Genomic DNA, 115,343 nt, shown 5'->3' on the forward strand with positions numbered 1-115,343 from the left:
GACGACATAGGCCTGCTCTACCCTAGTCGGCTCGTCAAACGCCTCTAAATGGACATTCATTACTTTGACATCCCTACTCCCAATCTTGACATCCAATATTTGAACCAGCCTGTCAATGTAAAAAGTATTGTAGAAGGCAGATTCGCTCGCAGGCTTACTCAATACCCTGGTTTCAGAATCAGTAACAGGAAATTTGCTGAAAATCGTTTGGCCGGATAATGTTTTACCGAAATAGTACTGTGGTGGCCCATAGGGATACGGAAGGAAATGGACATCCCAGTTGACAGAGCGATACATCTCAGGAAATTCGAGGGAAGTAGCCAGCTCCTTGGCCTGATCGACAAAAAAGGACCTGTTTGACCTAAAGTCTATTTCCTGCAACCCAATTAAATCAGGGCTTAGAGCCCGCAATACGGAAATAGAATTTTCGAGATTTTGATTGAAGAGTTTTCTTTCCCTGGCTTGCGGGAGGTTGTTGGTCATTCCTGACAGATAACCAATGTTAAACGTCAGAATTCTCAATGTATCCGAAGGTACATTATATGGGAATTCGTAATGGTACAAACTGAATTTTTCATCAGGCTTCAGGCTCTCCTGTTTGGCCCAAATAAAGAACAAAAAGAATAGAATAACAGGTATGACCAATAATAGGGTTAAAGAGACCCATACATACTTTCTCATGTGGGGTGAAAGGGTTACTTTTGACTTATACAAATTGTAGCTTTATATGGATTTTTCCTATTTAAATTCGATAAGCGGTGGAGATAAGGAGTTTATCGTGGAATTTATTGGTGCGATTGAAACTTCGACCCTTCCGCTTGTTGGTGAAATGATGGAGCAATTTTCAGAAGGAAATCACAAGCGGGTGGGAGAATTAGCTCATCAGGTCAAACCTACAATCGTCATGCTAGGCCTTGAAGGTATTAAAACCATAGAAGCTATCAATGAAGATCCGGAGTCTGCGACGGAAGAAATGATCCAACAGGTAAAAGGAGAACTTGAGCAAGGTATTGACCAGATACGCGCCAATTATGCGGTCTGAAAAAAGCTCATTTTTGTGAGTCTTTCACTTCGCTCACCTTATCCCAAACGTATAAATCGATAATCGCCGCAAACCGGGCAAATATTTCCCTCACCGCCAGCTTGGTGGATAGGGTTTGTTTGTTATCCGCAGCAAAGGCTATGGCCTCAAGTCCCAGGTAATTGGCAATGAAAAGCGATCGATAACAGTGAAAATCCTGGGTCACTATGGTGATGCTCTTCTGACCAAAGACCTCTCTGGAGCGAACCATTGAATCCAGTGTACGCAAACCGGCGACATCCAATGTAATAGCTCCCGTAGGAACATTCCTTTCCAGAAGTGCATTATACATGTCCTTTGGTTCATTATAGTACTTCGTTCTGTTGTCACCACTGACGATGATGTGACTCACCTTACCGTGATGATACAATTCGGCAGCTGCGGCAATCCTTTCATGAAAGTATTGATTCGAATCACCTGAGGAAGTTCTCTTACTGGTTCCGAGGATTAGTGCCACCTTGTTTTGTGGCACATTATTGATATTGTAATATACCTGATCTTCTGTGGAGATAATCACCCAGAAATTAATGCCCAGCACTAAAATCCCCACCGCAAAAACAGTGAAAATCAGGTATTTGAATACGCGAATGATAAGTCTAAACAAAATCCCTCAATCACTAATCGTCCTTACTACTATCCCCGCCAAATAGTCCCAGCTGATTTTCCTCATCCTCCACTTCATGACGAATGTTATCTTTCAGCGTTTCCAAATCCATCGGACCTTCTTCCGTATCCTTCTCCTGAACTGGTTGCTGCACTGCTCGTGGTGCAATTTCCGATACGGTCTGGATCGGGAACTTATTTCCTACGGCCTTCCACCCTTTCACGTCGATCATCTCTGACAGGTCGTACTCCTTCTTTTCCTTTTTTCGTCCATCCTTATAGCTCACTTCAACAGGAGCACTATCAGCATTATTGGCATAATAAAGTTTGGATCCTTTAGCCTCACTTATAAATGCAAATCGTTTGTTAGCGGTAGTTGTTTCAATTTGAAAACGCTTGACGTAGACTGTCTTGGAATCACCGTCCATATAGACGGCATTGACCATTTTGTCCGGAGCAAATCTTGAAATACTCACAATCTGGGCCGGTTCATACCTGTTCGTTAATTCAAATGAGGTCAACTCATATGAACCATCTTTGTAAAAGACGATGATATTATCTTCCGGCTGAAAATTACCAAGGTGTTGTCCCCTGCTATCCGTATTCAGTCTTCCTACGACCTCATCATACCAAACATCAAGTCCACCAAGAGTCGAAACTCCGGCTGATTTGAATTGAATTTTACGTACCGGGTATTTTGTCAGGATGTTTCCTCCTGCTCCTCTTCCCTTTATTTCTATTTCTGAAAAGTCGAAGTCAAATACCTTTTTTCGGGCTTTACTGGCCGCGGTAAGGTAGACCGTAATGGTCTCCGCTTCTCCATTTGGATTGGCCGAGAAATAAAGCACCTTAGAACCTTTAGTGCCCTTTGTTAAATCATATTCTCTATCCCTCGTTACCGATAGCACCTGGAACCGTTTGATCATGGTCCTTCCCGACTTTCCTTCGAGATAGATCAGGTTGTACACCATCCGCTCATCCCCCTTTTTGAAGACACCAACATGCAAAATATTTTTACCTACAAATACTTTGTCCTGTATCCTCGTCACCTGACAAATCCCGTCTTTTCGGAAGACGATGATATCATCTATATCCGAGCAGTCACACACAAATTCATCCTTCTTCAAACCATAGCCTATAAATCCATCTTCTCGGTTGACATACAGTTTGGCATTGTTTGCCGCTACTACTGTAGCTGATATGGTATCAAAGTTTGCGATCTCTGTCTTACGCTCTTTACCCTTTCCGTATTTATCAAGCAGGTTTTGATAATAGGTAATCGCATATTCGGTCAGGTTATTCAGGTGATGCTCAGTTTCTGCCAGCTCTTCCTCAAGCTTACGCATTAGTTCATCAGCTTTAAAGGCATCAAACTTTGAAATACGCTTGATTCGAATCTCCGTCAGCTTGATGATATCATCCTGAACGATTTCACGATAAAATTGAGGTTTGTATGGGTCCAATCCCTTGTCAATGGTCTCCAATACGGATTCCCAGGTCTCGCACTCCTCAATATCACGGTAGATTCTGTTCTCTATAAAGATTTTTTCAAGGGAAGAGAAAAGGATTTTCTCCATGAGTTCCCCTTTCTTAATCTCCAACTCCCGCTTAAGCAGTTCGACCGTCTGGTCTACCGACATCTTCAGGATTTCGGTAACCCCGAGGAACTTCGGCTTATCCTCGTGAATGATACAAGCATTTGGCGAGATTGACACTTCACAATCCGTGAAGGCATAAAGCGCGTCGATAGTAATATCCGGTGATACTCCCGGAGCCAGCTTAACTTGTATCTCTATTTCAGCAGCAGTATTGTCAATTACCTGCTTGATTTTGATCTTACCCTTGTCATTGGCCTTGATGATCGAATCTATGAGGGAAGTGGTGGTCGTACTGTAAGGAATGTCTTTAATAACGAGGGTCTTAGAGTCCATCTCCTCAATAGCAGCTCGTACTCGTATTTTACCCCCTCTTAGTCCATCGTTATAATCACTTACATCCACCTTTCCTCCGGTCAGGAAATCAGGGTAAAGTGTGACCTTTTTATTTTTCAGAATATTGATGGCCGCATGGATAAGCTCCACAAAATTGTGAGGCAATATCTTAGTCGAAAGCCCAACTGCGATACCTTCAACACCCTGTGCCAGAAGCAAAGGAAACTTAACAGGAAAAGTGACGGGCTCCTTTTTCCTACCGTCATAAGATAGTTGCCAATCTGTAGTTTGAGGATTGTAAATAACCTCAAGGGCAAACTTCGAAAGTCTTGCTTCAATATATCGGGCTGCAGCAGCACCATCCCCGGTTCTTACATCACCCCAGTTACCCTGCATATCAATGAGCAGGTCTTTTTGTCCCAGGTTAACAATGGCGTCAGAGATAGAGGCATCACCATGAGGGTGATATTGCATGGTACTACCAATTATATTGGCCACTTTGTTAAAACGGCCATCATCCATTTCCTTCATGGCATGAAGAATCCTTCGTTGTACCGGTTTAAAACCATCCTGAACCGCCGGAACCGCACGTTCCAGAATTACATAGGATGCATAGTCCAAAAACCAGCTTTCGTACATGCCTGAAACAGGCAGAACATCATGCAAACCATCTTCTTCATGTGTCAACTCTTCACTCATTGCTTATTCTATGGGTTGATTAGGTGTTTAATGTTCAAAAAAATATTGTGGTAGGTAGACCACAAATCACGCAAGACTTAGAATCATTGATTTGAGCGCATGATACTCGCGTATATTCAGGCTTCTTTCCCTTCTCCAAACGGAGGTATCATCCTTACCAAGAGATTTGGCTACTTCCTTGTAGTCCATACCTTTCAAAAACAAACTTACTTCCTGCCTGTCTTTTGGTTTCCAAAAATCAACAAAATGTTGGTAGATAAACATAGAAGACATCAGGAGTTTCTCAGTTTTTTTACTCTTTATTTTAAAATCAAATCTTCGATCTGCCTTTTTGTGACTGTCTAAGATTTTTCTGGCATCCTTCAGGCCTTCCGCACGATCATCTGCCCAATCAACCTGCAGTTCAATATCTCCCTGATAGATTACGTAACTGAGCTTGAATGCCACTTCTAATTCCACCATCATCTCCTCCAATTCAAATACGACCTGAAGTGCCTTTTTGAGGTTTTGAGTGGTTCCCTGAATCGCATTGTTCCTGGTGATGGTCAAAGGAGACTTGATCTTGTCCTGATTGGAAGTATTAATAATGTTCACCAACCCCTTCATATCCAAAATCAATCGATTGGGGTCTTTTTCTGTACTTCTGATGACATTAGCCATTAAAACAATCTCCATATTCTCTACCTCTAACACATTTTTATTGCAAATAAATTACAATAAACACTCATCTCTACTATTGTTTTAATATTCTTTTTAGGTCCTTTTCATTCACCGTCAATATGCCGTTGTCAATCAGGCGAGGAGTCAGCGTACGCCAGTTTTTATCCTTATTAAAAATGTCTTTAAACATGGGAAGCGCTTCTTCCAATTGTCCAATATTCGCAAGGTTGATGGCATGCCAGTATTTCATTTCCAAATTATCAGGAAACATTGATTCTGCACTGCTGTAAAGCTCGCTCGCCAATTCAAAATCACCTTCCTCAACAGCCACATCCCCTTCATTCATAAATTCATAGGCTTTGTGGACTTTCAAGAGCCTTCTGAGCTCTTTCAACGGCTCTTCATGGTCATCTACTCTTAAATCCACTTTTGTGTCCTTCCAGCTCTTTCCGGTAGACGCTCCTGACACCACCAAAATGGCTGCCGATTGCTTTCCTCTAATATCTCCACCCACGGACTGGGCGGCTTCGAGCGCAACCATCATTCGCTCTGCCAATGAACCACTGGCATGCTCAAAAGCTTCGGCCATGGCGGGCCACACTTTATCATTCATCATCAAATTGGCCTGAACTGCATAGTTCTCTCCCACTATACCGCCTGCCTCCGCAATGTTCTTAGCCCCGGTATGATTTGCAGCCATGCCATTCGCATCAACAACAGCCACTTGTCTGAACTCCCTTCCTTCGTCAGCTATCAGCATCGCTTTCAGCGTCTGCTCAGCATTCAGTCCCGACTTAAGTAGTGCCAAACCCTGGGGCCCGAAAGCGGGGTTAGCTAAAGATTGCGTAGCAATAGCACCTACTCCGGGTTCTGCCCACGTCACAATGGTCCCGACAGAAAACCAATGTGATTGTACCGCCACCCCCATATCACCCGTCTCAGGATCATAGGCAACAATCGAATAAGTATGAACAAGTGGACTGTCTTTACTGTACTGCGCGCTCAGACTCATGGCTGCGCATATGCCTAAAGCAAAAATCAATATCCTATTCATATGCAATTGCAATTAAAGTGGACGTAAATCCCTCTATATAAGGAACAACCCCCGTACTATGAGTTCCGCTATCCAGCGTCGTTAAGGTCACGACAGAGGTGGAAGCGCCAATGTCAATAAACTGATCATAAACATCTCTCGAGTTTTGATAGGGCACGGTAATGTCCGCATCACCATGATACATAAAAACAGGTTTGGACGGAACCCAATTGATGGGACTATTATCGGCATATGCCTGTTTAATCAATTGAAATTTGGCCTCATTTGGATTGTTGAGATATGCCGAATTAACCAGGACAGCAACTGTGTCATTAAGAAAATCATTGATCTCCTGTCCGGTATACGATCCATCTAAAACATCGGGGATTAAACTGGCATAGGGTTCATTGAACACATCTGATAGTGTCAATTCAGTCCAATCATAATAATCCACATAAGCATTGGCTACGTACGCCAAATAGAACGGCTGATCATAAACTTCCTGCTCAAAAAAGTAGTCCTCCATCCCTTGAATATCATAGCCACCCGCGGCAGGAAATGAGGCTCGCAGATCAAAATAATCTATTCCATTCTCCTCAATCCATTTGTGTGTACTCATCGTAGAAAAACCGCCCTGACTATATCCCGCCAGATAAAGATGGTTACTCGTACCAATTGCTAATTCGTCTGCTACCAGTTTGGCTGCATAAATACCATCAACCGATGCCGTAGCAGTAATCTCCTGAACGTAATAAGGGTGATAATACGTCGCCGAGGCACCAAAGCCAACCAGGTCCGGAGCCACCACAACTATGCCCATACCTGCTAATGCGGATAGTAATCTGACGGTATTGTTGCTTGCTGATAAATTGGAAAAAGCTTCCGCATCCGAGCCAATGGTGCCATGCGAAAAACAAACAGTGGGAGCATTGCCGGGAACACCTTTAGGCATAAAAACCTTTCCGGACACAGTGATTATTTCTCCTTTATAATCTGTTCGGTATTCTAAATTGTAGACATCCACATCATAAAGCAATCGCTCCTCAGCAGGAAGATCCAGCTCTGCAATTCCGACGAAAGTCCGCAATTCTGGAGCTCCCCAAATCCCTACCAGTTCATAATCAACAAGAATCTCCTTGCTGATCTGAACTTCCTTCTCTCCGTCAGAAGAACAGGAATAGAAGATCACCAACAAAGTGAGGAATACCAGACTCCTCATTTTACGTAAGGTTTGAATAAAGAACATGAGCGCTGCTTTTTTAAGCTACCTCTTTCTCCACCAGATCCTTCTCTACTTTTAGCTTGTTAATAATAAACTCTTGTCTGTCCGGAGTGTTTTTCCCCATATAGAATCCAAGCAAATCCTTGATCTTGGTATCCTTATGTAGAATCACCGGCTCCAATCGGATGTCTTCTCCGATAAACCCACCGAACTCACTTGGTGAGATTTCTCCCAGTCCCTTAAATCTTGTGATTTCCGGTTTGTTACCCAGTTCGTTTACCGCAGCCTGCTTTTCAGCTTCGCTGTAGCAATAAATCGTCTTTTTCTTATTTCTTACCCGGAAAAGCGGTGTCTCCAGAATATAAACGTGGTTATTACGAACCAGTTCAGGAAAGAACTGCAAGAAATAGGTCAAAAGCAATAACCTGATGTGCATTCCATCTACATCAGCATCCGTTGCAATGACAATCTTACGATACCTCAATCCGTCCAACCCGTCTTCAATGTTGAGGGCGTGTTGAAGAAGGTTAAACTCCTCATTCTCGTAAACCACCTTTTTCGTCTGTCCAAAACAGTTGAACGGTTTACCTCTCAAACTGAATACGGCCTGCGTCTGTACATTTCTTGATTTGGTGATTGATCCACTGGCTGAGTCCCCCTCAGTAATAAAGATCATGCTCTCCTCTTTCTTCTCTTCGTCGCCCTTCTTATCGTTATAGTGTACGCGGCAATCCCTCAGCTTTTTATTGTGAAGATTCGCCTTTTTTGCCCTCTCATTCGCCAGCTTTTTAATCCCGGCTATTTCTTTTCGCTCTCGTTCCGATTGTAAAATCCGCTTCAATAACGCATCGGCCGCTTCGGAGTTTCTATGGAGATAATTGTCAAGCTCCGTTTTAACAAAGTCATTGATAAAAGTCCTCATCGTAGGTCCATTCGGGCCTACATTTTGTGAACCTAATTTAGTTTTGGTCTGACTCTCAAAAACAGGTTCCTGCACTCGCACTGCAATAGCACCTACGATAGAAGCTCTCACATCGGAGGCATCAAAATCCTTTTTGTAGTAATCCCTAACTGTCTTAACCACAGCCTCTCTAAATGCCGCCAAGTGGGTACCCCCATGGGTGGTATTCTGGCCGTTCACGAAAGAGTAATACTCTTCACCATATTGGTTCGCATGGGTCATCGCTAGCTCAATATCATTTCCTTTCAGATGTATGATTGGATAGCGAATGGACTCTTCATCACATTTTCTCTTGAGTAGATCAAGCAAACCTTTTTCAGAATGGTATTTCTGACCATTGAAGTTGATCGTCAGCCCCGCATTCAGAAAGGCATAATTCCAAAGCAGGTTATCCAGATACTCCGGAATGAAATGATAATGCTTGAATATGGTATCATCCGGTTCGAACATGATCGAGGTGCCATTTCTTTCTGAAGTCTTTTCAAGCTTCGCATCATTGATCAGCTCCCCTCTCTTAAATTCAGCTACTTTGGTTTCACCTTCTCTATAGGACTGAACTTTGAAATACGTACTCAATGCGTTCACGGCTTTGGTACCAACCCCATTCAAACCAACTGATTTTTGGAAGGCTCCTGAATCATATTTGCCACCGGTATTGATCTTGGAAACACAATCAACCACCTTTCCCAAAGGAATCCCTCTTCCGAAGTCCCTTACTTCTACCCTACTTTCTGTTACTTTGATATTGATGGTCTTTCCATAGCCCATCATGTGCTCATCGATACAGTTATCAATAATCTCTTTCACTAACACATAGATACCATCATCATGTGCTGAACCATCGCCAAGTTTACCAATGTACATTCCAGGTCTCAACCTGATATGCTCTTTCCAATCAAGGGATTTAATACTGTCCTCAGTATATTGAACGTCTGCCATTCTATTAAAAATGATTTTGAGTTAGACCCGGAATCGGGTTTCAGAATCGGAATTTATACAAAAAATCACTGACTCAAAGCGCAACTTTTCCACACACTATTGAGAAAGTAATTGAAGCGAAAAACAATAATCAATTGTTTATCAGGTTGTTTTCGACTTATTAACGATGGAAAAAACTAATCCAATAGTCCAGCCAAATATTAATAAGGGTCCAAGGTAATTGAGGTAGCCGTATGCTCCTGCCTCAAAATGTTGCGGATTGTTCATTACTCCTACATAACCAACCAGAAAGGCCAGGTAAAGATTCAGGACTACTGAAAACCCTTTGATCCAACTTTTGATCTCATCTGAGGAGATAACAGGGAATAACATTCTTTCTACTGTATAGCTGAATATATTTACCACTACACAAATGATCATCATACCATAGAAGAAGTACTCCTTATGAAGCGACCAACCCGTCTCTTCGGGGTTGATATTTACCATGACCGGTAAAAGTGCATATACAAATAACAGGGTGGCCAGAAACACAATAGATGAAATAACCTTGAGTACATTAATCGCTTTGATCATAATTTTTATAATTCCCTGTAATTTTCAACAACACAATAAATACTAACAAGGCAAAATTAGATACACCGCCGATAATCATCGTGACAGAATCAGAATTTATTAAAGCTATTCAGGCTCATGCTGCCATCATCCACAAAATCACCTATTTGTATTTGGACAATGCAGAAGATCGTCGGGACATGATGCAGGAAATCCATCTTCAGGCCTGGAAATCTATCCACGGGTTTCGTGGTGATGCCCGGTTCTCTACTTGGCTCTATCGGATTGGGCTGAATACTATCTTCTCCTATCGTCGAAAAAAGCGCATAGAGGTTGACTCACTAGAGGATAGAGATTTTTCCTTTGAAAGTCCTGCGATCTCTGATGAAGCGGACCGATTAATGAGAGCAATCAAGGCTCTTTCAGACGTAGATAAGACCATTATTACCCTACATCTGGAGGATTTTGATAATGGTGAGATAGCTGAAATGACCGGACTAACCAAAAACAATGTTGGTGTAAAACTCCATCGAATCAAGGACAACCTTAAAAAGAAATTAAACCCTGAAAACAATGAATGAGCTAAAAGAACTCTGGGGAGAAATTAGAAGTGACGCCGACCTGGAGTTGATCGCCTCCAGCAATATATCTGAGCATATAAGAAGTCAATCACAGAGCACTACGGCTTTGCTTCGACAAAAGATCGGCTGGAAGCTGGCATTCTCACTGATGGTGCTGGCCACAATACTGGTTGGTGTGGCTTTGGTTCAAGCGGGAGCAATCCGAATACTCCTGAGTATCATGCTGGGATTTTACTTGATTGGATCTACGCTGATTTTTCAGGAGTATCGCTTACTCTCAAAATCCGTTGATATGAATCAGAATCTATTAGGAGCACTACAAGCATTTCATCAACGGATATCGGATATTCTGAAATATGAAGAACTGGTAAGCATGGTTCTCTATCCTATCACTGCAACCACAGGTTTCCTGCTTGGTATGTATTTGTTCAATCCCGAAACACTCATGCTGAACGAAACTATGGACTGGCTATTACTTCTCGGATCCATGATCGTTCTGGTTCCCATCGCCTATTTTATTAATAAAAAATGGAATCGACATACTTACGGAGCCCATTTAGATCAGTTAAAAGCCAATATTAAGGAACTCGAAATGGGTACTTGATTTCTGTTTTATCGGAATGAACAGTTTTAACAATTCCGTTGTTATTCATAAGCGAAACACCCCACGCTATGAATGTTTATACCTTCATCACGCCTATAGTCCTCTTGCTGCTGCTGGCAGAGATCATTTATAGCGTCAAGACCAACAAAAAATACTACAACTTTCAGGATACTATTGCCAACCTCGCCACTGGTATTGGTAATCAATGTGTTAATCTGGCAGTGGCCTTCTTTGTTTATAAATGGTATGGCTGGCTCTATCAATTTGCTCCTTGGAAAATTCCAAATACGTGGTACTTCCTGGTGCTCTTGTTACTTCTTCAGGACTTCGTTTTCTACTGGTTTCACCGAATTGGACATACCCTGAACATTTTCTGGGCGGCACATATGCCTCATCATTCCTCTGAAGAACTCAACCTTTCTGTTGGTATTCGGGCAAGTTTTACTCAAAGATTATTTCAGTTCCTGTTTTTCGATTGGATTCTAGTGCTTCTTGGTTATTCTCCGGAGGCTGTCTATGCCATGGCTGCGGTGCACTTACTGCTAGCATACTGGCATCATACCCAGGTGATCAAAAAGCTCGGTTGGTTTGAGAAATTCTTCGTGACACCCTCCCATCACAGGGTGCATCATGGGGTGAACCCGCAGTACATAGACAAGAACTTTTCGGAATTCCTGATTATCTGGGATAAGATGTTTGGCACGTTCGAAGAAGAAAAAGAAGAAATATGCTATGGCGTAACACACCCGCCAAGAACATGGGATCCTATATTTATCAATTTTCAGTACTGGAAACAGCTATGGGATGATGCTGTGGCAGCTCCCTACTGGTGGGATAAAATCAAACTGTGGTTTATGCCGCTGGGCTGGAGACCAAGGGGGCTACGGACCAACAAACCACATAGGGTTGGCTATACAAAGGCTGAGCAAATCAAGTATACCAGCACCCAATTCAAAGGACTCAAGCCCTATCTGATTATACATGTGGCCATTGGCCTGTTATACCTCATGGTAACGATTAACCTGTCTATGCCGTTAACTCCTCTGGATAGAGGTATTATGTCTGTCGGGGTTTTTATGATGATCATTAGTTGGGGAGGATTAATGCAGGCAAAATCCTGGTCTATCCCTCTTGAGATACTGAGAAACCTTTTTATGGCGTTCTCTATTGTAATAATATTAAACGGCAGGGGTATAGCGGACTGGACTAGTTGGATCACCATCGCCGCTTTCGCCCTTGCTGGTTTAAGCATTCTCTATTTTTCCTTTAAGGTTAAAAAGGATCAGTTGGAAAAATTTGAAATTGAGCAAGAGTCAAGTCTGGCTTAATAAGCCACCATGATGAATGGCTTGCGGTAAAGCCATGCGGAAATTCAGGCTGAATATCTGCTCTGATCAAAGCAGTGAATGATTGATTCCCTATTTTCGCAACATGAGGAAATCCTTCTATTTCACTGCGATCGTAGCACTCCTTACCTCCTGCTACCCAAAAATTGAATTGGAAAACTTTGATGATCTGGCCTGGAGACAACCTCTTAAGCCATGTGACAGTGCCAAACTGGTTTTGGCCAAGGCGGTCGTTGATCAGCAGGATAAAATTTTAAGTAAAGGACAGGCCGAGGTCAAAGGCCTTCTCGGCAATCCGGATGAGCACGAGTTGTACACGCGCAATGAAAAATTCTTCTATTATAACCTCACTATGTCAGATTCCTGTGGAAAGGCTCAATCTGCCAAAAGGTTAAGCATTCGTTTTGATGCACTGGATCGGGCGAAGGAAGTGATGATCATTAAATGGTGATTTTTTCAGGTTTTCTGGTATCAAATGCCCCTTGGCCCTCTTTCATATAATAGTCTAGCATTAAAAAATCCTATGATTATGAACATGACCGTGTTGTCATTAAAAGCCCTGACATTAATTCTAGTTTGCGCACTAATTGGTTCTTGCCAACAAAAGACCACTTCGTTGAGTTTGAGCAACGGCATCGTAAATCCATTAGTGCCTCAAAGAGCGGATCCATGGGTTCATAAAACTGATGATGGCACTTACTACTTAATTGCTACGGCACCTGAATACGATCGTATTGAAATTAGAAAAGCAAATACCATTGCTGATTTAGGAATGGTAGAGCCTACTGTTGTTTGGAGAAAACATGAAACGGGGGTCATGGGACACCACATATGGGCTCCTGAGCTTCATCGCATTGATGGCAAATGGTACATCTACTTTGCTGCAGGAGATGCCGAAAATCATTGGAATATTAGAATCTATGCCTTGTCCAATAGCTCTGAGGATCCTACAACCGGCGAATGGGTAGAAGAAGGCAGAATTTACACTGAGCAAGATTCCTTTTCACTTGACGCCACCACTTTCGAATATAAGGGGAAAAGATATTTTATCTGGACGCAAAATGTGGGCAGAGGAACCTCATTGCTTATTTCTGAGATGGAGTCTCCAACTAAACTGAAAGGTCCTGAAGTAGTCCTCACGGATCCGACTTATGATTGGGAAACAAGAGGATACAAGGTCAATGAAGGTCCGGCCATTCTTCAAAAAAATGGAAGAGTATTCCTCACCTATTCTGCCAGTGCCACGGACCATAATTATTGTATAGGCATGTTATGGCTGGATGAAAATACAGACCCTATGGACTCCACCGCCTGGAATAAGTCTGAAAAACCGGTTTTTTACACCAGCGAAAAGCTAAGGCGCTATGGCCCCGGACATAATTCATTCACCACCTCCGAAGATGGAGAAAAAGACGTAATGATCTATCACGCAAGAGTATATAAAGATCTTGTCGGCAATCCATTGACCGACCCAAATCGTCATACCAGGGCCAGAGTAATCGAATGGGATAAAAATGGCTTTCCTGATTTCAGGCAAGACCAGGGAGATTGATAACCAACCACCATTAGGGGTGGAAGATTGAACTAATATTTAAGTATGGAATGAATATCCATCGAATATGATTTCAGCTCTTCTGCCCCTTTTAAAAAGCTCAGCTCAATAAGAAAGGAAAAGCCACTCACCGTACCACCTGCTTTCTGGATCAATTGAGCGGTTGCTCCTGCCGTCCCACCCGTGGCCAGTAGGTCATCATGGATTAACACCTTTTGTCCAGGCAACACCGCGTCAACATGTATTTCAATTTCCGCTGAACCATATTCCAGGTCATAAGCGTGGCCAATGGTTTTGTAAGGTAACTTCCCCTTTTTCCTGATAGGAATAAATGGTACACCCAATCTGATCGCCAATTGTGATCCAAACAGGAAACCTCGAGATTCTATACCCGCAACAGCCCCTATGCCCTTTTTAGACCAGTATTCCGCCAACGCATCCAGTACCTGGGCGCTCAAGGCCGCATCTGAAAGAACTGGGGTGATGTCCTTAAAAAGAATTCCCGGCTTTGGAAAGTCCGGAACGTCACGTATTGTTTGAATTAATCGTTGCTCTAGATCGTTCATCATTCGAAGATAAACTGTGTTTTTGGGAATTAATGAAACTAACTTAAGATTGGCTTGATTGATAGTTATATTTACTGATCCAAAATGCTCGAAAAAAGGATACTATGAGATCATTGATTTGTGCGCTTCTTATTACTCTTTCCTATTGTGCTAGTGCGGCGCATATTCTCATACCTATGGATGAAACTCAGAGCAACCATCTTAAATCCTACGGGATCACCTACTGGATGCTGACCAAAGAGGTTCCTGTTGATTGGCTTTTGAACTATCGGGGCGGCAGCTTTATGGTAAAATACCTACCTACCCTGGAAAACGAATGTGTGATTCGAGGGGTGTCTTACGAGATCATTTCTGATGCAGAAGCTAATCAGATTGTCAATGAGATCTCCAGTCCGGCCAGCAATATGGATGTCATGAAGCTGGAGAAGTATCCTAAAGTAGCAGTCTACTCACCCAAGAGCAAGCAACCATGGGATGACGCCGTTACTTTGGTTTTGACCTATGCGGAAATTCCTTATGACGTGGTTTTCGATGATGAGGTGATGTACAATGAACTTCCGAAATATGACTGGTTGCACCTCCATCATGAAGATTTTACTGGCCAATACGGTAAGTTTTATAAGACCTACCAGCATTTTCCATGGTATCAACAGCAACAACGAGAATATGAAGAGTCAGCACGTAAACACGGCTTCTCGAAGGTTTCTCATTTGAAATTAGCCATCGCAAAAAAGATTAACGCTTTCGTCGCCAGTGGGGGTTTTCTTTTCGCCATGTGTTCTGCTACTGACACCTATGATATCGCGTTGGCAGCTGAGGGTGTTGATATATGTGAATCCATGTTTGACGGTGATGGAGCTGATCCACAGGCACAATCGAAGTTAGATTATAGCAAAACATTTGCATTCGAAAATTTCCGTTTGGAGCGAAATCCTTATGAATACGAATATTCCAACATCGACATGCAGGATCGTGAACGAGGGGTTAGTGAAAACAATGATTTTTTCAGCTTATTCCAGTTTTCTGCTAAATGGGATCCCATTCCCACTATGCTTACGCAAAACCATACCCACGTGATTAAGGGCTTCATGGGGCAAACCACGGCTTTTAGAAAAGAACTGATCAAAGGTGATGTGGTGGTGATGGGGGAAAACCGTTCTATTGGTGAAGCCAGATATATTCACGGGGTGATCGGGAAGGGTTTCTGGACCTTTTATGGTGGACATGATCCGGAAGACTACAGGCATTATGTCAATGAGCAACCTACAGACCTTAACCTGCATCCCAACTCTCCGGGATACCGACTCATCCTTAACAACATCCTATTCCCTGCCGCCAAAAAGAAAAAGCAGAAGACTTAATTAAAGCAGCCAATTATGCTATTGGCCTCCACCTGATCAGGCTTCCAGCATCAAAATATGGCATCCTGAACACCACATTTTTAGCGTAAAAAAAGCTAAATTAAGGACAACCACGCCCACCTAACTGAATGATGGTTACCTGCATATGGTTGGGGGCAGAACATGGAAAGATGACCTTGAGCAGAAGGCGCGTATGACTAAAGACTATGAACAAAAAGCTGGGATATGGGCCAACCTAACAGGCTGGTTTCCGTGGATTAAATATATCAGTATATCAGGTTCTAACCGTCCCAAAGATTTAATGGGTTTCCTATTGCCCAATCCGTCAACGGAACAAATCAACAAGGAGCCGGAACTGAAGCAAAACGAGGGTTTTTTTTCTAAATATGACATAGTCTATGCCGAAAATACTCTTTAGCCATTCTTATTTCTATCAGCTGGATTCGAAGCAATGGAAAATGGCTGAGCCATTTCCTCCCTTGATGACAATGACGGCTGCTGGTTTTTTGAGGGATCATGGGTGTGAAGTAAGCTTATTCGATGTCGGTCTGAGAGAAAATGAGTCCGGTTTGTCAGATATATTATCACAATTTGGCCCTGACTACTTTGTCATATTTGATGACGGTTTCAACTGGTTAACTAAAATGTGTCTCACCACCATGCGCGAAGCGGCATTTCGCATGCAGGAGACTGCCCATCGACATGGTGTTAAGGTGATTGTATGCAGTTCGGATGCCACTGACCATTATGAAAAATACCTCGACCATCATGCTGATATCGTCATTCGTGGGGAAGGTGAAATGACATTAAAAGCGCTTATTGACGCTTATGAAAATGAAACATCATTGGATCAGGTCAATGGCATTGCCTATCGTAATACATCTGATGAGACATTGGTGACACCCAGGCAAGCCATTATGACTGATCTGGATCAACTACCGCTTCCTGCCTGGGACTTGGCAGACGTGGACAGTTACCGACAAATTTGGTGTGAAGCAGGTAAAACACATTATCTCAATATAGCCACTACGCGTGGATGCCCTTACAAATGTAATTGGTGTGCAAAGCCAATCTATGGTCAGCGGTACAATGTGCGATCACCCAAAAAGGTGGTTGACGAAATAGAATTTCACCTTGAGCATCATAACGTCGACCATTTTTGGATGTGTGATGATATTTTCGGTTTGAAGCCCGGCTGGGTTCAGGAATTCAGAAATGAAATAGAAGCGAGAAAGCTAAAAATCTATTATAAGATTCAGTCCAGAGCAGATCTATTATTAGAAGAGGATAATATTGATGCGCTTGTTGCCTCGGGACTGCATGAAGTATGGATAGGTGCAGAATCTGGCTCTCAGAAGATACTGGACGCCATGGATAAGGGCACAACTATCAACCAAATTCATCAGTCCACAAAACTACTGAAACAACATGGAGTCAAAGTGGGCTTTTTTATTCAATATGGCTATTTAAATGAAACGAAGCAGGATATTGAATTGACCATTGCAATGATCAAGGACCTTCAGCCTGATTCTCTGGGCATATCAGTCTCCTATCCCCTGCCGGGAACCAAGTTTTACGAAAAAGTACAAAAGGACCTGGAGTCAAAGGCCAATTGGGTTGATTCCGATGATTTAGATATGATGTTTCAAAACACCTACCAACCCTCCTTTTATAGGCTTTTGCACCAGTATACCCATAATGTGTATAACAGATCTAAATCAGTGCGTCTAATTCATGAGGCATTCTCTAATCCACTGATTGTAAGATGGAAACACGTGAAATCGGTATTGAAAGTAATCTATTATACCCCCATTATTATTTGGAGAAACTTAAAATTGAATCGTCTATCTTCCAGTTGATCTACATTTCCTATCTCAATGACCGCAAAATCAAATGACAACCAAACTGATGTAGCTGAAGCCTTTGGTAGGCAATCGGTAATCTTTGATCAGATTTATGATGCTAACCCTATTGTCAGCTACATGAGGGAGAGGATAAGATCCCGTGTGCTAAAGTTGCTGAATACAAAAGATGAAATACTGGAAATCAATGCTGGTACGGGGACTGATGCCATTTATTTTGCTCGGCATGGATATCATGTCACTGCTATCGAATTGAGTCAAAGAATGGTCAATAGAGCACAAGAAAAAATTCAACAGCTTCAATTGCAAAATCAGGTAGACTTCATCTGCAAAAGTTTTATCGACATCAACGAATTACCTGGTACCTATGATTTTGTTTACAGCAATTTTGGAGGTTTGAACTGCACACCTGATATCAAAATGGTGCTGGAGGACCTGATTTCAAAATTGAAACCCGGTGGCTCCGGTTTGTTAACCATTTTACCTCCATTCACCTTATGGGAAAAACTATTTCTTCTCAAGGGAAATACTAAAATTGCTTTTAGAAGAAAATTTAAAGGAGCTTCAAGTGCTCATATTGAAGGTCAGCATTTTGATTGTTGGTATTATACGCCTCAATATGTTAAAAGTATCATCGAACCACTAGTAGATCAGATTCAAATAGAAGGTTTATGTATCTTTTCGCCTCCCTCCTTTTTAGAAAAATTTCCTGTTAAATATCCAAAACTATATTCGGGACTTACGTCCATTGACCATGTTGTTGCCAAATGGCCTCTGTTTCGATCCATTGGAGATTATTTCATCATTAGTTTCACCAAATAGTGGATCTTTTGGCAATTAACAGTTTGAGTTTTTTCCATAAACTCAGCTTGGATCTATGATGGTACTTCCAAAAATCAAGATACCTCGGACACTCCTTCGCTGACACCTTGCTCACCTCTGCCAGGTGAAAAAATGATCCTGATACATCTTGAATGATATTTAGTTCCTGAGGATGCATCTCCAGACCATATGACCTGATACTTTTTGTAGCGGGACGAGAAGTAAGCACGTAATTTTTCCTTGTGCGCTTCAGGTTCTTTGTACCATTGAGGTCGGGTTCAAAATCATATTTCCCGTACTCTGAAAACAATTGTTTCCACACTTCAGGTACCAACTCAAAATGCGAATCATATACTGCAATAGACTTATCCCTGGGCCAAAAATTAGAATCAGTTGGTCCCAAAGTAAGTTCGGACTGAAAAAACAGGGTGTTTTGTGAAAAATGTGTGCCCAGATCTCCAAAATTGGTGCAATACGAGACTCTGGGAAAACAATAAAAGCGATTCGTTTCGATGAGGTACTGAACTTTGAGAGGAAACCAGTCGTCACTTAACTTATAATCCCGAAAAAGGTCATGCATCATGACATCATCTCCCACTGGCTTTCGATTAATGAACCACTTTTCGAATTCGTTCCACTGATCTTCGGTGTAAACCTGCCCCTGGTACCAGGGAACCTGGAGAAAATAACAGGAATTTCCATCCTGAACAGGTCGAAACGGCAAATGAAGATAACCATTGAACCAAAGTGAATTTAACGAAAATCCGGCTATTCCCGGATCATCCTGATACGTTGAAAGCAGTTTTTGGGCGTAATTATAGAAATACGGCGCTACGTATAGATCATCTTCCAGATAGACGATTGCTTTGTATTTGCGAGTCAACCCACCGCAGAATAAATAGTGATTGACCAATCCCAGTTTTTGATCATGCTGGATAATTTCCTTACTCCCATAATGCCATTCAAAGGACTTGCATTTTGCTATCACCTCTGCATGAGCATTATATTCTAATGAAAACACCAAATTCGTATCTGGTGGTATCCTGGCCACGCTCAAACTGCCAAGCAATCGCTCCAGGCTTTGGGGTCTTTGAAATGCATTAATAACAATAACAGGATTCATCGCGCCAGGTTCGAGATCAGTATTCTTGATGTTCTAAATAAAGTTTGATTGAGCTCCCTCGTATCCTCAGGTGGTGTCCAGACATCCTTTTCTAAAAGATCAGCCGATATTCCCACCGAAAGTGCTTTTAAATTATAATAGTGGGCGAAGGCATACAACCCAGAGGTTTCCATGTCTACAACGGTTGCCTTCTTGCTTATCCATTTCTCCTTCATATCCGGAGTCTCTCTAAATGGAGCATCCGTGCTCACAAATTGTTGTGATAGATGGTCAATCCCATTCATCAGTGATTCTAATTGGTCCCACGTATGCTTTTTTATTTCGTTGTTATCTCCTAAAGAATAATGTCTTGAGCAACCTTCTTCACTCAATGCAGAATGGCCTATTATCACTTCGGAACTATCCAGCTTACTGGTAAGTCTGCCCACAAAGCCTAAATGTAAAAAATGCGTAACCCCCAGCGCACGCCACTCCTCACAAAGTGCCACCAGGGCTGAAGCCCCCATTCCCCAACCCGAACTTAGGTAGATACCCGAATGCTTATTCACACATACATGGGTCCCCATCAGGCCTCGCACCTGTCTTCTGCTAAACCAATTGCTGTTAGCCCTTAAGACAGGTTCGGGACAAAAAATCACAGATTTTGGCTTTATTGGCATCTTCAGTTGGCCTGATTTCAGTTTCCAGTCAACCAGTCCCGATGCTGTTAGAATCCCTTGTTCTTTCATTCGGTAATGAAACTAGACAGTTTCATGTATTAATACCAACTTTAGCCAATTTCATTTAGATTGAATGGCATGGATCGAAAAATATTGGGGATCGGTTTAAAAAGAACGGGGACGACATGATTGTACGAGGCACTCAGGATATTAAGAATGAACCCTGCCCACAATGGCATACCCCTATTTTACGACGTGGCATCTCCGTTATGGTCAAGATATGACGCGTTCATGGACAACCCCATTCCCTTACTTTATAAAAAACTTGACTCAAAATATCCAAAATGTAGTTTCATCCTGACTACCAGGCCTATGGATGATTGGATAATTAGTGTGAGGTGGCTGTTTAAATTTGAACTACCCAGGATGAACAAAATGAATCAACGCATAGCCAATGAAATACATTCCCGTTTTTACGGTACCGCAAAATTTGACGAACAAGTATTTACCAAAAAGTGGAAAAACTATCATCAGGATGTTTTTGAACATTTCCATGACCGGCCACATGATCTGTTGGTTATAGATATCAGTAAACAAGTAGACTTGGGACCTCTATGCCAATTTCTTGATGTGCCTGTTCCTAAAAAATCTTACCCTCACCTCAATCAATCCTTCCTTTAAACATTGGTGAACCCATATCTATTGACCTGGTTGTTGGTAAGGCTTTTCACTTGATCCATATGTTGATTTTATCTATCTTAAACCCTTACCTAACTCTCATAACTTATGAATACTAACAGTCTCCTGGGAATAATCGCACTGCTATGTGCCATTTGGGTCATTTATGATGTTTGGACCAAACAAAAGAAAATGTCTGATGGAAGCAAAATCCTTTGGACCATCTGCGCAGTGATCTTTAACATCATCACAGCAATAGTCTATTACTTCAAAAAGAAAAAGTAGGCATTCTTAGTGCATCCTATCCGAGCGAACCTCAAGAGTTTTCAGGATAGCGGCCTCTTCTTCAAGAAATTCTCCCCATCGTTCCATCACATAATCCTCGGGCATATAGGTTTTTGCCAGATCCAGGAAGTTATGATAGTGGCCCGCTTCGGAAACCATTAGCTCGTAGTAAAATTTGGAGAGCTCCTGATCTTCAATGTTTTTCCAAAGAATTTTAAATCGCTCACAGCTCCTGGCTTCAATGAGCGCATTGAGTAGCAGCTTTTCTACCAATTGCTGTTCCCGGCTACCACCCGATCTAAGAATACCATTGATTTTGATGACGTATTCATCTTTACGTGGCTTACCTAACCCAAATCCACGCTTTCTGAGCTGTTCCAGCACACGCTCAAAATGAGCCCATTCTTCCGCCACGACCGGCGTTAGCATCTCAACAAGCTCCCTTCTTTCCGGGTAAAGGACGATCAGGGAAATACAAGATGACGCGGCCTTTTGCTCACAATAGGCATGGTCCACCAATATATCTTCGATCTTTTTTTCTGCGATATTCACCCACCGAGGATCTGTGGGCAGGTTAAGTCCAAGCGTGGTTTTGTTGATATCCATTAGTCGTAAAACGTCCAGTTTACTCCAAAATCAATCGTCTTTCCTTCACCAGGGTAATAAGGGGTTATAAAGTATCCATTATCATTTTGCTGATTGAAGTACATCCATTTGATGAAGACTTTCACATTACTCACTTTGACATTTAGGAATGCATCGGCAGTAAAATAGGACTCCGTTTTGAAATCGTCCTGCAGGTAGAAGTGCTGAATGCTTGGCGCATATCCCATGGCATAGTATGCAGATTTCGCACTCAAATCGAAACCTACCTCCACATTCATGGTCTTCTTAAACCAGGCACCTCTCCAAAACGCTTTACCATTATAAAACACCGGGGGGACACTCAAATTAGACGCCCCATCACCTGAAACCGTCGTTAGATAGACTTCATTTTCTATGTGAAAAGCCTCTCCCAATTCTTTATTGGTAAAAAATCTCAGGTTAAAATCTCCACCAAAACTGGTTAGCACTGCTAATGCTGAGCTTTGCTGCGGGTTGAGGGTTTCATCCATAAATATGTAATTGCTCAACGAAAGAATTCTGGCCTGGGGTTTTACCTCCAATACTCCAAAATCAAGATGTACCCCGCCTTTTATTTCATTCGTAAAAGTCCTGTCCAGCGTATTATTCCACTCATGGAAATTGCCAAAATAACGTTCATAGAAGATTGGCGCCTTAGCTCTGACAGACGAATAAGAACCAAATAGCAGATCAGAATTGAGTCGACCGATCAACTGATACTCTCCTGTCTGCAAATACTCGAGGTTACCCTCCACATTAAACTTGTTCTTCCAGGTAAACCGGCTATAGCCACCAATATAGTTCTCCCCACCTTTATCTATCGGGTCCCAATAGTTGTAACTAAAGTCATAAACCCGGCGCTTCAGATAAGCCCGATAAAACAAATTGGCCAGGTCTCCCTTAATACCAACCTCATTGACCACTTCTTTAAAAGAGCTTTCGGTAGAAACCTGTGATTCGTTGATCAGCGGTTGGCCATAAAAGGCGTAATTGGCTGAGGAGATATTATCATTATAGGCTGTTCCCTGTGATTTTACATCCAACTGGTGATAAAACTGAAGTTGCTTCTGCCAGTCATATTCATGATAAAAGTGATAGTTCATCCGACTATCATTGGCCTTGGCGTCATCCAACTGCACGCTGGCATCCCGGTATAGAAACAAGTCCGCTTTGGTTGGGTTTTCTCCAACAAGGATCCCTCCTGTTTCTCCTACATTGTGATTCAAATTTACCACACTGAGCATAGCACTGTAGGGCATTTTTTCATGCTTATAATAGGTATAAAAGCTGAAAATACTGCTTTGAGAATTACGATCATCGATGGAGGTATAGCCAATGATCTTGGTACTGGTGATCTTATGAATGTCGAATCCAAAATTCCATCTTTGGTTGATGCTCCGAGCGAAGGTGAAGTCAACGGCAGATCGATTGTTTCCGCCAAAAATCACATCTACCGAGATAAATGGTGATTTGGTGTCATAATAATTAACATCCTCCGGGTTATACATGTACGGATCATAAACATCAAAACCAGTAGTCTTTCCAATCTGGTTTTTTAATTGGTAGAATATTGGGAAAAGTGCCGTTCCATTGTTTCCCAGGTCCTGATAGTAATGCTCAGTCTTGTCTGTCATCATGAAACTCTCCAATCGGTAAAGGGTCGTATCAGGATGTCTTTCTGAAGTCTGATTGTTTTTAATATCCAATTCCCGGATGATGCGGGTGGTCTTCGCAGAGTAAATCTGTTTGGTGGAATCATCCACAATTTGAGCTTGAGCAACCAGGCTCAGCAACACAAGACCTATAAAAACATTTTTTTTCAATCTATTGAGCTAATATATTCTGACCTTTAATCGTCAATGCTATTGAAAAGCAAACGTGAACCTATCAATAAAATTGATGGCAAACTTCAGCAAAGCTAAAAAGGTTAAAAATTTCTAGCTTAGTCACTGAGAACAAATTGGATTTATGAAGCTAAAAGAAATCATTCAAACCCTGGAGTCCTTCGCTCCTACTTCGTATCAGGAAAGCTACGACAATGCCGGATTGCTAACCGGCAGTCCTACTATGGAAGTCTCTGGGGCTCTTTTAACTCTTGATGTTACGGAAGATGTTATTCAGGAAGCTTTAGATACTAACTGTAATGTCATCATAGCTCATCACCCGTTGATTTTCAAAGGGCTCAAAAGATTGACAGGCTCGCATTGGGTGGAAAGATGTGTCATCAAAGCCATTAAGCATGATATTGCCATTTATGCTATTCACACCAACCTTGACCACGTTTCAGGAGGGGTCAATTCAAAAATTGCCGAGATGATCGGGCTCATCAACACCAGGATACTCAGCCCTAAGTCTGAAACGCTGACCAAGTTAGTGGCCTTCATTCCCAAAGATCATTCGGAGCAAGTATTGTCAGCCCTTTATGAGGCAGGTGCCGGTGAGATTGGAAATTATGATCATTGTAGCTTTAGGACAGATGGAACCGGGACCTTTCGCCCCAATGATGAATCCAATGCGTTTATTGGAGAAAAGGGCAAAGATGAGCAAGTAAATGAAGATCGTATCGAACTGATATTTGAGTCGTTTAAGACTGGTAAAATAATCAGTGAATTACAACAAGCCCATCCCTATGAAGAGGTTGCCTATTACCTCACGCAACTTGAGAATAAAAATCAGGATGTTGGAGCAGGTTTAATTGGAGAATTATCTGATCCCGTAGAACCGGAAAAATTCCTGAAAGAATTGAAGCAAAAAATGAACACCGGCACGATCAAACATACCGGCATACATTGTGAAACTATTAGAAAAGTGGCCGTTTGCGGAGGTGCTGGGGGCTTTCTTCTAGGTAAGGCCAAGTCATCCGGAGCAGATATTTTTATCACTTCTGACTTCAAATACCATGACTACTTTGAAGCCGATGGCAGGATCATCATTGCAGATATTGGACATTATGAAAGTGAACAGTTCACAAAGCAATTGCTTTATGATATTTTGAGTAAAAAATTCACTAATATTGCACTCCGTTTGTCAGAGGTAGTGACAAACCCAATCAAATACTTGTAATACTGCATGGAAAACACCGTAGCGAAAAAGCTCGAAAGCCTCGTAAAATTACAATCTATCGATTCCGAACTTGACGAATTAATCAAAGTCAGAGGAGCCCTACCCGAAGAGGTGATGGATTTGGAAGATGAAATTGCCGGATATCAAACAAGAGTTGAAAAGCAAAATCAGGAACTTGCAGATCTTGAAGAAGCCATCAACAGCAATCGTAGCGCTATCAAGGATGCTGAAAAACTCATCAAAAAGTATGAGGAGCAGCAGATGAATGTTCGAAATAATAGAGAGTACGACGCAATCTCTAAGGAAATAGAACTTCAGCAACTTGAGATTCAGATCCTGGAGAAAAGAATCAAAGAGGCATACGAAAAGATCGACATTAAGAAAGATGAGATAGGACAAACAGAAGAAACACTTTCAGAAAGAGGTAAGGACCTTGATTCTAAAAAGGGTGAATTGGATGTTATCACTCAGGAGTCTGAGGACGATGAGAAGAAGCTTCTTAAAGATCGTGATAAAGCTGTTAAGAATGTTGAAGAGAGACTTTTCAAATCATATGAAAAGGTTCGTAACAACATGAGAAATGGTCTTGCAGTGGTTTCAGTAAAAAGAGGTGCTTGTGGAGGATGTTTCAACATCGTTCCGCCTCAGAAACAAGCTGAGATCAGAGAAAAGAAAAAGATCATCGTATGTGAGCACTGCGGAAGAATCCTTGCTGATGTGGAGGATGAAATCGTAGAAGAAGTTCAACCAAAAAGAAGAACAAAGAGAACGGTTAAGAAATAACCTTGCCTTCTTTATGATATTGAAAGCTCCGAACTATAGTTTGGAGCTTTTTTTTATTTTACCCCTTTTTCGGGATGTTTTCCCCGAATAGTCCGGTAATAAGCCTTCATATATTCAATATCCCTATCGGCGTCACCGGTTGGGTAGAACAACTCTCTGAAAACAACTTCTTTCTTTCCGTAATCGAACCCCACCATCTGAATAGGAATATTCACCATCACTGCCAGTCGGTAGAAACCAGTTTTCCAGTTAGGGCTGTATGATCGAGTACCCTCTGGGGTAATGGTCATCACAAACTCCTGTTCCTTACTATACATTTCTGCTATTTGATCAACCACCCTGGTACTTTTAGAACGATCCACTCCTCTCCCGCCTAGCCATTCAATCAATTGGCCTATCACGGGCAATTTGGTGATCGAATCCTTGATCAGAAACCTGCTATGGATCCCTTCGATGGTTCTGGCCGCGAGACCCACAAAAAAGTCCCAGTTGCTTGTGTGAGGCGCTACGATGAGGACATATTTATTTAGGGTAGGCTTGTGTCCTATGATCTTCCAGCCGGTGAGCCAAAAGCAAAACCTAAAGAAGTATTTCATCTTTGTCTTTGGGTCAATGCATCTAATATGCCATTTTCGATTTCTGTTTTGGCATACTCATATCCAAATTCGTAAATCTCTCTGGCTTTATTAAACGAGAACGCACTGAATTGACTCAGTCCCGGAGGCTCCAGAAACAAATCACACTTTTTCTTTTGACCGTAGGCCAATTGAGTGACTGTCATCATCATCGTCCTCTCCATTAAGTTACGCCAGTTTGATAAATTAAACTTCGGATCTATAGGATTACAATGTAAGGCGATAATAAAATCTGCCTGCTTCTTAATAGGTGACACCGGTAAATTATCCAGAATTCCCCCATCTACGAGGTATCTTGAATTGATTTTTACCGGATCAAAGACTACTGGTATACTACACGAGGCCAAAAGCGGTTTGATCAATTGTCCTTTCTTAAAGACTTTGATTTTCCCTTTACGAATGTCTGTTGTTGTAACCCGGAAAGGAAGATCAAGACTTTCAAAGGTGTCTTCCGGAAAATACTTCTCAAGCTCCCTTGCTGCCTTTTCGATGCGTAGAAAACTCCTTCTGTTTAGTGCCAGTTGAAAGGCATCAAACATACTCGTCTTCTCAATAAATTCGAGGGTTTCTTTGGGCGTGTAGTTGGCGGCTATGAAAGCCCCGACAATAGCTCCGGCACTTACACCGGAGACAATGTCGAACTTGATATCTTCTTCCTGCAATGCCTGAATAACACCGAGATGAGAAATACCCCTAGCGCCCCCACCAGACAATACAAGACCGATTTTCATTTTATATTATTGATAAGCTCCCATTGAACCAAATTTCTCAATTCTTTGAGAGATGCGCTCGTCTGGTTTTAACTTATTTAGTTCCTTAATGTTTGTAAGGATTGCCTTTTTTAATTCAGTTGCAGAAGCTTTCATGTCCAGGTGTGCACCACCAAGAGGCTCTCTGATCACTCCGTCAACAAGCTTGTTTCCAAGCATATCAGTTGCGGTTAACTTAAGTGCTTCAGCCGCTTGTTCCTTGTAGTCCCATGTTCTCCATAGGATCGCAGAACAGTTTTCTGGAGAGATCACTGAATACCATGAATTTTCCATCATTAACACACGGTCTCCGATTCCTATTCCCAGGGCACCGCCGGAGGCACCTTCACCGATAATGACACATACTACCGGAACCTTAAGCGTCATCATCTCCTTAAGGTTTCTGGCAATAGCTTCACCTTGTCCTCGCTCCTCTGCTTCGATACCAGGATAAGCTCCGGGAGTATCTATAAGCGTTACAATGGGAACATTGAACTTCTCCGCCATTTTCATAAGTCTGAGTGCTTTTCTGTAACCATCCGGGTTAGCCATTCCGAAATTTCGGATTTGACGCTGTTTAGTGTTTCTACCTTTCTGGTGACCAATCACCATCACCGACTGACCATCTATGTCTACCAGTCCTCCTACCATAGCTTTATCGTCTTTTACAGCGCGATCACCATGTAGTTCAATAAACTCGTTAGAAATTTCATAGATATAGTCCAGGCAATAAGGACGGTCTGGATGTCTCGACAATTGAACCCGCTGCCATCTGGTCAGGTTCTCAAAAGTATCTTTCTTCAGCTTAAGGATTTTGTCTTCCAACTTTTTCACAGCATCTGAAACGTCTACATCGCTTTGCTGAGCTAATTGTTTCATATCACTCAACTTGTTTTCAAGCTCAACGATAGGCTTTTCGAAATCTAAGTGCATAGGTTGAATTTAGTTCGGCACAAAGGTATGTAGAAAACGGATTTGAAGATTTTAGATTGTGGATAAAAACATGAAATTAATTGAAAAGAGATGTTGGAATTGAAAAACCGTCGGTATACTTTTGCATCACCATTAACAAACGGTGTGGTAGTTCAGCTGGTTAGAATGCCTGCCTGTCACGCAGGAGGTCGCGGGTTCGAGTCCCGTCCATACCGCACAAAATGCCTTGAGATAAACTCAGGGCATTTTTTTTGCCCTTCGGGGATAAAATGGGGACCCGAAATTCACAAAAATTATCGACTGAATCATTCTCTGAAGGATCAGCCATTCTTTATTAGCTTCTTTACTTAAGGGGCAAATAATGCATCAAACAATATTCCCCCAAGAAGATTGCGTATTTCCAGCTATAACTCCTATCCATCAATTAAAAACCGCCATCCGTCCATTTACTCGTCTTGATATCGGTTGTCCTGCTTACACTTGCATCGAACAAACAACGATGACCATGGAAGATTTAATTATTGGCCTGATTTTGATCCTTTGTATGGAAATTACCAAAAGATGTGACTTTAAATTCAAGCCACGTACGAAACGTCTACCCCCTATGCCTATTTCTCATAAGGTATTCGATTTAAGTTGACCAAGTCAACCATGTAGATCCTGACGAAAAAATAAGTAAGCGGGAAAAGCTTGGGACTAACATCATTTCAGGCACTATTCTGGTTTTGGAGCTAATACATGACCCAGTTATCAGAATAATTTGTAGGATAAGTAACTCGACTACTTCGTGAATGAATCAATTACCGGTCTAATATTACTCATAATCACTTTTCTGCTGGCCTTAATTAGCTTGATGATCCTATCCCCGATACCTCAGGATCAATACCATCACCATTTCAGCGATACAAAGAAAATATTGCACATTCCCAATTTTTGGAATACGGTATCCAACCTTCCCTTCAACCTTTCCAGGCTACTATACAACAGCTAATAAGTAAGCTGATAAACAACGCTCGATCGAGCAAAACGCATATAATTGCATTATATTCGACCTTTAAGGTCCATGCAGGATCACATCAATAAATCATTTAAAGAAAAATTTATGGGATGGTTCAGCGACCCAGTCAATGCCGTGGGTGATGCGGTAGAAGGAGCAGCAAATGCCGTAGGTGAATTTGTTTCTGATGCAGTAGAGACCATAGGTGATGCAACATCTGATGGTCTTGATGCCATAGGCGGTAATGTTCCTGTTTGGAGTCATATAATGGAATGGCTGGGGGCAGTCGTTTCTTCAATTACTGACTTTATTGGGATTGTCATAAAGGCTGCTTTTGGGGTTCTCGGAGGGTTAATTGGAGGGGGCATCAGAATCTTAAGTGGAATTATAAGTCTTAATTGGAACTTAATTAAAACTGGTCTTAGCAACATTTGGAATTCAATATTTGGTGGGATTGTATTAGTTGTATTGGGTTTATTAGGAGCAATACAGCAGGTAATTCCCTGGATTCAGGCTAAAGAACGTGCGTTGACTGACGAGGAAATTGAGGATATGCGACGGATATTTGGGGCTTCTATCGCATTCTACAACGTTAGAATCGTGGAAGGTAGACGAGCCGGGTTGTATTCCTTCTCTGATCGGGAAATAGTCATTGGCAATACGGTCTATATGAAAGACCACAACCCCAATGCGGAACGTGACCGCTTAGCACATGAATTGGTACACGTGTGGCAATATCAAAATAAAGGCTCCAGGTATATTTCAGATGCCATCAATGCCCAACTTTTCATCAATGATGCCTATGACTGGGCAAAGGAGGTTTCAGCGGGCATTGAAGAATGGATTGAGTTTAATCCTGAAGCACAGGGGGAGTTAATAAAAGACCTGTATTTTTATGGAAAACTGATCATCACATCAAATACCAAAGGAGAGTTTTTTGACGCTAATGAAAAGAACCTGGGCGTCTTTAACTTTGGCAATCCTGCAGTTTCCCATACTGCTTTGGCTTACAATGCTTGGGATGAACTGTGTGGTGAACGTTCTCAACGTTTATCTAATCTTATTTAACTGACTCATTTTAGAAAACGTAAAAGAACTTTTTGGAAAACAGGTCAATTGTAGGTCGAGTAATTCTAATTGTTACATTTATTCTGGCTCTAGCAGGATTGATGATCCTATCCCCTATACCTCAGGATCAATCCTATCATCACTTCAGCGATACAAAGAAAATATTGGGCATTCCTAATTTTTGGAATGTGGCATCCAATCTTCCCTTCCTGTTGGTTGGAATCATAGGTATGATAAAGTCTTTTCCAATGGTATCCTTGAGAACACAGTATTTGACTTTTTTCCTTGGGGTATCCCTGGTTTCTACCGGATCGCCCTATTATCATCTATCTCCAAATGACGCTACACTGGTCTGGGACAGATTGCCAATGACCGTAGGATTCATGGCGCTATTATCAGTAATCGTGAGCGAGTACATTAACCAAAGAATAGGTCGTCGACTGTTTATTCCACTGCTGCTCATTGGGATGCTTTCTGTTTGGTATTGGGCATTCTTTGATGATCTTAGTTTTTACCTGCTGGTTCAGTATTATCCAATGATTGCTATCCCAGTGATGTTGATCTTCTATAAATCAAAACAGCTAGAGACCAAAGGATATTGGCTACTGATCCTGGCCTACCTGATTGCAAAAATTTTCGAATACTATGATGCTGAGGTTCATGCTTTAGTATTTCTAAGTGGGCATTCACTAAAGCATATCATGGCAGCTCTGGGTATTTATCTATTCATCACATCTCACATCGCGGATCAGAGAAAAGCCTCCCGAACGAATTCTTGACAATTAATAGGTACCCTCCTAAACAAAAAAAAGCCTGCTTCATTCGAAGCAGGCTTCATCAACAAGTGTCGTTAAGAATTTATTTTACTTTTTCTACGATCGCTTTAAAAGCTTCCGGATTGTTCATCGCTAGATCGGCAAGAACCTTTCTGTTGATGTCAATGTTCGCAGCTTTCAATTTGCCCATGAATACAGAATATGACATGTCGTATTCTCTCACACCGGCGTTGATACGCTGTATCCAAAGTGCTCTAAATTCTCTTTTCTTAGCTTTTCTATCACGGTACGCATACTGCATACCTTTTTCGATTGCGTTTTTAGCAACCGTCCATACATTTTTTCTTCTACCAAAGTACCCTTTGGCTTGCTTCATCGCCTTTTTACGACGTGTTCTTGAAGCTACATGATTTACTGATCTTGGCATTTCTACTTACTTTTTGACAATTGGCGTTTGAAATTCAAAACTTGCACAAACCAATCATCGGGTTAAAAAATAAACCTAATTAAAGGTGAAGCATGAACTTCACGTTGTTGATGTCACTCTTATGAACAAGAGTAGCATGCGTCAAATTACGCTTTTGCTTAGTCTCCTTCTTAGTAAGAATGTGACTCTTAAAAGCGTGCTTTCTTTTGATTTTTCCGGTACCCGTCAGTTTAAATCTCTTCTTGGCACTGGAATTAGTTTTTAATTTCGGCATTTCGCTAATTTTTATTTTTTCTTACTTGTTGATTTCGGTGCTAGTATGATAGACATCCTTTTACCTTCAAGCTTGGGAAGCAATTCAACTTTACCCAATTCCTCCAAAGCCTGAGCAAACTTTAGCAACAGGATCTCTCCTCTATCTTTAAAAACAATGGATCTACCCACGAAATGAACGTAAGCTTTCACCTTAGCTCCCTCTTCCAAAAACTTTCTGGCATGGTTTAACTTGAAGTTAAAGTCATGATCATCAGTATTCGGACCAAAACGGATCTCTTTGATCACCGTTTTCTGAGCCTTGGCTTTGATCTCCTTTTGTTTCTTCTTTTGCTCGTATTTGAACTTAGAGTAATCTATAATCTTACAAACAGGAGGATCTGCATTTGGCGAGATCTCCACTAAGTCCAATCCTTGCTCTTTAGCCATAGTAAGCGCTTTGTTGGTTGGATATACATCCACATCCACATTTTCGCCTACTACACGAACTTCACGAGCAGTAATTCTTTCATTTACTTTATAAGGCTCTTCTACACGCCCCCTATAAGGTTTTCTAAATGGTCTGCTAATAGTTAATTAAGGTTTTGTTCTACCATTTTTTAAAACGAACGCAAATATCGCATAATTTTTTGCATATATAAAATGCAGTTTCTTAATTATTTATTTGCGTTTCTATCTGATTTTTAAAGAATTCGATGAATTCCTTCACATTCATGGTGCCTTGATCACCGTGTCCTTGCTGCCGAACTGAAACCGTTTTGTCCTGAGCTTCCTTGTCGCCAACAATGAGCATGTAAGGTATCTTTTTTACTTCAGCATCGCGTATTTTTTTTCCGATCTTTTCATCACGTTCATCCAAAATACCTCGGATGTCATTTTCCTGAAGCGTAGTATACAGCTCTTTGGCATAATCGTGGTACTTCTCAGAGATCGGAAGGATCGCAATCTGCTCCGGCGCTAACCACAATGGGAACCTCCCTGCAGTACTTTCAATCAGGATCGCAACAAAGCGCTCCATTGAACCGAATGGCGCACGGTGGATCATCACAGGTCTATGCTTTTGGTTATCCGCGCCCATATAATCCAGCTCAAAGCGTTGAGGCAGGTTATAATCTACCTGGATCGTGCCTAATTGCCAGCTTCTTCCGAGAGCATCTTTTACCATGAAATCCAATTTGGGACCATAGAAAGCCGCCTCTCCTGTTTCTACCACAGTATTCAATCCTTTCTCAGCAGCAACCTCAGCGATCTCTCTTTCTGCTCTATCCCAATCCTCATCTTTCCCGATATATTTATCAGGATTTTCCGGATCCCTTAATGAAATCTGAGCCGTAAACTCTTTGAATCCTAATGCATTAAACACATAAAGCACCAGGTCAATAACTTTGGAAAACTCTTCTTTTACCTGGTCGGGTCTACAAAAGATATGCGCATCATCCTGAGTGAAACCCCTCACCCTTGTCAGGCCGTGCAGCTCACCACTTTGCTCATATCTATAAACTGTTCCAAATTCCGCAAAGCGTACCGGTAGCTCCTTGTAAGATCTCGGTCTGGCCTTGTACATCTCACAATGATGCGGGCAATTCATTGGTTTCAATAAAAACTCCTCATCCTCAGCAGGAGTGCGGATTGGCTGAAAAGAATCGGCTCCATACTTCGCATAGTGACCCGAAGTCACATAGAGTTCCTTCCCTCCAATGTGCGGAGAAACAACCTGATCGTAGCCCGCTTTTACCTGTGCCTTCTTAAGGAAATTTTCCAGACGCTCCCTCAACACAGCCCCTTTCGGCAGCCATAAGGGAAGCCCTTTCCCTACTTTTTCTGAGAAAGTAAATAACTCCAGTTCCTTTCCAATCTTCCTGTGATCTCTCTTCTTAGCTTCCTCAAGCATTTCAAGGTACTCTGTAAGTTCCTTCTGCTTGGGGAATGAAATACCATAAAGCCTGGTCAACTGCTTTCTTTTTTCATCTCCTCTCCAATAGGCACCGGCAACATTTAAGATTTTGGCTGCCTTGATAAATCCTGTATTTGGAATGTGTGGCCCCCTACATAAATCGGTAAAGTTTCCCTGGGTATAAAAGGTTATGGTACCATCTTCCAGGTCATCTATCAGCTCTAATTTGTATTCGTCCCCCTTTTCCTGATAGTATTTTATGGCATCAGCTTTACTGATTGATGCTCTTTCATATTGGTTCTTTTGACGTGCAAGCTCCAGCATTTTATCTTCAAGAGCCTTAAGGTTCTCAGCATCAAACTCCTGATCACCAAAGTCAACGTCATAGTAAAAACCATTATCAATGGCCGGACCGATACCGAACTTTACACCCGGATAGAGTGCTTCCAACGCTTCGGCAAGCAAGTGAGCCGATGAGTGCCACATGGTGGACTTCCCCTCCTTATCATTCCATGTCAGAAGTGTGACCTCAGCGTCAGATTCAATCGGTCTAAAGGAATCGACTACCGTTCCGTTGACCTTAGCTGCCAGTACATTTCTGGCCAATCCCTCACTAATGCTGGAAGCAATTTCCAACGCAGTCACCCCCTTGGGGTAGTTTCTCACACTGCCATCAGGCAAAGTGATCTTAATCTCACTCATTCGACTAATTTCTTTGGTTGTAATTCCGGAATAGGCATTCGTTCCTGTTCCTCTCTTAAACGCCGCAAATATGCAATTTTTCGAGCAACAATCTGAGCTCGTTGCGAAGCAATTGAATCTGTGGTATCCCGGGAGACCAATGTATTAAATAACGCATAAGAGGAGCTCAGCCACCCTCTCTCTTCCTGAATGTCCGCTTTAAGAAATACCACATTTCGTGATGAATCTTCTAACAGAATAGCATTCACGCAATTAATTGCTGAATCATATCTACCAATTTCCCTGTACCAATCTGCCAATTGAACCAATGATTCAGACTGATCGTAGGGTTTTATCAGATCAATGGCCTGCTCTACACTATCCATCCCATGTAGTGCCCTGGCCAGTAATAATGTCCTTTCAAATCCTTCAGGCTGCTCGTCCCCGGCTGTCAGAATTTCGTATGCCTTGTTAAAATACCCTTGCTGAATCAGTTGAGGAACGTAAAGCCTTTCCGCCAATCTATTACCCGGATCAAGGTTCACCAACTGCTGAAAATAGCGCATTTGGCCAACACTGTCTTTGATTTCAATGGACTGCATGGCGGCAAATTCATAGCTATCTTTCGACTTGAATTGATCAACATACTCCCGGATCAAACCAATGGCACTCAGCTTATCCACTCCCTTAATGGATGATTTGATCCGGTATTGTGCTAATTCCTCATCCAGGCCATGATAAAACTCCCACCGGTCCAGAAGACTTACAAGATCTGAATGTTTTTCGTTGCTGAGATAGTATTGAAGGAACATGGCCACACTCTGCTTATTCAATCCATACTTTTCTAGGTACACATCCAGATAAGTTATGGAGGATTCCGGCCAATCAAGTTTCTCACAATAAAAAAGAATCTGCCTCAACGTCTTATCAGAGGGTTTTTCATCATAGACCGATTTGAGTTCAGCCAGTGCTCTTTGATAAAAATCTGTATTGACTGTCGGCATCTCTATCCTTTGATCATTGCTTTGGCCGCAAGACCATAAGATGGTCACACCTAAAAATAAAATGATAATTCTCTGCACTACAGATTGATTTCGATTAGAAACTTGAGCCCAAATTTATTCACCCCCGGATAATCCCGGTAGGTAATTCGGTGAAAAGCCTGTACGGTTAATAGCCTGGCAATATTTTCCACCCCATACCCTAACTCAATATAGGGCCTGGTGTCAAGTCGAGAGAACAAAGGAATCTCCTCTCCAAGTTCGTTGAGAGGGTTGATGGTCATATTGGCCTTTTCATTACTCATTCGCCCATAAAGTATGTCTACACTAGCAATCTCACGAAGTTTAAGTTTTTTCAACAAGGGAATTCCATTTAGAAAGAGTCCTTCAAATGAATGTCTATAACGGAACTCCACCCATTTATCCATGGAGAACTCAAAATAGTCCATAAGGTTATAAGAAAAGTCCACGTAAACGGGCGTTTCATTCCCTATTGGATTGTATAGTAAGGTATAGGGAATTTTTCCTAAAATATAACCTGCAGAGAGTGACATCTTACCAATACCCAAAAAAGCCATTTTCTGACGTCTATCCAACCCAAACTGAAACTTATGGTAATTGAAATCACCACCTAAGTCACCTTTAAAACCGGCAGTATATTTGAAATTGAACGCTGGCCAGTACCTTGTTCCCAAACTTTGCCTTTGGTTATCATCAATGACAAATAGCTCATCTTTTGCATACCGTGCATAGATAGAGGCCTCATTGATACTGTAAGCAGAGGCGAGCCCGGTAGTAGGTTCGTTGGTTCGATATTGAAAATCAAACAATGGATTATTCTCTTGGTGCTTAAAATCTATTCTGGTATTAAACCCTGTCCCCCATTGTTGATTGTAGCTTAGCCTTGTTTTGGTCATTCTGAATGGCTGAGTCAATGTCCCAAACCTGCTCAAACTAAAAAAAAGACCATTAGGGTCAAGGTTCTGATTGAGCAACCAAACCTGCTCAACTTCTTTCTGATGTTCCAGTTTTAAAGTTGACCAGGGCTCGCGACTCAGAATCCTTTCAAGACTGGCTTTATATTTCCAACGACCATCCCCAAACCCGTAGCCTGCATAGCCACCAAGCACCCATTTGTTACTAAATGCAATAGTCGAACGTGCCCCCATGCCAATACGGGTCCCCTCAATATCATTGCTCCCATAGAATGTAGAGTATGGGCCTATATCAATCATTCCCATACGGTGGTAGCCGTTGAATAAAAACTTGCCCGCACCCATCCCATACTTTACGAGAGGAATCTGCTTCAAAGTATCAATCATCTTGAACACATTTACCTCAGTGCTTGTCAGTGAATCATGTCTTGCTTCAGCCCAGTACTCTTCATTAGATTCTGTAATATCCTCATCCATTGATATAGGATTCATATAATGGGATTTTTCCAGCGGTTGGTTAATTACATAATCCTTTGTGGAAATATAAAATTTCGCAATGAAACCTGCAGTAAGTTTGGTCATTTGAATAACGTCTACCACCACCCTGGTTTTTTCGGGTAGCCAGGGTCCCTCATTGGTCCTTACCAAATCCTGTTGGATTTTCAGTTTTTGAATGAAATTCAAATTGGCACTTTTGGGTACTGTTGCATCAATCCTTTTAAGGGCATAATCCTCTTTGGTAATCCACATGGTCCCTACAAACGCAAGGTCTTGGGGCCTTTTTGGAGAGTAATCAATTTTATAACAATACTCACCTCCCACATAAAGACTATCAGACAGATCATATTCGTAATACAAACGGCCACCATCAGCAATTGGGGAGACAAACTCCTTTGATATGATCGTCATCCAGTTTCTATAAAAATTATATTGCTGAAAAGTAGACCCGATAATCTGAGATGACGTTGTTCCATCAGTAATACCTACCCCACTCACCTTCGTCTTATGCACTTGCTCATGAGTAAGTGTTGGTTCTTTTCTATAATAGTAAGTAGAGATCGCTTCTGACAAGAATACCGGGAGTACTGGTCTGCCATCCTCACCTGCAATCACCTCGATACTATCCATTACATTCTGGATTTTAGCCACAAATTTTCGATTGGTCAGTGTCTTGGAGACGTTATCCACGTCAACCTCGATTTTAGTATAGCTTTCATACTGGTAGGCATCAAGCGATCTTTTGTCATTTCGCTCCTTATTTGCATTTACTCGCCTAAGAATCTCAAATGCCGGGTTTTCCCCAGAAAGCACCACAACCTCTCCCAGTGTCACCAGGTCCTCATCCATTTGAAAGTTGATGATTTGCGTTTTGCCTGATAAAACCGGTTTGGCTTTGCGAATGAAACCTACGTAACGAACTTCAACCGAATCCACCTCACTTGCAGTTGAAACTTCATAATTACCATCAAAATCGGTGATTGTACCTTGTTGCGTGCCAACGAAGATCACATTAGCAAAAGGTATAGGGGTCCCGGTAGCTGCCTCCACAACCTTTCCGGAAACGACTGTAGATTGCGCAGTACTACCAAACGAAAGCAAAAGCGCACAAACAATTATCAGTTTTCTCAAGAAGCCCCTATGATGTTTTTGAAGTAGCAAAACAATAGAATAATGAACAATTGCAGAAATTAATTTATTGAGAGTCCCAACCGCAATTCATCATTACATTTGAACTATGAGTGATTTTAAGGTAACTGTTAAATGGGGAATCATCGGATGCGGTGATGTATGTGAAGTCAAAAGTGGTCCTGCGTTCCAGAAACTAGCTAATTCCAGTTTGATAGCTGTCATGAGACGTGATAAAGCCTTAGCCGCTGATTATGCGAAAAGACACGGGGTTCCAAAATATTACACAAACGCTCAAGACCTTATCAACGACCCTGAAGTAAATGCTATTTACATAGCCACCCCTCCGGCCACGCATGAAACCTATGCCATTGATGCAATCAATGCAGGCAAGCCGGTCTATATCGAAAAGCCTTTGAGTATCACATCAGAAAGCACAGAACGCATTTTAAGGCAGGCACATGAAAAAGGTGTTAAAGCCACTGGAGCTTATTACAGGAGAGGACTTCCACTATTCAGAAAGGTAAAAGAACTTATACATGGTGGTGCAATTGGCAAGGTCTCCTTAATATCTATAAGACTACTACTACCTCCGGCTCACAATAGCATCGTTCAGACATCTGACAACTGGCGGGTTAATCCGGCTATCTCTGGAGGTGGCTTATTTCATGACCTGGCCCCACACATGCTGGATATTATGTATTGGATTTTCGGAGAACCCGTGAACCATTCAGGGTATTCCCTAAATCAGCACAAAGCATATGACGCTCCTGACTTTACCATTGTAAATGCCGAATTTGAAAAAGGAATCGCGCTAAATGGGATTTGGGCTTTCAATGTCCCAAGTGATGCGAGGGAAGATAACTGTCAGATTATTGGTGATAAAGGAACCCTTAAATTCTCCTTCTTCCCAAACAATCCCCTTAAGATCAATTCAGAAGGTTCTCAGCAAAATTTGTCATTCATTAATCCTGAAAACATCCAATATAACCATATTGAAGATGTAGTGAAGTTCTTTCGAGGCGAAGGACCAAACCCGTGCAGAATAGAAGAAGCGTTGATCTCAATGAAAATGATAGATGACGCTTCCTGACTACTCCTCTCCCTTTTCGGCTTTTAGCTCTTTTACCTGGCTCTGTAGATCTGCTACCATCCCTGCAATTTTTTCAATCGACAACTCGGATGCCGCTTCAGGGTCAGGGAACTCAATACTTATATAAGCTTTAGCTTCCCATATCTCCATCACATCTTCCGCTCCCACTTCATAAGCAGAATAAGACTTATTATCAGAAACCAGGTACAACTTCCCTCTTTCCTCGATATAATTAAAGACCCTTTTGTACACCACTCCTTCCTTTTCTGTCAGCAGCACATAGGTTTTACCATTTTTTATATCGTTAAGAGATTCCAGGTATTTACCAATGACTATAGAGCCTGATGCCATGGGTAACATAGAATCACCTGATATCTCAAAAGCCCTGTAAGTGCCTCCTTCCGGTAAAACGGGAAGCTTAAACCTTGGCAATTCAGCCAGGTATTCAGGATCACCGTAGCCATTTAAATATCCGGCGGAAGCCTTTTGAGGAATAAGCTCAATATTTTCATTGTCCTCCTTGTCAACTGTTATAGATAAGATTTTGACCTTCTCCTTTATGGGAACCATCACAGCCTTTCCGGTAGTTAAATCCTGAGATATCAAAGCATCCGTTGTCACACTAAGCACTTCCGCAATTTTCGTTAACGTCTGCAATCGAGGCTCCGCTCTTCCTTCCTCATAGGCCCCGACCAGAGAGCGCTTGATTCCTACTTCATTAGCAAATTGCTCCTGGGTATATCCAGCCTGCTTTCTTAGGTATTTAATATTTTCTGCTATGCTTGCCATATGTGGGCCATTTTCATCTGATTCAAAAATAGAAATTAGATCACTCTTAAGAGTCAAAAATGATGAAATTCAAATCATCCTTCCCTGTCTTCCCAATGGAGTATAAATGAAGGTTATGGAAATCCCTCGTCTGATGAATAGTGTGCAGGCGATCTCTGATACTTGACACAACTTCTTTCAAAGTACGCTGCGCATCCACCAACACATACCCATACATGTCTCTACGTTCACGTATAGTAGCGAAGAACTTCACCTGACATTTACCAGATCTTAGCTTCTTTGAAGTGAGCTTCAGTTTATAATAGTTATCAAAAGTCACGTCAGCTTCTGAAGAGCTTAAATCCTCTACTCTAAAATCATTAGCATCCATAATTTCCATTATCTAATCATTTTAGTAAAAATAGTAATTTTATTAGCAAAAACAATTGAATACTAATTTTATTAGTTATTAATACTAAAAGAGGATTTTTAGGAGCAGAAAAATTTGCGTTGAAAATTTGCTATAAACCGAAACCATAACGCACCACATTTAATGTATATGGCAATATTTAGACCTCTTTTCCACCAAAAAAATATATTTCACCGTCTTGCACAATCGATTGATAAAATCATAAACCTGTTATTTGTGGCTAAGTATTATTACGTATAATATTACGTATTATTACTCAGGTCAAAATTTTAACTTAACCACAACCAGGCCATGAAAAACTTAACCAGAACCTACTTGGTTGCCCTGGCAATCATCGCTCTCGTCATCGGGTTGAGCCAGTTCCTAGTGCAGAACTCAATCAGCACTGGTAGCTCCGATTCCCGAACCATCAACATCTCCGGACGACAAAGGATGCTTTCACAAAAGCTAACCAAAGCATCATTGGCCATGCAGGCCGCCACCACTGATGAGGAGTTTAATAAGAGAAAAACCGAACTTCAGAAGGCGTATGACCTTTGGACTTCGTCTCACCACGCTCTTCAGTACGGTAGTGCCGAAATGAAAATGGAGGAAGTCAACAACTCTCCTACTATTCTCAGCTTATTTGAAGAAATCGAGCCTCATTATCAGATAATGAAAGCTGCGGTGGAAACCGTATTAAGTACTGAAACCTTTTCCGACACAAGAACAGACGTTTTTAATGCATCTCTTTCAGATATTCTGGCGAATGAAGGTACATTCCTAAAACTGATGAACGACATCACCTTTGAATATGATGCTGAATCTACCGGTCGTATTGAATCACTGTCCGTAACGGAATACATCCTTTTTGGAGTCGCGATATTTCTTCTCTTAATGGAGGGTATATTCATTTTCCGTCCGGCCATGAAAAAGATACAGGAATATACCCGAGAGCTAATCTCTCAGGGTGATTCTCTAAAGCAATCACTAGCAAAAGAAGAATACCTAAATAACCAGGCATCCTCCATCTTCGAAAATGTAAAACAAGGGGTTTTCCTTTTGGATCAAAACCTGATGATCAGTGATTTCTATTCAAAAGAAACTGACCGTATTTTCAGCACGGAAGATCTATCCAACACCAACTTCCTCAAGCTCATGAGACCTAGACTGGTCAAAAGAGATCTGGCTGCATTGGAAATGTTTGTGGAGCATTTATTCAATAAAGACATTAGGGAAACAGTGGTAAACAGGCTAAACCCGGTTGAGCAGGTTGAGATATTTCCTGAAAAAGGGACCGCAGATAGCATGGATCCAAGATATATCCGAATATCTTTTGCGCGCATTATGAATGAAGGGGAAATCCATCGAATCCTGGTGACCGTTCTTGATGAAACGGAAACCACTCTCATGAGAAAGCAAATCGAGGAAGCTGAAGAGAAAAACAAAGAAGAATCTACTCAGCTCCTGGCGATCCTTAAGGTGGACCCTACCGAACTGAAAAACTTCCTTGATCGAGCAACCTTTTCCTTATCGAGGATCTCAAAAGAATATGAAATCAGAAAGAGTGACAACTTCGAAGAACTAATTGATTTCACCTTCAATACTATCCATGCTGTCAAAGGGAATGCGACGCTTATTAACATGGATATCATTGCCAAACGTTTGCATCTTGTGGAGGATTCAATCACGGACCTAAAACGTCAGGCAACTATTGAAGGAAAGGACTTCCTGAAGATCGTGTATCAGGTCTCTGAAATCATTGGTATACTGAACAACATGAAAGACATGCAAAGTAAAATTGCGAATGTCTATGAGCAGGTAAATCAAGGGTTTATCAATTCTGAAAACCCTGTTGAGCAGTTCAAGCTTACACTGGAAACAGGGTTGGAAAAAATGAGTGCTGAAAAGCAGAAAAAAGTTAAACTCGACTTTAAAAACAATGGCGTAAATCTTCCTGAAGAACACCTCTTAAGTTTCAAAGACATTGCGGTACAATTAATGAGGAACTCCCTGGCTCATGGGATAGAATCTCCGGAGCTAAGAAAAGAAATGGGCAAACCAGAAACAGCCACCATCAAAATGGTACTAGGTCAAAATGAAGATGGTGTCATCTTCAACTACCACGATGATGGGCAGGGACTAAATATTAAAAAGATTATCTCCAATGCGATTAAAAACAAACTGATCGACAAGGATGAAATATCTAAGTTGACTACCCAGGATATCACCAACATCATCTTCCGAAACGATTTTTCAACTACCGGCAATGCGGACCAATATTCAGGAAGAGGTCAGGGCATGGGACTGATCAAGTCAATTGTCAACAAACACAATGGGTCCTTCAAGCTTGGATTCAAAAAAGGTCAAAGCTTTAAAATGCAAATTGTGCTCCCAGTTGAAAATGTATTAGAAACACTTAGTAAAACTGCATAAAAAGTAATGAAACTCTTAATAGTAGACGATTCCTCTATGATGAGGACCACAATAGAAAATCATTTGCAGAACTATGACTTGCAAATCGTTGGAAAAGCTTCCAATGGAGAGGAAGCTTTACAAATGGTAATTGATAAAAAACCCGACGTAGTAACTTTGGACATTACGATGCCAAAGATGGACGGTATCCAGTGCTTAGAGGAAATTATGGCGGTGGCCCCTCAAACAAAAGTCATGATCATAACAGCATTATCAGATAAATACACCGGACTGGAAGCTTTGAAAAAAGGCGCAAGAGAATATTTGTACAAGCCTGTTACGCCAGAAGATTTGAAAGAAGGGTTTGACTCATTATTAAACAGAAACTAAAATGGACGTACAACAACTAGCATTCGAAAAAACAGTCAATGTATTTATCAACTCATTAAGTAATTACTTTTTGAAGTTGACTAAAAAGCCAATTAAAACCTATGCCCCTTTCGTCAAAGAACCAGAAGACCTGATCATGAAGGAATGTACCGGAATGATTGGTATCTCCGGAAACAAAAAAGGACTGATCTATATTTCAGGAGATATGGGCATGTTTGAAGACCTGATCAAACAATATGTTGGGCTCAACTCCCCAACTGCAAATGACATGCTGGATATGGCTGGGGAAGTGTCAAATGTGGTAGCCGGAAATGTTAGAGAAACGTATGGACACGAGTTTATGATCTCCATTCCGGTCGTTTTCAAAGGCACACCGGATCGTTTAAAGTTTCCGGATGATGTTCCCATTTACGTCATTCCAATGAGCTGGAATGGACACGAAGCATTTATGGTGGTAGGAATAAAATAAAACACAAAAATGTCAGCGAGAGCGAAGAATTTTAAAACACATAATCTGCCCTCACTTTCTATTAGTAAAAACGAAAACAAAAAATCATCGCAACGGGAGATTTCCGATCACTCATTGGATAATTACTTTTCCACCTTCCCATCGGAGGAGGATCTGGATAGAGCATTTGGAAATGCCTATGTGCTAAATCAACCTGTAAATGGTGTTGGAGGAGATGGGTTTTGGCAGGGAACAAAAGGAGATTGCTCCTTTCTAATAGTATTTGACTGTATGGGTCACGGTCGATTTGCGGCCATGATGACAAGGTTTTACATCCGAATCATCCATGAAATTGTAGTCAATAGAAACATTTCTAAACCTGATGAAATTTTAAATGGAATTCATCAACAGGTCAAAGAAGAATTTAAAAATCAAGATGCTAAACATGTCGGTACCGGCGCCGATATCGGCGTCCTGGTTTTTGACAGGAAGCAACATAAAATGACATTTTCGGGTGCCGGAATGGACCTTGTTGTCTCATCAGAAAGAAACTTTGAAAGAATAAAAGGAGAACGTAAGCAAGTAGGTCAATACTTCGAAGTAGAACGTTCTTACCAGTCACATGTAATCGAAATTACAAAGCGTAACATCTGGCAACGCTATTACCTCTTCAGCGATGGGGTGACTGATCTTTTCGGTGGGCCAAAAGGTAAAAAGCTTGGCTTTAACAAACTATCCGAAATACTTAAGGATGGGTTAAAGTATGAATTATCAGAGGAAAAAAAATACGTGGAAAATGCACTTAGCCATTGGGCCGGAAGCAACGAGCCACTTGATGACCTTCTGATAATTGGATTATCACTCAGGTGATTCTGAAACTGATCAATCTGCTGACCTTTATCAAAACAGGTCAGCAGAACATTATTTGAAACAATATTCAATTACATTCATTTTTTTTCTGCAATCGTTATCTATGTTTCATGCATTCAATTATTTTTCTGGTTTAAACTAATAGAACCAGAATGCTTAATTGCCTAATCTTCACGATCCTCTTTTCTGTCACCCCTACTTTTGATTCTACAGAGTTTACCTCCCCTGCTGAAATTATTGAGCTGGCAGGAGACCTTGAAGCCCAGGGACAATACGAGGATGCAATAGCCCTTTACCTTTCAATCTCCAAAAATGATACGAGTCACATTCAAGTCATGTCGGAGTTGATGGATGCGTATAATGCGTTGGAGCAATATGATGAATCGATCGCGATTGGGTTGGAGCTCAAAGACATAAAAAGTGAATTCAGAAAGGATATTTACATTACCCTGGGAAATGCATTTCTGAATAAAGGAGATCTGGAGAAAAGTGCAGAAATCTACCGCGAAGGGCTTGGCCTATTCCCTTACAATCATGTCCTGCTTTATAATATAGGCCTATATCATTATATGAAAGAGGACTATCAGGATGCGACAAGATACTTTCAAAAATGCCTGGAAATCCAACCCTTTTATTCGAGCGCACATGGATTGCTTGCCTATATAACGATGCTTCAGGGCCATAGAACCAAGGCCATATTAGGGTACCTTACTTATTTGGCTATCAATCCGGATAAGAACAGTACCTTGGTTTTTTTGGAAAACCTGGTAAATGATGCCGCTCGCAATGAAGGATCAATACCTCCCATTACCAGTAATGAACTTTTTGTTCAATATGACGAGCTCAGCAGATCCAAAGCTGCACTGGATAGTCGATTTAATATAAAAGTTAATTTCAATGCATCAATCGTTAAGCAATTGGAGTTGTTGTTTTCAAGATTAAAATATCAGGAAAACACAGGAGACTTTTGGATGGATCTTTACGTGCCGTTTTATTCCGAACTGAATAAAAACGGGCTTAGCACAGCCTTCATCTACTTTATATTACAATCAACCAATGATCAGGGCGTCCTCAACTGGATCGATAAACATTCCGATGAAAAATCTGACTGGATTGACCTTGCCAACGCAGGCCTAAAACAAATGAGAGGCACTTTACCTGCAACCGTATTGGGAGAAAAGAACGACTATTCATTCTGGTACTTCAATTCTAATATACTCAGTGCCATAGGGAATGAGGCTGATGACGACACTCGAATCGGGCCATGGGCATTTTACAGTACTAATGGCCAGTTAAATGCCACCGGAAGATACAATGATGAAGGAGATATGATCGGTGAATGGAAATATTATCATGACAATGGACAACTAAGCCGAGAAGAATACTACAACGATGAAGGCGTACACATTAAACCTGCTCAATATTATCATGAAAATGGTCAGCTTTGGATTGTAGCTCCCTATAAAGAAAATCAGCTGCACGACACGCTGGAGTACTATTATGAATGTGGCCAACTCAAAGAGCTCCTACCCTACAAAGAGGGAGTTCAGAACGGAAAAGGAAAGATCTTTCATCAAAGTGGGCCATTGCACATCACCTATGAGATCCTGGATGGAGAATTTGAGAATGATTATATCTATCACTATGAAAATGGGCAGGTTGGTAATCACTACACCTACAAACTGGGCTCACTAGACGGACCCTATAAATCCTATTACATCAATGGTCAGATTGATGAATCCGGAGAATACCAAATGGACTCATTACATGGAGAATGGACCGGATACCACCAAAACGGGAACCTTAGATATGAAGGTACCGATGATAACGGAAAGAGGGTCGGGAACTGGACCTTCTACCATTCCAATGGAAATATCAAACAAACCGAGACTTACAAATCAGGTAAGCTTCAGGGTGAAGCAAAAGCTTATGACAGACAGGGAAGGCTTAAAGATATTACTCTCTACAACGAGGACATTGTAATTGGATATACCTGCTTTGATCAGTATGGAGACACCCTCTTCCATTCGTATGACCCAAAAGGGAATATGCTCATTACAGCCTATGAGATCACCGGAGAAAAAAAATACACCTGCCAACTACAGAATGGTAAATACAATGGCTCTTATACCAGCTACTTCAAAAATGGAAATATCTATATCAAAGGGTCTATGAAAAACAACCAGTTTGATGGGGAATATGAAGAGTACTATCCAACAGGTCAGCTTAAGTATGACAGCTATTACCTGGACGGTAACCAGCATGGTTACTTTAAAAAATATTATAAAAATGGCCAGATTGAGCAGGAAGGCTGGTATGTAGACGACAACTTCGAACAAGAATGGAAACTTTACCATCCTGATGGATCACTGGACGAAGTACAATACTACATATCCGGAAAGCTGCATGGCTGGACGCAGTACTATGCTCCTAACAACAAGTTGCAGGAGGAGTACAAATATGATATGGGTACAATCATTGCTCTCAGGGAATACGATACTTTAGGTAACATTTATCATGAAACTGAATATGAATTTGGCACAGGTTTAAGGACTGAAAAAACGCCATCGGGAAAAACAATCTTCAAGGCTGATTCACGATGCGGATACGTCATAGGGGATTTTAAAAACCTGTACGAAAATGGCAAAATCTCCAGCATTTACCCGCAAAAAGGAACCTTATATGAAGGAGATTATAAAGCTTACCACAGTAATGGAAAGCTCATGACAAATGGCCCTTATAAAAACAACATGAGACACGGTCAATGGAAGTGGTACAGTGATAATGGCAAACTGGAAAGTTCTTATGATTATGAATTTAATAAGCTTAATGGCTTAACCAGACAATACCATTATAACGGTCAACTGGACTCGGAATGTGAACAGGATGAGGGCTCCAACCAGGGCACATGTAAGTATTATGATCACGCTGGTAATCTTCAGTTGATTAAGGTATACGATCAGGATAATTTCGTCTTTTACATCAACAATCAAACTAAGGACACCATACATTTCAAAACAACCGGCGAATTCAGTCTTGAAACTTACTTCGACAATGGCAAGCCGGCAGTGGTCCAAAATTTCAACAATGGCAAGTATGATGGTAAGTGTCTATATAATAACCTGAATGGAGGCAAATCAGAGAGCATCAGCTTTAAGTACGGTGATTATCATGGTCCAAAAATCAAATACTATACTAACGGAAACGTTCAGATAGAAACCCCTTACCAGTACGACCTAAAACACGGAGAAGAAAAGGAGTATTTCGCAAATGGAAGACTAAAAAGGGTCACTCCTTATGTCAACGACTCGAAGAATGGCTATGAAATAATGTATAATTCAAATGGCTCTGTAAAATCCAAAACATACTATTGGAATGGTGAGATTTATTAAAAGCCAATCAAGGCATATTTTCTTTTTCCTCTTATGTTCTGTGCACTTACTGGCACAAGGGCAAATGAAAGCGGATGAAGAGTATGCCCATTTTAAAAAGCTTTACCCCAATGATCAGGTTATTTATTTGACTAAATCAGAGACCGTCAACTACACCATCGTTAATGACTCAGTCAAAACCACGATTGATGTCTACCACGAAATATTACATCTGGGAGAAAACACAGCGGGGTATGCCGGAGAAAAGGTCTTTTCCTCTTCCTTCTCGGAGGTGTCTAATCTGGAAGCATACACGCTTGTTCCCAACAAAAGAAAATACAGACGCATAGAAGTTGAAGAATTCAAATCCTCTTATGACAAAAACTCATATGTCTTTTATGACGATAACAAGGAAATTTCCTTTACCTATCCCGGGGTACAAAAAGGAGCTAAATGCATCCTGAAATACACCAAAACAGTAAATGACCCGAGGATGATTGGTACATTCTTTTTTGAAAGTTATATACCTATTCATCGGGCTGTTTATGAGGTAAAAAGAGACCCCAATATTTCCATTTCACAACATACCTTCAACCAGAGAAAGCTAGACATTACCGTAAATGAATCCACTACAAAAAGTGGAGAATTAAAAACTTCATTCTCAGTTAATAAAATTGACAAGGTCAAATTCGATGTCGATTGTCCTTCCTTTAGCTATCTCGCAGCATCCGTATATTGCCCTGTTTCCAGCTATCAAAAAGTAAATGGTGAATCCTCCTGGTTAATTTCCTCACCAGAGACCCTTCACCAGTGGTACCGCACTTTTCTCAATGGCATACAAGGAACCAATCCCGAAGTGAAAAACCTGATCGGCGGAATTATAAAGGACGATGACCCTGTCCTTGAAAAGGTTCGAAAAATATATTACTGGGTGCAGGCTAACATCAAATACATTGCTTTTGAAGACGGTATGAGAGGCTTTATCCCGCATCCGGGAGAGTATGTGATCTCCAAACGCTATGGCGACTGTAAGGACATGGCCAGCGCTATTGTAAGCATGCTGAGGGCTGCAGATATCGAAGCTTACTATACCTGGATCGGCACGAGAGATCTCCCCTACAAATACAGTGAAACCCCTTCTCCTATCACTGACAATCATATGATTGCCACATTTATCCATGAAGGCAAAGTCTATTACCTGGATGCAACAGGACAATACACCCCAATTGATCTTCCCACAAGTATGATCCAGGGAAAAGAATGTCTTATTTCGATGGGCGAAGACAAGTTTAGAGTTGAAACTGTCCCTGTCATACCAAAAGAAACCAACATGATGATCGACAGTGTCGAGATTGAAATCGCAGATGGAAATATAAAGGGCACAGGCCGGGCAACTCTGAAAGGCTACTCCAAGGTTTTCAATAGCTACAGCCTTATCAAGTCTAACCAAACAAGGGTAGAAAACCATGTAGAACAGCTACTAGGTAAAGGAAGCAACAAATTTGAAATCGAGGACTTTGAATTATCCGATCTCGAGAACCTGTCCAAACCGACGGTCATAGATTACTCTTTTCATATTCAGAGTTATTACAGGGCTATTGGTGATGATATCTATATCAATCTAGTGCTTGACAAGGCAATGACTGAAGCGCAAATAGAGAACCGCACTGTGGCTTTGGAAAATGAATACAAATACCTTGACCGCCATGTTGTAAGACTAAAAATTCCGGAAGAGTATACCGTACAGAAGCTCCCGGAAAATCAAAAAAATACCAATGAACAATTTGGATATGCCATTTCCTATGAAGCAGACGAAAACTACATCACAGTAACCAAAGATGTCTTCGTTGACTACCTCATCATGCACCCGGAGGCTTTTGACTCCTGGAACCAGATCATATCCGAATACGCAAAGGCCAGCAGACAGGCCCTTATTCTCAGTCTTAAAAAAGAAGCTAGCATCAAATGACTAAACTGCCAATCCAGAAATCCATCTATATTCTTCTAAGCCTAATTATTTGTCAATTATCAATAGCACAGGAGTACGTGCCCTACACCTGGGAAGAGAGCCGTACTTTAACTAAACTGACGAAGGAGGAAGCCAGCCTTCCCCTCTACCAAATCTATAAGGCTGAGGTTAACCAATATGTATACGATCCTCAATTAAATAACAACCTTGTTTGCTATGTAACCAGTCATGAAATACTCCGAGTAAATAATGATGAGGCACTGAATCAGAAAAACCAAATTTATATCCCGATGTATAACACCATTGAACTGGTGGATATACACGCACGGGCCATCACGCCAAATGGACAGGTGATCAACCTGGACAAAAGCAATATCAAAGAGCTGGAAGATGACGAATCAGGATATAAAATCTTTGCTATCGAAGGTGCAGAGGTTGGAGGCGAAATAGAATACTTCTATACCCGAAAGACTTATAACTCTAATTTCTTTACTCAGTTCTTCCAATTCAGCTATCCGGTTAAATCATACTATTTTTCACTAAAATGTCCTGAAAACCTGGAGTATGCATTCAAAGTCTACAATCATGACAGCACGGTTATTCAGACCGATACGACCGAAAGCTTTAATCTGTATGAGTTCAGCGCCTCAGACATTATTGATCTTCAAAGCGAGGATTTTGGAGCTTATGACAATGAACGAATGAGACTGGAGGGAAAGTTGGCCTACAACAGTGTGAAAGGCAAAGGAAGATTGTTTACCTGGGGAGATGCCGGGCAAGCCATCTACGATCAACTCAACACGCTCAATAAAGCAGAGAAAAAAGCCTTCTACAAGTTCGTAAAGGGCCTTGACTTGTCAGGCAACCCTATTGATGCCTTCAAAAAAGCCGAGCATCACATCAAGACCAACTACTTTTTAGAAGAAGAGGCAGGAGATTTTGCTACTCAGCTCAACTTCATCTTAAAGAATAAATTTGCTACTTCCAGAGGTTTCACCAAATTGTATTTAGCTCTGCTTAACTATCTAGAAATCAGATATGAAGTAGTGATCACCTGTGATAGAAATGAAAGGGCCTTTGATCCTGATTTTGACAGCTGGAATTACCTTGATGAATACCTCATTTACCTCAACGACGCTGATCTCTTCATGTCACCAAAAGACGTTGCCTTCCGGGTGGGAACCATTCCAAGTGAGTACATAGGAGCCTATGGCTTATTTATTCGTCCTGAGAAGGTTCAGAACTTCATTTACCCTGTTGCTCACGTAGGATACATCCCTGCTCCCTCCTACCAGGACAACTACGACAACATGGATATAGCTGTTTCCTTTACAGAAGCACTGGATCAAAACACTGTAAAGCTTGAAAGAAGCTACAAAGGCTATAGCGCGGAGTATTACAAAGCTGCCTTGTCTTTCCTGAATGAGGAACAAACAGGAGAAATGCTCGAAGATGTGATCAAGTTTCTATCCGCTGAGGCCAGTGTTGAGGATGTCACAATTAAGGAAGCCAACGCCAACTATGAGAACTGGAAGTTGCCTTTTACTGTAAAGGGTACTTTCACTACTCCCGGCTACATTGAATCAGCAGGTGATGTGATCCTGTTCAAGGCCGGAGAGCTTATTGGCCCCCAGTCTGAGCTTTATCAGGAAAGAGATCGAAAGACTGATGTTGTTAATGACTTCAACCGTGGCTATTTACGGAAGATCTCGGTGCAAATACCGGAAGGTTACAGCATCCAAAATGCTGATGATCTGATCATTAAAGAACAGGTTTTCGAGGAAGAAAGACTCATCTATAATTTTGTCTCGGACTACACGATCAACGGCCAGCTGCTGGAAATACAGATCGATGAATTTTATGATGAGCTTTATTACCCCTTAGAAAAATTTGAGCCTTTCAGAAAGGTCATCAACGCGGCTGCAGACTGGAATAAGATTGTTTTGGTACTAAAGGAAAATTGAGCTCGGCCAACCTTTCAAAAAAATCTAAACACCAAATAGCTAAAAATATTAGTATTACTATTTAAATTAGCATTATCTAATTTGAATAGTAGTGAAGTCTATACTCCATCTTGACCTCGACACTTTTTTTGTATCGGTAGAGCGACTGAAAAACAAGAAGCTTATAGGGAAACCTGTGCTCATCGGAGGTACCAGCGACCGTGGCGTAGTAGCTTCCTGTAGTTACGAAGCCCGAAAGTTTGGCATCCACTCTGCCATGCCCATGAAGATGGCTAAGACACTCTGTCCGGAGGCCATCATCATGAAAGGTAATTCTGCGGATTACTCTAAGCATTCACGCATGGTCACAGAGATCATCCAAAAGGCTGTGCCTGTAATGGAAAAGACCTCAGTAGATGAGTTCTATGTTGATCTTACGGGAATGGATAAGTTCTTCGGCTGTCTGAAGATGGCTTCTGAACTACGACAAAAAGTAATAAAGGAAACAGGCCTCCCTATCTCTTTTGGTTTATCTGAAAATAAGACCGTTTCCAAGGTAGCCACCAATGAGGCCAAGCCTAACAGCCAACGCATGATTGAGTATGGTCACGAAAAAGCCTTCCTCGCTCCTCTTTCAGTCAAGAAAATTCCCATGGTGGGTGAAAAAACGCATCAAAAGCTCATCAATCTGGGAGTCAGGAAAATACAGACCCTTCAGGAGATGCCCATAGAGCTGATGGAGCGGGCTTTTGGAGTAAATGGCGTCATTATTTGGCGGAAAGCCAATGGAATTGACAATTCCCCTGTAATCGAGTATTCGGAACGAAAATCCATCTCCACAGAGCGTACTTTCGACAAAGACACCATCGATGTACACAAGCTTAAAGGCATCCTGACAGCGATGACTGAGAACCTGGGCTTTCAACTTAGACGAGGGATCAAACTCTGCGCATGTATCACGGTAAAAGTGCGTTACTCCGACTTTAACACCTACACCTTTCAATCAAGGATACCTTATACTTCTGCAGATTACGTTTTGATTCCCAAAGCTTTAGAACTCTTTGATAAACTGTATAATAAAAGACTGCTCGTACGACTCATCGGCGTGCGGCTCAGTGATATCGTGAACGGCTACCACCAGATAGACCTGTTTGATGAGCAGATGGAGATGCTCCACCTCTACCAGGCAATGGACAAGATCAGGGACAAACACGGAGACCGGGCAGTAATGCGAGTATCCGGCATGGAAGCTAAAACCATCAGCCGGTGGAATCCATTTACCGGAGAGCCCCCGCCATTGCTAGCAAACCGGAGAAGGTGATTTTTTTGAGAATAAACTCACAATGGAGGTAAAAACTAAGTCGGAATGAATTAACTTTTATTACCCTAAAAGATACAAATATGACAACATTTCGCACAGAACTTTTTATTGATGAAAACCCCGACAAAATTGAATATTCATCCAAGATCTTATCCTTCGGGTCAGGCTTTTCGAATATTCTGACCAGTCATTTTGAAAAATATCGTTTCCAGGTAAAAAGTAATCCCTATGGCAACATTTATAACCCCATTTCGATCTTTGATGCCATAGAGTTTACCTCTAAAAATGAATCAGTTGATAAAAGCCGCATTACTGAAACAGACGGCGTATACGGACATTTCGACTTTCATTCTAAAATGAACAGTACTTCAGAGGACCAACTCACCAAGCAACTAGACGCCACCATCCAGGAAACCAACAACTATTTCAAAAAGACGGATTTTCTATTCCTCACATTTGGCTCTGCCTATGCTTTCAGGCATAATGAGTCACACAAGATCGTAGCCAATTGTCATCGGGCTCCGCAAAATGAGTTCACCAAGGTGCTGCTATCTCCGGAAGAAATCGTAACCGGGTTCAAACAGATCTATAAATCGATGAACCATATCAAAAATATCGTGCTGGTGGTTAGCCCGATTATGCATACGGGGGATTCGATCACACTCAATGCGGTGAGCAAATCGATACTACGGTTGGCCTGCCATCAAATCATGAGTGAGTTTCCTTACGTGAGGTATTTCCCTGCCTATGAGTTTTTACTAAGCGATCTTCGAGATTATCGGTTTTATGAGAAAGATCTGATCCACCCTACGGAGCAAGCCATGGATTATATTTTCGAAAAGCTGGTAGAGGCCTATGTACATGAAGACAGTAAAAAACTGATCGCTGAGGTAGAAACCATCCTGGACACCATCGAACATGTGCCTTATACCCCTCAAAACAACAAGTACCAGATACACTTGCAAAAGGCTTTGGATAAGATCAATATGCTTGAAAACCAGATTGACCTGTCCAGCTTTAAAGAGGAGTTGGAAATGCGGACGTCCTGATCAGGCACTATAGTGAAATAGTGAATATGCCGTCATGTTTAAATTATTTAACGTGACGGTATTATTATTTAGTAATTTTAATCTTATGTCTACCAAGTACAAAGCTGAAGAAAAAGAGATCAATGATTTGTCGCTTTTGGAACCAGAAGCCACCTACTCCTATGCAGACTACCTTAAGTGGACATTTGAAGAACGTGTGGAACTGATTAAAGGGAAACTTTTCAAAATGTCTCCAGCCCCCAGGAGAGCACATCAAGGGATAGGAATTACATTGAGTAGTGAGATTTTTAATTTTTTAAAAGGAAAAATCTGCAAGGTTTATTCTGCTCCGTTTGATGTACGTTTTCCCGATAATCTAAACGACCCCGATGAGCAGACCTTCACTGTTGTGCAACCGGACATTTGCGTGATTTGTGATCTTTCTAAACTAGATGATGCGGGTTGCAAGGGTGCTCCTGACCTGATCGTAGAAATCCTCTCTCCTTCTACATCTTCTAAAGACCTGAACGAAAAGTATCAGCTTTATGAAGAGCATGGTGTACAGGAATACTGGGTGGTATATCCGGGTGAAAATGTGTTAGAAATCTATGATCTGACTGATGGGAAATACCTCTCCAGAGGCAAGTTTGTGAAAGAAGATGTAGTGACCTCTGATGTACTCAAAGGGCTGAAAATTAAGCTGGAAGAGGTTTTTCAGGAGTAACGAAATCAAAAGCCAATTAATAGGCCCATTGCCAAAATTATACCACCGGGACGCATAATACGCAATATCAATTCCTCTCCAGATGTAAGCACAGAACCATCATTAATTTTATAGTACTTCGACCCTCCAGTTCCAAAAGCATAACCATATTCCAAATAGAATAGCTTATCTCCTTTTTTAAATACCCAATTGTAATTAGCAGTAAGATTGACAGAACCAACTGGAAGCAAATCCATATCAATGTCTCTAGGATCACCAGTCCCATCATCAAGTGTCAACACTAAATCATTAGCACCTGTACAATGGGAATAACTCAAACCAACTCCCAAACCTTTCTTAACTAAACTTTCATATTTTACCCCTGCACTGAGTTTTCCTCCCCAAGCGCCAAGCCCTGCGCCACCTCGTAGAGCAAACTTGTCTATAATAGGAACCTGTGCTCCTAAACCTAAAAGGCCTGTATAATTATCTATTCCAGAAGATATCCCAAGGTAAAAAGCCTCTGGATCTGGTTCTTCATTACTTATCACCATTTGTGCCTTGATGGTTCTGTATATTGCGCAAGCGATGAAAAACCTATTAATAAGCTAGTAATGAAAACAACGGTGAATTTCATATTGGATGTGTCTATGGTTAAGCCAAAGAAGGATATGCGAAAATATGCATTTTAATAAAAATTATGTAAAACGAAATCTCAAAATCATTAAACTAATATTTTTAGTATTTTACTAAATTTATTAGCTTTACTTCATGCTCAATGTTCACTCCTACTATAGTTTTAAATACGGCATTTACGCGATCGAAAAGCTCATAGAGTGGGCTCAGGAGTGTGGCATAAAAACGCTGGCACTTACGGACATTAATAACACCTCAGGCAACCTTGAGTTTGTTCGTCAGTCAAAGAAAGTCGGCATACGCCCTTTATTAGGTATTGATTTTAGACAAGGAGCTATACAGCAATTTATAGGCCTGGCTAAAAACAATACCGGCTACCATCAGCTCAACAGCTTCTTATCCAAACATCTTCATAGCGAAACGCCTATACCACCCACTCCACCAGAAGGTATTTCAGATTGCTTTGTGATCTATCCTTTCCAAAGCATCCCAAAAAGAAAACTGAAAGCACATGAGTACGTGGGGATAAAACCCCATGAGATCAACCGGGCGAGGTTTATGAAAGGCATTCCTAAAGACAAGCTGATCGCCTGCCCCACCTTCACCTTACCTAAAGAAGATGATTTCGAACTGCATTGCGTACTTCGTGCCATTGACCTGAACACACTGGTGAGTAAACTTCGAAAGGAGGATACAGGACAAAAAGAAGACGTTTTTATTGACAAGAAACAGCTTATCAGTGCTTATGAGGAATTACCTCAGGCATTGGAAAACCTGAAATATGTGATTCAAAATTGTAGCATAGACTTTCAATTCAGTCCGGATGCTGAACCACAAAACCTTGAGGTTTGGACCGATTCAAGAGAAGGTGACTACCGAAAAGTCAAGCAGCTTTGCAAAGAGGGACTACCCTATCGATATGGTCAAAATCCTGAAAGACCCATCTTAAAACGAGTTGTTACAGAACTGCAAACCATACGAGATAAAGGCTTTCTCTCTTACTTTCTGATCAGTTGGGATATTGTCAATTACGCACGCAGCAAAGGCTACTACTATGTTGGGCGTGGTAGTGGCGCCAACAGCATCATTGCTTATCTCCTGCGCATCACGGACGTGGACCCGATTGAGCTGGATCTTTATTTTGAGCGATTCATTAATCTTTTCAGAAGAAACCCTCCTGATTTTGACATTGACTTCTCCTCCCGAGACCGGGATGATGTGACACGCTACATCTTTGATCGCTACCCGAATGCGGTACTCCTTGCAACCTTCAACACTTTTCAACACCGGGCAGTGATTCGTGAGGTGGGAAAAGCCTTCGGGATTCCTCCCTATGAAATTGACAAACTCCAAAAGGATGTAACCGGGCATCTTGATCATCATTCCCGCGTAATTGTGAATTATGGGCTGCGGTTATCGGGATTTCCCAGCCATTTGAGTGTGCATGCCGGAGGTATTATTATTTCAGAAAGACCCATTCATTACTTTACCGCCACTTCGCTCCCGCCCAAGGGTTTTCCGATCACGCATTTTGACATGCATGTAGCTGAAGACGTCGGACTTTTTAAGTTTGATATCCTGGGACAACGCGGGCTGGGCAAGATCAAAGACGCCCTGGAGATCATCAGGAAAAACCAACCCAACCGGCTGAATGTCGACATACATGACATCAAACTCTTCAAAGAGGATCCACTCATCAAAATCAACCTCAGAGAGGCAAAAGCCATAGGATGCTTTTATGTGGAGTCACCTGCCATGCGGATGCTACTCACTAAGCTACGATGCGATGACTATCTCACCCTGGTAGCTGCCAGCTCTGTTATACGCCCCGGTGTTGCCAAATCCGGGATGATGCGAGAATACATCCTGCGGTACCGCATTCCGGAACGAAGAAATGATGCCCACCCCGTACTTCGAAAAATCATGCCGGACACCTATGGGGTGATGGTCTACCAGGAAGACGTCATCAAGGTAGCTCACCACTTTGCGGGGCTGACGCTGGCAGAAGCCGACGTACTGCGGAGGGGCATGTCCGGGAAATACCGGTCAAGAGAAGAGTTTCAGCAAGTCAAACATAAATTCTTTGAAAACTGTAAAAAGAGAGGCCATTCTATTGCACTGAGCGCTGATGTATGGAGACAGATTGAAAGCTTTGCAGGTTATGCGTTTGCCAAGGGTCACTCTGCTTCTTATGCGATCGAAAGCTACCAAAGCATGTTTCTCAAATCCCATTATCCGCTGGAGTTTATGGTCGCTGTGCTCAATAATGGCGGCGGTTTCTACAGTCCGGAGTTTTACGTACATGAAGCACGTATGCATGGAGCGCACATAGAACCCCCATGCATCAATACCAGTGAGCCACATAATATCATCCGTGGAAAAACCATCTATCTGGGGTTAGCCCTGATCAAGGAACTGGAGGATCAAACGATTATCGATACAGTGGCTCAACGAATCAGGAAAGGGCCTTATAAATCACTCGACGAATATGTTCACAGGGTAAGTATCTCACTGGAGCAGGTAAGTCTGCTCATCCGCATTGATGCTTTCCGTTTTACAGGAATCGATAAGAAAACGTTACTCTGGAGAGCACACTTCCTGTTAGGGAATACCGGAAAAAGTCAAACCAAACCGTCCCTCTTTGAGCCTCCCGTCAAAAACTATCAGCTACCGAATATCGAGCATACTGAAATTGAGGATGTGTATGACCAGATGGAATTGTTGGGGTTTCCTCTACGCACACCATTTAGCCTATTAAATGAAAAGCCGGAAGGCTGTCTTAAGGCTTCAGATTTCCCTCATCAGATCAATAAACACATCAGGACTTATGGTTATCTGATCACCACCAAAAGAACCAACACCTCAAAAGGTGAGCAAATGTATTTCGGCAACTTCCTGGATGAAGATGGTGAGTTCATCGATACGGTTCACTTTCCTCCTGTTGCAAAGAAATACCCTTTTAATGGACGTGGTATTTATGTCATGGAAGGAAAGGTGATTGAAGAGTTTGATGCCATCTGCATAGAAGTCACCCGAATGCAAAGGCTTAATTATAAGACGATTGAAGTTTAAATAGAAAAGACCAACGAAATGAAAAAATCAGGGTATGCAGATCTACCGCTTCATAATGGACGGGTGCCCAGGTGGCTGGCGGAGCGCATGAGTAGGTTGGGTGGTGCCATCGTGGAAGCCATCATCCTTGAGTATGGAAAATCTGAAGTGATCAGACGGCTGAGCGACCCTGCGTGGTTTCAGTCTCTGGGATGTGTACTAGGAATGGACTGGCATTCTTCCGGTATTACGACCTCTGTGATGGGGGCGTTGAAAGCAGCACTCAACCCCAGAGCCAAAGAGCTGGGCATCTATATCTGTGGAGGGCGGGGTAAACATAGTCGGCAGACACCCAACGAACTACTTCAAATAGCTAATGTCACTGGGCTCAATGGAACTGAACTGGTAAAGAACAGTCGACTTGCCGCTAAAGTGGACAACACCATGATCCAGGACGGCTTCCAAATCTACCTACACTCATTTATACTCAGCGACGAAGGAGAATGGACTGTGGTGCAACAAGGAATGAATGGCTCATCCGGCTATGCCCGCAGATACCATTGGCATTCGGCTGGGTTAAAGAGTTTCACCGAAGAACCTCATACCTTCATCTACGGCCACAACCGGGGACAAATACTAAACCTGACCGCCCAGGAGGCCCGTGAAACCAAATCAGGGATTTTAAATATCGCCTCAGAAAACCCTGATAGAATGATTGCTGAGATCCGAAAGATCCAATTACCGAGACATCACGATGTGCGCCAAACGGATGTTGACATCAAGCGATTGGGAGCCATACTGGCCCTGGCTCAGGAACTACCAACGCGCGATTTTGAATCGTTATTACTTCTGCAAGGATTAGGCCCCAGAACACTTCAATCTCTTACCCTGGTGAGCGAAGTAATCTATGGCACTGCCTCAAGATTTTCAGATCCAGCAAGATTCTCTTTTGCTCATGGCGGAAAAGATGGACACCCCTTCCCAGTTCCTACTAAAGTGTATGATGAAAGTATCAATGTGCTTAGGCATGCGGTGGATAAGGCCAAACTGGATAGTTCTGACCGTGTTAAGGCCATCCAATCCTTAAGCAAAGCGAGTGAAAAGCTTGAAAGGGATTTTCAACCATCGGGTAACCTTGAAAGCCTTATTGAAAAAGAGCGCAATGACTCCTGGAAATATGGTGGGCGTACAGTTTTGGGCTGGGCAAAAAAACCGGATCAGTTGACGCTGTTTAATTAAAAAGGTGGATCATATGATCCACCTTCTAAGGCAAATTAGAGCTGATCGGGTCTATAGCCTGGTTAGTCTATTACGATTTTTGTTTCAAAATTGACTCCGCTGTTATTGAGTCTTAGAAAGTATACCCCTCGTTTTAACCCTTGAGGAATAATAATTTCGGTTTGCAACTGGTTGAGAGAGCCCTTCATCATTTCCTTACCTGAAATATCAACCAACCTGAAGTCGGCATTCAAAACTTCAGATTGAGGTAGAACAATCTGAAATTGATTATTGGTTACCGGGTTTGGAAAAACGATTAGATCGGTCTCATCTAAATTCCCTGTGATACTGAATCGTGCCCCTGCTCCACTTGTACAGGTAATGATATTATCACTCGGCTCATAAGGTAGGGAGCTATGAATGACATCATCCACACAAAGTTCAACGGAAACGGCTCCCTTTGCTGTTCCAGTCGTTTTAAGAACTACAGTACCATCTGATGCAGTAAAGCCGGAAACGGACTCATTGAATGTTCCACTAAAAGTACCAAATATCTCTGCTGACTCTATTCCATTACCCAGATCGTCAAATACCTGAATAGTTGCCGTACCACGTTTATTACCTGCTCCAGCTCCTTCTGTTCCCGTAATTATCGAGTTGACATGTACAGTTGATCCAATTCCTCCGCCACCTCCAAGCGGTACAAATGTGAACTGCTGGTTTAGTTTGGATTGGTCCGCAGTCCATTGCACGAGATTTGCTCCATCCGCTGTAGAACCGTTGTCAATTTCTAGCACTTTTCCGCTATGCCTTGCCTTTACCTGATATTGGCCATTTCCGAGATCAATCAATCTAAATTGTTGAGCTGATCCACCCCAGTAATCCCAGGTTTGAACATTGCCTCCATCAGCCTGGGAAAACCCGGTAACATCCAATCCCACAGATGTGTTTAATGTAGGATGAATACTCCAATAATGATCATCAACCTTTTTAAACAGCCATTGCTCACAATCATCACCAGTTGACTCCTGATTAACATTGGTGCCATTGCCAGCTATCGGGCAGCTTCCATTAGGTGATCGCTGAACACCTAAATTTTTACTACTATGATTGGCAACAATTTTAAATACCCCATTGTCAGTTAGATTAGCTGTGACAGGAGTTGGTGGAGCAAACCCATTAATTGTGAAATTACGTGTAAACTCAGGCCATCCATTGACAAAGTTCATTTCCAGCAAATCCAGACGAGCAGGCCATCCATCCGCTGTAGTACCATCATAGTAATGAATGGACACTAAGTCCTGGCCATTATTATTGAAATATCCATAATGACCCGGGCCGATATACTTGCCTTCGGTTTGCAGAATAGCAGAAGAACCACCAGTGTAATTTGCATCCACTGACTGCCAAAGATTGTTTCCATCTTTATCAAAATATGGTCCGGTCGGGCTAGACGCACGTCCCACTACAATATTATAAGTGCTTTGGTTTCCTTCGCAGCATTGACCAAGATTCCAGAAGACATAATAGAAATTATTGATATAGGTTATTTGGGCCGCCTCACTGTAGGGTAAGAAATTCCCATTATTTCCTATGATACCATATCTTGGTCCGATGGTTTTGGCTGTACTTGGGTCAATTTCGTACATGAAAATTCCTCCCTGGTGAGAGCCAAATACCATCCAAACTTTGTTGTTTTCATCTCTGAATAGGCCAGCATCAATGCAATGAACTAGTTGCCCTTGATTGGTTAGTGGCTCATCCACGGATGATACGACCATTCCAAGGTCTTGCCAACTTGGATTATTCAGCGATTCGGTCACCGCCACACCAATGGCAGAACGCCATCCTGTTCCTCCGTTTATGGTTACCAAAACGGAGTAGTAGCAGTAATACTTACCCCCCATTTCAATAATGTCCGGAGCCCAGAAACTTCCATCAAAATTTCCTAAACTATTAATCCAGGAGGGCCAGGTTCCCACAGGGAATACCGGCTCGCCAATATTCCAGGAATAAAGATCATCCGAGTATCTGCTGATAATGCCGTCCCCAGTACCAAAGGTCCAGTGCATGGCACCTTCTTTAAGTATTGTGCTGGGATCATGGATCTCGTTTTCAAAATAAAGTTCGGCAGCTAGTGCCTGAAGTGAAAGCACCATTCCAATGATAAGAATGGTACTACTCTTAAGTATTCGATTCATCATAATTAAGGGTTTGTGGTTAGTGGCGTAATGTTAGACCTGCATGCGGAAATTAACTTTCCGTTTAATCACAATCCAAAATATATTTTGAACATTCTCTTGAATAACGAATAACGTATCCTTTGCGTCTCAAGTCATTTATCATTTTTCTGACCGTTCGTTCGGTACAATCAAATTGACTTTCAAGATCCTTCGGTGAGCTTAATCTTTCCTTTGTTATTAATTCCAGTAAATAATCCAGTCTTTGAGAATAAGTAAAGTAATCCATAATGTTAGGTTAAATGTGAATCTACCAGCCTTTTACCCTTAACCTGATGCTCAAAACCTAATCAACTGCGATGAATTATGGATGAAACCATCCAACTCTACTTTCTATCAGCATTCAATTGATCAATCAATGACTGCCAACCCTATTTTTATTGTTCGGCTACCTCCAACTCAACCTGAGGCCAACCATCTATAGTCCAGGAGATTTCTCTTATCATAAGCTTCGGAGCTCCATTGCTATTCAAATCATATCCATGAAAAACTAAATAGTCCTTATCATTGAAAGTATAGGCACTATTATGGCCCACTCCGGCCCAGCGGTCATCCCCTTGTACTACGAGGGTTCCTCCTCCCTGATCCATTCTTTTTCCTTCTTTATCCATGTAGGGCCCTGTTACATTATTTGATTTCCCTACAACAACTTTATAGGTACTTTCTTTCCCTCTGCAGCAGTAATCCCATGAAACAAACAGATAATAGCTGCCATCTTTTTTAAAGATAAAAGGCGCCTCGATTGCCGCGTCACCCGGTTTAGAATCATCTATAAAATCTGTTCGAGCTCTCTTTGCGACCGTGATCCACTGCTGTGGCTCCTTAGGTGCAGTGCGATCAGATGAGAGTTGAAACATTTTCATGCCCTCCCAGAAAGATCCAAAAACAAGCCATGGTGACCCTTTTTCATCCTCCACAAGGTTAGGGTCTATTGCATTCCAAAGATCACGACCAGGAATTGATTCTACGACAACGCCCTGATCCTCCCATTTATAGCTCGGATCATATGCATTTAATGTCTTGTTAGTAACCAAACCTATTGCCGAAGTGTTCTTGCCAAAAGCTGAAACAGAATAATACAGGTAATATTTTCCATTGTAATAGGAAATATCAGGGGCCCAAATGTGCCCCTTAAATCCCGGAACCACCGAGTCAGTCCAAGCCGGTGGCTCATCAAAAACAGACTCTTCCCGTTTCCACTCAACCATGTCATAAGAAGAAAAAACGCTGATCCCATTTCCAGTACAGAAAAGATAATAAGTGCCGTTCTCTTCAATCATTACCGGATCATGGACCCTTATATCTTTATCCTGAGCCACCAACTTTCCAAAAACGGATAACAGCAACACAACTAAATATATATTCGCTCTGACTCTCGATCTCATAAAACAATTCTTCTTTTCAAGTGAACCATTAAAAAAGTAAACCTTCTCCTTCCAGAATCAGTAGTATTTTATTGTACCTCTAAAACTGCGACTGAAAACGGAGGAAGCTCAAGAGAAATAGTTTCTCCCTTTAATTTCACGCTTTTGAACGACTCCGGATATATTTTTTCTGATTTCTCAAAAGAGTTAAAATCCTGTAGTTTATCTGACTTCAGTATGGTTGCTGCTACTTCTTTTCCTTTTACTCCAGGTAAATCCAAGGAGATCTTTTGTGAGTTTTTAGAATCAATATTCACCAAGGAAATATGTATAGCTCCTGACTCATCTTTTGAAGCCGAAGCAGATACAGCAGGCAATTCTTTTCCGTCAAATTGGTATTTTGGAGATTCAAATGATAGCGGTATCAAAGTAGCATCCTGATGTACGTTGTACATCTTCAAAACATGATAGGTCGGAGTAAGAATCATCTTTTCTCCCTCGGTTAGTATCACCGCCTGCAGCACATTAACTGTTTGAGCAAGATTAGCCATCCTCACACGATCTGCATGATTATTGAAAATGTTCAGACTCACACCGGCGATCATTGCGTCTCTCATGGTGTTTTGCTGATAGAGAAATCCCGGATTAGTACCGTCTTCTACATCATACCATCCCCCCCACTCATCAACAATCAATGCAATCCTTTTTTTAGGATCATATTTATCCATAATGGCCGAGTGCTTAGTTACGAGCTCTTCCATTTTAAGTGCGGTTTGCATAGTTGAGAAGTATTGCCCTTCGGAAAATTCAGAAGCAGAACCCTTGTCATTCCACTCCACAAATGAATAAGAATGCAATGCTACCCCTTCAATAAGATGCTTGGGGATATCTCTCATGAGTACTTCTGTCCAGTGGTAATCATCCACATTGGCACCTGAAGCAATTCTAAAAAGTTTATCACTATTAGACCAGTCCGTCATAAAAGTGCTGTACTGTCGGAAAAGGTTAGCATAAAACTCAGGTGTCATATTACCTCCACAACCCCACATTTCGTTTCCTACGCCCCAGTATTTTACTTTCCATGGCTTTTCTCTGCCATTAGCTTTTCTCAAGTCTGACATCGGGCTCACGCCATCATGGTTGACGTACTTCACCCAGTCTGACAATTCCTTTACTTCGCCACTCCCAACATTTCCAGCCAGATAAGGCTCAGCTCCTATACGCTCACACAAGTTAAGAAAGTCATGGGTACCAAAACTGTTGTCTTCAGTCACCCCACCCCACCAGTTATTGATCATGGTAGGCCTGCCTTCTTTAGGTCCAATACCATCCATCCAATGGTATGTGTCAGCAAAACAACCGCCAGGCCATCTAAGAACAGGCACTTTTAGTTCAATCAACGCATCAATGATATCATTACGAACACCATCAGTATTTGGAATCGCATTATTCTCTTCACCTACATATATACCATCATAAATACATCTTCCAAGATGTTCTGCAAAATGGCCGTAGATGTTTCTATTGATTACGTGCTCCCCTTTCGTGGCATCAACAGAAATGGTTGTCTGTGCAAAGAGTGAAGACCCAAAAATGGTTATAGCAAGGAAGATTGAATTTCTAATTTTGTTTAGCATCAATTTGATATTAGTTTTTTTAAATGGTTATGGCAACTGCTCAAATCCTACACGAATGATATAAAATGAATATGGTTCCAACGTAATAGACAACCCATTCCCGTCAGTCTCAAAAGTTGACTCACGAGGACTGATTTTACTGGTTTGGTCAAAAGTATTGAAGGCTGACAGGTCCTGTGAACTCAGGATCTGAAGTTGCCCGTTTTTCTTTAAAGACTCAATCCCCTCTATTGAAAAAGACCCTTCCTGTGCAACGTCAGCTGCATTAACAACTTTTAGGATCAACTCATTAGTCTCTTCATCTTTAGCTGCTGATGCGTATAGGTTTTTCTGACCAGTTACCGGCTCTCCTTCATAGGTTAGCGGTAAAACATGGGTTCCTGCATTGTTAGAAAACATCTTTTGCACGTAATAATTGGCAGTACCATAAGCGTCCAAATTATTAAACCAAATAAGGTCAGGAGTCCATTGCCAACCCTCAGCATGGGCAAATAGTGGAGCATAGGAAGTCATTTGAACTACCTCCGCATTTCGCTCAAGACCCGTCATGAAAGCAGCTTCTGAAAGTGCGGTCTCCCAGTTATTTTTATTATCCGGGCTCGCAACTCCTACACTCTGCGAAGCATATTCACCCACGAAAAGCTTAGGACCGTCACGGTCATAATCATCGTACCAACTAGCATTCTCCCTGAACCAATCCGGATTTCGATAAAAATGTTCATCGACTATCTCTGGCTGAAGCTTTTGATACTGTTCCCAGAGGTACTTAATCTCTTCTTCACCATTTGGAAAGATCGAACCATCTGATCCAGTGGCAGCAATGATTTGCATTTCAGGATAACTTTTCTTTACAGCCTCCACCATAGGGACATAACGTTCAATATACTGTGGACCCCATTGTTCATTCCCAATACCTAGCATTTTTAAATTAAATGGTTCCGGATGCCCCATATCCGCTCGCAATTTTCCCCATTTGGTATCTATTGATCCATTGGCAAATTCTATGAGGTCCAGCGCATCCTGAATATAGGGTTCTAACTCATCTAATGGGACAAGTTCTCCAGTATTAAACTGGCATGCCATTCCACAATTAATGATTGGCATGGGCTCTGCATCAAGGTCCTCCGCAAGCAGGAAATATTCGTAAAACCCTACACCAAAGCTTTGATAATAGTCCGGAGCAGGTCGATGATCAAACTCGAAATTCCAACGATTTATTGTCACTACCCGATCATCAATGTCACCAACCGTATTTTTCCATTGATATCGCTGGGAAAGATCGAAACCCTCGACAATACACCCGCCTGGAAAACGTAAGAACCCAGGATTCAAATCAGCAAGAAGCTCAACCAAGTCAGCTCTAAGTCCCTTTTTTCGTCCTTTCCATGTATCAGTTGGGAATAGGGAGACCATGTCAATATCAACAGATCCAACCCCTTCAAACCAAATATTCATTACTGCCTTTGCTTCAGTCTTTGAAGGAGTGAGGGTCGTTTCTAATGTTTGCCAGTTCTCATTAATTCCGGTGATTCTACTCTCAGCGAGAATTGCGCCCAGGGAATCTGCTAATTCAATTCTAATAGCCGATACATTTCCCTCAAATCCTTTGACCTGTATACTGAAATCATGAGGGATACCTTTTTTAATCCCCATTCCTCGAAAACCTTCGTTCATCAACCCCACTCCCGTACCCGGATCGTTGATCTGGATTCTCATGAATCTTGAATTTCTAGGATTGCTTGTACTTATAGGTAATGCCCGAGCTCCAAGACCTTCATCCTTTAGGAATTTCCAACCTCGTAACGGTTTATCAAACTCAAACGATCTGTTCTTGACCAATTCAGCATAAAGGCCTCCATCTATTGCAAAATTGATATCCTCGAAGAAGATACCATACATTGTGGGCGCAATAGGCGCAATTACTTGTGAAGCATCTACACGTAAGGCTAGAGGCTGTCCAGGGGAAGAAACCGGGATCTCCGCCCTGGGGGCACTACACCCATATACCAGCGCCACACTTCCGATAGCCAGTAAAATGTTTACTATTTTGTTCATGCTATTATATTTCTAAAATAAAGGCCTTTTTGGCCCGATTGATACAAGATTTTTCAAGGGAATCAATTCACTTTCTTTCCCCAAATGGTTTTTCCCGATGAATTCAAACCAGCAAAAACTATTGTCAATTTTCTAGGTGATGCTTCCCAATCCACTTCCCTCTCAACACACAATTTTACGGAGCCAATAGTAAGAATATTATTAGTTGCATCGAAAGACCAGGTACCTGTCAGGGCTCCTGTCGCTTCGTTATCTGAGCTAAGCTTAAGCTCTATAGATGTTTGCTGCACCAGGAACTGATAATTCAGATTAATGAGCTCCCAGGTTCCTACAAGTTCGCTCTCACTAATATCTTCTTCAGGTACTGCCGTATACCTTTCCGGCATGACCACAGGCCATCCGTCATCCGTCCATCTTACCTTTCTCACGTGCCCCATCATTATGGCATTACTTACATTGATACCGGGCACATCCTTTGGCAAGCGAGCTTGAGATGCATAAAACCAATCACCAGTTTCATGATTTTGAAACATGGCGTTATGAGAAAATCCGACCCAACCGGTATGATTATTAAACTTATATGGATGGGTAACAACAGGATAAACGTCCCCACCATTGGTAACTTCTACACCATTAAATCCTTTATAAGGTCCGGTAACATTTTCTGACCGGCAAACTCTTGTATTATATGGTACGTCCAAACCATCATAAGCCAGGAACAGGTAGTAATAGCCTGTTTCTTCATTATAAATCACTTCCGGTCCTTCTGATGCCTGCCACCTTGAACTGTTTCTGGTATAAATATGTGTTCCCCAGGTCGCCTGATCGTTGATATCAAATTTATTTAAAGGCAGACCAGTATCCGGGTCAATTTGAATTGCCGCGATGCCACTATGCCATGAACCATAAAACAACCAGTGCTCTCCACCTGGAGTACTCACATAAGAAGGATCAATGGCATTATATTTAAAATAGCCACTCCAACTATTTCTAGATGGTCTGGACCAATCTGTTCCAAGGTCGGAGACGGAACAAACCACCATTCCCTTGTCTTCCCAGGAATTAAGTGACGGGTCTTGGGTTTCCATCATGCCTATGAAGGCTCTTTCGGTCCAGGTGTTATCGAAATTTTCTGCTGTATTTGGCAGACCATTGCCTATATAATTGTCGATAATAATACTGTAATACATACGATAAACACTCCCTACCTTACGTACAACAGGAGCCCAGTGTCCATAAACCGGACTATCTATGGGACTTAAACCATATGAATCCCTAATGCTATTAAGTGAATCCTTTACCCAGGCAGGAGTTTGTGGCATGGAAGCCCCCATGTAAGTCCAATTGACAAGGTCCCGAGATCTACGACCGTGAAAGTGCCCATGACCCTCATGTGCATTACCATATGACGCATTTGTGGCATACATGTAGTAATAATTGCCATCCGAAACGACACTAGGATCGTGTACATTAGCCAGGTTCCAATCAAAACGGTTATCCCAGGAAGCAATAGGTGAATAGTTGTCAGCATAAGTTGGAATGGTATGCTCAAAACTGGTGTCCTCTTTTAATTTGATCCCTGTAGGTTTCAAATTATCATCGCTGCAACCCGTAAAAATTGGAACTGATATAATAACCGATAAAATCAATAAATACTTTCGTTTCATGCCTGGTGTATTTTTTAACCTGTTGGTTAAAATTCAATGCTTTTAATTTCTAATTCCTGTAAGACAATACTTAAATAACTTTCTTTCCTTAAAAAGGGTTTAGTGGTCAAAATTTCCTTACCAGCATACAAAAGGTACGCCGGTAAGGTTTTTTTTAATATCAAAGGACCCCTGTTATAAATTAACTATCGGACGAACCGTGTATCCCTTTTCAAAGAAAGCAGGCCCATTATCCTCATTCTTATTAGCCGAATTACCTTCAAGATTTGGGTTGGCATTCAGAATATTTTGGAATATTGGGAAATACTCATGTCCCTTGCTGTAGTTATCATAAGATGAAGCTGATGCGGTTGAAGCCGTAAGCTCTTCCGTAGAAGCTGTTCCATCAAGCTTATAATATGCATGCTCAACCAGCTGATTGAAACGATCCGTGTCGTAGAAGAATCCCCAACGTAGCAAATCAATACAACGTCCATTTTCGCAACCGAATTCCTTCGGACGCTCAACGTTGGCTATTTGTTCGAAAAGCGCATCAGCTGAAGGGAAATCCGCAAGAACCAGTGGTTCAAGCGCTACACGCTCACGCACTTCATTGATGTAATCGATGGCTACCTGAGTGGGTCCGTTGATTTCATTTTCGCATTCTGCAGCACGCAACAATACATCACTATAGCGCATCAATCGCAAGTTCACTCCACACTGCAATCCATTCGTGATAGAAGTATAAATGTTATTTCGTGCATTGGTAAACTTAGCGATAGAAATACCTCCCTGCGCATTATTGGATAATGGCGTTTCTGTTATCTCTTGCTGATAAACGATGTTACTACGAGGATCTCCGTCAGGATAGGCATCAGTATTCACACCGGTATATGTACTATATTCAGGCTCGTAAGTAACCAAAGTCCAATACAAACGAGGGTCAAGACGTCCATCTGTACTATTCTCTTTTTTGAAGAGGTTATACAACCATGGTGAACCAGCCAAATCACCCCAGCTACCCAATTCCTGCGATGCAAAGTTGCTTTCTATCGCGTGCCCTTGCGTTGCTTCTCTACTAATGTTCACTGGAGTCCACTCTTCATCCGTACCACCAGTACCAAAGTCCATAAACTGAACTTCGAAAAGACTCTCAATATTATTTTCATATTGAGCCCCCTCTCTAAAATTATCACCATAATCCGCAGTTAAGGCATAGGTTCCATAAGTACCGGCTATGATATCCTTCAGGATGGTATAAGCCTCAGAAAATTTATGACGGAACATCAATGCACGAGCCATGTAGCCTGCAGCTGCACCACTGGTAGCACGACCCTGAGCCCACTCACCACCAGCATCTCGTGTTGGCAACATTTTCATCGCTGAACCAAGGTCCAGCTCAATTTGGTCAAACACCTCATCTTGTGTGTTACTACCCGCATATAAAGTAGTAATATCTGAATAAGACGAATAGTCTGTTATCAAAGGAACCGTCTGATAGTATGTAGCCAAATTATAATAAGCCAAAGCTCGCAGGAAGAGAGCCTGTCCGGCGATCTGATTATATGAGTCTTCAGACATTTCTACTTCATCTACCTTTGACAGCACAAAGTTTGTGCGGTTTACTACGTGGTAGTTATCACGCCATGGCCACTCGTCACCAATCCCAATAGTACCAGGGGAATTCAGATTATCATATTCCAAATACCACTGTTGTGATGAATTCCATACTTCATCTCCACGTACAGCATCCAAAGTATACCCAACGCGAGCAAACGTACCCTCAAGGCGTACACGGTTATAACACGCGATAATAGCTTCCTGCAGTTCTGACTCAGAATCGCCAAAGTCGTAGGTGGTTTGATTATTCGGATTCTGAAGCTCCAGTTGGTCGCTGCAGGCCATCGTGCCCACAGTAAGTACCAACATTGCTAGCATTTTATATAAACTTTTCATATTGTTTTCCAATTTTTAGATTAAACCTTTAGAATGAAAACTGTGCTCCGAGCATTAAGGTCTGCGGTGTTGGATACGAAGCGTAATTGAAACCAGGAGTGAAAGTACCTCCAGCAAAATCCACGTTGTAACCTTTGTATTTAGAAAATGTGGCTATGTTTTGAGCTGTAACATAAAGACGTAAGCTGTTTACATAGCCACCAAACCACTGGTCAGGACAGTTATACCCCAATTGGATATTAGCAATTTTCAGATATGATGCATCTTGAATGTAACGCTGACTGAACAGATCATTGGTGATAGAACCATCAGGTCTGTACGCTACGCGAGGCACATTTGTATTGGTGTTTTCCGGAGTCCAGGCATTGATCAGGTCAACACTTTTATTTCCTGTGCCATATGAACTGTGCAAAACGTTGTACACATGATCGGAAGCATAGAAGCCTGCCGCACCAAAAGTCATAATGCTCAAGTCAAAACCTTTCCATTCTGCACGTGCATTAAGGCCAAAAGTAATATCAGGTATACCACTTCCTAAATAGGTTTGGTCATCTCCGGTAATTTCACCATCATTGTTGATATCAGCATAGGCCACATCACCTGGTTGTGCTCCATTCTGATTGATCAATTCTCCTTCTGAGTTAACACGGTTATCAATCTCATCTTGAGACTGGAAGATGCCTTCATATACATATCCATAGAATGAACCAACTTCACGACCCACTTCTGTACGAGCGATACCATCAGTGCGAGGATCATTTAACACGCCCAACTTAGTTACCTCATTGTTAAGGGTAGCCAGGTTCGCTGAAATATCATACTTAACCGCATTCTTATCATTATGGTAGGCTACCAGAAATTCAAGCCCTGAGTTGACCATCGTTGCTGCATTCATTGTAACGCTTGCGTTGGTAGAACCTGTATTGAGCGGAACTGCTACGCTATAAAGCAGGTCTTGCGATGTTGACTTATACCAGTCGAAAGTAAACTCCAGTTGACCTTCGAACATAGCAAGATCCAAACCAACATCAAGAGTTTTCTTCTTTTCCCACCTTATCGCTGTGTTCACAAAATTTGAAATTGCAGAACCAGTAACTTTTTCATTACCGAAACTATAGGTATAGTCTCCTCTTGCCATAAGATCCATGTACTGGTATTCACCAATGTTCTCATTTCCAAGTTCACCATAGCTACCACGTACTTTGAAAAGGTTGATTAGTGAAGTGCTCACCGGGAAGAAACTTTCACGATCTATGCGCCATCCGGCTGACACTGACGGAAATATTCCCCATCTGTCATCTGAAGAAAGACGGCTTGATCCATCCCGACGTACTGTTGCCGACAGAAGGTATTTCTCGTCGTAATCGTAAAGTAATCGACCAATGTAGGATTCCAATACGTGTTCGCTCTCATAGCTGCTTGCAGAAGTTTCCTCTGCGTTTTGTAATTGAAGGTAGTACGGCTCAGGCAAGTTAATCCCCCTACCCGATTCTGTGTGATGTAGCTCCCGCTGGAACGTGTGCCCTACAAGCACATTGAAGTGATTGCGCCCAAGCGTCCCATCATAATTGATAGTGTTTTCTATTAGTGATGCACTATAGTCACGATACCCTCTGGATAGTGTCTCGTTGCTCTTTGCCAGATAGTTTGTTGTACTCTGTATGAAAGCAGGAACGAACGTGAAATCAGTCGCATAGGCCTTACTATATGACACGTTAAGATTGTAATTCAACTTATTTTTATCGTTGGACTGACCAACCATATCCAATAGGTCAACATTTGCAGAACCTGAACCAACAATACGGTCAACTTTGAAGTTTCTTTCCAATAAATTATTTAGAAGAAGCACATTGGTTAAACGCAGGTCACCATGAATATCATCGTAGTAAGTACCATATCCATAAGAATCGTAGGTGTATTCAGATGCAGATGAGATTTTATCGTCCAACACCCAGGTAGATTCGTCGTAAGCCTTGATAGATGGAGGCGATGTAAGTGCGGTAACCATTACAGGAGGGTTAGAACCATATAGACCCTGCACAAATTCATTGGCATTACTAACCGCCATGTTATCCTGGTCGCTGTGACTGTAAACAAGGTTGGTTTTGAATTTAACAAACTTCACATCCATTGTATTCTTCAGACGAGCAGTATAACGCTCCAGATTAGGTCCTGCACCTTCAATGGTTCCTTCTTGCTTAAAGTAATCAAGAGCAATGTTGTAGGTGTTGTTCTCACCACCACCTGACATGTTGATATTGTGATTATTTCGAACACCCATTTTGAAAGCCTCATCGAACCAGTCGGTATTCACCACGCTTGGGTCAACATAGTTTGCACTAGTAGGATCGTATCCGGAAGGTACCTCAACTCCAAAGTTTTCATGGGACATTCTCATGTAATCACCATATTGCTCGGCGTCCATCACATTGTATATACCCTTCTGTACTTTGTCCAACCCAAAATAACCACTGTAGTCGATCCTCATCGGCTGGTTCTTCTTTCCTTGCTTGGTGGTAATGATTACTACTCCATTAGCAGCACGTGAACCGTAGATGGCAGCCGCGGAGGCATCCTTAAGTACCTGAAGTGATTCAATATCATTTGGTGAGAAGTCACGAATGGTTGTTCCCATGATTACTCCATCCACAACATAAAGAGGTGAAGTGCTACCAAACGAACCGATACCACGAATACGAACCGCTGGATCGGCTCCTGGTTGTCCATCTGTAGTAATTTGAACACCGGCGACTCTACCCTGAAGCATGGTTGAGATGTTTGAGTTTGAAACTTTCTTCATCTCATCAGTGTCTACGATAGCTACTGACCCTGTAAGGTCAACTTTTCGTTGTGTACCGTAACCAATTACGACAACCTCCTGTAGCTCTGTTAAATCCGAAGATAAGATGATGTTGCCAAGATCAGTTTGTCCCCCAACTTCAATTTCCATGGTTTGGAATCCAATGAAAGACACTATCAACGTTGCATCCGGATAAACAGTCAGAGAGAAATTACCATCAATATCGGTGATGGTACCATTCACACTCCCCTTCTCTTTAATAGTAGTACCCGGAAGGGATTCTCCCTTATCATCGACAATCCTACCAGTTACTGTTATGCCATCCTGATCGGCTGATGAAGATTGGCCAGCATTGCCGTTTCCTTCTGCATAGGTTGCTGGTGCGAGAGCCAGCAAACCCAATAAGATTATATATAAATATTTCATAGTTTAATTGTTCGTTTGTCCAGGGATTAATTAACCAGTACGAGGTAACAGTTATCTACCGTGAGCGCACAGCTCAAATCGGCGCTGTCAACTGTTATTCCTGTATATTGTTGGAAATGCGTTTCGCCATTAGCGTGAGTAACATCGTAACGTATATCTGCGGTATCATCACCATTGTTCGTTACCGTGATCTCGATGTAAGAGCCGCTGATGTTAGATGCCAATGTGCCAAAGTCCCAGTCATGTGAGGTGGTGGCTGCACCATAACCACTTCCCCATCCGAAGTTGTCTATTCTTACTACTCCAAATTCCTGAGCCGCATCTGACACTCTGCGAAGAATTGTGGCAGGAGCATTCCAGTTATTAGCATCAGTTGAGTAGCAATACAGTTGGAACGTTTTACTCATACCTGAAGCAACCGTGAAGTCTGCACTGTGCGCACCCCACCAACTGGTAGACAGGTTAGAAGCACCCACCTGACTCGTGCCTTCTACAAAAGTTACTGTACTTGTAGTATTAAATGTGGTTGATGATCCCACGTAACTAATATCGACAGTCTGAGTCCCAACAGAAGGGGAAACCGTACCAGGATACACAAAATCAACATCGGCATTATCTAAGACAGAGGTAGAATTATCAGAATAGGTGGCAGTCACCACAAAACCTTTAGGCTTAAACGCAACGTCGTCTGTACCGAAGTAATAGTAATCAATATTGTTTGCCGCAATACTTACTATGGAGTTAGTAACATCCAGCTTATAGTAACCCGTAGCAGCCTGGCTATATTCACCAAGTTTAGATTTACTATAGGCCACGACTACTGTTTTATTTCCGATAGTTGTCATATCGGGGATAACACTGAATGTCAAATCCACTGAATCAACCTCTTCAGAAGAGCCGTCTTCAAAAGTCACAGTAGCCACTGCATTGCCCCAGAAGTTTTCATTGCCTAATTCAACCGAAGCAGGAGCCCCATTTACAGCAATTGAAATTGGAGCATAGTCTTCCAACACCGTAACAGCAGAAGGTAGCAGATAAGCTTCTTCCATTTCGAAGTGGCTTCCATCAACAACCAAGAACGCTGTAATATCCTCAACGCTTCCAATCGGTTGATTGTAGGTCATGACTATTTCCGTTCCATCTGTTCCAACAGATTTAGAGGTGACAAACAAATTTCCCGTTGGAGAGTGATCAACTACCAGTGTAACTGAAGCGCCCTGCATAACTGAAATAAATTCTGCATCATCCGCAGGTCTATCGGTTACAACCAGATTGGGATCGAATCCATCATGCCCAAAAGACCAACCGGCACCATCAGAACGAAGAATGAAATATTCAAAATAGTCTTCAGCGCCAAATGGATCACTTGCAGTAGCCAGCACCCAGTTGTTCCAGACGGCTTCGGCCTTACCGTGGTTAACAAACTCCAGAACCAATCGCTTGTTGGCAGGAACTTTAAAGTAATCCGAGTGTGCACTCCACCAGGCAGAGCTATTATCTTCAGCACCAACGACTTTTGTCGTGATATCTATGAAAGTGGTATCGCCTCCACTTGCACTTTTCGCAGCAGCAATAGAATCAATTCTTTGCTGTAAGTCAGCCGGCGCATCAATGGAATAATCATCCAATTCCTCACCGCAACTAACCAAGGTTAATGCTGCCAAAACAGCCACGCAGAAAATGCTCCGCATTAGATTAGTTGTTTTCAAAAACGAGCTTATGTCAGTCCATAAACCCCGCATTGCCGAAAGGCTAAAATTCAAATTTGTAAATTTTCTCATACTCATCATTCGGGTTAGTAAATCAATGATCCGTAATGCCCTTTCCTTGAACATTCGTAGTTGTAAAATTGAAAGTTCAGGCCTGAGATGAGGTGGACGGATGTCCATTATTGGTGGACAGTCAAGTCTATAAAATGAAAAAAACCCATTATTAAATGGGTTTTAGAGGGTTTTTATAAGATATCAGAAATTATCGCACAGGTATTTTAATAAATTATCAAATAGCCAATCTGGGTTTTTCATTAATGCACTCAATTATTCTCTGAGAAGTCGAATGTGATAAATGCCTCCAGCCAGTTGGCCATTTCTAGCAACAAACTTGAGGTTCAAAATTCCATTTTTTGCATTCTCTACTATTTCTGATGGAATGGGATAATCAACATCCACAAATTTGAGTCCCATAGAACCATCAAGGATTACATTGGTCAGCAACTGGCCATTAAGCAAGACATCAAAATTTCTACCCCGGTCTCCACCATAATAGGTTAACCTCAACTTAACGGCCTTCTGTTTTGGGTCTCGAAGGTCATAGGAAAACCATGCCGTAGAAGTACGCCAGAAACGTTCCAGATAAACACCCGCATCTGAGTGCTCTCCTTTAAAGTTATGATCTGATTCGGGCTGCTGTTCTCCGGTGGCTATTTCATCTATCGTAATGGCAGCAAGCGCCGCACGGGCCTTTTCCTTTTCCAGGTTTCTCTGTTTGATCACTTCCAAACTATCTTCCGAAACCACCGGCCAGTAAACCATATAACGAGCCTCATGAATCTTATAAAAAGGAACCAGCTCAACAGGCTCAGACTTTTGGTCCAGACTTAAGTTAAGGGACAGGCTTTTGGAAGTATTTGAAGTAACACGATCTTTTACACTACCCAAATCATCAGATATGATCATTGGAGCTTCATTCAGTGGATAAAATTTTCCATTCGCAACATGTGACATTCGACTGGCATCCGCCCAAAGCCCATCGAGATTAGCAGAGTCAACCACAGCACCCAACACCACGGGACCATTCAAAATGGACACCCAACGAGATTCATCAGGCAGCTGCTCAATGTATGTTTTTTTGGGCAACGACAGTTCTATTTGATCACCCGTTTTCCATTTTCTTTCAATAGATATATAGTTGCCCTGTTTAAGTCTAATTGATACTGGCTTACCATTAACAGAGACATTTGGATCTTGACCAAGCCAATCCGGCCTACGAATCAATATCTCGAGTTTCGCTTTTTTATTTTTAACATCTACTACTTCTACTACTGTGCGCTCCTCATCCGGAAACTCGGTCTTCTGCCTGATTTTAAAGCCTTTTTCTTCCCAGTTTAATTCAGAATTGATAAATAGATTCACCATGAGTTCATTAACTCCATGCGCATAAATCAGCTCGCCGTATTTCCCATGATTTTCCAATCCAGACCCCACACAACACCAAAAATCCAGTTGTGGCTGAGAATACACCCGGTAATGCTGAGGTCGCATAGGCGTGAAATACACGAAACCACCCTCGGGATGCTGACTTGATAAAATATGATTGAAGGTAGCACGCTCATAATAATTGAGATATTCAGATTGAGCGGGATCTTCCAAAAACAGCATTTTAGAAAGCTTCATCATATTGTAGGTATTACAGGTTTCAGGCCCTTGATTTGACTCCATCATAGACGAAAAATCATCCGTTGGGTGAAAATGTTCACGCACACTATTACCTCCTATTGATACTGTCCGATTGTTGACCACAGTTTTCCAAAAGAATTCAGACGCTCTAGCCCATGGTTCGTTATTGGACAGCTCAGCAACCCTTTGATACCCAATTACTTTAGGGATTTGCGTATTGGCATGCATACCAGTCAACCTGTCCTCGGCTTTTAGTAGACCATTTAGCAGTGATTGGTCTGAATACTTTTCTGCTAATGTCAAGTATTTCATATCCCCGGTTATGTCATAAACATCAGCCAAAACTTCATTCATGCCTCCATACTCGCTAATGAGAATGGTTTGAATTTGCTGATCGGATAAACCTGCATTTAACTCAACGAACCAATCACTCAACTCGATCAACATCTGTTTGGCCAGATCTACTCCTGCGACCAGATAGGCATCCCTCAATCCCGCAAAGACTTTATGGATATTGTACAAAGGCACCCATCTACCATTCAACGAAAAATTACCCGCATCAATTTGACCCTTCGAGATTTCCTCCCACATCACTTTAGCATTTGGAATTCCTCCAACATATCCATTTCCATTAGCCTGCTGGCACTTACGCAACTCCCCCAACATATAGTTTAGTCGATCCAGTAATCGTGCATCTCCGGTTGAGGCATACATTAAGGAAAGGGCAGTCAAATAATGCCCACCTATATGCCCGTCAAGTCCCGTATTCTCCCAATTCGGATAGCTATCTACCTTTGTTGTCAAGCCAGCATCGATTAGATAAGGAGCCAACAGTCGATCCGGATCCAATTCAAGAATGTATTTCAAATCAGCTTGCTGAGCCTCGTAAAATGGACCGTCTAAGAGACGAACCTGATCTGATGGAAACAGCTCAAGTTTTCCCTGTGCATGGCTAAGTAGGATTACCAGTAGCAAAACAGAACTCGTTATTGTATTCTTAATCATCTATTTTGGATTATGTATTCACGATTTCAATCGCATTTTATCAACTTACAAAAGTTGCCCTTGAAATGATAGTATGGGGTGGACTATCCGTCAATAATGGTGGACTAATTCCTTATTTCATCTATTTCTCATCAAGATGCTCCAGCATCCGCTTCTGATAGTCTTTAGGAGATTCGTTAAAATGCTTGCTGAATAGGCGGGAGAAATATTTTGGATCGTTGTAGCCGACAGCATATGCGGCAGAAGAAATGTTCATCTCAGAATCGCAAAGTAGTTCTTTGGCCTTTTTCATTCGAAGCTGATTAATAAACTCCACAGCCGATTGATTGGTTAGTGCCGTTAGCTTTTTATGCAATAAGCTACGACTTATACCCAGGGCCAGAATAAGATCCTTTGATCCAAAGTCTGAGTTTGACATTTGCTCATTTACAATATTGACTGCAGATTCCAGGAATTTTAAATCCTTATTATTATTCACCAAGGGACGCACATCACTGGTGTCTCCGCTCATGTATTGAACTTTGATGCGATCCCTGTTGGCCAATATACTGGCAATTTTCACTTCGAGGAGATCAAAATTGAAGGGCTTGGGTAAGTAATCATCGGCTCCGATCTGAATCCCCTCAATCTGGTTTTCTACCGAGGCCTTAGCCGTAAGTAGAACAACAGGTATATGACTCGTACTAAAGTTGTTCTTTATCGAAGCGAGCAGTTCAAAACCGTCCATTTTCGGCATCATCACATCACTCACAATAATATCCGGATTATACCTTTCGGCAAACTCAACCCCTCTTTCTCCATCACCAGCTTCAATTACGTTGTATAGATCCGTCAGCCTGTGCGTAATGAATTTTCTAAGATCCACATTATCTTCTACTACGAGGATCGTACGCTTGCTGGTGTCCGGCACAAAGTCTTCATCTTTACTTATCTCTGCCTCTTCCTGTATTAGAAACTCCGATTTGAGTAACTCTACCTGCCCCATCAAATCATTTTCTCCAGAAGATTCACCTAATTCCTGTAACTCGTAGGCACCCTTCAAACAAGGGAACTGAATCTCAAAAATGGAACCTACGCCCACCTCACTGCTTACGAAAATATCACCGTGATGGGTCTTGATCAATTCTTCAGTAAGCGCTAATCCCACGCCTGATCCACTGATTTTAAAAGCATTTTCTGACTCTATACGATAGAAACGCTTAAAGATTAATGGTAAGTTCTCTTCGCTGATACCCGATCCTGAGTCAATAATTTTAATGCTGACAACATTCCGGACCTCCTCTATATCCAACCCGGCATCATTCAGCTTCGACTCCTCACCGGAAAGTGCCATCACCTCCATCTTAATCTTACCTTCGTGCGGGGTATACTTGAATGCATTGGATAGAAGATTATAAAGGATATTTTCCATCTTCTGCTTATCAAACCAGACCTCACCAGGCAATGCTCCAACTTCCAGACTAAAATCAATTTGTTTTATTTCCGCCAAAGGTTGGAATGCCTCAAAAAGCTCCCGGCAAAAAGCTTCCACATCGCCAACCCCAACCTGTAGCTCCATTTTTCCCTTTTCAATCTTTCTGAAGTCCATGATCTGATTAATCAGGTTCAATAGCCGCTGTGCATTTCTATTCATCAGCTCAAGGGTCCCTTTCACGTCTTCCGGCAAGGTGTACTTTTTGATCAAACGATCCAGTGGCCCCAGAATGAGTGTCAATGGTGTCCGGAATTCATGTGAAATATTGGTAAAGAATCCTAACCGCAATTGGCTTACTAATTTCACTCGTTTGTTAAGCTCTATCAACTCATCACGCTGATCGAGAATCTCCTTATTCTGAGTTTCAAGTAGTTCATTCTGACCTTCAATCTGTTTCTGCTTATGCTCCAGTTCGAAATTGCTCTTTTGAAGTTGGATAGCCTGGTAAGACAGTGCCTCTTTCTGGTCGTTGATCTCTTTCGTCCGCTCTGCAACCTGCATTTCCAACTCATCCTTTTGTCGCTTCAATTGATAGGTCCTAAACCTTACGTAACCCAGGATGATCATAAGCAACAAGGCAACGCATAAACTCTGAAACCATATCGTCTGCCAAAATGGTGGATGGATAACGATCATCAACTCCGTGGGCTCTTCAGAATATACCCCATCGGATCCTGCTCCCTTAACCATAAAGGTGTAGTGGCCCGGTCGTAAGTTGGTATAACTGGCGTAATGCCTGTTGGCCCCCACATAGTTCCAGTTTTTATCAAATCCCTCTAGTTTGTATGCATAATGAACAAGCTCCGGATCAATAAAATTTAAAGTTGAGAACTCAATTGACAGCATTTTTTCCATGTAACTCAACTCAATTCCCTTTGTCCTGGAGATGTTCTGATCCAATACCTGAGCCCCATTGTATTCTAATCCGGGAAGAACCGATCCCTCTATCAACTTGAGATCAGTCAGTGTAACTACAGGGCTAACATGGTATTCCTTAATTTGATCCGGGTAAAAGGCATTCATACCCCTCATTCCCCCGAAATAAAGCTTTCCATCTTTACTTTTATACGCTGCGCTCCAGTAATACTGATTATTCAGAAGCCCATCCGAACGAAAAAAATTTCTCATCTGGTTTGTATCCGGGTCAAATCTTGACAAACCGTAATCGGTACTTAGCCATAATTGCCCGACCTTATCTTCCACGATGCCATAGATGATATTATTACTGATTCCATCATTCGTATTAAACTTGGTAAACGACACGGTATCGCCCGAAACATTGACTCTATTTAGGCCCTGTCCGTATGTACCTGCCCACATGTTTCCATTGCTATCCTTCAGAAGCGAGATAACATAATCTCCGCTTATTGATTCCGGGTTTTCAGGGTCATTGCGGTATTCATCAACCCTGATGAGGTCATCGCCCTTAAGCTGAAAACGAAACAATCCAACCTGAGTACCAATCCACAAGTCGCCGGAATTATCAAATGCCATACAGCCCACCGCCGTCACCCTACTTGCTTTCTGAGGAAGATATGCCCCGTCAATTGAGCCTTTCTCCTGGGAATAAACCGAAATGCCTCCCAGGGTTCCGATCCAAATATTGCCCTTAGCGTCCTCAACTATTGAGGAGATGTAGCCACTGATCAGGTCACTGTTTTGCTCATTAACCCTTTGAAAACCACGATCTCCAACTTCACCAGCGGTCAGAAGGTTTAGCCCTCCACCCCAGGAACCAGCCCATAGTGTTCCTGATACCTTACTCTTATGTATCGAGGTGATAAAATCACTCGAAATTGTACTTTCATTTTGGACATTGTACTTAAAATGATTGTATTTGTTTTTTCTCTTGTTATACCTATTTAGCCCACCTCCGGCCGTTCCAATCCATATGTATTTCTCATCCTCGAAAATTGAATTTACGGTATTACTACTCAACCCAAATTGGTTGTCGGGCATTTGAACAAACTCCTCAAAGATGTTCTGCTCTGTGTGTAGGATATTCACCCCACCTCGTTCAGTTCCGATCCATAGGTTTTCATTCCGATCATACAGCAGACAATTGATAAAGTTATTGTTAAGCCCATTGGCCTGGTTGGACCCATTGACATGGTTTTCAAACACTGCATTATTCTGATCAAGGAAACTAAGCCCGCCTAAAGTGGCAATGACCAACTTCTTATCAGAATTCTCATCTATATCCATAATGGAATTATGAGGCAGTGAGTTGGCTAAATCCGGACCATTGAAATATCCCTGGAAGTTTCCTTCTGCAACATTGAACCTGTACAATCCAAATTCGGCTCCAATCCAAATCTCTCCTTCACTAGACTCATAGAGCGTCATGATCTTATCGGACACAAGTCCGTTGGCACCTGAATTAGCTATATTAAATTCGGACTTCACATCATATTCGCTCCCAAACGTAAGCAATCCTTTGTCCGTACCCACCCAGATTATATCATCAGATATTAGTGCAGCATTGATGTTTGCACCTTCATAAGCGTCATCAAGGTCAGTTAAATCCACATATTTCAATAATTCAAAATCCCCGGCCTTATTCACAACCCTGATCAAATTCAAGGATTGTCCCGCAGAAATAATGAGTTTATTTTCACCAATTGGAGCAATGACTTTGTAGTCCAAGTCCGAACTTATTTCAGCGTTCAGTTCAACAGGCAGGAATTTATGCTGATCATAAATATATAGGTACAACCCTTCTCCGGTCCCGACCCAGATATTTCCAAACCCATCTTCATGCAGCGCGTAAATGAAATTACTTCTCAAGCTATAGGGAGGCGACTCCTTTTCATTAAACAGTTCAAACTCGTAACCGTCGTAGCGACACAGCCCATTCCAGGTACCCAGCCACATGAAGCCCTGACTGTCCTGTAGCATACAATCCACCATATTCTGGGACAGGCCATCATCCGTAGTAAGGTGATGAAACCTTGCCTGATTGCCCTGAGCATAAAGTCCCTGAACAAAACACAGCCATACGATAGCGATTAGAAATGATCGCGACTTTATCAGATTTAATAAATTCTTAACTGGGGGGAGCATCATTACAAATCTAACAAGATTGTGAATGACAAAATCCATCAGGACGGTAGTTTGATTAAAATGCCTCAGATGAATTTCCGATTGTCATCTATTTTTGAACAATGACAAGAATGCTTACCGTTATCCCAGTACTACTTCTGATTTATATTATATGCTCCTGCAGTACTGCCCAGGGTCAATTACTTGTATTTAGCAAAACGTCCGGCTTTTACCATAAATCTATTCCTGAGGGCATCCGGTGTATCTCCGAAATCGGAAATGGACTGGGATTAAAAGTTGACACGACTACTAACGCTGCCATCTTTCAGTCTGATTCTATAAACTCTTACCAGGGAATAGTCTTTTTAAATACGACCGGGGATGTTTTGAATGAGCATGAACAAAAGGGACTACAAAATTTTATACGTCAGGGAAGAGGGTTTTTGGGTATCCATGCCGCCTCAGACACTGAAATGAAATGGGATTGGTACAATGAGCTTGTGGGAGCTTTTTTTGATGGTCATCCGCCGATCACGAATGCGACTTATTACACTAATAACAACAGCCACCCTTCGACTAAAATGATTCCTGAAAAGTTTGAGTTTATTGAAGAGATCTACAATTTCAGATCAATCAAAGCGGATAAAATCAATGTCATTGTAAGCGTGGATGAGGGTTCCTATGAAGGTGGAAAGAATGGCCAGTCTCATCCCATTTCATGGTACAGGGAGTTTGAAGGTGGACGAAGCTTCTATACCAATTTTGGGCATCGCACGGAAACCTACTCCAACCCAATTTTTATTGATCACATAAGTGGAGGATTGAAGTATGTTTTAAGGATGGAATAGTGTTGGCAGCTTCACGCCATCTTTTTCAATCAACAAAACAACGTTCTTTTCCCTGTTTTCGGCATTGGGACACCCGGATCATCCGCCTGTTTGACATGCCTGATTTTTAGACTTAAACGTACTTTTGGCTTAGCCCAAAAGTACCCAAAACCCAAGGCTGTGAAGATTTTTAGGGAATTCCAATCAAATGAAATTGCTCATAATTCTTATCCGAAAAAACTTCAAGGCTGTATTCTTACAACGAAGGGCCACCCATTTTTACCCAAAATCAGCCCTGAAGCTGCAAGACACTAGTTTTTAGCCCCATAAAAACAAAGTATCAAAAATAGGAGTACTTTGCCCACCATGGACAACACGCAATAGGATGAGTGATAAACAATCAAGAAAACAGCTTGGGTAATTGGATAATACGGATGTCCTAATGGCCCAACATCCGATTCTTATGTGAGGATATCACTTTACTAAAAGGACTCGTATTTCCCTTTGAACATGGTTATTTCGCAAACCATCTTCCCTACCCGCATATTTGCTTCTATACGAATCGGTAGCTTCACGCCATCTTTTTCAATCACCCAGAACAACACTGCCTTTTCCTCCGTGAAGGTTCTGGTAATCGGGAATAATACAATCACTCGATAAGCATTGTATTTCTCGCCTTCAAATTTCACCTCTTCTCTCCCATCGAACTCAATACCAAAATCCCAGATCTTATGGTCCTCCAACGTACTGATCATCACACTGTCTCCCTTCTTAAATGAATCCCAATCGAGGTCACGAAAAAACAAATAAGAACCCATGATATCATAGGTGCGGTCATTCAACGGAAGTAACCATTCTTTGTACCTCTGCTTTTCCGGGTTATTGGTTTGTCCTTCTATTTTCACCTCCATGGAATCATAGTTAAACAAGTTGATTTGATCCCACTTCTCCCCTCCTTTCGTAGTATGTACTTCGGAGTAGATCGGTTTCAGGTCATTCGCCCTTAGCTGAGAGGAATATAAATCATCAATATTCTTTACAAAACTCAAATACCAGGCAGTCTTGGCTCTTAGGTTAGCATTGAAGTATTTGATGCCATTTTTTTTACTCAAGGTAGAGTCAATCGTAGCTCTTGCAGTGCCGAGTGGAAACCAGCCTCCATAGCTGATTTTATATTCCAGCTCCTCGCCCAGGTAAGGAAATTGATCCTCCTTTTGTCCCTGGCCGAACACGGAGAACGTCACGGCCAATAATAGAACGCCAGTAAGTAGTTTTAATGAATACATATAATTTTGAGATCGCAAAGTAACCAAATTAAAAAGTTAAACACCGGCATCACCACGCATCAAACAGGCCGCAAGTTGTCGAAAAAGAACGAATTATAATAAAAACGGTTGCCGATATAGGCCAACTCCTTCCCCTCCTTTAACTTTCCACTTCACCATAACAATATCAATGCCTGTTTATCGGAATTGGTCCGGATCCTTCCAATTCAAATACCAAAAACTCCATCAGCCGACCAGCGAATCTGAGATTGTTGCGGTCGTCCGACAAGCTACCAACAGCCGGCAAAAAGTTAAGGTGGTGGGGTCAGGGCATTCCTGCTCCCAGATAGCAAAGGCCGACGACGCCATCCTCATTTCACTCAAAAACTATAACCGGATATTGGAAGCAGACCCTTCCTCAGGTCTGGTGAAAGCACAATCGGGCATCATCCTCAGGGATTTGTGTAAGCAACTAAAACATCATGGCCTCGCCCTTCAAAACATGGGTACTATTGACGAGCAAACCCTTGCGGGGGCGATTGCCACAGGCACTCATGGGACAGGGATCACTCAACCGGCCATTGACCAGCAAATACATGCCTACACCCTGGTGACCGGAACGGGCGAGGTGATAGAGGTAGATCAAAATCATGAGCTTTATGAAGCCGGAAAAGTAGCGCTTGGAGCTCTAGGCATCCTATCCACCATTACTTTGAAATGTGTTGCAAACTTCAAACTTGAGGTTAACACCTTTTCAACCTCGCTTCAGCAGGCAGTGAAAAAGCTACCCGAGCATCTTCAAAGCCCCTACTTTAGGCTCTGGTGGTTTCCTCATACGAATAAGGTTCAGGTCTGGCAGGCCAATGAAACCACCAAACCAGCTTCGATTGAATCGAAATGGGCCTACTGGTACAAGAATATACTACTTGGAAACTATGTAACCGAACTTGGGTTATGGTTCACCTCTTTCCTGCCAACCAGCATTAGGTCATTCAATCGTTGGGTCTTCAACCAACTCTTTAGCCAACCTCAATCCAATGTGAGGTACGCTTATGACGCTTTCGTTATTCCGATCCGAACCAAACAGTTGGTGATGGAATATGCCATCCCCATTGGTCAGGCCGAAAGTGCCATTAAAAAAATGGAAGCGTTTATCGAATCAGGTTCTCAGGTCGTTCATTTTCCGATCGAAATTAGGTTTGCGCCTTCCAATGAAGCCTGGATGAGTATGTCCTATGAACGAACAAGCTGCTATATAGGGATAATCACTTATCATCCTTACGGCAAGAAGATTCCTCATGAACCTTACTTCCGACAAATCCATCATATTCTTGCTGATTTTGATGCCAGACCCCATTGGGCAAAAATTCACTATTTCAGTGCGGAAGCGCTAGAACAGAAATATGCTAAATGGAATGATTTCAAACGACTGAGATCACAATTAGACCCAGAAGGCATGTTTGAAAATGAGTACCTCAAAAAGTTATTCTCTACTGAGAAAAAGACCTGATCTGTACAACTTCAAAATCACTTCAAAATTGCCATTTAAATTAATTTCACATTCGGATTAAGTGGTTGGTAAATACGATCTGAATGGTCTCAAAAAATAATGTTAGTTATGTTTTGGGTAATTTAGTTGGTGTAAAGTTGGAAGCAGACTTCTTTCCGGAGGTCTGCTTTTTTATTGGTGGGTCTTCAAGAATTCTGTCAGGGGATTGTACTTTCCATATGGCCACATTTTGAGATGAAAATGCTCCCTTTCCCTAACCCCGGAGAACACGGAGAAAGCAAAGACAGATTTAAGTGAAAGTTTTCAGGGGATTTAATGCCTTCTTTCTTTGAATAAACAGAGGCTGTTTCCAAATAAGATTTACCAACAGGATTGGATCCTCTGTTTTCTTTGTGTTCTCGGTGGTAATAAGGATTTATGGTGTTTTTTTGAGTTCTCCACAGGTTTTCGGATTGATCTCACTTCTCTAATAATTTCGGCTCATCAAAATTGAAAACATATTCCCTGCATTAAACCAAACCCATTGCCCCTTAATATCAGGTTTAATTTTATTGTTACGAACTCAGTTTTGTCGTCATTGTAGAAAACGGCTAAATTCAGAGTTGAATAATCAAAAAGCCATATGAATTAAAAATTCGGTAAAATAAAGTAATGAAAAATGTCATATTATTCGCTATCAGCTTGCTTCTCATTTCATGTGGGATAGAGGATACGGTCAAGGAGATTACTTTGAGAGTTAACCATTACAAGCAAACAGCTATTGGGGTTGACAAAACGCTGGTTTTAATGGTTCAGGAAGATGAAAAGATTGGGTCGAGCACCTGGCATTAATTTATGATGGAATATCAGAATTCGAATACGAATTCGGCATTATTTACGACATTAAGGTTATCAAAACGTCAATAGCTAATCCTACGGCTGATGGTTCATCAATTGAGTACGATTTGAAAGAGGTTCTTTCGAAAACACAAGTTGATAAAGAAAGTACTTTCGAACTGACTCTTAGAAGCGTTTCTCAAATTGATCCGCCAAATTTTGTCTTCGGTGATTTGGAGGTTGGTTATAGCCTTTTGGATGAAGTTGAAATTAACTGTGATACTCTGTGCAATGATCTTTCTGAGGCGCTCGCCACTGAAAATGAACTAATAGGACGCTTCGTACATCAGGCAACAGATACAATCAAACTTATCGAAATAATCATACCATAAATGAAAATAAAAGCGCCCTGCCCCTCTCGCTCGGGTATCCCGAGTTAGAAATATTACAATGACTTGTAGCCATGGGCCCCTCAATATCAGATTTAATTTTTATTGTTAAGCACTCAGTTTTGCATGCATTGTAGAAAACGGCTATTTTCGAGATTGAAAGATTAAAAGCCGTGTTATTATACGGATAACTTAATATACAAGGTGGATATAGTGCACAAGTGCACTATATTCGGTTGTTAGGCAAAATATCTGAGGACGCAAGGGTTTGAACAAGTCAATAATCTTTATTGGAATATTCTTAATCAGCTATGTTGGAACATCCCAACTAATTGATAAGGTTTCCTATTCTATTCAGTCTAACTGGAAACTCGAGAACTCTAACATTTCTGATAGTGCGGTTACAATCGGATATGAGATTGTTGACACAACTTTAGTGCAGGAACCCCTACATATGAACGCTGTTATCAGGGTGAACTATGTACCCAAAGAAATCACAATTAAGGATATCAGAATTGAACATTTTGCACATGGAATTGGAGCAAAATTTGTGAACACGGATATTGAAGACGACTATTGGCAAACAAGCCTATTTGTAGGTTCTCAACGAAGAACTCAGATCTTAATGTTACATAGAATGGCTGTTTATAAAGGCGTTGCGTTTGAACTTCTATTCATATTCCCTAACTATCCAAGTGAGAATGAGAGTAATGAATCGTTAAAGGCATTAATGATAGAAAGTGAAAATGCAAATCCCGTGGAACATAAAGCTATTGGTGTTAACGGTGATCAAATCCAACCATTTATTGATATTTTCCTGAACGTATGTAAGAGCATGAAGATTCTGAACATTCAAAAAGACTGCAACAACTTAAAGATTGCAGATCTACCCAACGCAGCGGATGTTTATCGGGACAAGACGCTTAAAGACTACTAATACTTTGCCTAACAAGCGCTAGCAGTTATGCGCCAAACTGCCTCTTTTCCAGCATTTTGGGGAACCTGCCCGCTTCACTGCCCATTCTGGAATAGTTGTGTTTCATACAAGCTTTTTCCTTTCTGGCCTTTGACTTTTGGAACGCATTTCTTCGTAGTTGCCGTTGTGGGGGTTGGGCAGTTTCGCTACTTTTATGCTGTTTACAAGCCTAGGGCGCACAAACTGCTAGCTAGGCGTTGTATGCCATTGAAAAAAAGAAAAAACCACCGCACGTTCAAGCACATTTCCTGCTCCGTTCCTCCGCAGCAAAAGAGCTTTCACTTCCCCTCCGCTGAACGAAAACAATATTGATATTTTTTATATTGTATTTCGAGATATTTAATGTAAAATAATTATCTTGGATGAATAAATTTATGCGGAGATGAACCGAATAAAAGAAGTACTTGAAGAGAAAGGGATCAAACAGAAATGGTTGGCTGAACAACTCGGAAAGAGCTATAACATGGTGAACGGATATGTACAAAACAGGCAGCAACCACGCTTGGAAGTACTTGCCGACATTGCCAAAATATTAGACGTTGATGTAAAAGACTTAATTGTCTCTACTAAAGAAAATAATTGATGGATATAGAAAAATTAGACCTCAAATCACCCGACTTGGTGAACGAAAACTTTGAAAAGTTAGCAGCCCTCTTCCCCAACTGCGTTACGGAAGGTGCAGAAGGCAAGGCTATAGACTTTGACTTGCTCAAGCAAGAGCTGAGCCATGCTGTGGTAGAAGGCAATAAAGAACGTTACCGCTTGGAGTGGCCGGGGAAACGGGAAGCTATAGTAACTGCTAACCTACCCACCACCAAGACCCTACGCCCTGTAAGGGAAGACTCTGTAGATTTTGACAACACCGAAAACCTCTACATAGAAGGCGACAACTTAGAAGTACTCAAGCTACTACAAGAAAGCTACTTGGGTAAGATTAAAATGATCTACATAGACCCGCCTTACAACACAGGAAAAGACTTTGTGTACAAGGACAACTTTAGCAAAGACGCCCAGGAAGAACTTATAGAAAGCGGACAAAAAGACGAATACAACCAACGCTTGGTAGCTAACCCTGAAACTGCAGGTAGATACCATTCAGATTGGTTAAGCATGATGTATCCAAGGTTGAAGTTGGCAAGGAATTTACTTTCGAATGATGGAGTGATTTTTATTTCCATAGATGATAATGAAGTTCACAACTTAAAACGAGTATGCGATGAAATATTCGGTGACATCAACTTCATTGCGAATGTAATTTGGGAAAGAGCATTTGCTCCTAAAAATGATGCTAAATACTTTTCAGATAGTCATGACCACATATTAGTGTTTACCAAGAACATACTTGAATTTGAAATAGGGAAGCTTGAAAGAAGTGAAGAATCAAAAAGTCGATATAAAAATGCTGATGACGACTCTCGAGGACCATGGACTTCTGGGGATCTATCAGTCAAGACATATTCTGAAAAATACGATTACCCTATTACAACACCTTCAGGAAGAACAGTTAATCCACCTCATGGATCATGTTGGCGCGTTTCGAAAGAAAAGTTTCAAGAGTTAGTTAATGATAACCGAATTTGGTTTGGTAAGGATGGAAATAATGTTCCTCGGTTGAAACGTTTCCTTTCTGAAGTTCAAACAGGTATGGTTCCCATTTCAATTTGGCCTTACAAAGAAGTTGGTCATAATCAGGAAGGCAGACAAGAAGTAAAAAAGCTATTTGATGATAAAGGATATTTTGACGGACCAAAGCCAGTAAGGCTTTTATCAAGAATACTTCAAGTTGCGAATTTGGATGAAGACTCTACTGTTTTAGACTTCTTTTCAGGTTCAGGAAGCTTAGCCCACACGGTTTATTCTTGGAATGCTGAAAACCAAGGAAGAGTGAGTTTTATTCAGGTTCAACTCCCCGAAGAAACGGATGAAAAAAGTGAAGCATATAAAGCAGGCTTCAAAAACATTTGCGAAATAGGTAAAGAACGAATCCGCAGAGCAGCTAATAAAATCAAAGAAGAAACCAAGGCTGATATAGATTATGGCTTTCGTGTCTATCGCTTAGACAGCAGCAACATGCAAGATGTCTATTACAAGCCACAAGACTATAACCAAAGCAACTTAGACCTCTTTGCAGACAATGTAAAACCAGACCGCACCGCAGATGATTTATTGGCACAAGTGATGTTGGATTGGGGCTTACCCCTATCGCTCAAAATTGAGCAGGTAGATGTATCAGGCAAGAAGGCCTTTAAAGTAGCAGAGAACTCACTTTATGCTTGTTTTGATAGCGGCATAGATGAAGACTTTGCGAAAGCCATTGCCCAAGATGAACCATTACGTATTGTGTTCAAAGACAGTGGCTTCAAGAACGACACTGCCAAAACCAATGTAAAGCAGCTACTCAAGCAGTTAAGTCCAGAAACTGAAATGAAGGTGATTTGATTAACTAAAAGAAATAATGAATTTACCACTTTACACCGTCATCATTTATGGGCTTCTTTTTGGTTGGGCCGTGTTTTCCATGTACTACATGGTTCGCTTGTATTACTTAGGCTTGAATAAAGTAATTTCTCATGTTTATGATACCATACCTACCGTATTCACTACTTTGGGAGTACTGGGTACCTTCCTAGGTATCTATTACGGACTACAGGATTTTGATGAAAATAACATCACTGAAAGTATACCTGGGTTACTTCAGGGGATGAAAACAGCATTTTCAACTTCAATTTGGGGTATTGCTCTTTCACTTGTTTTTGGCAAAGCATCGCAGTATATGATTCGAGTGGCTGAGCGGAAGGAGCCCCCAAAAGCAACAGGAGAACTTGCTGCATTAAATGAGATCATCAAAGGTATAAACCTTTTAAAGTCTGATAATGACTATCATTTTCAGACACTTAATAAATCTTTGATTGGTGAGGTAGATAGTAGCCTTGCTACTCAACTGGTTAAACTCAGGAACACTTATTCTGAAACAAATACTCAGGTTGGTAAACAAACCGAGGCGCTAGTGAAAGTGCAAAAAGCGCTGGGTGGTGATGAAGAAACCAGTCTACTTACTCAAATGCAAAAATTGAGAGCAGAGGAGGCTGATTATGCATTGGAAAGTAAGAAGCAATTTGAACAGATTGGATCAGCCTCAGCTAAATTCAGTGAGCAGCTCACTCATGTAAATGAGTCCATTCATGCAATGAGCAGTAAGTTGGGCTCTGAGGAGTCTGCATCTATTCAGGAACAGCTTGAACAACTTAAAACAGTGCAAGTAGCTTCAACAGAACAAGCTCAGTCTGGAATAAATCAAGTCATTGAATCTATGGAGGGTAATAATGAAATGCTTTCTAGTAAGTTTGATGAGTTTTCAGAATTACTTGCCAAGAATAATACAGAAGCTTTGGTAGAAGTGATGAAGCAAGTTACGGAGGAGTTTAATAGTCAGATGTCTGCTCTAATTGAAAAGTTGGTGCAGGAGAACTTTCAGGAGCTTAATAACAGTGTAGAACGTCTAAATACCTGGCAGCAAGAAAACAAAGTAATGATTGCCGAATTAACGAAACAATTCACACAGGTTTCCAATGATTTCCAAATCACCTCTGTAGCCATTCAGGATATAACAGTAAATACGGGTAAACTAACGGATGATAACAGCCATTTGACTAAGCTGATCGAGGCGTTGCAAAAGGTAATGATTGAGGACACTAAATATCAGGAGATTACCAAGCAGTTAACTTCATCTGTTGAGACGGTCAAGGGTAATATCGAAGCTTTTGATGAAACCACAGAAAAATTGAATGCTTGGGTAAGAAATCAGATGAATTTTACTGATTCAGTGGCGAAGCTCCTGACACGATTGGAAGAAATTGATCGAATCAAAGACATCAATGAAGTGTTCTGGGAGGATACCAAAAAACAACTCAATGAGGGTGTTTCCTTGATAGAGAAAGCAAGTTCTAGGTTGGCAGATGATGTAGAGTCAATCAATGAAGAATTTTATGAACGATTGAATGACACCTTGCAAAATCTTGATACCCTGATTCAAAGAGTGATAACTAATTACGCCCAATAAATCATTTTGCTATGGCTTTAGGTAAGGATAATGGCAATGAAAGCAATTGGATTTCCTTTTCGGACGTGATGACTGGTCTCATGGTTATTTTTTTGTTTATAGCCATTTCATACATTTCTGAAGTTCAAAAAAAACAAAAGGAGCGCGATTTGATTTTTGAGGAGTTCAAGGCAACGCGCGAATTATTGTATGCGGAACTTGAACAAGAATTTAAAGATGATTTCAAGGATTGGGAAGTTGAGTTAGACAAGGATTTGTCCATTAAATTCACTAATCCGGATGTGCTATTCCCGTCAGGAAGAGCCAATATTCGTCAAAATTTCGCCAGAATACTGGATGAATTTCTTCCACGTTACTTTGACATTTTACTTCAAGATAAATATGCAAACCGGATAGCTGAAATTCGAATTGAAGGTCATACAGATGAGGTGCCAGCTCCAACCTATGATGCGGATCCATACATTGGGAATGTTAAACTCTCCCAGTTGAGATCTGCGGAGGTTTTGAAGTACTTTAGACATATGTCCTATTACAATAAATTATCTAAAGATAGAGAGTCGCAGTTGCAGTTTCTTCTAACGGCTAATGGACTTTCCTATGGACGCACTTTGGATGATCAAAAGGAATTAACGGCACTTACAGGTAATCCTGCAAATGATACTTTTTCAAGGAGGGTAGAGTTCAAAATTATCACCTCAAGTCAAAGTCTGGTGGATCGTGTTTTAAAGGAAATTGAAGACTGATGTTGTACGATTTTTCAAGATTGGATAAAAAAATGGACCAAATGGGATTTCCAAAACTAAGTGGGAAAAGTGGTTTTCAACTTATCAAGGGAGTTGACTTTGAAAATGCGTATAAAGCTGGATCCATTTCTTTCGAAGATGACGGTATTTACCTTGAATACAATGGACGTAAGTATAAGGGGTATATGTTTATTCAGCAGGCATACATTACTTACAACAATGGACCTGTGAAAATGCCAAGGTTTCATACCATGAAATGTGAGAAAATCAGGGAATTTTTGGAGGATGGGAGATTTAAAAGTCGATATGAGTTTTCTAATTCAAGCAGGAATAATCTAATTGATATTCAAACAAAAAAAAGGTACGACAATGAAGTCTTGGAACTTTGCACCTTTTGTAGGCAAGAATATGCAGAAACAATTGCCGATACACAAGAATTTGAGCAGCTTCTCGATAAAGATGAGTATAAAAGTGACATTCTGGAAGTTGATCTTTTTGGCTATGTCAGGGGAAAGGAGAAAATCAGCAAGTTGTATAGGGAAAAGATGAGTTATACATGTGAATCCTGTGGGGTGCAAGCAAAGAATAGGGGTGATCGTAGGTATTGGCATACACATCATATCAATGGAGATAAGACAATGAATGATGAAAGTAACCTTGAATGCTTGTGTGTATGTTGTCATTCACAAAAAGACCAACGCCATGAAGCGAATTTTACCAGAAAGGCGTGGCAAAAAGAGGTAGAGTTTTTTGTGGCCAAGTATAAAGATGAATTAGCTGCGGTAAACAGCCCATGTTTAGATAGATGAAAAATGGTCAAAAAAGAACGTATGTAGGATGAAATTACAATTCAAAGAACAAGATTTTCAGATTGATGCGGTTCAGGCTGTGGTGGATTGTTTTGAAGGACAACCACTCAAAACGAATCGTTTCACCTTAGAGCGCAGCAAAGAACTCATACGTAAAGCCAAACAGGCGGCAACCGGTGTGGGAATGTTAGACTTTGAAATAGAAGAAGAAATAGGTTACCGTAACGCTGCTATCCAACTCATGGAAACGCAGATGCTCAAAAATATTCAGGAAGTTCAAAAAAAGAACGACCTGCATGAAAGCCAGCAAATAGAGCGTCCACGTGGAGTAAAGTTGGGCTACAACCTCACCATAGAAATGGAGACCGGTACAGGTAAAACCTATACCTATATCCGTACCATGTACGAGCTGCATAAAAAGTATGGTTGGAGCAAGTTCATTGTAATTGTGCCCAGCATTGCCATTCGTGAAGGGGTTTACAAGTCTTTTCAGGTTACCCAAGACCACTTTCAAGAACTCTACGGGCACAAGATCAATCCATTTATTTACAACTCAGGTCGCCCACAGGATATTGAGAATTTCGCTTCTGATAGCCGTATCAGTGTGATGATTATCAATACCCAGGCTTTTAGTAGACGAGGTAAAGACGCACTTAGAATTTTCCAGGAGCTAGATCAGTTTGGAACAAGAAAGCCAATTGAAATTCTATCACAAACGAACCCAATCTTAATCATAGATGAGCCACAATCTGTGGATGGACCTGTAGCTTTAGAAATGATGCAGGAGTTTAACCCTCTTTTTGCAATTAGATATTCTGCCACACATAAAGTAGAATACAACAAAGTTTATCGCTTAGATGCTTTGGATGCTTACAACAAGCGTTTAGTCAAGAAAATACAAGTAAAGGGAATCAACCTAAAAGGCTCAACCGGCACGAATGGCTATTTATATTTAGAAAGCATTAGCCTGAGCACTACCAAACCACCTTTTGCATGGATAGAACACGAGCAGCGAACTGCCTCAGGTGCTATTAACAAAAAGCGTGTGAAGGTGGCAGAAGGCTACAATATCTATGAGCAGTCTGGAAATATGCCTGCTTATAAGAACCAAACAGTCACAGAAATCAATGGCTATCTCAACAAGATAGTGGTCAATGGTCAGGACGTTTACCCAGGCGATATCCTCAATGATAAAGACGAGCATGCTTTCCGCAGGGTGCAAATTCGAGAATGTATTCTTTCCCATTTGCAAAAGGAAAAGCAGCTCTTTGGCAAAGGCATTAAAGTCCTGAGTCTATTCTTCATTGATACCGTAGAGAAATACCGTGTGTATGATGAATTAGGAGAACAGCAATTGGGAGAATACGCCAAGATTTTTGAAGAAGAATACGATAAGGTCAAGAACGAGTTCTTAGACCTCTTTGAGCAGGAATACAACGACTTCCTGAAAGATACAGAACCAAGTAAGGTGCATAAAGGCTATATGCCTACCAATTTTGGAGAGTACCTGAAAAGAGACTCAGCAGACCAGGTGCACAACGGCTATTTCTCCATTGACAAGAAAGGCAAAACAGTGGACCCAACCACCAAGAAAGGTGTTGAAGAATCAGATGATGTTTCAGCATACGACCTAATCATGAAAGACAAGGAAAGGTTGCTGAGCTTTGAAGAACCTACCCGTTTTATCTTCTCCCACTCTGCTTTGAAAGAAGGTTGGGACAACCCGAATGTATTCCAAATCTGTGCACTTAAACATGCTGAAAGTGGCAGCACAACTAGACGCAGACAGGAAGTTGGGCGTGGTATGCGTTTATGCGTCAATAAGCATGGAGTGCGTCAGGATTTTGAATTGGTTGGCGACCAGGTGCATGAATTAAATAAGCTCACAGTTATTGCCTCAGAGAGCTATGAAGCCTTTGCCAAGGGATTACAGAAAGAGATAGCAGATACCCTCAAAGACCGCCCACAAAAAGCAGAAGTAGAATACTTTGTTGGCAAGATGATTACCAATGAGCAGGGCGAAGAACTGCGCATTACGGAAGATGATGCCAAGAAGCTACAGTTTAAGCTAATTGTAGCTGAAATCATTGATGAAGACTACAAAATCACACCGAAGGGCAAAGAACTCATAGAGCAAGGCAAAGTTGCCTTGCCCGAAAAACTTGAACCTTTCAAAGAATCTGTATGCAAACTATTACAGTCCATTTATACAGGTGGGGAGTTCAAGCCGGAAGACGAACGCCAGACAATCATTCTCAATACCAACAAAAACTTTGGGAAGAAAGAGTTTCAGGAGCTTTGGGATAAAATCAACCTGAAAACCATATACGAAGTGCAGTTTGATACCGAGCAGCTCATTCAGGATGCTAAAATCAAAATAGATGCTCAGCTCAATATTGGCGACCGTGTATATGAAGTAAAGACAGGCGAACTGGAAGATGGCACAGCTGAGCAAATGAAGGAAGGCAGCTTGGTTCGTGAGTCCAAACGTCAATACATGAAGCTCAAGAATGATTTGTATTCCAATACGGTGTATGATGTTGTAGGTGAAATAGAAGTACAAACCAACCTCACCCGCAGAACCATTGTAGAGATACTCAAGAAGATTAAGCAAGAGAAGTTCTTGCTCATACGTAAGAACCCGGAAGAGTTTATCGGCAAATGCAGCAAGCTGATTAATGAAGTAAAAGCAAGCCTCATTATCAACAACATTGTCTATCATAAAACCGAAGAAAGGCATGATGCCAAGACGGTATTCACCAATGATAAATTCGCCTTGCGCAAGTCTGAATTGCTCAAAAAGCATATTTACGACTTCCTTACTTCCGACTCTAAGATTGAATCAGACTTTGCTTCTGCATTAGAAAACAGTACAGAAGTTGTGGTGTATGCCAAGCTTCCGAAAAGCTTCTATGTGTCCACACCAGTAGCCAACTACAGTCCTGATTGGGCAATCGTATTTGATAAAGACAAAGTGCGCCATATCTACTTTGTTGCAGAGACTAAAGGTTCTGATTCAGATATGGATTTACGAGAAATAGAGAAACTAAAAATCCATTGTGCTACGGAGCATTTCAAAGAGATAAGCGGTGCAGAAGTGAAGTTTGAGAAAGTGAGCAGCTATGAGAAGTTAATGGACATTGTGCAATTGAGTTGACAAGAAAACCTATAAAGAATGAATTTAGGTAAACCACATTTAGAGGATCTTTTTAATAAGCAAATCAGGTTTCAAATTCCTGTATTTCAAAGACATTACGTTTGGAATGAACAAAACCAATGGCAACCCCTTTGGGATGACTTCAGCAACAAACTGAGTGAACGAAACAACAAGAATAAAAACCACCCCCACTACACGGGTTCTATTGTTTTATTTCAGGAATCGACCACTACCAGCACGGTTGCTACCTACAGCGTAATTGACGGTCAACAACGCTTGACCACTTTTCAGCTTTTCATAACGGCATTCAGAGAAATATGCCGCAAGCATGTAGGTGATGATAACCTGCTGAACGATTTGAACAAGCTGCTTTTCAATGATAAGGTCTATGGTCAAACAGATTATGACAGCCAAAAGCACAAGCTTGAGCCTACCAAGTTCAACAACAAGGAGTTCAAACTGATTTTAGACCACAACTACGCAGAAGTTGAGGAGTTGCTTATCAATCCAATTCTTGAAGAATACGGTATTGGCTGGAAAACCTACCGTGATGTAGCAAAGAAAAGATATCGAATGTTGGCAGCCTATCTCTTCTTCTATGAAAAACTGGAAGAACTGATCAATGCTGCAACCGAGCCAATGGAAACGATTATTCCCAAGTTGCTGCTTACGCTGAAACGAGACTTCCAATTTGTAGAAATCAATCTCGATCAGAATGATGACCCTCAAATGATATTTGAAACCATGAATGGTAGAGGTGCCTCATTAACTGAGACCGATTTAATCCGCAACTACATATTCATGAGAGCTGATAGAAGTCAGGTGAATCTTGATAGTGTTTACGAAAAGTATTGGGATGAATTTGATGATGCCAGTTCAGAATTTAAGTGGCATGAACAAATAAGCAGAGGTCGTTATTTCGAAACTCACCTACAATTCTTTGTTATTGACTATCTGACTCTCAAGATGAGGAATGAAATACGCTATGACCAAGTGTTTTACCATTATAAATTCTTCATTGTAAACAATGACTCCTTCACGACTGTGGAAGAAGAATTGAAAGAATTGAATCGCTTCAGTGCTATTTACAAGTCCATTTTGAAGCCCAATACTGAAACGGTCTTTGGTAGATTCTGCTCAAGATTAAGAGACATGGACATTTCAACAATCTATCCGCTGATTTTAGCGATACAGGGTGATAGTGAAATTCCTTTACAAGAGAAGACAGGCATGTTTACCGCTCTTGACTCCTATATCACAAGAAGGTTTCTCTGTGGATATACAACCAAGAACTACAATAAAGTATTCCTTGACTTCATTAAGCAGTTGGATACATGCAAAACTTCTGAGCAGTTTATAGAGCACCTCAAGTCTAAAACCGGAGACACGAACTTGTGGCCAACGGATACTATCCTAAAAGACAAGCTCCGAGAGAGACCTCTTTACCGTGAGGAAAAGAATCGCACAAAAAGCATTTCGAACATTCTTTTGGAAATTGAAAAATTCAGAAGAGGCAAGAAACAGGAGAAGATTGAATTTGTAAATGAAGGCTTGACCATTGAGCATGTGCTACCACAGAAGTGGTATGAGTTCTGGCCTCTTGAGGGTAGCTTGATTCCTCAAAATGAATTTGAACTTGCAGTCCATGCCGTAATGACCGAAGAAGATCCAAATGGCTACTACCATAAAATTGAAAATCGAAATAAGAAGCTGCACAGCTTAGGGAATCTAACGCTACTTACCACGTCTTTAAATCCAGCGGTGAGCAATTCCGCTTTCGATATAAAGCAAAAAGAATTAGCCAAGCAATCAACCTTGCTGCTCAATACCTATTTCATTGATTTCAAAGATTGGGATGAATCAGCTATTGAAAAAAGAACAGAGCTTCTTATTGAAGACATTATCAAAATTTGGAAATATTAAGATGATGTCATGAAGCTTATCGACAATGTAAATACCAGATTAGGTGACGACCTGAAGGAAACTATCAAAAAGGGCAGTAGGCTCAGTATTGCAGCTTCTACCTTTTCTATCTATGCCTTTGAAGCACTCAAAAAAGAGTTAAACAAAGTAGATGAGCTGCGTTTCATATTCAGTTCACCCACCTTTATTGAAGAGAAGTTTCAGAAAGAAAGTCGCAGGTTCTATATCCCACATATTTACAGAGAATCAGAGCTATGTGGTGGTGAGTTTGAATTGAGATTGATGAACCAACTCAATCAGCGAGCCATTGCCAAAGAGTGTTCAAAATGGGTAAAGGAGAAGGTCACTTTTAAGTCCAACAAACACAATAATCAACCCCTCAATGGGATGATTCACATTGCACAAGGCAATGAAGAAGCTTCAGCCTATTCAAACGTTAGTGGTTTCACCACTTCCGATTTAGGAATAACACACAAGAAAGGTTTCCCTACCCTCATTCAAAAAGCAGAATACCCAGATAGTAAAGCCTATTTAGATTGGTTTAATCAGGTATGGGAAAATGAAGAAGATTTAAAGGATGTAACCCAAAAGGTTCAAGACTATTTTGAGAGTGCCTACAAAGAGAATAGTCCAGAGTTTATCTACTTCATTACGCTTTACAACATATTTAATGACTTTTTAGATGACCTGTCATTAGACAACTTGCCGAATGAGCAGATTGGTTTTAAGGACACTGTAGTATGGCAGAAGCTCTATAATTTCCAACAAGATGCTGTCATTGGCGCAATCAACAAATTAGAGAAATACAAAGGCTGCATATTGGCTGATTCTGTTGGATTAGGAAAGACCTTTTCGGCATTAGGCGTAATTAAGTATTACGAAATGCGGAATAAGGACGTCTTAGTGTTATGCCCTAAGAAATTGGAAGCCAATTGGAACACCTATCGCCACAACGATAAAAATAACATATTAGCAGTCGACCGCTTCAGATATGATGTCTTATTTCACACTGACCTTAGCAGAGAACGCGGTATCAGCAATGGACGCGAATTAGCTAATGTAAATTGGGGCAATTATGGTCTGATAGTAATTGATGAATCACATAATTTCAGGAATAATAATCCATATTCAGATAGAGAAAACAGGTATCAAAAATTACTAAGGAAAGTTATCCAGGACGGAATAGAAACTAAAGTATTGATGCTCTCTGCAACACCAGTAAACAATAGGTTCAACGATTTACGAAATCAGTTAGCGTTAGCGTATGAAGGTGATGCGGAGAATATAGATAGCAAATTAGAGACCAAGAGCAGTATAGACCAAATCTTCCGAAAGGCTCAACAAGCTTTCAATATTTGGAGTAAGTATGAAACAGCTGAGCGCACCACTGAGACTCTCTTGGACATGCTGGATTTTGACTTTTTTGAAATATTGGATTCACTCACCATTGCAAGATCCAGGAAGCACATCACCACCTACTACGATACTACAGCTATTGGAAAGTTTCCCACTCGTAATAAGCCTGAATCCATTCAAAGTCCACTAACACATGCAGGTGATGTAACCTATGTTGATATTGCTGAGAAGCTAACCCTGCTCAATCTATCGGTGTACACACCTTTAAACTATATACTGCCAAGCAAGGTGCAAGCCTATGCTGACTTGTATGATAAAGAGGTGCGTTCAGGGTCAGGAAAGTTATCTCAAGTAGATAGAGAGAAAAGTTTAAGGATTCTTATGCGTATTAACTTGCTGAAGCGTTTGGAGAGTTCTGTAGACTCTTTTCGAATCACCTTAGAAGGAATTATTAGTCAGATTGAAAATGCTATTAAAACCATTCAAAAAGGTAATGGAGATGACTATGAAGGCATTCACAAAATCCTTAGTGATGAGAATTATGACTTTGAATCCAATTGGGCAGATGAAGAGCAGGTAATTGGAAAGAAAATTAAGGTACACATTGCCGACATGGACACTACCAAGTGGCAAGAAGACCTGAATGAAGACCTATCTGTTCTGAATCACTTATGGGACAAAGTGGTAGACATTACAGGAGCCAATGATGCAAAACTTCAAAGCCTAGTTGAGCTTTTGAATAACAAGGTTGAAAAACCTTTTAACCATGAGAACAAAAAGGCAATAATTTTCACTGCATTTGCTGATACCGCAAACTACCTATTTGAAAATATTAGCGAGTCACTTAAAGAAAACTACGGGATAAACACAGCACTCATTACAGGTTCAAGAAAGATTTGTACTTCTAAGATAATACCGTCAGACCTTAATGCTATCCTTACTTGCTTTTCACCATTGTCTAAAGATAAGTCGCAGCTATATCCAAGAATCACAGACTCTGTTGATTTACTGATAGCTACAGACTGTATTTCGGAAGGACAAAACCTTCAAGATTGTGATTTACTAATCAACTATGATATTCATTGGAATCCAGTTCGAATCATTCAGCGTTTTGGTAGAATAGATAGGATTGGCTCTAAGAATGATAGCATAACTATGGTCAACTTCTGGCCTGATGTAACACTAGATAATTATATCAACCTCAAGCAACGTGTGGAGAATAAGATGCTTATCAGTAACATGGCAAGTACAGGTGATGATAACATTCTCAACACAGAAGATAAAGACTTAGAATACCGTAAAATTCAATTACAAAGGTTGCAGGATGAAGTAATTGACCTGGAAGATTTAAGAGAAGGCGTCAGTATTACTGACCTTGGATTGAATGACTTTAGAGTGGATTTATCCAACATGATTAAGGAGTATGGTGAATTGAAGAATATTCCGGAAGGATTGCATGCTGTTGTTAAATCAAGTCCAATTCTTCAAAGTGGGGTAATATTCGTTTTGAAGAATGTCAATTCAAGTGTCAATATCAATAAGCTAAACAGATTACACCCCTACTATTTGGTCTACATGAAAATGAGCGGTGAACTGATTCTTAATCATGTAGAGTCCAAAAAGATATTGGATGCTATGCGTATGCTTTCTAAAGGCAAAACAGAACCAATAGAAGACGTATGCAAGGAGTTAAGTGAACAAACAGATGACTACCATGAGATGGATGAATATTCTTCATTACTCAAGCATAGCATTAGTACAATCCTTCAAAAAGAAGAAGAAAAAGAAGTGTTAAGCCTATTCAAATCAGGTGGAACTACAGCACTACAAGAGAAGATAAAAGGTATTGAGGACTTTAAATTAGTATCATTTTTAATCGTGCGTTAAATGGACTTCTTCAACTTACCTTCAAGAACAAAAGTAGGTCGTGTTGTACCAAAGAACGCCTTTGATGAGTACACCAACACAAAACAAAAGAAGCAGTTTACAGATGGTATACAGCGCATAACTTGGACCCACAAATTATCAAGTGAATCAGTAAACTTAGAAGCCAAGGATATTAAGGAAATTCAGGTTTTTAAGGTAGAATTGAAAGAGCAGACGGATATCCTGAAAATCCTTGAAATCATTAACAAGGCAATTCCGTATCACATAGTTTTTTGGGTTGAGTTCAAAGAGCAAGCTTATATATCCACTGCAGCTAAGCACCCTCACCCTACGAATGAAGACATTTCAGTAATTGACTGGATATTCACCTCAGATTGGTTCCAAAAAGAAGATAACAGATATATATTTAACCTAAAGGGAAGCTTAGATGCCGTATTCAAAGATTTATGTGTTCAACTGACTGGTAAACCTGAATTGGGGAAGGAATCGTTAAGATCTATTCTTAAAAACCAGCAGGAAATTGATAGACTTAAAAAAGAAATTTCTAAACTCGAATCAGCAATATCCAAAAGCAAGCAGTTCAATGAAAAAGTGGATTTAAACTTAAAGCTGAAGACCGCTCAAAAGGAATTGAAAAAAATAGAAAATACAGAATAAGCCAACGCAAGTTCAAGCACATTGCAATCCTCCTACGTGCGGTTGCAAAGAGCTTTCACGCCAACGCTAAAAACGAAATGAATAAAATAAAAACGGCATACAACAATGTGTATAGTGCATAGCACCCTTCGGGATGCTACGACACCATACACGGAACGTTGTATGCCATATACTACTTGCACATGGAACCCAGCTCTTTTAAGTCTTTTATGGAGACTTGAAAGTATAAATGAAGTCAAGTGTCTCTAGACACGGAAACCTGAAGGCTTGTTTTCTTCATCACCATCAGATCTTTCACCCCCTCCCGGTGTCCTAAGTTTGAATCCGGGCCGCGTAGGCGCACCACAGCTTATGCACAAAGCATACGAATCACTCGGCACAGCCAAGAGATTGCTAAGATGTTAAATAAATATTGAAACAACACCTAACCCGCTATTACCTTCTGCCATCCCAGATATGCCTGTTCTGCTTCGGTTGCTCCTGAACCAGCATTGGTACTGGTAGATTCTTTGTTCAGGGTTTTCAACTGATCAATACTATCAAAAACACTCGCATTTAGCCCGGCGAGGTAAGCAGCTCCCAGAGCGGAGACATCAGCGATTTCAATATTCGTCACAGTGCGCTTAAGCAAATCAGCAAGCAACTGCACCACAAACTTGTTGGAGGTAATGCCTCCGTCAATTTTCAATTCAGACAATGGGGTTCCTGAGTCCGATTCCATAGCCACAATCACATCCTTGATCTGATAAGGAACAGACTCCACCGCCGCTCGAATAATGTGTGCCTTTGTGGAGTCAAAAGACAAACCCTCAATCGAGGCTTTCCTGCTCATGTCCCAATGCGGTGCCCCCAGGCCGCTAAATGAAGGCACTACGTAAACACCCCCATTGTTATCCAGTGATCTGCATATTGCTTCCAGTTCGCCATGATCCTCAAAAAGTCCCAGCTGATTTCTCACCCACTCGATGGTCGATCCGGCAGAAACAATTATGCCTTCCAGCGCATAGTCGATTCGGCCTTCCACGCTCCAGCAAATGGTTGTCACCATACCTGCTTTCGAGCGCTTGGGCTCGCTTCCAATGTTCATCAGGATGGAGCTACCTGTTCCAAGTGTAGCTTTTGCCGTTCCGGGTTCAAAGCACCCTTCTCCAAAGGCCGCTGCATGAGAGTCCCCAATCAATGCAGATATGCTGATCTCATGATTCAACACTCCTTCGATCGTCGTTTCACCGAAATGATACGACGAAGGTTTTAAGTCTGGAAGGTTCAATCCTGATAAATTGAAGTCCCAGAGCAATTCCTGATCCCATTGCTTTTCTTGTAAGTTGAAAAACATGGTTCGGGAAGCATTGGTATAATCTGTCATATAGGACTTCCCACCCGTAAGCTTGTAGAGCAGCCAGGTATCAACATTGCCAAAATAGACCTCACCTGCGTCTATTGCCTTTTTAATCTTCGGTTCATTTTCATAAAGCCAGATCACCTTCGTTCCAGAGAAATAGGGGTCAATGATCAGTCCGGTTTTTGCTCTGAGTTTTTCCTCAAGGCCTTGTGCTTTAAGGCGTTCACATATCTCTACTGATCGTTTGCATTGCCAGACTACCGCATTGTAAAGGGGCACTCCCTCCTTATCCCACAGCACCAGCGTTTCCCGCTGATTCGAGATGCCACAGGCCTTTATACCCGAAATATCTCCACCGCTTGACTTGAAGCCGTACACGCATTTACTCACCGAGTCCAGTACATTCTGATAGATAGCTTCAGGATCCTGCTCCACCCTGTTTCCTTCCAGGTAGTGAGTTTTCAAAGGCTCCGACGCCTTGAATAAAGCCTTTCCATTTTGATCAAAAATGATGGATTTGGTACTGCTCGTACCTTGATCTATAGCTAATACGTAAGTTTCCTGCATTGCGATAATGTCGTTTATTTCCGGCAAAGGGCGATGCACGCCTACCAGATGGTTGTCCTTAATATTCCAGAAATGCTAAAGAGAAGTGTGACCTAAGAAGACAAAAACGAACCGGAGATTCCGGTTCGTTTTCTTTATTCCGTCTAATTCTTTCTGTAACTGTTGAAACTCGTAATTCTTCAAACACTTGTGAGTGACACCAATCAAGAAAACGCTATCAGACGCATCATTTAAGGGTTTCAGACTTCTAATTTAAGCAGTTCTTTTGCATTTTTCATAATTCCTTGACCAGAAATTCCATAATGATTGAAAATTTCTACCTGCGAACCGGTCACAGTATACTCGTCGGGAATTGCAATAATTCTGAACGGATTAGTTTTTCCGTTTTGTAATAAATAACTGGCACATGCCTCTCCTAAACCTCCGTTGACCATGTGTTCTTCAACTGTGATGATAGGTCTGCCATTGGCTGATAATTCTTCCAACAGATCTGTGTCTAAAGGTTTAATGGTATGCATGCTCACAACCGTGGTCTTTATCCCGTACTCATCCTCCAGCAACTTGGCTGCCTGCCATGAAGGATAGACCGTCTCTCCTGTCGCAATAATTGCCAGGTCGTCTCCCCTTCTAACCACTCGTCCCTTACCAAATTCAAAAGATTGATCTTCAGGGTTTAAGAACGGCATCGCTTTCTTCCCAAACCTGATGTACACAGGCTTATCTAATTCCGCTGCTTTTCTGATGGCCATCTCTGTCTCAAAATTATCCGCAGGCGCCACTATCGTCATGTTGTTGATAGCGCGCAGAACCGCATAATCATGTAGGCTATGGTGAGTAGTACCCAGTGCACCGTAACTCACTCCTGCACTAATACCGATAAGCTTTACCGGGTTGTCCGAATAGGCCACGTCATTTTTGATCTGTTCCAAAGCACGCGCACTTAAGAAACAGGCCGGTGATACGGCGAATGCCTTTTTACCCGCTGAAGCCAGACCCGCAGCCACCCCTACCAGGTTTTGCTCAGCAATTCCAATCTCTACAATCTGTTCAGGGTACTTCTGTCCGAATGGCACCAGTTTTCCTGATCCTCGTGAATCGCTGGTCACGGCAATGATATCCCGATCATGAGCCGCCATGTCCTGCATGGTCTCCGAGAAAACCTCCAGATTGGCTTTGCCCATTATCAATTCCTTTTCTTCTATTTTATCTAATTCCATTTTTCTAGTCTTTAGATCAATGTGGCAGCTTCATCCAGCTCCATGTTTGCCAACTCAAATTGTTCCGGCGTAGGCACACCATGATGCCATTTTAATACGCGCTCCATGTAGCTCACACCTTTCCCTTTGATCGTATGCGCAATAATTAAGCTTGGTTTTCCTTCCTGAATGGGGCCATTGTTTAAGGCCTCTTCGAGCTCTTTTAAATTGTGCCCGTCAACTTCTTTAACCGCCCAGCCAAACGCCTCAAACTTGTCTCTTACCGGAGCGGTATTCATCACATCCTGATTATCACCGGTGATTTGTTGCTTGTTGTAATCAAGAATCGCATACAGGTTATCCAACTTGTAATGTGCGCCCGTCATGGCCGCTTCCCAATTTGAGCCTTCTGCCAGTTCTCCATCTCCCATCAACGTAAAAACCCGATGGGCTTTACCATCCATTTTAGCAGCTAAGGCCTCACCTACACATATTGACAGTCCATGCCCCAGACCACCAGTATTTTGCTCTACACCATTGATCTTCTTAGTCGGATGACCAATGTAATGGGACTGATACTGGCAAAGCGTTTCCAAATCTGACTCCGGGAAAAAGCCCCTGTCTCCCAACGTGGAAAATAGCGCTTCCACACAATGGCCTTTGCTCTGGATATACCGATCTCTATTTGGGTCCTTGAAATTTTCAGGGTCAACATGGAGCACACGATTGTACAACACATTCAAAATATCAATACTCGACAAGCTACCCCCTGTATGGCCCGCCTTTGCCTTGTAGATATACTTGAGCAGCATCTTTCGAAGGTGGATTGATTTTAACTGTAATTCCTTATCAGTCATAATTTCTTTGATTTTCGATATTATACCGTTTAAGCCTTATCCCTCATGATGATACACTTCCCATCCCATATAGTTCTCGAATGCCTCAGTCAATGCCGCAGATGTATGTGAAGCGTTCATGACCACGTGATGTTCGAATCCATTTTTACAGATATGGTTCATCAATCCCTGTAAATTCGGTATTTGGGCTACTGCCCGGTTCCCAAATGTTTTCAGGTCATCATCCGTCAGCTGACCATCACCTACATAGGCTTTCATCACACCACGCACATCATCCGTACTGATGCGCCCATAAGTCAACGGAGAAGCTGGCGTACGACCATCAAGTGCACCATAGGTGTTTTCAACGCCTACTGTAGTTCCTAGAATCGGCGCATTACTGATCTCAATATCCGGAAGGAATGATTTCGCCCAGTTCCCGCAGTGGAATAACACACATTTCTCTTCATCATCTGCGTAGTTGTTATTCCAATCTACCAAAGCACTTGGTGATCCTGATGCGAGCTGTAGTGCATACATGCTTAGGGTACCTGTTACGTCCACCTCACATGCACTAGGCAGCATGTTTTCACTGAACATACTCATGCTGGTACAAACGTTACAACCATAGTTCTGCTGAAGGGACGTCCAACATTGAATGGCACTCGCATCCAGTGAGTTGGCTTCCATAAAGTCATTAAGCACAATATCGAGCTTGGCGATTTGATACAATGCCTCACCTGGAGTTTTCCCGGTACTGGCATAACCATGGATTTTCTCCAATGTATCCTTAACCTTCTGATCATCATTAGCAATTTTACCGGCATTACCCAGGATTTCAGAAAGGTCACAGGTTACAACTGAAATACCATTTTTTTGAAGGATCTTCTCGCTGTAACGAACCGTATTGAAGGCTGTGGGTCTTGCTCCGATAGCTCCAATTCTTACATTTTTCAAACCACGAACCACCCGGCAGACAGCAAGGAACTGCTGAAGATCAGCAATGAATGACGGATCGGATGGTAACACAACATGCTTAGTTGTAATGGTATATCTGATACCGTACTGATAGAGGTTATTACAAACGGAGATTTTTCCACACCATGAATCTCTTCTGTTGGCCACATTGAGTTTGCTTAATTCATCCGGGTAACCCTGAATCAACACAGGAACTTTAAGATCGGCCAGGTGCAATGTGTCAGCGATTCCGCGTTCATCACCGAAGTTTGGAAGCACCACCAATACTCCCGAAATTTCCTCTTTATGCTTTTTGAAAAGATCAGCACATTTCTGCGCATCCTGGAATGTTTCCACTCCGCCCAGCTTAGTGTCATTCTCTCCAAGAAGAATACTGTTAATGCCCTGACTTTCCAATACCTTTAGTACTTCCGTACGTGCTTCAGTCACCAACTTATCTGGAAAGAAGTCCCTGTTTCCGATAATAACTCCCAGTGTCATTTTTTGCTGTTTCATGTTGTTATGGTTTTATCTCGTTTTTTGACCCAGGATATGACCTGTGCCAACGTTTGTTCCTTTATTTAAAAAATACAATCTCATTTAAGCCGACATTTTGGCTTTCGTTTATTTTCGTTTCTCCGCAATAATCAGTTCGATTTCATTATCCTTAAATACCTGCTTGTGCTTTTCCTCAATGTCTTCATCTGTAATGATGTAATCAATAAGTGAAAGGGCACCGAGACTGGCAAAGGCACTCTTCCCGATCTTAGAGGAATCAGCCACCAGGTACGTAATGTCAGCGGCATCTATCATGGCCTTCTTCACTACCAGGTCACTAATACTTGGATAGGTTAAGCCTGATTTCAGGGAGATCCCTGCTGTAGCCAAAAACAGTTTCCGAACATTGAGACCTTTGAAAAAGTCTGCGGCCTTTTGGCCGGTTAGAGACAAGGTCGGTGGCTTAAATTCCCCACCTGTCATGACTACCTCGATATTGGGATTTGCACCCAGCATCAAGGCAATATTAAGCGCATTGGTAATTACCGTCAGCCCTTCAATGTTTTTTATCTTCTTGGCAATCTCGGTTGTGGTAGATCCGGAATCCAGAATAATGGCATCACCGGGGTGAATCAGTTCGAGGCATTTTTGAGCAATGGCCTCCTTACTTTCCAAATGATCCTGATTGATAATCGAAAAGTTCTTTACCTGATCTTCCACATTTTTCAAATGCACTCCCCCATGCTCTCTAAGCACCAACCCATCCTTTTCGAGCTTCTCCAAATCCTGCCGGATCGTAACTTCAGTAACCTTAAAGATTTTAGCCAGGTCAATTACTTTAGCAGAACCATCCTCCTTTAAAAGGTCAAGAATTTTATCTCTTCGTTGATTTGCCAGCATGAGTTTCGTTCAATGATTTGAGTAAGCGGTGTCAAAGATAAATAATTTCGTTTATTTTGTTTTACTTTCGTTTATTTTGTTTTAATCAGTAATCCTGAAAATTCATAATAACCAGACAGTCCTGTCACATTACATATTCCGATTAATTTTGCCAACCCATGAAGAAAAAGAATAAAAAGGTCATCGAGATTGATATTGTGAGCTACGGACTTTACACGGAATGGGACCGTGAGAGCAGTGACCTTCCAAAATTCATCGAGCTAACGCAGGTGGTAGAAGCAGCTATCGGGATAGAATTTGGAATGATTGTGGAGATTCGAAAAGCCCGTGGCCGATACCTTGATTTCCTCATAGAGCACCCTCCCTTTTATAATGATGGTGGTGAATTAGAGCCTTCGTTTAGAGATACCTTTCGGGTGAAACATAACCCTTTCCAGTTCTTTTTAGGCGACACCGTTTGGGAACCCATAGAAGACAAAAAGGGAGATTGGACGCTATCTATTCTTGATGGTGAAGAAGTTCTGGTGAGTAAAGAGTTCCGGGTGGTCTGATCACAGAATTGAATCATTCATCAATATCCCTAATTATCGTATTATTTATCGATATTTTTCATTATCGTATTATTTATCGATATTTACACTGTGATTGCAGTGATTACCGGAGATATTATCAACTCCCGAAAGGAGCAAAACACCAAATGGCTTGACGCATTAAAAGCCGCATTGGATACCTATGGCATAGAGCCTAAAACCTGGGAAATCTATCGCGGGGATAGTTTTCAGCTTGAGCTCCCCATAGAAAAAGCTGTCCATGCTGCCCTTTATTTAAAAGCCACAATTCGCCAATTCAAGGGTTTAGATAGTCGAATAGCCATTGGAATTGGTGAAAAAAGTCATGATGCCGTCAAGATAACCCAAAGCAATGGCACTGCATTCCACAATTCGGGGGATTGCTTTGAAGAACTTAAAAAGAATACCCTTGCAATAAAATCACCATTTAAGGATTTTAATGAAGAAATGAACTGCTATTTGCGCCTGGCGCTGCTTACAATCGATCGCTGGTCTGTCAATGTCAGCACGATCGTCAAAATAGCCATGGAAAACCCTGATCTGACCCAGGTAAACCTTGCTCAGCTCATCAACAAAAGTCAAAGCACGACCAGCAATACCCTTTCCAGAGCTGGTTTTTATGAAATGATGAGTATGGAAAAACGATATCGAGAACTAATCAAACAATTATGAATCTGCTACTACTGAAATTTTTGTTAGCTCACCTCATTGGAGATTTCGTTCTTCAACCCAATAAATGGGTCTCTAAAAAAGAGGCAAAAAAACACAAATCCATTCACCTCTACCTGCATGTCCTCGTCCATGCAGTCACACTCATTATACTTTTATGGTTCGACTTTCAATACTGGCTGGGAATGCTGATCGTCATATTTTCGCACCTATTGATTGATCTGGCCAAAACGCAGTTAAATAAGCGAGTAAATAGTCATTTACTTTTCTTTGGTGACCAGGTAGCACACCTACTGATCATTGTTGGGGCTGTAAGCATCTACTCTCCCATCGACTGGAGCTTGAGCCCGGCGCTTACCTCAAAAAACTACTTGCTCGTCATCTCTATCATCCTGGTAACTTATGTTGCATCGGTGATTATGCGAATCATCTTCACACGGTGGGACCTTAAGGAAAACAAGAAGGGCTCACTCAAAAATGCGGGACAATATATTGGAATACTCGAACGACTATTTGTTTTCTCCTTTGTGGTGATGGAGCACTGGGAAGTCATCGGTTTTCTGCTGGCCGCAAAATCTGTCTTTCGTTTTGGAGATCTATCTAAATCCAGAGATCGTAAACTCACCGAGTATATATTGATCGGCACCTTACTCAGTTTTGGTTTAGCCATAATGGTTGGAATGGGATACGTTTATCTTGTAAAACAGTAACCTTAAACCAGAAATCAATCTCTCAACTCTTTTTTCTCCAATAGTTGGCCAACAGGGAACCCGAAATATTCATCCATGGACTGAATACGGCCGAGGCCAGACCAAGTGTGGCCAACTTGCCCATAACACCTGCCAGACCCGAGGCCATACCTCCGTTTTGAAGGCCCACTTCAAGGGCTACTGTCCTGGCAGACTCTCTGTCAAGCCCTAAACCACGACTGATCCCATAACCAAAGGTATATCCCAACGCATTATGGATAATCGACGCCAATAGTAGGAATAAACCGATAGTCAGAATGTTTTCGCGACTGGCAGCCGTCGTTACGGTGGTGAAATAGACTATTCCAAACATCGAAAGCTTTGGCATGAATCCGTGCAACTGCGGAAGAAGTTTATTCCCATGATAATAAACAACTCCTACGATAATGGATCCACACAGGAAGTTGACCAGCTCCAGGATCAGCATCCATTGGTCGCCAAGCACACTACCAAGAGATCTCCACAACCCTGCAAGCATTGCCAATAACCAGGCACACGCCACACAGAAGATTATGTTGATCCGGTTACGGATATTGCGATTACTTTCTTTATAGTATTCGAATAACATGGCCGAACCAATAGGAACGATCACGATTTTTACAATCTGAATGCACATATCGAGGAAATTGATCTTCACATAGGTCCCTGCCAATACTTTCATCAGGAAAGGAGTCATAATCGGCGCCAGCAAGGTCGCCACTGCTGTAAGGGTCACTGATAGAGTCAGGTTAGCCTTTGCAATAAATACCATCACATTGGAAGCCAACCCGCTTGAACACGATCCTATCAAAATCACTCCGGCAGCAATCTCCGGTTCAAAGTCGAAAAACCTGGTGAGTACATAGCCAGTTACCGGCATAATGGAAAATTGGCAAAGAATCCCAACCAACACTCCCTTCCCCATGGTCCGAATCCCAGTAAAGTCTCTCAGGCTCATCTGGGTACCCATACCAAACATCACTACCTGAACTACAATCAAAATGAGCCACTTATTTCTTAGGTCAAATTCTCCCCACTGGAGAAAAGCATTCGGATACATCATCCCACACACAATCGCGACAATGATCCAGACCGTGTATTGATAGCCTTTTAAGGATTCGATAGCTCCAATCCCGTAGGCTAGCCCTATAGCTGTAATCACAGAACAGGGTGCTATCAGGGGCTCCCATCCGAAAATAAGGGTAAAAATGAGTAGTGCAGCTGACCCTAAAGCCAGCCAAAGGGTGTATTTCTGGGCTTGTTGCATGGGGTTAAAGGGTTTTAGCGAGGTATTCCACGGCTATCCCCGGGCTCGCCAGTATCGGCACCTTTTTATCCTCATCTGACAGCTGACCTACTACCCTGGCCATAGAAGCCTGAGCCAAAAGGATGACATCCACTTCAGTAGAAAGCTCTTTCAATGCCTTGGCGACCATCTCGTCGTGCACTTCCGGCTTTCCTCCCATCAGGGCATCAAAGGCACCTTCACATAATTTGGAGGTCAATTCAATGTCCTTACCGGCAGCGATAGCCCTACGTCTCACCAAATCACTTGTTGGTTCCAGCGTCGTTGGCAAGGTAGCCACCACACCTATCTTTTTGCCCATTTGAACAGCCTGATCGGCCATTGGTTGATCTACTCGAAGAACAGGGACTTTCGTCAACGCCGCAGAAGCTTCTACTGCTGGTCCGATGGAAGAACAGGTCACCATAATGTAATCGGCTCCTGCCGCCTCAGCAGAACCCACATAATCCACCACTCTTCGTGAAGTATCATTGGTGAGCGCTCCTCTTTCAATGGTGTTTCCGATCAGGCTATCATCTACGATATTAAAAACCTTAATGTCTTTTCCGGCTAAATGCTTGTCCAGCAATTCTTTAAACACGGGAACCAACGTTGCCGAAGTATGTATCAATCCTAGTTTCTTTGTCATGTTTATTATTATTTATTGCTGTCATAGCGAGGTAGTAAGCGATCTGTTTTCACCTCTTTCTATTATTTCATTTCAGAAATATCGCCATGAAGTTTTTATTAAATTTTCCCATTTCTCAACGCTTCAAAATAAGTTTCATCACCTACCTGTCCTCCCTTGAGATTCACTTCAATCTTATCTACCGGAGACCCAGGAGCAAATGCCCGACACATAGGTGCGCCGGTAAAAACCGGAGCGATCATTTCAACCGCTTCAATGCCTAGCTCCCGAGCCACAAAACTGGAAGTATCACCTCCGGCGATGACTAATCGTTCAACAGACACCTTTTCCAAAGCCCCTCTCGCCGACTGACCCAGTATTTTCCCAAACAATCTTGCTGTCTGAGACCTGATCTCCAGTTCACCCCAGCCTCTTCGATCAAAAAATGACTGTGTCTCCTTAAACCTCGGGTCCTCCGGTCCTTTGGAAGTATGAAGAATCACACTTCTCCCCTCGGAAAGGAATTCAGCAAGTTGCTGTTGGTACCGACCTATATACTCGTACGTCTTATGCTCTTCCAGCGCTTCAACTGCCACCGGCACTTCAGAAAACCCATTTGACATCGCCCATTCGATTTGTTGAGCGGTAACCGGTGATACACTTCCTGACAAAACCAATAGCGGGCTGACTTCCTTCAAAGGCTCCCAGTCCGTTCTTTTGTTCAGTTGTCCAATGTTTGCCCAATAATCCCCAAGGGCCTTCTCGATACCCGACGAACCAACAGAAAACAAGGAGGATTCCCCCGGGACACTATGATCAAGCACGTCACCGATCAATTCCATTTGATTTTCATACATGGCATCGAAAAGGACAATGGAGCAACCCTCTTTTATCTCAGCATCCAATTTTGAACGCATGCCTTCAGCTCCTTGAGACAGATCAATCAGATCAATGAGTCCCATCTTTTGAGCGGTTTGTTTACCCAAATGAAGTCTTAGGTCACTTTCGTCGGAGGGGGTGATGGGATGTTTACTCATGGATGGATGACGATCCAGCCTGTAAATAGCCCCCTGACTGCCAATCCCCATACGGGCATATAAATTACCGAAGGCCGAGTAGCGTCCCAGGTTTGGTGCACCCACCAAAACTGGCGTAAAGGCACCTCCAAATACTTTTTGACCGGTTTCAATGGCAATTCCAATATTTCCAATTTGCGGAGAGGAATCAAATGTGGAGCAGACCTTATAATGCACATGTCGCGGACTCAATTCCCCAAGACTTTCAAAAGCCTTCTTAAGTATGGCTGACATCTCTTTCGGAGGAAGCGCCCTTGTCATCCCTGCAATACCGATAGCATCGACTTCATGATACCTCTCAAGTTGTTGGCGAGAAGGATTATTTAGGAATAGTACCGACCTGGCACCTGCCCTGCTAAGAAACTCCAGCGCATCCGTCGATCCGGTAAAATCATCACCATAATAAGCAAGCAATATTTTTTGATTGCTTGTCATTTCGACTTTCCGAATTTTTCAACCGACTCACCAAACTCCTTATGCTGTTTCGCTGCTTCTTCGAGGGTCAATCCATCCACAGCACAAGCCCATGACTGATGAAGTGCCTTTACTCCACCTGTCGGTCCTGATGGATGCGCCATGATCCCACCACCAGCCATATAAAGCAGGTCTGTCGTATGTGTGCGTTTATACGTTTCGAATGCCTGTCCTCCCCATTGCCCTGAGGAAACCACAGGAATCACTGATTCATTTTTCAGGAAAGGCGTATGACATGATTTGATTGATCGCACCACGGAGTCATCCGACTCCCAAAATTTATTTTTGATCCCGTTGACATGCATCTGGTCCACGCCTGCCAGTCTCCAAATCTTGTTATAAGCAGGGAAGTTGATTCCCAGCAGCGGGTGCCGGTTGATCATGCCCCAGCCATTTCTATGGCCATGGATAGACAATTGCCCCCGGTCACAGACCATCTTCACTCCGGCCCAACCCACACTATTGATGCTAACCATTGCGCAAGTACCTCCGGCTTTAACGATCGTGTCGTAATTCGCTCGCATCGTATCCAGGTCTCCGGTGATATTGAAGGCGTACATGATTTTCTTTCCTGTTTTATCAGCAAAGTCATTGATCACACGCATGATCTTTTCCACTCTTATTTTAAAAGGAGAATTAGAAGTGGAGGACATTAGCTCGTCATCTTTCACAAAATCAATTCCTGCCTCTGCCAGCGTCTTCACCAAATCAGCGGTGTATTCCGCCGTCAACCCCACACTGGGTTTAATAATGGTGCCGATCATCGGTCGTTCTGATCCTACGGAAGCCAATTGCTTGGTTCCCGCCATCCCAAAACGAGGGCCTCGGAAGACGTCTCCATAAGAGTCCGGTACTTCAAAGTCATCCAGCTTCAACCCGGTGAATTGCCTTAATTCATAAAGATTGCCCTGAAGCGTAGAAATCAAAGTGGGTATATTGTATCCGAAGTTTTCGATCGACCAGGATACGGTCACTTTGGCTCTTT

General features: G+C 41.7%; 91 protein-coding genes and 1 tRNA gene (2 of these 92 running past the window's edge). 46 read left to right on the forward strand and 46 right to left on the reverse strand.

The window, feature by feature from the left end; translation table 11 throughout:
- A protein-coding gene (locus NXR94_RS10600; protein ID WP_258104604.1) for an endonuclease/exonuclease/phosphatase family protein crosses the window boundary here: on the reverse strand, window positions 1-681 show its 5' portion. The gene continues 336 nt to the left of window position 1, outside the view; the window shows 681 of its 1,017 coding nt (coding positions 1-681); the start codon lies at window positions 679-681; its stop codon lies off the left edge, out of view.
- 46 nt (window positions 682-727) lie between these two features.
- Between NXR94_RS10600 and NXR94_RS10605 the strand changes: the two genes are divergently transcribed.
- A complete protein-coding gene (locus NXR94_RS10605) occupies window positions 728-1,042 on the forward strand; it encodes a hypothetical protein (protein ID WP_258104605.1) in 315 nt (104 codons plus the stop codon).
- 7 nt (window positions 1,043-1,049) lie between these two features.
- Here NXR94_RS10605 and NXR94_RS10610 read toward each other — a convergent pair whose 3' ends face one another.
- The 7 genes from NXR94_RS10610 to NXR94_RS10640 all read right to left on the reverse strand — a co-directional run bounded on the left by NXR94_RS10610 (window position 1,050) and on the right by NXR94_RS10640 (window position 9,702).
- Window positions 1,050-1,685, reverse strand: a complete 636-nt coding sequence (locus NXR94_RS10610) for a vancomycin high temperature exclusion protein (RefSeq protein ID WP_258104606.1) — start codon at window positions 1,683-1,685, stop codon at window positions 1,050-1,052.
- Between the two features lie 13 nt (window positions 1,686-1,698).
- Window positions 1,699-4,314 carry a DNA gyrase/topoisomerase IV subunit A gene (locus NXR94_RS10615; RefSeq protein WP_258104607.1) on the reverse strand — a complete coding sequence of 872 codons (2,616 nt, stop codon included), beginning with the start codon at window positions 4,312-4,314 and terminating at the stop codon, window positions 1,699-1,701.
- Window positions 4,315-4,380: 66 nt separating this feature from the next.
- Complete coding sequence (locus tag NXR94_RS10620; RefSeq protein ID WP_258104608.1) at window positions 4,381-4,989, reverse strand: hypothetical protein; 609 nt, start codon at window positions 4,987-4,989, stop codon at window positions 4,381-4,383.
- Window positions 4,990-5,047: 58 nt separating this feature from the next.
- Window positions 5,048-6,028: a DUF1028 domain-containing protein gene (locus NXR94_RS10625; protein WP_258104609.1), complete on the reverse strand. Its 981-nt coding sequence runs from the start codon at window positions 6,026-6,028 to the stop codon at window positions 5,048-5,050.
- A complete protein-coding gene (locus tag NXR94_RS10630) occupies window positions 6,021-7,226 on the reverse strand; it encodes a S9 family peptidase (protein WP_258104610.1) in 1,206 nt (401 codons plus the stop codon). Before NXR94_RS10630 ends, NXR94_RS10625 begins: the two co-directional genes overlap by 8 nt.
- A gap of 40 nt (window positions 7,227-7,266) precedes the next feature.
- Window positions 7,267-9,129, reverse strand: a complete 1,863-nt coding sequence (locus tag NXR94_RS10635; RefSeq protein ID WP_258104611.1) for a DNA topoisomerase IV subunit B — start codon at window positions 9,127-9,129, stop codon at window positions 7,267-7,269.
- Window positions 9,130-9,270: 141 nt separating this feature from the next.
- Complete coding sequence (locus NXR94_RS10640; RefSeq protein WP_258104612.1) at window positions 9,271-9,702, reverse strand: hypothetical protein; 432 nt, start codon at window positions 9,700-9,702, stop codon at window positions 9,271-9,273.
- Between the two features lie 80 nt (window positions 9,703-9,782).
- Here NXR94_RS10640 and NXR94_RS10645 point away from each other — a divergent pair, with 80 nt between their 5' ends.
- The 5 genes from NXR94_RS10645 to NXR94_RS10665 all read left to right on the forward strand — a co-directional run bounded on the left by NXR94_RS10645 (window position 9,783) and on the right by NXR94_RS10665 (window position 13,764).
- Window positions 9,783-10,262: an RNA polymerase sigma factor gene (locus NXR94_RS10645; protein WP_258104613.1), complete on the forward strand. Its 480-nt coding sequence runs from the start codon at window positions 9,783-9,785 to the stop codon at window positions 10,260-10,262.
- Window positions 10,255-10,866, forward strand: coding sequence for a hypothetical protein (locus tag NXR94_RS10650; protein ID WP_258104614.1), 612 nt, complete (start codon window positions 10,255-10,257; stop codon window positions 10,864-10,866). Before NXR94_RS10645 ends, NXR94_RS10650 begins: the two co-directional genes overlap by 8 nt.
- Before the next feature lie 68 nt (window positions 10,867-10,934).
- Window positions 10,935-12,194: a sterol desaturase family protein gene (locus tag NXR94_RS10655; RefSeq protein WP_258104615.1), complete on the forward strand. Its 1,260-nt coding sequence runs from the start codon at window positions 10,935-10,937 to the stop codon at window positions 12,192-12,194.
- Window positions 12,195-12,297: 103 nt separating this feature from the next.
- Window positions 12,298-12,663, forward strand: coding sequence for a hypothetical protein (locus NXR94_RS10660; RefSeq protein ID WP_258104616.1), 366 nt, complete (start codon window positions 12,298-12,300; stop codon window positions 12,661-12,663).
- Window positions 12,664-12,828: 165 nt separating this feature from the next.
- Entirely contained in the window at window positions 12,829-13,764 is a 936-nt protein-coding gene (locus NXR94_RS10665; RefSeq protein WP_258104617.1) for a glycoside hydrolase family 43 protein, read from the forward strand.
- A 32-nt stretch (window positions 13,765-13,796) separates the two neighbouring features.
- On the opposite strand, the gene NXR94_RS10670 is transcribed toward NXR94_RS10665, so the two are convergent.
- Window positions 13,797-14,333: an adenine phosphoribosyltransferase gene (locus NXR94_RS10670; RefSeq protein ID WP_258104618.1), complete on the reverse strand. Its 537-nt coding sequence runs from the start codon at window positions 14,331-14,333 to the stop codon at window positions 13,797-13,799.
- 101 nt (window positions 14,334-14,434) lie between these two features.
- Between NXR94_RS10670 and NXR94_RS10675 the strand changes: the two genes are divergently transcribed.
- The 3 genes from NXR94_RS10675 (at window position 14,435) to NXR94_RS10685 (ending at window position 18,375) form a co-directional block, all read left to right on the forward strand.
- A complete protein-coding gene (locus NXR94_RS10675; RefSeq protein ID WP_258104619.1) occupies window positions 14,435-15,691 on the forward strand; it encodes an asparagine synthetase B in 1,257 nt (418 codons plus the stop codon).
- Between the two features lie 398 nt (window positions 15,692-16,089).
- Window positions 16,090-17,550, forward strand: coding sequence for a radical SAM protein (locus NXR94_RS10680; protein WP_258104620.1), 1,461 nt, complete (start codon window positions 16,090-16,092; stop codon window positions 17,548-17,550).
- Window positions 17,551-17,568: 18 nt separating this feature from the next.
- Window positions 17,569-18,375 carry a bifunctional 2-polyprenyl-6-hydroxyphenol methylase/3-demethylubiquinol 3-O-methyltransferase UbiG gene (locus tag NXR94_RS10685; protein WP_258104621.1) on the forward strand — a complete coding sequence of 269 codons (807 nt, stop codon included), beginning with the start codon at window positions 17,569-17,571 and terminating at the stop codon, window positions 18,373-18,375.
- Here NXR94_RS10685 and NXR94_RS10690 read toward each other — a convergent pair.
- The gene (locus NXR94_RS10690; protein WP_258104622.1) at window positions 18,365-19,498 is read right to left on the reverse strand and encodes a hypothetical protein; all 1,134 of its coding nucleotides are present in this window, start codon (window positions 19,496-19,498) and stop codon (window positions 18,365-18,367) included. The two genes, NXR94_RS10685 and NXR94_RS10690, sit on opposite strands and share 11 nt — an antisense overlap.
- Entirely contained in the window at window positions 19,495-20,226 is a 732-nt protein-coding gene (locus tag NXR94_RS10695; protein ID WP_258104623.1) for a hypothetical protein, read from the reverse strand. The genes NXR94_RS10690 and NXR94_RS10695 overlap by 4 nt, the downstream gene beginning before the upstream one ends.
- Window positions 20,227-20,373: 147 nt before the next feature.
- Between NXR94_RS10695 and NXR94_RS10700 the strand changes: the two genes are divergently transcribed.
- Together NXR94_RS10700 and NXR94_RS10705 are read left to right on the forward strand one after the other, a co-directional pair.
- Window positions 20,374-20,838, forward strand: a complete 465-nt coding sequence (locus NXR94_RS10700; RefSeq protein ID WP_258104624.1) for a sulfotransferase — start codon at window positions 20,374-20,376, stop codon at window positions 20,836-20,838.
- 105 nt (window positions 20,839-20,943) lie between these two features.
- Window positions 20,944-21,120 (forward strand): PLDc N-terminal domain-containing protein, encoded by a 177-nt coding sequence (locus NXR94_RS10705; RefSeq protein WP_258104625.1) that lies wholly within the window; start codon window positions 20,944-20,946, stop codon window positions 21,118-21,120.
- Window positions 21,121-21,126: 6 nt separating this feature from the next.
- Here the strand turns inward: NXR94_RS10705 and NXR94_RS10710 are convergent, their stop codons facing one another.
- The gene (locus tag NXR94_RS10710; protein ID WP_258104626.1) at window positions 21,127-21,726 is read right to left on the reverse strand and encodes a tRNA-(ms[2]io[6]A)-hydroxylase; all 600 of its coding nucleotides are present in this window, start codon (window positions 21,724-21,726) and stop codon (window positions 21,127-21,129) included.
- Complete coding sequence (locus NXR94_RS10715; RefSeq protein ID WP_258104627.1) at window positions 21,726-23,567, reverse strand: putative porin; 1,842 nt, start codon at window positions 23,565-23,567, stop codon at window positions 21,726-21,728. The genes NXR94_RS10710 and NXR94_RS10715 overlap by 1 nt, the downstream gene beginning before the upstream one ends.
- A gap of 145 nt (window positions 23,568-23,712) precedes the next feature.
- Here NXR94_RS10715 and NXR94_RS10720 point away from each other — a divergent pair, with 145 nt between their 5' ends.
- Together NXR94_RS10720 and NXR94_RS10725 are read left to right on the forward strand one after the other, a co-directional pair.
- Entirely contained in the window at window positions 23,713-24,807 is a 1,095-nt protein-coding gene (locus NXR94_RS10720; protein ID WP_258104628.1) for a Nif3-like dinuclear metal center hexameric protein, read from the forward strand.
- A 6-nt stretch (window positions 24,808-24,813) separates the two neighbouring features.
- On the forward strand, window positions 24,814-25,590 hold the full coding sequence (locus NXR94_RS10725; protein WP_258104629.1) for a zinc ribbon domain-containing protein: 777 nt from the start codon (window positions 24,814-24,816) through the stop codon (window positions 25,588-25,590).
- Between the two features lie 53 nt (window positions 25,591-25,643).
- Here the strand turns inward: NXR94_RS10725 and NXR94_RS10730 are convergent, their stop codons facing one another.
- Genes NXR94_RS10730 through NXR94_RS10740 form a run of 3 tightly spaced genes read right to left on the reverse strand, consistent with a single transcriptional unit; the run spans window position 25,644 to window position 27,907 of the window.
- Complete coding sequence (locus NXR94_RS10730; RefSeq protein WP_258104630.1) at window positions 25,644-26,186, reverse strand: 1-acyl-sn-glycerol-3-phosphate acyltransferase; 543 nt, start codon at window positions 26,184-26,186, stop codon at window positions 25,644-25,646.
- The gene (locus tag NXR94_RS10735; protein ID WP_308706269.1) at window positions 26,183-26,956 is read right to left on the reverse strand and encodes a patatin-like phospholipase family protein; all 774 of its coding nucleotides are present in this window, start codon (window positions 26,954-26,956) and stop codon (window positions 26,183-26,185) included. Before NXR94_RS10735 ends, NXR94_RS10730 begins: the two co-directional genes overlap by 4 nt.
- Before the next feature lie 6 nt (window positions 26,957-26,962).
- Complete coding sequence (locus NXR94_RS10740; RefSeq protein WP_258104631.1) at window positions 26,963-27,907, reverse strand: acetyl-CoA carboxylase carboxyltransferase subunit alpha; 945 nt, start codon at window positions 27,905-27,907, stop codon at window positions 26,963-26,965.
- A 141-nt stretch (window positions 27,908-28,048) separates the two neighbouring features.
- On the opposite strand from NXR94_RS10740, the gene NXR94_RS10745 reads away from it, so the two are divergent.
- The 3 genes from NXR94_RS10745 (at window position 28,049) to NXR94_RS10755 (ending at window position 30,751) form a co-directional block, all read left to right on the forward strand.
- Window positions 28,049-28,122: transfer RNA gene (locus NXR94_RS10745), tRNA-Asp, on the forward strand.
- An 887-nt stretch (window positions 28,123-29,009) separates the two neighbouring features.
- Window positions 29,010-29,972 (forward strand): DUF4157 domain-containing protein, encoded by a 963-nt coding sequence (locus NXR94_RS10750; RefSeq protein ID WP_258104632.1) that lies wholly within the window; start codon window positions 29,010-29,012, stop codon window positions 29,970-29,972.
- 32 nt (window positions 29,973-30,004) lie between these two features.
- On the forward strand, window positions 30,005-30,751 hold the full coding sequence (locus NXR94_RS10755) for a ceramidase (RefSeq protein ID WP_258104633.1): 747 nt from the start codon (window positions 30,005-30,007) through the stop codon (window positions 30,749-30,751).
- A gap of 79 nt (window positions 30,752-30,830) precedes the next feature.
- On the opposite strand, the gene rplT is transcribed toward NXR94_RS10755, so the two are convergent.
- From rplT to NXR94_RS10785, 6 genes are all read right to left on the reverse strand, one after another.
- Complete coding sequence (rplT, locus tag NXR94_RS10760; RefSeq protein ID WP_258104634.1) at window positions 30,831-31,175, reverse strand: 50S ribosomal protein L20; 345 nt, start codon at window positions 31,173-31,175, stop codon at window positions 30,831-30,833.
- 79 nt (window positions 31,176-31,254) lie between these two features.
- Entirely contained in the window at window positions 31,255-31,449 is a 195-nt protein-coding gene (gene rpmI, locus NXR94_RS10765; RefSeq protein ID WP_258104635.1) for a 50S ribosomal protein L35, read from the reverse strand.
- An 11-nt stretch (window positions 31,450-31,460) separates the two neighbouring features.
- On the reverse strand, window positions 31,461-32,018 hold the full coding sequence (gene infC / locus NXR94_RS10770; protein ID WP_258104931.1) for a translation initiation factor IF-3: 558 nt from the start codon (window positions 32,016-32,018) through the stop codon (window positions 31,461-31,463).
- 82 nt (window positions 32,019-32,100) lie between these two features.
- Entirely contained in the window at window positions 32,101-34,044 is a 1,944-nt protein-coding gene (thrS, locus tag NXR94_RS10775; RefSeq protein WP_258104636.1) for a threonine--tRNA ligase, read from the reverse strand.
- Window positions 34,041-35,105: a lipopolysaccharide assembly protein LapB gene (locus NXR94_RS10780; protein WP_258104637.1), complete on the reverse strand. Its 1,065-nt coding sequence runs from the start codon at window positions 35,103-35,105 to the stop codon at window positions 34,041-34,043. The genes thrS and NXR94_RS10780 overlap by 4 nt, the downstream gene beginning before the upstream one ends.
- Entirely contained in the window at window positions 35,105-37,588 is a 2,484-nt protein-coding gene (locus NXR94_RS10785) for a DUF5686 and carboxypeptidase-like regulatory domain-containing protein (protein WP_258104638.1), read from the reverse strand. Before NXR94_RS10785 ends, NXR94_RS10780 begins: the two co-directional genes overlap by 1 nt.
- Before the next feature lie 106 nt (window positions 37,589-37,694).
- On the opposite strand from NXR94_RS10785, the gene NXR94_RS10790 reads away from it, so the two are divergent.
- Complete coding sequence (locus tag NXR94_RS10790; RefSeq protein WP_258104639.1) at window positions 37,695-38,678, forward strand: Gfo/Idh/MocA family protein; 984 nt, start codon at window positions 37,695-37,697, stop codon at window positions 38,676-38,678.
- Here NXR94_RS10790 and NXR94_RS10795 read toward each other — a convergent pair whose 3' ends face one another.
- Together NXR94_RS10795 and NXR94_RS10800 are read right to left on the reverse strand one after the other, a co-directional pair.
- Window positions 38,679-39,467 carry a LexA family transcriptional regulator gene (locus tag NXR94_RS10795; RefSeq protein WP_258104640.1) on the reverse strand — a complete coding sequence of 263 codons (789 nt, stop codon included), beginning with the start codon at window positions 39,465-39,467 and terminating at the stop codon, window positions 38,679-38,681.
- Between the two features lie 46 nt (window positions 39,468-39,513).
- The gene (locus NXR94_RS10800) at window positions 39,514-39,846 is read right to left on the reverse strand and encodes a hypothetical protein (protein WP_258104641.1); all 333 of its coding nucleotides are present in this window, start codon (window positions 39,844-39,846) and stop codon (window positions 39,514-39,516) included.
- 321 nt (window positions 39,847-40,167) lie between these two features.
- On the opposite strand from NXR94_RS10800, the gene NXR94_RS10805 reads away from it, so the two are divergent.
- The 10 genes from NXR94_RS10805 to NXR94_RS10850 all read left to right on the forward strand — a co-directional run bounded on the left by NXR94_RS10805 (window position 40,168) and on the right by NXR94_RS10850 (window position 54,334).
- On the forward strand, window positions 40,168-42,291 hold the full coding sequence (locus NXR94_RS10805) for a type IV pili methyl-accepting chemotaxis transducer N-terminal domain-containing protein (RefSeq protein ID WP_258104642.1): 2,124 nt from the start codon (window positions 40,168-40,170) through the stop codon (window positions 42,289-42,291).
- A gap of 6 nt (window positions 42,292-42,297) precedes the next feature.
- Window positions 42,298-42,660 (forward strand): response regulator, encoded by a 363-nt coding sequence (locus NXR94_RS10810; protein ID WP_258104643.1) that lies wholly within the window; start codon window positions 42,298-42,300, stop codon window positions 42,658-42,660.
- A gap of 1 nt (window position 42,661) precedes the next feature.
- Entirely contained in the window at window positions 42,662-43,129 is a 468-nt protein-coding gene (locus NXR94_RS10815; protein WP_258104644.1) for a chemotaxis protein CheX, read from the forward strand.
- A gap of 9 nt (window positions 43,130-43,138) precedes the next feature.
- Window positions 43,139-43,978 (forward strand): PP2C family protein-serine/threonine phosphatase, encoded by an 840-nt coding sequence (locus NXR94_RS10820; RefSeq protein WP_258104645.1) that lies wholly within the window; start codon window positions 43,139-43,141, stop codon window positions 43,976-43,978.
- 152 nt (window positions 43,979-44,130) lie between these two features.
- Window positions 44,131-47,370, forward strand: coding sequence for a tetratricopeptide repeat protein (locus NXR94_RS10825; RefSeq protein ID WP_258104646.1), 3,240 nt, complete (start codon window positions 44,131-44,133; stop codon window positions 47,368-47,370).
- Entirely contained in the window at window positions 47,354-49,318 is a 1,965-nt protein-coding gene (locus tag NXR94_RS10830; protein ID WP_258104647.1) for a DUF3857 domain-containing protein, read from the forward strand. The genes NXR94_RS10825 and NXR94_RS10830 overlap by 17 nt, the downstream gene beginning before the upstream one ends.
- Window positions 49,315-51,282, forward strand: a complete 1,968-nt coding sequence (locus tag NXR94_RS10835) for a DUF3857 domain-containing protein (RefSeq protein ID WP_258104648.1) — start codon at window positions 49,315-49,317, stop codon at window positions 51,280-51,282. Before NXR94_RS10830 ends, NXR94_RS10835 begins: the two co-directional genes overlap by 4 nt.
- 85 nt (window positions 51,283-51,367) lie before the next feature.
- Window positions 51,368-52,582 (forward strand): DNA polymerase IV, encoded by a 1,215-nt coding sequence (gene dinB, locus NXR94_RS10840; RefSeq protein ID WP_258104932.1) that lies wholly within the window; start codon window positions 51,368-51,370, stop codon window positions 52,580-52,582.
- An 80-nt stretch (window positions 52,583-52,662) separates the two neighbouring features.
- Window positions 52,663-53,631: a GSCFA domain-containing protein gene (locus tag NXR94_RS10845; protein WP_258104649.1), complete on the forward strand. Its 969-nt coding sequence runs from the start codon at window positions 52,663-52,665 to the stop codon at window positions 53,629-53,631.
- Between the two features lie 85 nt (window positions 53,632-53,716).
- Window positions 53,717-54,334, forward strand: coding sequence for a Uma2 family endonuclease (locus tag NXR94_RS10850; RefSeq protein ID WP_258104650.1), 618 nt, complete (start codon window positions 53,717-53,719; stop codon window positions 54,332-54,334).
- Between the two features lie 5 nt (window positions 54,335-54,339).
- Here the strand turns inward: NXR94_RS10850 and NXR94_RS10855 are convergent, their stop codons facing one another.
- A complete protein-coding gene (locus NXR94_RS10855) occupies window positions 54,340-54,867 on the reverse strand; it encodes a hypothetical protein (RefSeq protein ID WP_258104651.1) in 528 nt (175 codons plus the stop codon).
- 217 nt (window positions 54,868-55,084) lie between these two features.
- Between NXR94_RS10855 and NXR94_RS10860 the strand changes: the two genes are divergently transcribed.
- Both NXR94_RS10860 and NXR94_RS10865 read left to right on the forward strand, forming a co-directional pair.
- Window positions 55,085-58,021 carry a DNA polymerase III subunit alpha gene (locus tag NXR94_RS10860; RefSeq protein WP_258104652.1) on the forward strand — a complete coding sequence of 979 codons (2,937 nt, stop codon included), beginning with the start codon at window positions 55,085-55,087 and terminating at the stop codon, window positions 58,019-58,021.
- 18 nt (window positions 58,022-58,039) lie between these two features.
- The gene (locus NXR94_RS10865) at window positions 58,040-59,239 is read left to right on the forward strand and encodes a DUF763 domain-containing protein (RefSeq protein WP_258104653.1); all 1,200 of its coding nucleotides are present in this window, start codon (window positions 58,040-58,042) and stop codon (window positions 59,237-59,239) included.
- Between the two features lie 62 nt (window positions 59,240-59,301).
- Here the strand turns inward: NXR94_RS10865 and NXR94_RS10870 are convergent, their stop codons facing one another.
- From NXR94_RS10870 to NXR94_RS10915, 11 genes are all read right to left on the reverse strand, one after another.
- Window positions 59,302-61,422, reverse strand: a complete 2,121-nt coding sequence (locus NXR94_RS10870; protein ID WP_258104654.1) for a family 43 glycosylhydrolase — start codon at window positions 61,420-61,422, stop codon at window positions 59,302-59,304.
- Between the two features lie 61 nt (window positions 61,423-61,483).
- Complete coding sequence (locus NXR94_RS17180; RefSeq protein WP_374988003.1) at window positions 61,484-61,687, reverse strand: HTH domain-containing protein; 204 nt, start codon at window positions 61,685-61,687, stop codon at window positions 61,484-61,486.
- Between the two features lie 148 nt (window positions 61,688-61,835).
- Window positions 61,836-62,843 carry an arabinan endo-1,5-alpha-L-arabinosidase gene (locus NXR94_RS10875; protein ID WP_258104655.1) on the reverse strand — a complete coding sequence of 336 codons (1,008 nt, stop codon included), beginning with the start codon at window positions 62,841-62,843 and terminating at the stop codon, window positions 61,836-61,838.
- Window positions 62,844-62,911: 68 nt separating this feature from the next.
- The gene (locus tag NXR94_RS10880) at window positions 62,912-64,459 is read right to left on the reverse strand and encodes an alpha-N-arabinofuranosidase (protein ID WP_258104656.1); all 1,548 of its coding nucleotides are present in this window, start codon (window positions 64,457-64,459) and stop codon (window positions 62,912-62,914) included.
- A gap of 27 nt (window positions 64,460-64,486) precedes the next feature.
- The gene (locus tag NXR94_RS10885) at window positions 64,487-66,514 is read right to left on the reverse strand and encodes an alpha-L-arabinofuranosidase C-terminal domain-containing protein (RefSeq protein WP_258104657.1); all 2,028 of its coding nucleotides are present in this window, start codon (window positions 66,512-66,514) and stop codon (window positions 64,487-64,489) included.
- 62 nt (window positions 66,515-66,576) lie between these two features.
- Window positions 66,577-68,181 (reverse strand): arabinan endo-1,5-alpha-L-arabinosidase, encoded by a 1,605-nt coding sequence (locus tag NXR94_RS10890; protein WP_258104658.1) that lies wholly within the window; start codon window positions 68,179-68,181, stop codon window positions 66,577-66,579.
- Between the two features lie 174 nt (window positions 68,182-68,355).
- Window positions 68,356-70,116 carry a RagB/SusD family nutrient uptake outer membrane protein gene (locus NXR94_RS10895; RefSeq protein WP_258104659.1) on the reverse strand — a complete coding sequence of 587 codons (1,761 nt, stop codon included), beginning with the start codon at window positions 70,114-70,116 and terminating at the stop codon, window positions 68,356-68,358.
- A 28-nt stretch (window positions 70,117-70,144) separates the two neighbouring features.
- Entirely contained in the window at window positions 70,145-73,342 is a 3,198-nt protein-coding gene (locus NXR94_RS10900) for a TonB-dependent receptor (protein WP_258104660.1), read from the reverse strand.
- Window positions 73,343-73,368: 26 nt separating this feature from the next.
- A complete protein-coding gene (locus NXR94_RS10905; RefSeq protein WP_258104661.1) occupies window positions 73,369-75,033 on the reverse strand; it encodes a hypothetical protein in 1,665 nt (554 codons plus the stop codon).
- A gap of 345 nt (window positions 75,034-75,378) precedes the next feature.
- Window positions 75,379-77,742 carry a glycoside hydrolase family 127 protein gene (locus NXR94_RS10910; protein WP_258104662.1) on the reverse strand — a complete coding sequence of 788 codons (2,364 nt, stop codon included), beginning with the start codon at window positions 77,740-77,742 and terminating at the stop codon, window positions 75,379-75,381.
- Between the two features lie 121 nt (window positions 77,743-77,863).
- On the reverse strand, window positions 77,864-82,318 hold the full coding sequence (locus NXR94_RS10915; RefSeq protein WP_258104663.1) for a two-component regulator propeller domain-containing protein: 4,455 nt from the start codon (window positions 82,316-82,318) through the stop codon (window positions 77,864-77,866).
- Between the two features lie 71 nt (window positions 82,319-82,389).
- On the opposite strand from NXR94_RS10915, the gene NXR94_RS10920 reads away from it, so the two are divergent.
- Window positions 82,390-83,106, forward strand: a complete 717-nt coding sequence (locus NXR94_RS10920) for a ThuA domain-containing protein (protein WP_258104664.1) — start codon at window positions 82,390-82,392, stop codon at window positions 83,104-83,106.
- Between the two features lie 461 nt (window positions 83,107-83,567).
- Here the strand turns inward: NXR94_RS10920 and NXR94_RS10925 are convergent, their stop codons facing one another.
- The gene (locus NXR94_RS10925; protein ID WP_258104665.1) at window positions 83,568-84,371 is read right to left on the reverse strand and encodes a DUF3108 domain-containing protein; all 804 of its coding nucleotides are present in this window, start codon (window positions 84,369-84,371) and stop codon (window positions 83,568-83,570) included.
- Between the two features lie 169 nt (window positions 84,372-84,540).
- Here NXR94_RS10925 and NXR94_RS10930 point away from each other — a divergent pair, with 169 nt between their 5' ends.
- From NXR94_RS10930 to NXR94_RS10990, 13 genes are all read left to right on the forward strand, one after another.
- Window positions 84,541-85,860 (forward strand): D-arabinono-1,4-lactone oxidase, encoded by a 1,320-nt coding sequence (locus NXR94_RS10930; RefSeq protein WP_258104666.1) that lies wholly within the window; start codon window positions 84,541-84,543, stop codon window positions 85,858-85,860.
- Window positions 85,861-86,511: 651 nt separating this feature from the next.
- Window positions 86,512-86,691, forward strand: a complete 180-nt coding sequence (locus NXR94_RS10935; RefSeq protein WP_258104667.1) for a hypothetical protein — start codon at window positions 86,512-86,514, stop codon at window positions 86,689-86,691.
- 113 nt (window positions 86,692-86,804) lie between these two features.
- Window positions 86,805-87,068: a hypothetical protein gene (locus tag NXR94_RS10940; RefSeq protein ID WP_374988004.1), complete on the forward strand. Its 264-nt coding sequence runs from the start codon at window positions 86,805-86,807 to the stop codon at window positions 87,066-87,068.
- Between the two features lie 265 nt (window positions 87,069-87,333).
- Complete coding sequence (locus tag NXR94_RS10945) at window positions 87,334-88,002, forward strand: hypothetical protein (RefSeq protein WP_258104668.1); 669 nt, start codon at window positions 87,334-87,336, stop codon at window positions 88,000-88,002.
- Window positions 88,003-88,423: 421 nt separating this feature from the next.
- A complete protein-coding gene (locus NXR94_RS10950) occupies window positions 88,424-88,624 on the forward strand; it encodes a helix-turn-helix domain-containing protein (protein ID WP_109655001.1) in 201 nt (66 codons plus the stop codon).
- Window positions 88,624-90,480, forward strand: a complete 1,857-nt coding sequence (locus NXR94_RS10955; protein WP_258104669.1) for a site-specific DNA-methyltransferase — start codon at window positions 88,624-88,626, stop codon at window positions 90,478-90,480. The genes NXR94_RS10950 and NXR94_RS10955 overlap by 1 nt, the downstream gene beginning before the upstream one ends.
- 16 nt (window positions 90,481-90,496) lie before the next feature.
- Complete coding sequence (locus NXR94_RS10960; protein WP_258104670.1) at window positions 90,497-92,101, forward strand: MotA/TolQ/ExbB proton channel family protein; 1,605 nt, start codon at window positions 90,497-90,499, stop codon at window positions 92,099-92,101.
- A gap of 11 nt (window positions 92,102-92,112) precedes the next feature.
- Window positions 92,113-92,844, forward strand: coding sequence for an OmpA family protein (locus tag NXR94_RS10965; protein ID WP_258104671.1), 732 nt, complete (start codon window positions 92,113-92,115; stop codon window positions 92,842-92,844).
- A gap of 41 nt (window positions 92,845-92,885) precedes the next feature.
- A complete protein-coding gene (locus NXR94_RS10970; protein ID WP_258104672.1) occupies window positions 92,886-93,653 on the forward strand; it encodes an HNH endonuclease signature motif containing protein in 768 nt (255 codons plus the stop codon).
- 28 nt (window positions 93,654-93,681) lie between these two features.
- Window positions 93,682-96,810: a type III restriction-modification system endonuclease gene (locus NXR94_RS10975; RefSeq protein WP_258104673.1), complete on the forward strand. Its 3,129-nt coding sequence runs from the start codon at window positions 93,682-93,684 to the stop codon at window positions 96,808-96,810.
- An 18-nt stretch (window positions 96,811-96,828) separates the two neighbouring features.
- Window positions 96,829-98,733 carry a DUF262 domain-containing HNH endonuclease family protein gene (locus NXR94_RS10980; RefSeq protein WP_258104674.1) on the forward strand — a complete coding sequence of 635 codons (1,905 nt, stop codon included), beginning with the start codon at window positions 96,829-96,831 and terminating at the stop codon, window positions 98,731-98,733.
- Between the two features lie 9 nt (window positions 98,734-98,742).
- Window positions 98,743-101,976: a helicase-related protein gene (locus tag NXR94_RS10985; protein ID WP_258104675.1), complete on the forward strand. Its 3,234-nt coding sequence runs from the start codon at window positions 98,743-98,745 to the stop codon at window positions 101,974-101,976.
- Window positions 101,977-102,633 carry a DUF4391 domain-containing protein gene (locus NXR94_RS10990; RefSeq protein ID WP_258104676.1) on the forward strand — a complete coding sequence of 219 codons (657 nt, stop codon included), beginning with the start codon at window positions 101,977-101,979 and terminating at the stop codon, window positions 102,631-102,633.
- 424 nt (window positions 102,634-103,057) lie between these two features.
- Here NXR94_RS10990 and NXR94_RS10995 read toward each other — a convergent pair whose 3' ends face one another.
- From NXR94_RS10995 to NXR94_RS11015, 5 genes are all read right to left on the reverse strand, one after another.
- Entirely contained in the window at window positions 103,058-104,542 is a 1,485-nt protein-coding gene (locus NXR94_RS10995; protein ID WP_258104677.1) for a glycerol kinase GlpK, read from the reverse strand.
- A 239-nt stretch (window positions 104,543-104,781) separates the two neighbouring features.
- Complete coding sequence (locus NXR94_RS11000; RefSeq protein ID WP_258104678.1) at window positions 104,782-105,759, reverse strand: transketolase family protein; 978 nt, start codon at window positions 105,757-105,759, stop codon at window positions 104,782-104,784.
- A gap of 11 nt (window positions 105,760-105,770) precedes the next feature.
- Window positions 105,771-106,595, reverse strand: a complete 825-nt coding sequence (locus NXR94_RS11005) for a transketolase (RefSeq protein ID WP_258104679.1) — start codon at window positions 106,593-106,595, stop codon at window positions 105,771-105,773.
- 36 nt (window positions 106,596-106,631) lie between these two features.
- Complete coding sequence (locus NXR94_RS11010) at window positions 106,632-108,047, reverse strand: L-fucose/L-arabinose isomerase family protein (protein ID WP_258104680.1); 1,416 nt, start codon at window positions 108,045-108,047, stop codon at window positions 106,632-106,634.
- 108 nt (window positions 108,048-108,155) lie between these two features.
- Window positions 108,156-108,929 carry a DeoR/GlpR family DNA-binding transcription regulator gene (locus tag NXR94_RS11015; RefSeq protein WP_258104681.1) on the reverse strand — a complete coding sequence of 258 codons (774 nt, stop codon included), beginning with the start codon at window positions 108,927-108,929 and terminating at the stop codon, window positions 108,156-108,158.
- A gap of 158 nt (window positions 108,930-109,087) precedes the next feature.
- Between NXR94_RS11015 and NXR94_RS11020 the strand changes: the two genes are divergently transcribed.
- The 3 genes from NXR94_RS11020 (at window position 109,088) to NXR94_RS11030 (ending at window position 110,877) form a co-directional block, all read left to right on the forward strand.
- Window positions 109,088-109,480 carry a DUF3859 domain-containing protein gene (locus tag NXR94_RS11020; protein ID WP_258104682.1) on the forward strand — a complete coding sequence of 131 codons (393 nt, stop codon included), beginning with the start codon at window positions 109,088-109,090 and terminating at the stop codon, window positions 109,478-109,480.
- Between the two features lie 90 nt (window positions 109,481-109,570).
- Complete coding sequence (locus tag NXR94_RS11025; RefSeq protein ID WP_258104683.1) at window positions 109,571-110,170, forward strand: transcriptional regulator; 600 nt, start codon at window positions 109,571-109,573, stop codon at window positions 110,168-110,170.
- Window positions 110,167-110,877 (forward strand): DUF3307 domain-containing protein, encoded by a 711-nt coding sequence (locus NXR94_RS11030; RefSeq protein WP_258104684.1) that lies wholly within the window; start codon window positions 110,167-110,169, stop codon window positions 110,875-110,877. The genes NXR94_RS11025 and NXR94_RS11030 overlap by 4 nt, the downstream gene beginning before the upstream one ends.
- Before the next feature lie 22 nt (window positions 110,878-110,899).
- Here the strand turns inward: NXR94_RS11030 and NXR94_RS11035 are convergent, their stop codons facing one another.
- The 4 genes from NXR94_RS11035 to NXR94_RS11050 form a co-directional block, all read right to left on the reverse strand.
- Complete coding sequence (locus NXR94_RS11035; RefSeq protein WP_258104685.1) at window positions 110,900-112,162, reverse strand: bile acid:sodium symporter family protein; 1,263 nt, start codon at window positions 112,160-112,162, stop codon at window positions 110,900-110,902.
- Window positions 112,163-112,166: 4 nt separating this feature from the next.
- A complete protein-coding gene (locus NXR94_RS11040; RefSeq protein WP_258104686.1) occupies window positions 112,167-112,829 on the reverse strand; it encodes an aspartate/glutamate racemase family protein in 663 nt (220 codons plus the stop codon).
- 98 nt (window positions 112,830-112,927) lie between these two features.
- Window positions 112,928-114,319, reverse strand: a complete 1,392-nt coding sequence (locus NXR94_RS11045) for a four-carbon acid sugar kinase family protein (RefSeq protein WP_258104687.1) — start codon at window positions 114,317-114,319, stop codon at window positions 112,928-112,930.
- Window positions 114,316-115,343, reverse strand: partial view of a ribulose-bisphosphate carboxylase large subunit family protein gene (locus NXR94_RS11050; protein WP_258104688.1) — the 3' portion only. Its footprint extends 223 nt past the window's final position; the window shows 1,028 of its 1,251 coding nt (coding positions 224-1,251); its start codon lies beyond the right edge, outside the window; the stop codon is at window positions 114,316-114,318. The genes NXR94_RS11045 and NXR94_RS11050 overlap by 4 nt, the downstream gene beginning before the upstream one ends.

The sequence above is a fragment of the Marinoscillum sp. MHG1-6 genome, from assembly GCF_024714475.1.
Classification (GTDB): domain Bacteria; phylum Bacteroidota; class Bacteroidia; order Cytophagales; family Cyclobacteriaceae; genus JAMZMI01.

Bases quoted from the DNA above. Each gene is read 5' to 3' on its own strand.
- NXR94_RS10605 (WP_258104605.1), top strand. From the start codon at position 728: ATGGATTTTTCCTATTTAAATTCGATAAGCGGTGGAGATAAGGAGTTT.
- NXR94_RS10615 (WP_258104607.1), bottom strand. From the start codon at position 4,314: ATGAGTGAAGAGTTGACACATGAAGAAGATGGTTTGCATGATGTTCTG.
- NXR94_RS10620 (WP_258104608.1), bottom strand. From the start codon at position 4,989: ATGGAGATTGTTTTAATGGCTAATGTCATCAGAAGTACAGAAAAAGAC.
- NXR94_RS10625 (WP_258104609.1), bottom strand. From the start codon at position 6,028: ATGAATAGGATATTGATTTTTGCTTTAGGCATATGCGCAGCCATGAGT.
- NXR94_RS10630 (WP_258104610.1), bottom strand. From the start codon at position 7,226: ATGAGGAGTCTGGTATTCCTCACTTTGTTGGTGATCTTCTATTCCTGT.
- NXR94_RS10635 (WP_258104611.1), bottom strand. From the start codon at position 9,129: ATGGCAGACGTTCAATATACTGAGGACAGTATTAAATCCCTTGATTGG.
- NXR94_RS10640 (WP_258104612.1), bottom strand. From the start codon at position 9,702: ATGATCAAAGCGATTAATGTACTCAAGGTTATTTCATCTATTGTGTTT.
- NXR94_RS10650 (WP_258104614.1), top strand. From the start codon at position 10,255: ATGAATGAGCTAAAAGAACTCTGGGGAGAAATTAGAAGTGACGCCGAC.
- NXR94_RS10655 (WP_258104615.1), top strand. From the start codon at position 10,935: ATGAATGTTTATACCTTCATCACGCCTATAGTCCTCTTGCTGCTGCTG.
- NXR94_RS10660 (WP_258104616.1), top strand. From the start codon at position 12,298: ATGAGGAAATCCTTCTATTTCACTGCGATCGTAGCACTCCTTACCTCC.
- NXR94_RS10670 (WP_258104618.1), bottom strand. From the start codon at position 14,333: ATGATGAACGATCTAGAGCAACGATTAATTCAAACAATACGTGACGTT.
- NXR94_RS10675 (WP_258104619.1), top strand. From the start codon at position 14,435: ATGAGATCATTGATTTGTGCGCTTCTTATTACTCTTTCCTATTGTGCT.
- NXR94_RS10680 (WP_258104620.1), top strand. From the start codon at position 16,090: ATGCCGAAAATACTCTTTAGCCATTCTTATTTCTATCAGCTGGATTCG.
- NXR94_RS10685 (WP_258104621.1), top strand. From the start codon at position 17,569: ATGACCGCAAAATCAAATGACAACCAAACTGATGTAGCTGAAGCCTTT.
- NXR94_RS10690 (WP_258104622.1), bottom strand. From the start codon at position 19,498: ATGAATCCTGTTATTGTTATTAATGCATTTCAAAGACCCCAAAGCCTG.
- NXR94_RS10695 (WP_258104623.1), bottom strand. From the start codon at position 20,226: ATGAAAGAACAAGGGATTCTAACAGCATCGGGACTGGTTGACTGGAAA.
- NXR94_RS10700 (WP_258104624.1), top strand. From the start codon at position 20,374: ATGAACCCTGCCCACAATGGCATACCCCTATTTTACGACGTGGCATCT.
- NXR94_RS10705 (WP_258104625.1), top strand. From the start codon at position 20,944: ATGAATACTAACAGTCTCCTGGGAATAATCGCACTGCTATGTGCCATT.
- NXR94_RS10710 (WP_258104626.1), bottom strand. From the start codon at position 21,726: ATGGATATCAACAAAACCACGCTTGGACTTAACCTGCCCACAGATCCT.
- NXR94_RS10720 (WP_258104628.1), top strand. From the start codon at position 23,713: ATGAAGCTAAAAGAAATCATTCAAACCCTGGAGTCCTTCGCTCCTACT.
- NXR94_RS10725 (WP_258104629.1), top strand. From the start codon at position 24,814: ATGGAAAACACCGTAGCGAAAAAGCTCGAAAGCCTCGTAAAATTACAA.
- NXR94_RS10730 (WP_258104630.1), bottom strand. From the start codon at position 26,186: ATGAAATACTTCTTTAGGTTTTGCTTTTGGCTCACCGGCTGGAAGATC.
- NXR94_RS10735 (WP_308706269.1), bottom strand. From the start codon at position 26,956: ATGAAAATCGGTCTTGTATTGTCTGGTGGGGGCGCTAGGGGTATTTCT.
- NXR94_RS10740 (WP_258104631.1), bottom strand. From the start codon at position 27,907: ATGCACTTAGATTTCGAAAAGCCTATCGTTGAGCTTGAAAACAAGTTG.
- NXR94_RS10750 (WP_258104632.1), top strand. From the start codon at position 29,010: ATGGGATGGTTCAGCGACCCAGTCAATGCCGTGGGTGATGCGGTAGAA.
- rplT (WP_258104634.1), bottom strand. From the start codon at position 31,175: ATGCCAAGATCAGTAAATCATGTAGCTTCAAGAACACGTCGTAAAAAG.
- rpmI (WP_258104635.1), bottom strand. From the start codon at position 31,449: ATGCCGAAATTAAAAACTAATTCCAGTGCCAAGAAGAGATTTAAACTG.
- thrS (WP_258104636.1), bottom strand. From the start codon at position 34,044: ATGAGTGAGATTAAGATCACTTTGCCTGATGGCAGTGTGAGAAACTAC.
- NXR94_RS10790 (WP_258104639.1), top strand. From the start codon at position 37,695: ATGAGTGATTTTAAGGTAACTGTTAAATGGGGAATCATCGGATGCGGT.
- NXR94_RS10795 (WP_258104640.1), bottom strand. From the start codon at position 39,467: ATGGCAAGCATAGCAGAAAATATTAAATACCTAAGAAAGCAGGCTGGA.
- NXR94_RS10800 (WP_258104641.1), bottom strand. From the start codon at position 39,846: ATGGAAATTATGGATGCTAATGATTTTAGAGTAGAGGATTTAAGCTCT.
- NXR94_RS10805 (WP_258104642.1), top strand. From the start codon at position 40,168: ATGAAAAACTTAACCAGAACCTACTTGGTTGCCCTGGCAATCATCGCT.
- NXR94_RS10810 (WP_258104643.1), top strand. From the start codon at position 42,298: ATGAAACTCTTAATAGTAGACGATTCCTCTATGATGAGGACCACAATA.
- NXR94_RS10815 (WP_258104644.1), top strand. From the start codon at position 42,662: ATGGACGTACAACAACTAGCATTCGAAAAAACAGTCAATGTATTTATC.
- NXR94_RS10820 (WP_258104645.1), top strand. From the start codon at position 43,139: ATGTCAGCGAGAGCGAAGAATTTTAAAACACATAATCTGCCCTCACTT.
- NXR94_RS10825 (WP_258104646.1), top strand. From the start codon at position 44,131: ATGCTTAATTGCCTAATCTTCACGATCCTCTTTTCTGTCACCCCTACT.
- NXR94_RS10830 (WP_258104647.1), top strand. From the start codon at position 47,354: ATGGTGAGATTTATTAAAAGCCAATCAAGGCATATTTTCTTTTTCCTC.
- NXR94_RS10835 (WP_258104648.1), top strand. From the start codon at position 49,315: ATGACTAAACTGCCAATCCAGAAATCCATCTATATTCTTCTAAGCCTA.
- NXR94_RS10845 (WP_258104649.1), top strand. From the start codon at position 52,663: ATGACAACATTTCGCACAGAACTTTTTATTGATGAAAACCCCGACAAA.
- NXR94_RS10850 (WP_258104650.1), top strand. From the start codon at position 53,717: ATGTCTACCAAGTACAAAGCTGAAGAAAAAGAGATCAATGATTTGTCG.
- NXR94_RS10855 (WP_258104651.1), bottom strand. From the start codon at position 54,867: ATGGTGATAAGTAATGAAGAACCAGATCCAGAGGCTTTTTACCTTGGG.
- NXR94_RS10860 (WP_258104652.1), top strand. From the start codon at position 55,085: ATGCTCAATGTTCACTCCTACTATAGTTTTAAATACGGCATTTACGCG.
- NXR94_RS10865 (WP_258104653.1), top strand. From the start codon at position 58,040: ATGAAAAAATCAGGGTATGCAGATCTACCGCTTCATAATGGACGGGTG.
- NXR94_RS10870 (WP_258104654.1), bottom strand. From the start codon at position 61,422: ATGATGAATCGAATACTTAAGAGTAGTACCATTCTTATCATTGGAATG.
- NXR94_RS17180 (WP_374988003.1), bottom strand. From the start codon at position 61,687: ATGGATTACTTTACTTATTCTCAAAGACTGGATTATTTACTGGAATTA.
- NXR94_RS10875 (WP_258104655.1), bottom strand. From the start codon at position 62,843: ATGAGATCGAGAGTCAGAGCGAATATATATTTAGTTGTGTTGCTGTTA.
- NXR94_RS10880 (WP_258104656.1), bottom strand. From the start codon at position 64,459: ATGCTAAACAAAATTAGAAATTCAATCTTCCTTGCTATAACCATTTTT.
- NXR94_RS10885 (WP_258104657.1), bottom strand. From the start codon at position 66,514: ATGAACAAAATAGTAAACATTTTACTGGCTATCGGAAGTGTGGCGCTG.
- NXR94_RS10890 (WP_258104658.1), bottom strand. From the start codon at position 68,181: ATGAAACGAAAGTATTTATTGATTTTATCGGTTATTATATCAGTTCCA.
- NXR94_RS10895 (WP_258104659.1), bottom strand. From the start codon at position 70,116: ATGAAAAGTTTATATAAAATGCTAGCAATGTTGGTACTTACTGTGGGC.
- NXR94_RS10900 (WP_258104660.1), bottom strand. From the start codon at position 73,342: ATGAAATATTTATATATAATCTTATTGGGTTTGCTGGCTCTCGCACCA.
- NXR94_RS10905 (WP_258104661.1), bottom strand. From the start codon at position 75,033: ATGCGGAGCATTTTCTGCGTGGCTGTTTTGGCAGCATTAACCTTGGTT.
- NXR94_RS10910 (WP_258104662.1), bottom strand. From the start codon at position 77,742: ATGATTAAGAATACAATAACGAGTTCTGTTTTGCTACTGGTAATCCTA.
- NXR94_RS10915 (WP_258104663.1), bottom strand. From the start codon at position 82,318: ATGGATTTTGTCATTCACAATCTTGTTAGATTTGTAATGATGCTCCCC.
- NXR94_RS10920 (WP_258104664.1), top strand. From the start codon at position 82,390: ATGCTTACCGTTATCCCAGTACTACTTCTGATTTATATTATATGCTCC.
- NXR94_RS10925 (WP_258104665.1), bottom strand. From the start codon at position 84,371: ATGTATTCATTAAAACTACTTACTGGCGTTCTATTATTGGCCGTGACG.
- NXR94_RS10930 (WP_258104666.1), top strand. From the start codon at position 84,541: ATGCCTGTTTATCGGAATTGGTCCGGATCCTTCCAATTCAAATACCAA.
- NXR94_RS10935 (WP_258104667.1), top strand. From the start codon at position 86,512: ATGAAAAATGTCATATTATTCGCTATCAGCTTGCTTCTCATTTCATGT.
- NXR94_RS10950 (WP_109655001.1), top strand. From the start codon at position 88,424: ATGAACCGAATAAAAGAAGTACTTGAAGAGAAAGGGATCAAACAGAAA.
- NXR94_RS10955 (WP_258104669.1), top strand. From the start codon at position 88,624: ATGGATATAGAAAAATTAGACCTCAAATCACCCGACTTGGTGAACGAA.
- NXR94_RS10960 (WP_258104670.1), top strand. From the start codon at position 90,497: ATGAATTTACCACTTTACACCGTCATCATTTATGGGCTTCTTTTTGGT.
- NXR94_RS10965 (WP_258104671.1), top strand. From the start codon at position 92,113: ATGGCTTTAGGTAAGGATAATGGCAATGAAAGCAATTGGATTTCCTTT.
- NXR94_RS10970 (WP_258104672.1), top strand. From the start codon at position 92,886: ATGGGATTTCCAAAACTAAGTGGGAAAAGTGGTTTTCAACTTATCAAG.
- NXR94_RS10975 (WP_258104673.1), top strand. From the start codon at position 93,682: ATGAAATTACAATTCAAAGAACAAGATTTTCAGATTGATGCGGTTCAG.
- NXR94_RS10980 (WP_258104674.1), top strand. From the start codon at position 96,829: ATGAATTTAGGTAAACCACATTTAGAGGATCTTTTTAATAAGCAAATC.
- NXR94_RS10985 (WP_258104675.1), top strand. From the start codon at position 98,743: ATGAAGCTTATCGACAATGTAAATACCAGATTAGGTGACGACCTGAAG.
- NXR94_RS10990 (WP_258104676.1), top strand. From the start codon at position 101,977: ATGGACTTCTTCAACTTACCTTCAAGAACAAAAGTAGGTCGTGTTGTA.
- NXR94_RS10995 (WP_258104677.1), bottom strand. From the start codon at position 104,542: ATGCAGGAAACTTACGTATTAGCTATAGATCAAGGTACGAGCAGTACC.
- NXR94_RS11000 (WP_258104678.1), bottom strand. From the start codon at position 105,759: ATGGAATTAGATAAAATAGAAGAAAAGGAATTGATAATGGGCAAAGCC.
- NXR94_RS11005 (WP_258104679.1), bottom strand. From the start codon at position 106,595: ATGACTGATAAGGAATTACAGTTAAAATCAATCCACCTTCGAAAGATG.
- NXR94_RS11010 (WP_258104680.1), bottom strand. From the start codon at position 108,047: ATGAAACAGCAAAAAATGACACTGGGAGTTATTATCGGAAACAGGGAC.
- NXR94_RS11015 (WP_258104681.1), bottom strand. From the start codon at position 108,929: ATGCTGGCAAATCAACGAAGAGATAAAATTCTTGACCTTTTAAAGGAG.
- NXR94_RS11020 (WP_258104682.1), top strand. From the start codon at position 109,088: ATGAAGAAAAAGAATAAAAAGGTCATCGAGATTGATATTGTGAGCTAC.
- NXR94_RS11030 (WP_258104684.1), top strand. From the start codon at position 110,167: ATGAATCTGCTACTACTGAAATTTTTGTTAGCTCACCTCATTGGAGAT.
- NXR94_RS11035 (WP_258104685.1), bottom strand. From the start codon at position 112,162: ATGCAACAAGCCCAGAAATACACCCTTTGGCTGGCTTTAGGGTCAGCT.
- NXR94_RS11040 (WP_258104686.1), bottom strand. From the start codon at position 112,829: ATGACAAAGAAACTAGGATTGATACATACTTCGGCAACGTTGGTTCCC.
- NXR94_RS11045 (WP_258104687.1), bottom strand. From the start codon at position 114,319: ATGACAAGCAATCAAAAAATATTGCTTGCTTATTATGGTGATGATTTT.